Source organism: Sphingomonas sp. GW821-FHT12D09 (genome assembly GCF_058807215.1).
Genome location: NZ_JBXAQL010000003.1, coordinates 390,219 through 500,344 on the forward strand (window position 1 = coordinate 390,219; position 110,126 = coordinate 500,344).

Annotated in this window: 111 protein-coding genes and 2 riboswitches (2 of these 113 cut by a window edge); of the genes, 39 read left to right on the forward strand and 72 right to left on the reverse strand. The window is 67.3% G+C overall.

What is annotated here, in order from left to right; all coding sequences use genetic code 11:
• The 3 genes in view from AC1RPL_RS15505 to AC1RPL_RS15515 are tightly spaced (at most 31 nt apart) and all read left to right on the forward strand, a layout consistent with a single transcriptional unit that may run on beyond the window.
• Positions 1-931, forward strand: partial view of a DUF4153 domain-containing protein gene (locus tag AC1RPL_RS15505; RefSeq protein ID WP_493070387.1) — the 3' portion only. Its footprint begins 656 nt before the window's first position; 931 of the gene's 1,587 nt are visible here — the last part of the coding sequence; the start codon falls outside the window, past its left edge; it ends in the stop codon at positions 929-931.
• Between the two features lie 31 nt (positions 932-962).
• Entirely contained in the window at positions 963-1,664 is a 702-nt protein-coding gene (locus AC1RPL_RS15510; protein WP_493070389.1) for a response regulator transcription factor, read from the forward strand.
• Positions 1,649-3,232, forward strand: a complete 1,584-nt coding sequence (locus tag AC1RPL_RS15515) for a sensor histidine kinase (RefSeq protein WP_493070390.1) — start codon at positions 1,649-1,651, stop codon at positions 3,230-3,232. Before AC1RPL_RS15510 ends, AC1RPL_RS15515 begins: the two co-directional genes overlap by 16 nt.
• A 196-nt stretch (positions 3,233-3,428) precedes the next feature.
• Here AC1RPL_RS15515 and AC1RPL_RS15520 read toward each other — a convergent pair whose 3' ends face one another.
• From AC1RPL_RS15520 to AC1RPL_RS15545, 6 genes are all read right to left on the reverse strand, one after another.
• Entirely contained in the window at positions 3,429-4,826 is a 1,398-nt protein-coding gene (locus AC1RPL_RS15520; protein WP_493070392.1) for an efflux transporter outer membrane subunit, read from the reverse strand.
• 3 nt (positions 4,827-4,829) lie between these two features.
• The gene (locus AC1RPL_RS15525) at positions 4,830-5,915 is read right to left on the reverse strand and encodes an ABC transporter permease (RefSeq protein ID WP_493070394.1); all 1,086 of its coding nucleotides are present in this window, start codon (positions 5,913-5,915) and stop codon (positions 4,830-4,832) included.
• A gap of 45 nt (positions 5,916-5,960) precedes the next feature.
• Positions 5,961-7,091 (reverse strand): ABC transporter permease, encoded by a 1,131-nt coding sequence (locus AC1RPL_RS15530; RefSeq protein ID WP_493070395.1) that lies wholly within the window; start codon positions 7,089-7,091, stop codon positions 5,961-5,963.
• Entirely contained in the window at positions 7,088-8,812 is a 1,725-nt protein-coding gene (locus tag AC1RPL_RS15535) for an ATP-binding cassette domain-containing protein (protein ID WP_493070397.1), read from the reverse strand. Before AC1RPL_RS15535 ends, AC1RPL_RS15530 begins: the two co-directional genes overlap by 4 nt.
• A 136-nt stretch (positions 8,813-8,948) precedes the next feature.
• Positions 8,949-9,956: a secretion protein HlyD gene (hlyD, locus tag AC1RPL_RS15540; RefSeq protein ID WP_493070398.1), complete on the reverse strand. Its 1,008-nt coding sequence runs from the start codon at positions 9,954-9,956 to the stop codon at positions 8,949-8,951.
• Positions 9,953-10,576, reverse strand: coding sequence for a CerR family C-terminal domain-containing protein (locus tag AC1RPL_RS15545; RefSeq protein ID WP_493070400.1), 624 nt, complete (start codon positions 10,574-10,576; stop codon positions 9,953-9,955). Before AC1RPL_RS15545 ends, hlyD begins: the two co-directional genes overlap by 4 nt.
• Positions 10,577-10,806: 230 nt before the next feature.
• A riboswitch (ZMP/ZTP riboswitch) is annotated at positions 10,807-10,886 on the forward strand.
• Positions 10,887-10,903: 17 nt separating this feature from the next.
• On the opposite strand from AC1RPL_RS15545, the gene AC1RPL_RS15550 reads away from it, so the two are divergent.
• Positions 10,904-11,593, forward strand: a complete 690-nt coding sequence (locus AC1RPL_RS15550) for a DJ-1/PfpI family protein (RefSeq protein WP_493070402.1) — start codon at positions 10,904-10,906, stop codon at positions 11,591-11,593.
• A 41-nt stretch (positions 11,594-11,634) separates the two neighbouring features.
• Here the strand turns inward: AC1RPL_RS15550 and AC1RPL_RS15555 are convergent, their stop codons facing one another.
• The 5 genes from AC1RPL_RS15555 to AC1RPL_RS15575 all read right to left on the reverse strand — a co-directional run bounded on the left by AC1RPL_RS15555 (position 11,635) and on the right by AC1RPL_RS15575 (position 17,179).
• On the reverse strand, positions 11,635-13,029 hold the full coding sequence (locus AC1RPL_RS15555; RefSeq protein ID WP_493070404.1) for a UdgX family uracil-DNA binding protein: 1,395 nt from the start codon (positions 13,027-13,029) through the stop codon (positions 11,635-11,637).
• A gap of 109 nt (positions 13,030-13,138) precedes the next feature.
• Complete coding sequence (locus AC1RPL_RS15560) at positions 13,139-14,158, reverse strand: SO2930 family diheme c-type cytochrome (RefSeq protein WP_493070405.1); 1,020 nt, start codon at positions 14,156-14,158, stop codon at positions 13,139-13,141.
• Positions 14,155-15,342: a parallel beta-helix domain-containing protein gene (locus tag AC1RPL_RS15565; protein WP_493070407.1), complete on the reverse strand. Its 1,188-nt coding sequence runs from the start codon at positions 15,340-15,342 to the stop codon at positions 14,155-14,157. The genes AC1RPL_RS15560 and AC1RPL_RS15565 overlap by 4 nt, the downstream gene beginning before the upstream one ends.
• A 74-nt stretch (positions 15,343-15,416) precedes the next feature.
• A complete protein-coding gene (locus AC1RPL_RS15570) occupies positions 15,417-15,899 on the reverse strand; it encodes a hemerythrin domain-containing protein (RefSeq protein WP_493070408.1) in 483 nt (160 codons plus the stop codon).
• A 32-nt stretch (positions 15,900-15,931) separates the two neighbouring features.
• On the reverse strand, positions 15,932-17,179 hold the full coding sequence (locus tag AC1RPL_RS15575) for a putative DNA modification/repair radical SAM protein (RefSeq protein ID WP_493070410.1): 1,248 nt from the start codon (positions 17,177-17,179) through the stop codon (positions 15,932-15,934).
• A 74-nt stretch (positions 17,180-17,253) separates the two neighbouring features.
• Between AC1RPL_RS15575 and AC1RPL_RS15580 the strand changes: the two genes are divergently transcribed.
• Positions 17,254-18,474, forward strand: a complete 1,221-nt coding sequence (locus AC1RPL_RS15580) for a hypothetical protein (protein WP_493070411.1) — start codon at positions 17,254-17,256, stop codon at positions 18,472-18,474.
• A 90-nt stretch (positions 18,475-18,564) separates the two neighbouring features.
• Here AC1RPL_RS15580 and AC1RPL_RS15585 read toward each other — a convergent pair whose 3' ends face one another.
• The 9 genes from AC1RPL_RS15585 to AC1RPL_RS15625 all read right to left on the reverse strand — a co-directional run bounded on the left by AC1RPL_RS15585 (position 18,565) and on the right by AC1RPL_RS15625 (position 25,375).
• Entirely contained in the window at positions 18,565-18,972 is a 408-nt protein-coding gene (locus tag AC1RPL_RS15585; protein ID WP_493070413.1) for a hypothetical protein, read from the reverse strand.
• A 50-nt stretch (positions 18,973-19,022) separates the two neighbouring features.
• Positions 19,023-19,556 carry a demethoxyubiquinone hydroxylase family protein gene (locus tag AC1RPL_RS15590; RefSeq protein ID WP_493070415.1) on the reverse strand — a complete coding sequence of 178 codons (534 nt, stop codon included), beginning with the start codon at positions 19,554-19,556 and terminating at the stop codon, positions 19,023-19,025.
• A complete protein-coding gene (locus AC1RPL_RS15595) occupies positions 19,553-20,035 on the reverse strand; it encodes a disulfide bond formation protein B (RefSeq protein WP_493070417.1) in 483 nt (160 codons plus the stop codon). The genes AC1RPL_RS15590 and AC1RPL_RS15595 overlap by 4 nt, the downstream gene beginning before the upstream one ends.
• 4 nt (positions 20,036-20,039) lie before the next feature.
• Positions 20,040-21,392 carry a S41 family peptidase gene (locus tag AC1RPL_RS15600; protein WP_493070419.1) on the reverse strand — a complete coding sequence of 451 codons (1,353 nt, stop codon included), beginning with the start codon at positions 21,390-21,392 and terminating at the stop codon, positions 20,040-20,042.
• A gap of 75 nt (positions 21,393-21,467) precedes the next feature.
• Positions 21,468-22,640: a murein hydrolase activator EnvC family protein gene (locus AC1RPL_RS15605; protein WP_493070420.1), complete on the reverse strand. Its 1,173-nt coding sequence runs from the start codon at positions 22,638-22,640 to the stop codon at positions 21,468-21,470.
• Positions 22,641-22,645: 5 nt separating this feature from the next.
• Positions 22,646-23,068: a 23S rRNA (pseudouridine(1915)-N(3))-methyltransferase RlmH gene (locus tag AC1RPL_RS15610; protein ID WP_493070422.1), complete on the reverse strand. Its 423-nt coding sequence runs from the start codon at positions 23,066-23,068 to the stop codon at positions 22,646-22,648.
• Between the two features lie 26 nt (positions 23,069-23,094).
• On the reverse strand, positions 23,095-23,475 hold the full coding sequence (gene rsfS / locus AC1RPL_RS15615; RefSeq protein ID WP_493070424.1) for a ribosome silencing factor: 381 nt from the start codon (positions 23,473-23,475) through the stop codon (positions 23,095-23,097).
• An 8-nt stretch (positions 23,476-23,483) separates the two neighbouring features.
• Positions 23,484-24,113, reverse strand: coding sequence for a nicotinate-nucleotide adenylyltransferase (locus tag AC1RPL_RS15620; protein ID WP_493070426.1), 630 nt, complete (start codon positions 24,111-24,113; stop codon positions 23,484-23,486).
• Positions 24,110-25,375: a glutamate-5-semialdehyde dehydrogenase gene (locus AC1RPL_RS15625; RefSeq protein ID WP_493070427.1), complete on the reverse strand. Its 1,266-nt coding sequence runs from the start codon at positions 25,373-25,375 to the stop codon at positions 24,110-24,112. Before AC1RPL_RS15625 ends, AC1RPL_RS15620 begins: the two co-directional genes overlap by 4 nt.
• A 49-nt stretch (positions 25,376-25,424) precedes the next feature.
• On the opposite strand from AC1RPL_RS15625, the gene AC1RPL_RS15630 reads away from it, so the two are divergent.
• Positions 25,425-26,489: a DUF3667 domain-containing protein gene (locus AC1RPL_RS15630; protein WP_493070429.1), complete on the forward strand. Its 1,065-nt coding sequence runs from the start codon at positions 25,425-25,427 to the stop codon at positions 26,487-26,489.
• Between the two features lie 182 nt (positions 26,490-26,671).
• Here AC1RPL_RS15630 and ftsH read toward each other — a convergent pair whose 3' ends face one another.
• From ftsH to AC1RPL_RS15660, 6 genes are all read right to left on the reverse strand, one after another.
• Positions 26,672-28,633 carry an ATP-dependent zinc metalloprotease FtsH gene (gene ftsH / locus AC1RPL_RS15635; RefSeq protein WP_493070430.1) on the reverse strand — a complete coding sequence of 654 codons (1,962 nt, stop codon included), beginning with the start codon at positions 28,631-28,633 and terminating at the stop codon, positions 26,672-26,674.
• A 66-nt stretch (positions 28,634-28,699) separates the two neighbouring features.
• A complete protein-coding gene (gene tilS / locus AC1RPL_RS15640) occupies positions 28,700-29,698 on the reverse strand; it encodes a tRNA lysidine(34) synthetase TilS (protein ID WP_493070432.1) in 999 nt (332 codons plus the stop codon).
• On the reverse strand, positions 29,676-30,656 hold the full coding sequence (locus tag AC1RPL_RS15645) for a tetratricopeptide repeat protein (protein WP_493070434.1): 981 nt from the start codon (positions 30,654-30,656) through the stop codon (positions 29,676-29,678). The genes tilS and AC1RPL_RS15645 overlap by 23 nt, the downstream gene beginning before the upstream one ends.
• Positions 30,657-30,745: 89 nt before the next feature.
• Positions 30,746-31,669, reverse strand: a complete 924-nt coding sequence (locus AC1RPL_RS15650; RefSeq protein ID WP_493070436.1) for a helix-turn-helix domain-containing protein — start codon at positions 31,667-31,669, stop codon at positions 30,746-30,748.
• Positions 31,670-31,776: 107 nt separating this feature from the next.
• The gene (gene ptsP, locus AC1RPL_RS15655; protein WP_493070437.1) at positions 31,777-34,053 is read right to left on the reverse strand and encodes a phosphoenolpyruvate--protein phosphotransferase; all 2,277 of its coding nucleotides are present in this window, start codon (positions 34,051-34,053) and stop codon (positions 31,777-31,779) included.
• An 86-nt stretch (positions 34,054-34,139) separates the two neighbouring features.
• Entirely contained in the window at positions 34,140-34,760 is a 621-nt protein-coding gene (locus tag AC1RPL_RS15660) for a hypothetical protein (protein ID WP_493070439.1), read from the reverse strand.
• 204 nt (positions 34,761-34,964) lie between these two features.
• On the opposite strand from AC1RPL_RS15660, the gene AC1RPL_RS15665 reads away from it, so the two are divergent.
• Positions 34,965-35,306, forward strand: coding sequence for a PadR family transcriptional regulator (locus tag AC1RPL_RS15665; RefSeq protein ID WP_493070441.1), 342 nt, complete (start codon positions 34,965-34,967; stop codon positions 35,304-35,306).
• On the forward strand, positions 35,306-36,262 hold the full coding sequence (locus tag AC1RPL_RS15670; RefSeq protein WP_493070443.1) for a hypothetical protein: 957 nt from the start codon (positions 35,306-35,308) through the stop codon (positions 36,260-36,262). The genes AC1RPL_RS15665 and AC1RPL_RS15670 overlap by 1 nt, the downstream gene beginning before the upstream one ends.
• Before the next feature lie 17 nt (positions 36,263-36,279).
• Here AC1RPL_RS15670 and AC1RPL_RS15675 read toward each other — a convergent pair whose 3' ends face one another.
• From AC1RPL_RS15675 to AC1RPL_RS15685, 3 genes are all read right to left on the reverse strand, one after another.
• Positions 36,280-37,311: an NAD(P)H-dependent flavin oxidoreductase gene (locus AC1RPL_RS15675; RefSeq protein ID WP_493070444.1), complete on the reverse strand. Its 1,032-nt coding sequence runs from the start codon at positions 37,309-37,311 to the stop codon at positions 36,280-36,282.
• Positions 37,312-37,352: 41 nt separating this feature from the next.
• Positions 37,353-38,144: a hypothetical protein gene (locus tag AC1RPL_RS15680; RefSeq protein WP_493070446.1), complete on the reverse strand. Its 792-nt coding sequence runs from the start codon at positions 38,142-38,144 to the stop codon at positions 37,353-37,355.
• Between the two features lie 115 nt (positions 38,145-38,259).
• Positions 38,260-39,540 (reverse strand): aspartate kinase, encoded by a 1,281-nt coding sequence (locus tag AC1RPL_RS15685; RefSeq protein ID WP_493070447.1) that lies wholly within the window; start codon positions 39,538-39,540, stop codon positions 38,260-38,262.
• Positions 39,541-39,622: 82 nt separating this feature from the next.
• On the opposite strand from AC1RPL_RS15685, the gene ubiG reads away from it, so the two are divergent.
• Positions 39,623-40,354 (forward strand): bifunctional 2-polyprenyl-6-hydroxyphenol methylase/3-demethylubiquinol 3-O-methyltransferase UbiG, encoded by a 732-nt coding sequence (gene ubiG, locus AC1RPL_RS15690; protein WP_493070449.1) that lies wholly within the window; start codon positions 39,623-39,625, stop codon positions 40,352-40,354.
• Between the two features lie 6 nt (positions 40,355-40,360).
• Here ubiG and AC1RPL_RS15695 read toward each other — a convergent pair whose 3' ends face one another.
• The 5 genes from AC1RPL_RS15695 to AC1RPL_RS15715 form a co-directional block, all read right to left on the reverse strand.
• On the reverse strand, positions 40,361-40,573 hold the full coding sequence (locus tag AC1RPL_RS15695) for a DUF4287 domain-containing protein (protein WP_493070450.1): 213 nt from the start codon (positions 40,571-40,573) through the stop codon (positions 40,361-40,363).
• A 72-nt stretch (positions 40,574-40,645) separates the two neighbouring features.
• Positions 40,646-41,230 (reverse strand): hypothetical protein, encoded by a 585-nt coding sequence (locus AC1RPL_RS15700; protein ID WP_493070452.1) that lies wholly within the window; start codon positions 41,228-41,230, stop codon positions 40,646-40,648.
• Between the two features lie 79 nt (positions 41,231-41,309).
• Positions 41,310-41,681 (reverse strand): tRNA-binding protein, encoded by a 372-nt coding sequence (locus tag AC1RPL_RS15705; RefSeq protein ID WP_493070453.1) that lies wholly within the window; start codon positions 41,679-41,681, stop codon positions 41,310-41,312.
• Between the two features lie 15 nt (positions 41,682-41,696).
• Positions 41,697-42,701, reverse strand: a complete 1,005-nt coding sequence (locus AC1RPL_RS15710) for an ATP-dependent DNA ligase (protein ID WP_493070455.1) — start codon at positions 42,699-42,701, stop codon at positions 41,697-41,699.
• A 23-nt stretch (positions 42,702-42,724) separates the two neighbouring features.
• Positions 42,725-43,072, reverse strand: a complete 348-nt coding sequence (locus AC1RPL_RS15715) for a GFA family protein (protein ID WP_493070457.1) — start codon at positions 43,070-43,072, stop codon at positions 42,725-42,727.
• Positions 43,073-43,145: 73 nt separating this feature from the next.
• Between AC1RPL_RS15715 and AC1RPL_RS15720 the strand changes: the two genes are divergently transcribed.
• From AC1RPL_RS15720 to AC1RPL_RS15735, 4 genes are all read left to right on the forward strand, one after another.
• Positions 43,146-43,832, forward strand: coding sequence for an endonuclease III domain-containing protein (locus AC1RPL_RS15720; protein WP_493070459.1), 687 nt, complete (start codon positions 43,146-43,148; stop codon positions 43,830-43,832).
• Positions 43,833-43,862: 30 nt separating this feature from the next.
• On the forward strand, positions 43,863-44,564 hold the full coding sequence (ung, locus tag AC1RPL_RS15725) for a uracil-DNA glycosylase (protein WP_493070461.1): 702 nt from the start codon (positions 43,863-43,865) through the stop codon (positions 44,562-44,564).
• A gap of 70 nt (positions 44,565-44,634) precedes the next feature.
• Complete coding sequence (locus tag AC1RPL_RS15730; RefSeq protein WP_493070462.1) at positions 44,635-46,068, forward strand: S41 family peptidase; 1,434 nt, start codon at positions 44,635-44,637, stop codon at positions 46,066-46,068.
• Positions 46,069-46,151: 83 nt separating this feature from the next.
• Positions 46,152-46,799 (forward strand): DUF6891 domain-containing protein, encoded by a 648-nt coding sequence (locus tag AC1RPL_RS15735; protein ID WP_493070464.1) that lies wholly within the window; start codon positions 46,152-46,154, stop codon positions 46,797-46,799.
• Positions 46,800-46,809: 10 nt separating this feature from the next.
• Here AC1RPL_RS15735 and AC1RPL_RS15740 read toward each other — a convergent pair whose 3' ends face one another.
• The 4 genes from AC1RPL_RS15740 to AC1RPL_RS15755 form a co-directional block, all read right to left on the reverse strand.
• Positions 46,810-47,550 carry a 2OG-Fe(II) oxygenase gene (locus AC1RPL_RS15740; RefSeq protein ID WP_493070466.1) on the reverse strand — a complete coding sequence of 247 codons (741 nt, stop codon included), beginning with the start codon at positions 47,548-47,550 and terminating at the stop codon, positions 46,810-46,812.
• A 98-nt stretch (positions 47,551-47,648) separates the two neighbouring features.
• Positions 47,649-48,380, reverse strand: a complete 732-nt coding sequence (locus tag AC1RPL_RS15745) for a hypothetical protein (RefSeq protein WP_493070468.1) — start codon at positions 48,378-48,380, stop codon at positions 47,649-47,651.
• A 96-nt stretch (positions 48,381-48,476) separates the two neighbouring features.
• Entirely contained in the window at positions 48,477-48,686 is a 210-nt protein-coding gene (locus tag AC1RPL_RS15750; protein ID WP_493070470.1) for a hypothetical protein, read from the reverse strand.
• Positions 48,687-48,729: 43 nt separating this feature from the next.
• Entirely contained in the window at positions 48,730-49,125 is a 396-nt protein-coding gene (locus AC1RPL_RS15755; protein WP_493070471.1) for a DUF6632 domain-containing protein, read from the reverse strand.
• Positions 49,126-49,317: 192 nt separating this feature from the next.
• Here AC1RPL_RS15755 and AC1RPL_RS15760 point away from each other — a divergent pair, with 192 nt between their 5' ends.
• Entirely contained in the window at positions 49,318-49,950 is a 633-nt protein-coding gene (locus AC1RPL_RS15760; RefSeq protein WP_493070473.1) for a hypothetical protein, read from the forward strand.
• A gap of 470 nt (positions 49,951-50,420) precedes the next feature.
• On the opposite strand, the gene AC1RPL_RS15765 is transcribed toward AC1RPL_RS15760, so the two are convergent.
• The 6 genes from AC1RPL_RS15765 to AC1RPL_RS15790 all read right to left on the reverse strand — a co-directional run bounded on the left by AC1RPL_RS15765 (position 50,421) and on the right by AC1RPL_RS15790 (position 56,077).
• Positions 50,421-50,858, reverse strand: a complete 438-nt coding sequence (locus tag AC1RPL_RS15765) for a hypothetical protein (protein WP_493070475.1) — start codon at positions 50,856-50,858, stop codon at positions 50,421-50,423.
• Positions 50,859-51,032: 174 nt separating this feature from the next.
• Positions 51,033-51,503, reverse strand: a complete 471-nt coding sequence (locus tag AC1RPL_RS15770; protein WP_493070477.1) for a DUF1579 domain-containing protein — start codon at positions 51,501-51,503, stop codon at positions 51,033-51,035.
• A 133-nt stretch (positions 51,504-51,636) separates the two neighbouring features.
• Positions 51,637-53,496: a phosphomethylpyrimidine synthase ThiC gene (thiC, locus tag AC1RPL_RS15775; protein WP_493070479.1), complete on the reverse strand. Its 1,860-nt coding sequence runs from the start codon at positions 53,494-53,496 to the stop codon at positions 51,637-51,639.
• 37 nt (positions 53,497-53,533) lie between these two features.
• Positions 53,534-53,643: riboswitch (TPP riboswitch) on the reverse strand.
• A 37-nt stretch (positions 53,644-53,680) separates the two neighbouring features.
• Entirely contained in the window at positions 53,681-54,526 is an 846-nt protein-coding gene (locus AC1RPL_RS15780; protein WP_493070480.1) for a MipA/OmpV family protein, read from the reverse strand.
• 73 nt (positions 54,527-54,599) lie between these two features.
• Positions 54,600-55,346, reverse strand: coding sequence for a sterol desaturase family protein (locus AC1RPL_RS15785; RefSeq protein WP_493070482.1), 747 nt, complete (start codon positions 55,344-55,346; stop codon positions 54,600-54,602).
• Entirely contained in the window at positions 55,346-56,077 is a 732-nt protein-coding gene (locus tag AC1RPL_RS15790) for a hypothetical protein (RefSeq protein ID WP_493070484.1), read from the reverse strand. The genes AC1RPL_RS15785 and AC1RPL_RS15790 overlap by 1 nt, the downstream gene beginning before the upstream one ends.
• Before the next feature lie 192 nt (positions 56,078-56,269).
• Between AC1RPL_RS15790 and AC1RPL_RS15795 the strand changes: the two genes are divergently transcribed.
• Positions 56,270-56,608 carry a P-II family nitrogen regulator gene (locus AC1RPL_RS15795; protein ID WP_116839447.1) on the forward strand — a complete coding sequence of 113 codons (339 nt, stop codon included), beginning with the start codon at positions 56,270-56,272 and terminating at the stop codon, positions 56,606-56,608.
• A gap of 25 nt (positions 56,609-56,633) precedes the next feature.
• A complete protein-coding gene (locus tag AC1RPL_RS15800; protein WP_493070486.1) occupies positions 56,634-58,040 on the forward strand; it encodes an ammonium transporter in 1,407 nt (468 codons plus the stop codon).
• A gap of 160 nt (positions 58,041-58,200) precedes the next feature.
• Here AC1RPL_RS15800 and AC1RPL_RS15805 read toward each other — a convergent pair whose 3' ends face one another.
• From AC1RPL_RS15805 to AC1RPL_RS15835, 7 genes are read right to left on the reverse strand one after another with little or no spacing between them, the layout of a single operon-like run.
• On the reverse strand, positions 58,201-59,778 hold the full coding sequence (locus AC1RPL_RS15805; RefSeq protein WP_493070487.1) for a GMC family oxidoreductase: 1,578 nt from the start codon (positions 59,776-59,778) through the stop codon (positions 58,201-58,203).
• Positions 59,712-60,677 carry a sterol desaturase family protein gene (locus AC1RPL_RS15810; protein ID WP_493070488.1) on the reverse strand — a complete coding sequence of 322 codons (966 nt, stop codon included), beginning with the start codon at positions 60,675-60,677 and terminating at the stop codon, positions 59,712-59,714. The genes AC1RPL_RS15805 and AC1RPL_RS15810 overlap by 67 nt, the downstream gene beginning before the upstream one ends.
• 20 nt (positions 60,678-60,697) lie before the next feature.
• The gene (locus AC1RPL_RS15815; RefSeq protein ID WP_493070489.1) at positions 60,698-61,060 is read right to left on the reverse strand and encodes a hypothetical protein; all 363 of its coding nucleotides are present in this window, start codon (positions 61,058-61,060) and stop codon (positions 60,698-60,700) included.
• A complete protein-coding gene (locus tag AC1RPL_RS15820) occupies positions 61,057-61,491 on the reverse strand; it encodes a protein tyrosine phosphatase family protein (RefSeq protein ID WP_493070490.1) in 435 nt (144 codons plus the stop codon). The genes AC1RPL_RS15815 and AC1RPL_RS15820 overlap by 4 nt, the downstream gene beginning before the upstream one ends.
• Positions 61,488-61,970, reverse strand: coding sequence for a hypothetical protein (locus tag AC1RPL_RS15825; RefSeq protein ID WP_493070491.1), 483 nt, complete (start codon positions 61,968-61,970; stop codon positions 61,488-61,490). The genes AC1RPL_RS15820 and AC1RPL_RS15825 overlap by 4 nt, the downstream gene beginning before the upstream one ends.
• A complete protein-coding gene (recQ, locus tag AC1RPL_RS15830; protein WP_493070492.1) occupies positions 61,967-63,739 on the reverse strand; it encodes a DNA helicase RecQ in 1,773 nt (590 codons plus the stop codon). The genes AC1RPL_RS15825 and recQ overlap by 4 nt, the downstream gene beginning before the upstream one ends.
• A gap of 38 nt (positions 63,740-63,777) precedes the next feature.
• Positions 63,778-64,308 carry a hypothetical protein gene (locus AC1RPL_RS15835; protein WP_493070493.1) on the reverse strand — a complete coding sequence of 177 codons (531 nt, stop codon included), beginning with the start codon at positions 64,306-64,308 and terminating at the stop codon, positions 63,778-63,780.
• 100 nt (positions 64,309-64,408) lie between these two features.
• On the opposite strand from AC1RPL_RS15835, the gene AC1RPL_RS15840 reads away from it, so the two are divergent.
• The 3 genes from AC1RPL_RS15840 to AC1RPL_RS15850 all read left to right on the forward strand — a co-directional run bounded on the left by AC1RPL_RS15840 (position 64,409) and on the right by AC1RPL_RS15850 (position 68,339).
• Entirely contained in the window at positions 64,409-65,779 is a 1,371-nt protein-coding gene (locus AC1RPL_RS15840) for a glycoside hydrolase family 47 protein (RefSeq protein ID WP_493070494.1), read from the forward strand.
• 169 nt (positions 65,780-65,948) lie between these two features.
• Positions 65,949-67,406: a helicase HerA domain-containing protein gene (locus AC1RPL_RS15845; protein WP_493070495.1), complete on the forward strand. Its 1,458-nt coding sequence runs from the start codon at positions 65,949-65,951 to the stop codon at positions 67,404-67,406.
• A 63-nt stretch (positions 67,407-67,469) separates the two neighbouring features.
• Positions 67,470-68,339, forward strand: a complete 870-nt coding sequence (locus tag AC1RPL_RS15850; protein ID WP_493070496.1) for a hypothetical protein — start codon at positions 67,470-67,472, stop codon at positions 68,337-68,339.
• Here the strand turns inward: AC1RPL_RS15850 and AC1RPL_RS15855 are convergent.
• Both AC1RPL_RS15855 and AC1RPL_RS15860 read right to left on the reverse strand, forming a co-directional pair.
• Positions 68,326-69,255 (reverse strand): alpha/beta fold hydrolase, encoded by a 930-nt coding sequence (locus tag AC1RPL_RS15855; protein ID WP_493070497.1) that lies wholly within the window; start codon positions 69,253-69,255, stop codon positions 68,326-68,328. The genes AC1RPL_RS15850 and AC1RPL_RS15855 overlap by 14 nt on opposite strands.
• An 8-nt stretch (positions 69,256-69,263) precedes the next feature.
• Entirely contained in the window at positions 69,264-71,090 is a 1,827-nt protein-coding gene (locus AC1RPL_RS15860; RefSeq protein WP_493070498.1) for an ABCB family ABC transporter ATP-binding protein/permease, read from the reverse strand.
• Between the two features lie 82 nt (positions 71,091-71,172).
• On the opposite strand from AC1RPL_RS15860, the gene AC1RPL_RS15865 reads away from it, so the two are divergent.
• Together AC1RPL_RS15865 and AC1RPL_RS15870 are read left to right on the forward strand one after the other, a co-directional pair.
• Complete coding sequence (locus AC1RPL_RS15865) at positions 71,173-71,412, forward strand: hypothetical protein (protein ID WP_493070499.1); 240 nt, start codon at positions 71,173-71,175, stop codon at positions 71,410-71,412.
• Between the two features lie 58 nt (positions 71,413-71,470).
• Positions 71,471-71,815, forward strand: a complete 345-nt coding sequence (locus tag AC1RPL_RS15870; RefSeq protein ID WP_493070500.1) for a hypothetical protein — start codon at positions 71,471-71,473, stop codon at positions 71,813-71,815.
• Positions 71,816-71,824: 9 nt separating this feature from the next.
• On the opposite strand, the gene AC1RPL_RS15875 is transcribed toward AC1RPL_RS15870, so the two are convergent.
• The 5 genes from AC1RPL_RS15875 to AC1RPL_RS15895 all read right to left on the reverse strand — a co-directional run bounded on the left by AC1RPL_RS15875 (position 71,825) and on the right by AC1RPL_RS15895 (position 76,791).
• Positions 71,825-72,769 (reverse strand): phytoene/squalene synthase family protein, encoded by a 945-nt coding sequence (locus AC1RPL_RS15875; RefSeq protein ID WP_493070501.1) that lies wholly within the window; start codon positions 72,767-72,769, stop codon positions 71,825-71,827.
• Entirely contained in the window at positions 72,766-73,347 is a 582-nt protein-coding gene (locus AC1RPL_RS15880; protein WP_493070503.1) for an LOG family protein, read from the reverse strand. The genes AC1RPL_RS15875 and AC1RPL_RS15880 overlap by 4 nt, the downstream gene beginning before the upstream one ends.
• 67 nt (positions 73,348-73,414) lie before the next feature.
• The gene (locus AC1RPL_RS15885) at positions 73,415-74,893 is read right to left on the reverse strand and encodes a phytoene desaturase (protein WP_493070505.1); all 1,479 of its coding nucleotides are present in this window, start codon (positions 74,891-74,893) and stop codon (positions 73,415-73,417) included.
• The gene (gene crtY, locus AC1RPL_RS15890) at positions 74,890-76,053 is read right to left on the reverse strand and encodes a lycopene beta-cyclase CrtY (RefSeq protein WP_493070507.1); all 1,164 of its coding nucleotides are present in this window, start codon (positions 76,051-76,053) and stop codon (positions 74,890-74,892) included. The genes AC1RPL_RS15885 and crtY overlap by 4 nt, the downstream gene beginning before the upstream one ends.
• Positions 76,054-76,176: 123 nt before the next feature.
• A complete protein-coding gene (locus AC1RPL_RS15895) occupies positions 76,177-76,791 on the reverse strand; it encodes a glutathione binding-like protein (RefSeq protein ID WP_493070508.1) in 615 nt (204 codons plus the stop codon).
• Between the two features lie 60 nt (positions 76,792-76,851).
• Between AC1RPL_RS15895 and AC1RPL_RS15900 the strand changes: the two genes are divergently transcribed.
• Positions 76,852-77,451: a TetR/AcrR family transcriptional regulator gene (locus AC1RPL_RS15900; protein WP_493070510.1), complete on the forward strand. Its 600-nt coding sequence runs from the start codon at positions 76,852-76,854 to the stop codon at positions 77,449-77,451.
• Here the strand turns inward: AC1RPL_RS15900 and AC1RPL_RS15905 are convergent.
• The 3 genes from AC1RPL_RS15905 to AC1RPL_RS15915 are packed head-to-tail and all read right to left on the reverse strand — an operon-like array spanning position 77,448 to position 79,131.
• Positions 77,448-77,651: a putative signal transducing protein gene (locus tag AC1RPL_RS15905; protein WP_493070512.1), complete on the reverse strand. Its 204-nt coding sequence runs from the start codon at positions 77,649-77,651 to the stop codon at positions 77,448-77,450. The two genes, AC1RPL_RS15900 and AC1RPL_RS15905, sit on opposite strands and share 4 nt — an antisense overlap.
• Positions 77,651-78,202, reverse strand: coding sequence for a pyridoxamine 5'-phosphate oxidase family protein (locus AC1RPL_RS15910; protein WP_493070514.1), 552 nt, complete (start codon positions 78,200-78,202; stop codon positions 77,651-77,653). Before AC1RPL_RS15910 ends, AC1RPL_RS15905 begins: the two co-directional genes overlap by 1 nt.
• A 2-nt stretch (positions 78,203-78,204) precedes the next feature.
• Positions 78,205-79,131: a DUF5996 family protein gene (locus AC1RPL_RS15915; protein ID WP_493070516.1), complete on the reverse strand. Its 927-nt coding sequence runs from the start codon at positions 79,129-79,131 to the stop codon at positions 78,205-78,207.
• Between the two features lie 44 nt (positions 79,132-79,175).
• Between AC1RPL_RS15915 and AC1RPL_RS15920 the strand changes: the two genes are divergently transcribed.
• Positions 79,176-79,421: a type II toxin-antitoxin system CcdA family antitoxin gene (locus tag AC1RPL_RS15920; protein ID WP_493070517.1), complete on the forward strand. Its 246-nt coding sequence runs from the start codon at positions 79,176-79,178 to the stop codon at positions 79,419-79,421.
• The gene (locus AC1RPL_RS15925; protein ID WP_493070519.1) at positions 79,421-79,717 is read left to right on the forward strand and encodes a CcdB family protein; all 297 of its coding nucleotides are present in this window, start codon (positions 79,421-79,423) and stop codon (positions 79,715-79,717) included. Before AC1RPL_RS15920 ends, AC1RPL_RS15925 begins: the two co-directional genes overlap by 1 nt.
• Before the next feature lie 47 nt (positions 79,718-79,764).
• On the opposite strand, the gene tldD is transcribed toward AC1RPL_RS15925, so the two are convergent.
• Entirely contained in the window at positions 79,765-81,192 is a 1,428-nt protein-coding gene (tldD, locus tag AC1RPL_RS15930) for a metalloprotease TldD (protein ID WP_493070520.1), read from the reverse strand.
• Positions 81,193-81,210: 18 nt separating this feature from the next.
• Positions 81,211-81,444: a zinc-finger domain-containing protein gene (locus tag AC1RPL_RS15935; protein ID WP_493070522.1), complete on the reverse strand. Its 234-nt coding sequence runs from the start codon at positions 81,442-81,444 to the stop codon at positions 81,211-81,213.
• Between the two features lie 97 nt (positions 81,445-81,541).
• Between AC1RPL_RS15935 and AC1RPL_RS15940 the strand changes: the two genes are divergently transcribed.
• Positions 81,542-82,636, forward strand: a complete 1,095-nt coding sequence (locus AC1RPL_RS15940) for a sensor histidine kinase (protein WP_493070523.1) — start codon at positions 81,542-81,544, stop codon at positions 82,634-82,636.
• A gap of 47 nt (positions 82,637-82,683) precedes the next feature.
• Complete coding sequence (locus tag AC1RPL_RS15945) at positions 82,684-83,607, forward strand: ABC transporter ATP-binding protein (RefSeq protein ID WP_493070525.1); 924 nt, start codon at positions 82,684-82,686, stop codon at positions 83,605-83,607.
• A gap of 183 nt (positions 83,608-83,790) precedes the next feature.
• Here AC1RPL_RS15945 and AC1RPL_RS15950 read toward each other — a convergent pair whose 3' ends face one another.
• Complete coding sequence (locus AC1RPL_RS15950; RefSeq protein ID WP_493070527.1) at positions 83,791-84,657, reverse strand: CE1 family esterase; 867 nt, start codon at positions 84,655-84,657, stop codon at positions 83,791-83,793.
• A gap of 101 nt (positions 84,658-84,758) precedes the next feature.
• On the opposite strand from AC1RPL_RS15950, the gene nadB reads away from it, so the two are divergent.
• From nadB to AC1RPL_RS15980, 6 genes are all read left to right on the forward strand, one after another.
• Positions 84,759-86,363: an L-aspartate oxidase gene (nadB, locus tag AC1RPL_RS15955; protein WP_493070529.1), complete on the forward strand. Its 1,605-nt coding sequence runs from the start codon at positions 84,759-84,761 to the stop codon at positions 86,361-86,363.
• A 53-nt stretch (positions 86,364-86,416) separates the two neighbouring features.
• Entirely contained in the window at positions 86,417-87,805 is a 1,389-nt protein-coding gene (locus AC1RPL_RS15960; protein WP_493070531.1) for a glycosyltransferase family protein, read from the forward strand.
• Positions 87,806-87,964: 159 nt separating this feature from the next.
• A complete protein-coding gene (locus tag AC1RPL_RS15965) occupies positions 87,965-89,146 on the forward strand; it encodes a serine hydrolase (RefSeq protein ID WP_493070532.1) in 1,182 nt (393 codons plus the stop codon).
• 55 nt (positions 89,147-89,201) lie between these two features.
• Complete coding sequence (locus tag AC1RPL_RS15970) at positions 89,202-89,894, forward strand: 2OG-Fe(II) oxygenase (protein WP_493070534.1); 693 nt, start codon at positions 89,202-89,204, stop codon at positions 89,892-89,894.
• Between the two features lie 51 nt (positions 89,895-89,945).
• Positions 89,946-92,717 (forward strand): DNA polymerase I, encoded by a 2,772-nt coding sequence (gene polA, locus AC1RPL_RS15975; RefSeq protein WP_493070536.1) that lies wholly within the window; start codon positions 89,946-89,948, stop codon positions 92,715-92,717.
• Positions 92,714-94,240 carry a lipopolysaccharide biosynthesis protein gene (locus AC1RPL_RS15980; RefSeq protein WP_493070538.1) on the forward strand — a complete coding sequence of 509 codons (1,527 nt, stop codon included), beginning with the start codon at positions 92,714-92,716 and terminating at the stop codon, positions 94,238-94,240. The genes polA and AC1RPL_RS15980 overlap by 4 nt, the downstream gene beginning before the upstream one ends.
• 16 nt (positions 94,241-94,256) lie before the next feature.
• Here AC1RPL_RS15980 and purH read toward each other — a convergent pair whose 3' ends face one another.
• From purH to AC1RPL_RS16000, 4 genes are read right to left on the reverse strand one after another with little or no spacing between them, the layout of a single operon-like run.
• Positions 94,257-95,828: a bifunctional phosphoribosylaminoimidazolecarboxamide formyltransferase/IMP cyclohydrolase gene (gene purH, locus AC1RPL_RS15985; protein ID WP_493070540.1), complete on the reverse strand. Its 1,572-nt coding sequence runs from the start codon at positions 95,826-95,828 to the stop codon at positions 94,257-94,259.
• A 55-nt stretch (positions 95,829-95,883) separates the two neighbouring features.
• Complete coding sequence (locus tag AC1RPL_RS15990; RefSeq protein WP_493070542.1) at positions 95,884-97,617, reverse strand: heparinase II/III family protein; 1,734 nt, start codon at positions 97,615-97,617, stop codon at positions 95,884-95,886.
• Positions 97,614-98,270, reverse strand: coding sequence for a ribulose-phosphate 3-epimerase (rpe, locus tag AC1RPL_RS15995; RefSeq protein WP_493070544.1), 657 nt, complete (start codon positions 98,268-98,270; stop codon positions 97,614-97,616). Before rpe ends, AC1RPL_RS15990 begins: the two co-directional genes overlap by 4 nt.
• 43 nt (positions 98,271-98,313) lie before the next feature.
• A complete protein-coding gene (locus AC1RPL_RS16000; protein ID WP_493070546.1) occupies positions 98,314-99,597 on the reverse strand; it encodes an RsmB/NOP family class I SAM-dependent RNA methyltransferase in 1,284 nt (427 codons plus the stop codon).
• Between the two features lie 35 nt (positions 99,598-99,632).
• Here AC1RPL_RS16000 and AC1RPL_RS16005 point away from each other — a divergent pair, with 35 nt between their 5' ends.
• Positions 99,633-99,785, forward strand: a complete 153-nt coding sequence (locus tag AC1RPL_RS16005; protein ID WP_493070548.1) for a DUF1674 domain-containing protein — start codon at positions 99,633-99,635, stop codon at positions 99,783-99,785.
• On the opposite strand, the gene AC1RPL_RS16010 is transcribed toward AC1RPL_RS16005, so the two are convergent.
• Genes AC1RPL_RS16010 through tsaD form a run of 3 tightly spaced genes read right to left on the reverse strand, consistent with a single transcriptional unit; the run spans position 99,782 to position 102,317 of the window.
• Complete coding sequence (locus AC1RPL_RS16010) at positions 99,782-100,321, reverse strand: DUF1697 domain-containing protein (protein WP_493070550.1); 540 nt, start codon at positions 100,319-100,321, stop codon at positions 99,782-99,784. The genes AC1RPL_RS16005 and AC1RPL_RS16010 overlap by 4 nt on opposite strands.
• The gene (locus AC1RPL_RS16015) at positions 100,318-101,295 is read right to left on the reverse strand and encodes an NAD(P)H-dependent glycerol-3-phosphate dehydrogenase (protein WP_493070551.1); all 978 of its coding nucleotides are present in this window, start codon (positions 101,293-101,295) and stop codon (positions 100,318-100,320) included. The genes AC1RPL_RS16010 and AC1RPL_RS16015 overlap by 4 nt, the downstream gene beginning before the upstream one ends.
• Positions 101,292-102,317 carry a tRNA (adenosine(37)-N6)-threonylcarbamoyltransferase complex transferase subunit TsaD gene (gene tsaD / locus AC1RPL_RS16020; protein ID WP_493070553.1) on the reverse strand — a complete coding sequence of 342 codons (1,026 nt, stop codon included), beginning with the start codon at positions 102,315-102,317 and terminating at the stop codon, positions 101,292-101,294. The genes AC1RPL_RS16015 and tsaD overlap by 4 nt, the downstream gene beginning before the upstream one ends.
• Before the next feature lie 205 nt (positions 102,318-102,522).
• Here tsaD and hemC point away from each other — a divergent pair, with 205 nt between their 5' ends.
• The 6 genes from hemC (at position 102,523) to AC1RPL_RS16050 (ending at position 107,866) form a co-directional block, all read left to right on the forward strand.
• On the forward strand, positions 102,523-103,437 hold the full coding sequence (gene hemC / locus AC1RPL_RS16025; protein ID WP_493070554.1) for a hydroxymethylbilane synthase: 915 nt from the start codon (positions 102,523-102,525) through the stop codon (positions 103,435-103,437).
• Complete coding sequence (locus tag AC1RPL_RS16030; protein ID WP_493070556.1) at positions 103,434-104,102, forward strand: uroporphyrinogen-III synthase; 669 nt, start codon at positions 103,434-103,436, stop codon at positions 104,100-104,102. Before hemC ends, AC1RPL_RS16030 begins: the two co-directional genes overlap by 4 nt.
• A gap of 32 nt (positions 104,103-104,134) precedes the next feature.
• Entirely contained in the window at positions 104,135-104,971 is an 837-nt protein-coding gene (locus AC1RPL_RS16035) for a hypothetical protein (RefSeq protein ID WP_493070557.1), read from the forward strand.
• 89 nt (positions 104,972-105,060) lie between these two features.
• Complete coding sequence (locus tag AC1RPL_RS16040) at positions 105,061-106,245, forward strand: acyl-CoA dehydrogenase (RefSeq protein ID WP_493070559.1); 1,185 nt, start codon at positions 105,061-105,063, stop codon at positions 106,243-106,245.
• A complete protein-coding gene (locus tag AC1RPL_RS16045) occupies positions 106,245-106,763 on the forward strand; it encodes a GNAT family N-acetyltransferase (protein WP_493070561.1) in 519 nt (172 codons plus the stop codon). Before AC1RPL_RS16040 ends, AC1RPL_RS16045 begins: the two co-directional genes overlap by 1 nt.
• Positions 106,760-107,866 carry a CaiB/BaiF CoA transferase family protein gene (locus AC1RPL_RS16050; RefSeq protein ID WP_493070563.1) on the forward strand — a complete coding sequence of 369 codons (1,107 nt, stop codon included), beginning with the start codon at positions 106,760-106,762 and terminating at the stop codon, positions 107,864-107,866. The genes AC1RPL_RS16045 and AC1RPL_RS16050 overlap by 4 nt, the downstream gene beginning before the upstream one ends.
• 49 nt (positions 107,867-107,915) lie before the next feature.
• Here AC1RPL_RS16050 and AC1RPL_RS16055 read toward each other — a convergent pair whose 3' ends face one another.
• Positions 107,916-110,126: the 3' portion of a TonB-dependent receptor domain-containing protein gene (locus AC1RPL_RS16055; RefSeq protein WP_493070565.1), read on the reverse strand. It continues 747 nt past the right edge of the window; the window shows 2,211 of its 2,958 coding nt (coding positions 748-2,958); its start codon lies off the right edge, out of view; it ends in the stop codon at positions 107,916-107,918.

Consider the following 110,126-nt stretch of genomic DNA (forward strand, 5'->3'; position numbering starts at 1 on the left):
CGGCATCCCCGCCGCATCGCTGCTGCTTTCGCTCCTGCTCTTCAACACGGTGTTCGCGCTCCAGAACGGGCTCGACCTCGCCTTCCTGTGGAGCGGTGCGCCTTTGCCCGCCGGCGTGACGCTGGCCGACTATGCCCATCGCGGCGCCTATCCGCTGATCGCCACCGCGCTGCTCGCCGGGCTGTTCGTGCTCGTCGCGCTCAAGCCCGGCTCGGCCAGCGCGGTCAACCCGATGATCCGCCGGCTGGTGGTGCTGTGGGTGGCGCAGAACCTGCTGCTCGTCGCCTCCTCGATCCTGCGCACGCTCGACTATGTCGAGGCCTATTCGCTCACCGGCTTCCGCATCGCGGCGCTTGCCTGGATGGGACTGGTGGCGATCGGGCTCGCGCTGATCTGCTGGCGGATGCTGGCGGGCAAGAGCGCTGCCTGGCTGATCAACGCCAATGCGCTGATCGCAGTTCTGATGCTTGGCGCGGCAAGCGTGGTCGACCTCGATGCCAGCGCCGCCGCCTGGAACGTGCGCCATGCCCGCGAGGTAGGTGGCCGCGGCGTCGAGCTCGATCTCTGCTATCTCTCGTGGAACGGCTCTTCCGCGCTGCTCCCGTTGATCGAGCTGGAGCATCGTCCGCTCCCGCCGCAGTTCCGCGACCGGGTTCGCCATGTCCGTGCCGAAGTGATGCGCGATCTGAGCCGCGCCCAGTCCAGCTGGCGGACATGGACCTGGCGGGGCCAGCGCCGGCTCGACGCCGCGCATCGCCTGCTCGGGCCCAACCCGCCTGCTTCCGCCCCGCTGCCGCCGCGGACCTATCGCGACTGCGATGGCTGGATCCAGGCCGACCCTGCGCCCGAGCCGACACCCACACCGTCGGCATCGCCTCCGCCCGCCGACGATCCCGTCGCCAATGCCGTTGCCACACCACTCCGCCGTTGACCGGAACACCCTCGCGATGATCCAATGCCCCATGCCCCGCACCATCCTTGTCGCCGATGACGATCCGCACATCCGCCAGCTGCTCGTCTTCGCGCTCGCCAAGGCCGGACTGGAGACGATCGAGGCGGGCAACGGCGAGGAAGCGCTGCATCTCGCCGAGACCCGGTCGCCCGACCTGATCGTGCTCGACATCAACATGCCGCGCATGGACGGGCTGGAAGTCTGCCGCCGCCTGCGCGCCGAAGGCGGGCTGCCGATCCTGTTCCTCTCCTCGCGCGACGACGAGATCGACCGCATCATCGGCATCGAGCTGGGCGCCGACGATTATGTCACAAAGCCCTTCTCCCCGCGCGAAGTGGTGGCGCGGGTGATGGCGGTGCTCCGCCGCACCGCCGCGCACGCACCCGATGTCGATCGCGCGGGCACCGTGATCCGCCACGGCAAGCTCAGCCTCGATCCCGAAAGCTGGGAGGCAAGCTGGGCGGGGGCGGCGGTGCCCCTCACCGTCACCGAGTTCGGCATATTGCGCACGCTTGCCGCCATGCCCTCCAAGGTGTTCAGCCGCGACGCATTGATCGATCGGCTGCGCGGCCCCGGCTTCGCGCTCACCGACCGGACGATCGACAGCCATGTCCGCAACCTGCGCGGCAAGTTCTCCCAGGCCGGCGCGGACGACCTTATCGAGACGCGGGCCGGCATTGGATATCGGATCGGCCCGTGTTCAAGCGCCTGATCGAGGCAGCCAAGGCGCCGGTCCGGCGCCATTGGCCACGGCTGCGGCTGCGGACGATCCTGCTCGTCACCTTCGTGTTCGTCGCCGCGCTGCCCGGTGTCGGCGCGCTGTTCCTGCGCGTCTACGAGAATACCCTTGTCCGCCAGACCGAGGCCGAGCTGATCGCACAGAGTACCGCGCTGGCTGCGGTGGCCAGCGCGGAATGGCCGGGATCGCGCGGTCCCGAATTGACCCCCGGCATCTCGAACGGCATTGCCGGTGGCCCGCTCTCGACAATTGATCTCGGCACGAAACCCTTGCCCGAGCGGCCCGATCCCGCGCACATGTCCGGAGGTCCCGCGCCCGATGCGCAGGCGGCCGCTGCGCGCCTGGCGCCGCTGGTGGATGCCACGGCAGACGCGACGCTCGCCTCGATCCTGCTGCTCGCGCCCGATGGCCGCATCCTGATCGGCAAGGACGCCGGTAAGAGCCTGGCCAGCCTGCCCGAGCTTGCCGCGGCGGCGCGCGGGCGGCCGGAGACGGTGCTGCGCCGCCGGGGCGACTATCATCCCGAATATGCCTTCGAATGGCTGAGCCGCGCTTCCGGCCTGCGCATCCACCATGCCCGGCCGGTAGTGGCGAATGGCAAGGTGGTCGCAGTGCTGCTGCTGTCGCGCTCGCCGCGCGCACTGTTCCGCGGGCTCTATGAAGATCGCGGCAAGATCCTGTTCGGCATCGGCGCGATCTTCGCCACGCTGGTGCTTCTGAGCGGGCTGCTCTCGCGCGGCATCGCTCGTCCGATCGAGACGCTGAGCCAGGCGACGCGCGACGTGGCGCGTGGCGGCGGCATTGTACCCGAGGCGCCGCGCACCGCCGCGATCGAGATCCAGGCGCTCTACGCCGATTTCGCGACGATGGCCGACGCGATCGACCGGCGCTCCCGCTATCTGCGCGACTTCGCCCATGCAGTGAGCCACGAGTTCAAGACCCCGCTCGCCGGCATCCGCGGCGTGATCGAGATCCTCGAGGATCATCATGCCGAGATGAACGAAGTGGACCGCCGCCGCTTCCTCGCCAATGCCGGCGCGGATGCCGATCGGCTGGCGCAGCTCGTCACGCGGCTGCTCGAGCTGGCGCGCGCCGACATGGCGGAGGCCGATGCGAACGCGGCGGCCGATGTGGCGCTGGCGCTGCGCCGGATCGCCGATGCCTGGGCGGATCGCGGGCTGGCGATTGTGCTGACCCTGCCCGAAGCGCTTCCCAGGGCGGCGATGCCCGCGGCGATGCTGGAGGCGATCGTCGAGAGCCTGGTGGAGAACAGCCGCCAAGCGGGCGCGGGCCAGATACACATGGCGGCGACCGAGGCGGCGGGCGAGATCCTGCTGACCATCGCCGATGACGGCCCGGGCATCCCCGAAGCCGACCGCACACGCATCTTCGAGCCCTTCTTCACCAGCCGCCGCGCCGCTGGCGGCACCGGGCTGGGCCTGCCGATCGCGCGCTCGCTGCTCGCTTCGCATGGCGGCACGATCGCGCTGGGCACGGGCGCGCACGGGACCTGCTTCGAGATCCGGGTGCCGGCCGCCTAGCGACCCGCTGATTCGGGTGCCGGGCACGGCGCGGAAGTTTACGAAGTTGATGCTACGGGGCCCCCGTTTTCCCCACCCGCGCAACCGCACGGAGCGAACGCGATCGGTGCAATGAGGGAAGCCGGCCTGCATCCACCAGTTTGGAGCAGGCGAAATCCTACATTACAAGTTTTTTGGGCGCGCTTTCTGCGGCGGCTCAGCTCCAGCCGCCACCCAGCGCCTTGTAGAGCGCGGTTGCCGCCTGTGCCTTGGCAGCGCGCGCCTGCTGATCGCGCTGCTGAGCGGAGAGCAAAGACTGGCGCGCGCGTTCGAGCGTCAGCCGGTCATCCTCGCCGCGGTCCGCACGCTTCTGCGCGAGCGCGAACGCGCCTTGCTCGCGCATCAGCGAGGAAGCGGCATCATCGGCGGCGGCGCGGGCGTTGAGGAAGCGGTTGATCGCCGCCTCGCTGTCCGAAAGCGCACCGGCCACGGCCTTTTCATAACGCGCCGCCGCCTGATCGGCGCGGGCATCGGTAGCGCGAATCTGGGCGCGGATCGTGCCGCCCTGGAAGATCGGCCAGGAGAAGCTCGGCCCGATCTGGAGGCGGAAGGAATCGCCCGAGAACAAGTCTCCCGGCTTGCGTGCCTGCTGACCCAGGCCGCCGAACAGGCTGAAGCGCGGGAAGAGATCGGCGGTGGCGACACCGATATCCGCGGTCGCGGCCGCCAACTCGCGCTCGGCGCGGCGGACATCGGGGCGGCGCTCGAGCAACTCGGAACGCAGGCCGACCAGGATCGCATCGGGGCTTGCCGGCAGCGGCGCGACCGCCTGCAGCTCGGGCACGACCTGCTCCGGTGGCACGCCGACCAGCGTGGCGATCCGATAGGCCGCGGCGCTCGCCTGCGCCCTGGCATTGGGTACCGCAACCGCGCTTGCCTTGGCGGCGCTGTCGGCGCGATCGAGTTCGAGCCGCGAGGCTTCGCCCGCATCGAAACGCAGGCGCGTGAGCCGCGCCAGTTCGGCATTGGACGCCGCCTGCGCTTGCGCAGTGGCGGCATCGGCCTGGGCGGCGCGCAGGTCCATGTAGCTGCGCACCACTTCGGCGATCAGCGTCAGCATCACGTCGCGCTTGGCATAGGTCGCGCTTTCCACCCGCGCGGTCGCGCCCTGCATCTGGCGGGTACGGCGACCCCAGAGGTCAAGCTCCCAGCTCGCGTCGAAGCCGATGTCGTAGAGCGGGAAATCACGCGCGAAGCCGGGGATGTTGCCGATCGGCAGCTGCCCGTTCTCACTGAGGATATTCTCGGTCGCCGACCCCTTGGCGGTGACGCTGGGCAGACGCCCGCCGGCGATCGCCTCGCGATTGGCGCGCGCCTCGGCTAGCCGGCCTTCGGCCTCCTTGAGATCAGGGCTGGACGCCACCGCGCGCTGGACGAGCGTGGAGAGCTGGGGGTCGCCGAACCGGTCCCACCATTGCAGATCGACCTGGCCTGGCGTGCCGGCCTCGAGCCAGTCCGGCGCGGCCTTCTTCTCGGGGGCGTGATAGTCCGGCCCCACCGTGCAGGCGGAAGCCAGCAACAGCGGCAGCAGGAACAGGGGGAGCGAGCGGGTCATCATTTACTCCATGCGCGCACGGAAGAGCCAGGCCGAGGCGGAGAGCGTCACGCACGCGATCAGCGCGAGCGGCCAGAGCTGGTGGAACACGGCCGCCGCCGGCATCGCCTTGAGGAACAGCCCCTGGACGATGACGAGGAAATAGCGGGCGGGATCGAGATAGGTGATCGTCTGAAGCCAGTCGGGCATGTTGTCGATCGGGCTGGCATAACCGGAAAGCAGGATCAGCGGCGTGGTCACCAGGAACACGCCGAGAAAGGCCTGTTGCTGGGTCTGCGACGCGGCCGAGACGAGCATGCCCATGCCGATCAGCGCGAGCAGATACATGCCGAGCGACAGCCAGAACAGCAGCAGCGATCCGGTGAACGGCACGCCGAAGACGAGCGGCGCCACCACCAGATAGACGCTGCCGTTGATCATCCCGATGACGAAGGGCGGCACCATCTTGCCGATCAATATCTCGTGGATCCGCAAGGGCGAGACCATCAGCTGGTCGAACGTCCCCAGCTCGCGCTCGCGCGCCACCGATTGCGAAGTGATCGCGAGCCCCGCCACGGAGGTGATGATCGCCACCAGCGAGGGGAGCGTGAACCAGATATAGTCGAGTGCGGGGTTGTACCAGTTGGTCACCACGCTGCCGCCCGCGGCGCCCTGTACCTGGGGCGGGGCAAGTTCGGCTCCCATGCCGCCGGCGATGGCGGTGATGTAGCCGGTGACGATCTGCGCGGCGTTGGAGCGGCGGCCGTCGAGCACCAGGCCGATCGTCGCGCTCTCGCCGCGGGCGAGGCTCCGGTCGAAATCCTCGTCGATCACCAAGGCTGCGATCACCTTCTGGTTGTCGATCGCGGACTTGAGGTCCTTCGGCGTCGCCAGCCGCTCGATATGGCGGAAATTGGGGCTGCCGGCGATGCGTTGGACGAGTTCCACCGAATGCGCGCCCGAGCTGCGATCGAGGATGCCGATGTCGACATTCTTGACGTCGAGCGTGGTCGCATAGGTGAAGATGAAGAGCTGCATCAGCGGCGGCACGAACAGCACCAGCCGCGCCTGCGGGTCGCGCAGCACCGCCCACATCTCCTTGACGATCATGGCGACCAGCCGGCGCAAGCCGGACCCTTGGAGAAACCGCCGCATCTAGTCGAGGCTCCGGCGGGTGACGCGGAAGGAGAGCGTGAAGAACACCATGCCGAAGACGAGCATGATGCCGATATTGGGGAGGAGCAGCCCCCATTGGTCGCCCGCCAGGAACACCGTCTCGAGGCTGGGGATCAGGTAGCGCGCGGGGACGATATAGGTCAGCGCCTGGATCGGCCAGGGCATCGATCCGATCTCGAAGATGAAGCCCGAGAGCAGGAAGGTCGGCAGGAAGGCGGAGAGCAGCGCGACTTGGCTCGCGACGAACTGGTTCTTGGTCGCGGCCGAGATGAACAGGCCGAGGCCGAGTGCGGGCATCAGGAAGGCCGAGGAGATGGCGTAGAGGGCGAAGACCGAGCCTCGGAAAGGCACCCCGAATATCCACACGCCGATCACCGCGCAGAGCGTCATCGAGGCCTGGGCGAGGATGAAATAGGGGATCACCTTGCTGGCGATGAACTCGGCCATGCTGATCGGCGTGGCCATCATCGCCTCCATCGTGCCGCGCTCCCATTCGCGCGCGACGACGAGCGCGGTGAGCAGCGTGCCGACCATCGTCATCACGTTGGCGATCGATCCGGGGACGAGGAAGAAGCGGCTCTTGAGCTCGGGATTGTACCAGTAGCGCGCCGAGATCGTGACCGGCGCTGCCTTGCCGCCGGGATGGCGCTCCAGCCCTTCGGCGGCGGCCCAGTTCGCGCGGACGCCCTCCCCGTAAGCCGCTGCGAAATTGGCGGTATTGGGCTGGGAGCCGTCGGTGACGATCTGGATCGGCGGCATCTTGCCACGCTTGATGCCGGCCCCGAAATCCTGGGGAATGACGATCAGCGCGCGCAGCTCGCCATCGACCAGCTTGTCGCGCACCTCGGCCACGGTGCGGGCTTCGGTGACCTGGAAATAGCGGGAGCTTCGATAGGCTTGCGCCAGGCGGAGCGCGGGGGCGCTGCTGTCCTGGAGGACGAGGCCGACCCGGGTCCGCGTGCTGTCGAGCGAGACCGCATAGCCGAACAGGAAGAGCAGGATCATCGGCAGCACGAACGCGATGAGGAAGGTCGAGGGATCGCGCAGGATCTGCGAAGTCTCCTTGCGGACCAGGGCAGCCAAACGCCTGGGATCGAAGCGGAAACTCATGCGGCTTCCTTCGCTTCGCGCTTGCGGTCGAATTCCTCGATCAGGGCGATGAAGGCGTCTTCCATCGTCGGGTCCTCGCTCTCGGTGAGGCGTGCGGCCTCGGCCTTGAGCTCGTCGGGGGTGCCGGTGGCGATCTGCTCGGCGCGGTAGATCAGGGTGGCGCGGTCGCAATATTCGGCTTCGTCCATGAAGTGGGTGGTGACCAGAACGGTCACGCCCTTCTCGACCAAGCCGTTGATGTGCATCCAGAATTCCCGGCGTGTCACCGGGTCGACGCCCGAGGTGGGCTCGTCGAGGAACAGGACCGGGGGCTCGTGCATCACCGCGCAGGCCAGGGCGAGGCGCTGCTTGAAGCCCAGCGGCAAGGTGCCGGCATTGAGGTCGACCTTGTCCTTCAGCTCGAAGATCTCGATCATCGCCTCGATCGCCTTGCGCGCCTTGTCGCGCGGCAGGTCGTAAGCCCCTGCAAAGAAATCGAGATTCTGGCGAACCGAAAGGTCGCCATAGAGGGAGAATTTCTGGGCCATATAGCCGAGCGACGCTCGCGCGGCGGCGGCCGAATGGCGGAGCGACTTGCCGGCTACCGCTCCGGTCCCCGAAGTGGGCGAAAGTAGCCCGCAGAGCATCTTGAAGGTGGTCGACTTGCCCGCCCCGTTAGGGCCCAGAAGGCCAAAGATCTGGCCTCTCGGGATCCGGAAGTTCATATCCCTGGCAGCGGTGAAGTCGCCGAATATCTTGGTGAGGCCCTTGGCCTCGATCGCACACTCTTCGGTCTCGGGGATGGTGCGGTAGCGTTCCGCGAGAGCAGAGGTGCCTTTCGGGCCACCGCCGAGCCGCTCGATGAAGCCGTCCTCGAAGCGCGGATCGGCAGAGTGAACTTCGGTGTCCGGACCGCCTTCGAACGATGCGGCATCGGGCACCGGCTTGCCGTCGCCGATCAGCAGGCGCACCGAGCGCCCCTGGATCGTGCCGTCGATCACATCGTCGCGATCGAGCGCGTGGGTAAGGAATTCGCGGCGGCGCTCCTTGAAGCCGGTGATGCGGATGACGCGGTCCTTCACCCGGCCGGTCAGCTCCGCCGGCGGCCCATCGAACAGCAGCTTGCCTTCGTTGAGCAGGTAGACGGTGTCGCACTTCTCCGCCTCGTCGAGATAGGCGGTGGACCAGAGCACGCCGATGCCCTGTTCGGTCAGGTCGCCGACCATGCTCCAAAGCTCACGCCGGCTTATCGGATCGACGCCGACGCCGGGCTCGTCGAGCAGCAGCACCTTGGGCGTCTTCACCAGCGCGCAGGCCAGGCCGAGCTTCTGCTTCATGCCCCCCGAGAGCTTGCCCGCCAGCCGATCCTTGAACCGGGCGAGATCGGTGAATTCCATGAGCCGATCGAAGCTCTCCTGCTGCTCCTCCCGGGGCAGGCCGCGAACTTCGGCATATAATTTGAGATTCTCGATGACGGACAGGTCTTCGTAGAGGCCGAAGCGCTGGGGCATGTAGCCGAGATCGTCGAGCTTATCGCCGGGCTTGCCGCCCAGCACCTCTACGGTCCCCGAAGTTGGCGCCATCAGGCCGGCGAGGATGCGGATCAGCGTGGTCTTGCCCGCGCCGTCCGGCCCGACCAGCCCAGTGATGCGGCCGGGCTCGATCGCCATCGACACCCCGTCGAGCGCGCGGTTGTCGCCGAAGCATTTTACGAGGTCGGCGGTGTGGGCGAGGGCTGTCATGCTCTCCCTTCCCCATTCGTCATCCCCGCGCAGGCGGGGATCCAGGGTGGCAGAGCGACGCCCTTCGTGACTCTGGATCCCCGCCTTCGCGGGGATGACGGTGTAGTTGGTGTGAGGGGCGTCTGCGCCACCGCGCTCAATCCTTGTGCTTGGGGCGGGCGGCGGGGACGGAGACACTGACCGGCTGGCCCTGGCGCAGGCCGTCGTCCGGGTCGTCGACGATGATGCGCAGCTGATAGACGAGATCGGTGCGCAAATTCTCGGTCTCGACGGTCTTGGGCGTGAACTCGGCGCGGGGGGAAATATAGCCGATCGTGCCGCGATAGCTTTTCGGATTGCCGTCCGCAGTAACCACCACCTTCATCCCCGGACTGATCCGCGACAGGTCGCTCTCCGCGACATAGGCGCGCACGCGCAGCGGCCGCATGATCGCCAAGGTCAGCACCGTCTCGCCCGGCTGGACGATCGCGCCGGGCTCGCGGGCGCGAGTGACCACGATACCGTCGGTCGAGGCGAGCAGGCGCGCGTCGCCGAGATCGGTGGCGGCGCTCTGGCGCGCGGCGACGGCGGAGCGGACATCGGCGGCCGCGGCGGCGACATCCTCCGAACGGCTGCCTGCGTTCATCAGCGAGAGCTGTTGCTGCGCGGCGGTTAGATCGGCGCGGGCCTTGTCGCGCTGGGCGACGGTCTGCTCCCAGATGTCGCGGCTGATCGCGCCGGGCTCGACCAAAGGCTGGCGGCGGGCATAGTCGCGATCGGCATCCTGGGCGACCGCGGCAGCGGCGGCGACGCGGGCGCGGGCCTGGGCGATGTCCTGGCTGCGATTGCCGTTGCGGAGCTTGGAGAGCTGGGCCTCGGCCTGCGAGACCTTGGCGTCGGCCTGGGCGATGCGGCTGTCGAGCGTGGCGGCATCGAGCGTAGCCAGTATCTCGCCCTGCTTGACGTGCGCGCCTTCATCGACCGCGATGCTCGCGATGCGGCCGTTCACCCGGAAGCCGAGATCGACTTCGCGGATATCGACATTGCCGTTGAGCGCGAGCGCACCGTCTTGTCGCGCCTTGAACAGGCCAAAGCCGCTGGTGGCGATCGCGGCGATCACGATCGCAACGATGACGACAATGATCGCGATGCGGCGACGGTTCATGCGGGAGTCTCCGACAGGATGCAGAGGGCGTTGGCGCGCAGCCGCGCGCGAAGCAGCTTCTGGGTGGGTTCGTCGATCGTCTCGACGGCGAGGATGCGGGTGACCGCGGCGCGGCAGACGCGCAGCACCAGGCACTGGCCGAACAGCATCAGCCCCATGGCAAGCACTTCGCGCTCGCCGAGATCGGTGCGGATACGCTTGAGCGCCGCGACGAACACATCGACCACGCCTTGCATCACGCCGGTGTAGAGCCGTTCGAACGCTTCGGTTGGCGATTGCTGCTCGCGGGTGATGAACAGCGACCAGGCTTCGGTCCGCGGGCTGATCATCATCAGCGCGAAGCCATCGAGCACCGCCAGCAGCGCTTCGAGCGCTTCGGCGCGCGTGCCGTTTTCGGCGACGGCGCGTGCGGCTTCGAGCGCGGGCCCCTGGATCTGCTTCACGCAGGCCGCGATGTGATCGGCGGCGGCGAGGTACAGCCCCTGCTTGCCGCCGAAATGATAAGTGATCGAGGACATCGCCGTGCCCGAGGCGCGGGAGATATCGCGCGTGCTGGCACCCTCGAAGCCGTGCCGGCCGAACTGGTCGATTGCCGTGTCGATGAGCGTCTGGCTGGTCATCGCGTTCCGAATCAGTTCGTTCGAACGAACTAATATCGAATGCGGGCTCATCAGGCAAGGGTTGGCGGGACGCTCTAGCCGTCATCCCCGCGCAGGCGGGGATCCAGGGTTACCGAGCGATACGCTGTTGGGCTCTGGATCCCCGCCTTCGCGGGGATGACGAAGGGAGAGGCGTTTCGTTCCAACAGGCGCGCGATTGCGTGACAGCCGAGGCGGGCTGGCCTATCCTCGTGCCACCGCGTGACTGGCGACTGGATGGAGCACCATCGGGAAGCGCGGGTCCAAGAGCCGCATCGCCTGGGCATCCCCGCAACCTGGAGGACCCGCATGCCCGAACCCTTGCATATCGCCTTCCTGCTCTTTCCCGACGTGACCCAGCTCGACCTGACCGGCCCCGCGCAGGTGCTGTCGCGGATGGGGAATGTGACGCTCGATCTGGTGGCGAAGACGCGCGCGCCCGTGAAGACCGATGCGCTGTTCGACCTGCATCCGACCGCGACATTCGATGCGGTGACTCGCGCCGATATCCTGTGCGTGCCCGGCGGGTTCGGCACGGTGGCAGCGATGGAGGATGCCGAGACGCTCGCCTGGCTGCGGCAGATCGCTGAGCATGCGACCTGGGTGACCAGCGTGTGCACCGGTTCGCTGCTGCTGGGCGCGGCGGGGCTTTTGAAAGGCTATCGCGCCGGCTGCCATTGGGGATCGCGCGAGCAGCTTGCCTGGTTCGGCGCCGAGCCGGTGGCCGAGCGCGTGGTGTTCGACCGCAACCGGGTGACCGGCGGCGGCGTGACCGCGGGGATCGACTTCGCGCTGGCGCTGACCGCGGCGATCCGCGGCGAAGAACACGCGAAGTTCGTGCAGCTGAGCCTGGAATATGATCCGGCACCGCCGTTCGATAGCGGCTCGCCGGAACGCGCGGACGCGGAGACGGTGGCGCGGTATCGGGCAATGGTCGAGCGGTTCGCGCCCGGGCGGGCGGAGGTGGTGCAGGGAATTGCGGAGAGGTTGGGGTTCTAGTTCTCTAATTCCTCCCCGAGCAAAGCTCGGGGAGGAATTGATCAGGCCAGCGCCCTGGCTGCCCCCTTCAGATCCTCGACGAACGCGGCGAACTCGTCCTCCACTTTCGACCTGTCCGGCATGCGCAGCAGGAAGCTCGGGTGGATCGTCACCCAGCCGAGGCCGCCGTCAGGCAATTCCAGCACCCGGCCGCGCGTCGCGGTGATCGTCACGGCCCTGCCGAGCAATTGCCGCGCGGCGGTGGCGCCGAGCGCGACGGTCATCTCGGGCTTGAGCAGCAGGCGTTCCTGCTCATACCACCAGCGGCAGGCCTGGACCTCGCCGGCATCGGGCTTGGAATGGATGCGGCGCTTGCCGCGCGGCTCGAACTTGAAGTGCTTGACGGCATTGGTGACGTAGACCGTGGCGCGGTCGATATTCGCCTGGGCCATGGCGCGGTCGAACATCTCGCCGGCGGGGCCGACGAAAGGCCGGCCGGCCAAGTCCTCCTGGTCGCCGGGCTGCTCGCCGACGATCATCATCCGCGCATCGACCGGCCCCTCGCCGAACACGGTTTGCGTCGCATGCCTGTAGAGATCGCAGCGGGTGCAATGCGCAGCTTCTTCGCGCAGCGCCTCCCATGCGCCCTGGATGTTGCCGCCCGGCCGGGCCTGCGTTGCCACCATTGCCGTCTCCCGCTGGCGCGCGGTTGCGACCAGCTCCTTGACCAACGCGGTTTCGGGCATGTTTTTCCAATATTTGCGCGGCATCTCCTTGAGCATCGCGCCGGTCTTCAGGCGGGCCGGATTGAAGATCGAGGCGTAATAGGTCTTCCAGATATCCTCGACCGGATCCTCGCCGGGAGCCTCCGCCTTGGTGGCGCCGGGGCCTTCGGACAGGGTTTCGGTGTCCCAGTGGAGCGAGAGCTCGGGGGTTAGGATCGACCAGCGCATATTGGCGAAGCGCTCGGCGAAGAAGCGCGCATTGGCGCGGACGATGTGGTGGTCGGGCTCGAACCAGGCGACGTAGCGCGTGTTGGCTTCGCCGGTGCCGGGGAAGGGCACGCTGTCCTGCACTTCGCGGAAGCGGACAAAGGCACGCATCTTGTGGATGTCGCGGCGGACTTCGCGGGCCATGGCTTCGAGGCGACGGACGAGCGGATCGGCCTGGTCGGCGATGCGGTGCGGGTCGCCGGCGAGCAGCGTGTAGAGCAGGGCGAAGCGCTCGGGATCGCTGTGGAGGATCGCTGCCCCGGCGAGGTCGAGGAACGCACGCGGTACCTTGAGTGCACGGGGTGCGGCTGGCGGCATGACGGCTTCGTCGGCGAACAGATCCACGGGGGTGTCGCCGACTTGCCAGAGGATTTCGGAGGGCGGCACATTCGCTTGCGCCAGACCGCGGGCGGCATCGCGCCAGCCCTCGAAATCATCTTCTGCCGCCAAGGTAACTACGCGCAACGCCGGTCTCCAAACCCGTCATCCCCGCGCAGGCGCGGATCCAGCGTTACAAACAGCATCGCTCTTGGCTCTGGATCCCCGCCTTGGCGGGGATGACGAAAGAACAGGACTAACGCTTCTCGGGCGATTTCGGCATCGATTCGATCCACTGGCGGACCAGCGCGACGCCTTCCTTGTGGACGGTGGCACGGCCGAGTTCGGGCATGGCGATGCCGGGGTCGGTCGATTCCATGCGGTAGAGCAGGATCGAGGCCTGCGCGTCGCCGGGGACGATGTCGAAGTCGCGATTGCCGCTGCCGCGCCCGGCGGCGGTAGGGCGCTTGAAGACGCCGCGCTGCTCGGGATCGGTGCGGGCGAGGTCGAGGAACAGGCCGGAGTTGGACGCGGCGCCTTGCGGGTTGTGGCAATGCGCGCAGTTGATCTCGAGCCAGGCGCGGGCGCGGCTGTCCAGGGGCGCGGCCTTGTCGTCCCAGGGCGCCACTTTCGGGGCGTCCTTGGGGAGGCGGTCGAGCATGCCCATGGCCAGCATCTTCTCGAGTTGGCGGGCATGGTTGAGGTAGCGCGCCTTGATGCCGATCGGGGTGACCTGCCCGGCGAGGCCGTGGCAGTCCTTGCACTGGTTCTGGTTGGGGACGGCGTAGCTGATCGTGCGCGCTTCGCCCGAGGGATCGGTGAAGGTCACCGGAATCCGCGTGCCGGCGCGCCTGATGTCGGCATCGGTGCCGGCAGCGTTCCAGACATAGGGGATCGGGGTCCAGCCGCTGGCGCGGTGGAGCAGGATCCGGGTCTCGAGCGGCTTGAACGCGCCGTTCTTGTGATAGCCGAAGGTCTTGATGAGGGCGGCGCCGATGGGGAGATCGAGCGGCTTGTCGGGATCGTATTTCGCCCGGGTGCCGGCGGGGAGATAGAGGTAGCGCTCCTTCTCGGCATAGTCGGAGAAGAGCGGGGTTTCGAGGTCGTAGCGGACCAGGCGTTGGGCCGGCGCGCGCGCCGCGAGGTCGGTGAAGAAGGCGTAGTCGGAGAGGTGCGCGGGATAGCCGTCGGCAGTGATCGCGGCGTCGTTCACCTCGCCGGGCCGGCCGAGCAGCGCCGCCACGAACAGCGCGGCGGCGCCGAGCAGCGCCTTCATTTCGCGGCGGCCTCCATCGCGGGCGGCAGCTTGAACGTCGCGCTGGGCGGTGGAATCTCGTCGACGAGCTTGATCACCTGCGGCCGGGCCGTCTCGATGCCGGCGCCGAGTGCGAGGTTCAGCGTGAGGACGGCGCCGTCATTGCCGGTCAGGTGCACCTTGTCGCCGCCGGTGCCGTCCCAGAAGACTGGGGGCAGCGTGCCGCCCAGCGCCTGGGCGAGCTGCGCCCCGCCGGGCATGGCGGGGGCGTAGCCGGCGCGGCCATGCGTGTTGCCGGCGAGGCGGATGTTGCGCGGGAGCGGCGCATAGCCCTTGTCCTCGAAGGGCTGGCGATAGGCGACGACCATGATGTTGGCGGTACCGTTGCCGCTGAGGGTGTTGCCTTCGACCGTGACGTCGTTCTCGGCCATGACCAGCACGCCGGTGCCGGTGGGGACGGTGGCGACGATGTTGCCCTTGGGCGCGAAATTGGGGGTGTCGTTGTCGATCACCCGGTTGCCGCGGACCAGGACCCAGCCGGCGCCGCGCTTGGGCAAGGCAGGCAGGTCGAACACGAGGATGCCGCCGGTATTGTGCGTGGCGAGGTTGCCCGTCACTTCGGCCAAGCCGCTATTCTCGATCTCGATGCCGGCGACGTTGAACATCGCGGTGGAGTTGCGGACGATGATGCGGTTGGATTGGCCGACATAGATGCCGGCATCCGACGCGCCCTTCACGGTGACGCCGTCGATCAGCACGTCCTCGCTCTCGACCGGGTAGACGCCATAGGCGCCGTTGGTCGCCTTGGGCCCGCCGGTCCATTCGACGCGGACATTCTTGTAGACGATGCGATCGGCGCCCTTCGACTTGATGCCGTCGCCCCTGGTATCCTCGACCGCGAAGTCGCGCAGGACGACGTCGTCCGAGGTGACCAGCAGGCCCTCGCCGGCGCCGAGCTGGCCCTTGAAGCCGAGCACGGTCCTGTCCGCTCCGGCACCGCGCACCGTCACGCCGTTGACGTCGAGGGAGAGGCCGTCGGTCAGCTCGAAACGGCCGGCGCCGATGCGGACGGTGTCGCCGGGCCTGGCATCGAGCAACGCGGACTGGAGGCGTTCCTGGGCATTGGCCCCGGCCTCGACGATGATGTCCTTCGCCATCGCCGGCGTCGCGGCCACCAGCATGGCAAGCGCACAGAGTCGCAGCATCCCTCTCTCCTATTTTTGGAGGGATGATACGCCGCTCGCGCCAAATTGACAGGCCTGTCAGTTACTCGCGCCAGCTACTCGCGTTCGTCGCCTGGGGGGTTGGCCTCGGCGCGCTCCAGCTCGGCGGGCTTGCGTTCCTCGAAGACCTGGCCGAGCCGCTCCTCCTCCGCGTCCGAGAGATGCTCGGCCGCGGTGGGGAACATCTCTTCCTCCTCCTCGTCGATATGATGCTCATAGCGGTGGCGCATCTCGGCGAACTTCGCGTCCCATTCCGCCGTGCCGAATTCGAGATCGGCGAGTTCGCCGAAGAAATCGTCGGTCTCCTTGTGTTCGGAGACCGAATGGCGGGCGTCCTCCCGCAACTCGGGGTCGGCGAGCATCGTCGCATAGAGCGACTCCTCCTCGGCCGCGGCGTGCGCCTGGATATCCAGGCGCAGCACTTCGAACGCCTCGCGGCGCGGTTCATCGGTGCCGGGATTGTCGCCGACACGCTTCAACAACGCGCGCTGGCGATCGTGATCGGCGATGAGGTCCTTGAAGATGCGCGATTCGGCCATGCTCTGCTCCCTTGGTCGCAGGGCAGAACCGCTCAGGCAGCGAATAGTTCGAGCTGCTCGCGCTTCGGGGCCACCAGCGACCGCAGGTCGGCGCGGTCGGACAGGGCCACGGGCTTCCAGTCGTCGGCGATCAGGAAAGGCCGAACCTTGGCGATCGAAGCGGTCAGCCGGGCGACATCGGCCAGGCGAAGCCGGCGCCAGCGGCGGGTGGCGAGGATCGCATCGACGGCTTTCACCCCCAGCCCCGGCACGCGCAGGAGCGCCTCGCGCGGCGCGCGGTTGACGTCGACAGGGAAGCGGTCGCGGAACTTCAATGCCCAGGCGAGCTTGGGGTCGATATCGAGCGGGAGCATGCCGGTCGCGGGGTCGGCCGCTTCGGCGACTTCCCCGGGCTTGTAGTCGTAGAAGCGCATCAGCCAGTCGGACTGGTAGAGCCGATGCTCGCGCATCAGCGGCGGGCGCTGGAGCGGCAGGACCGCGCTGGCATCGGGGATCGGGCTGAACGCCGAATAATAGACGCGGCGCAGCTGGAAGCGCGAATAGAGGCCGGCGGCGCGCGTGATGATGTCCCCGTCGGTGGCGGCATCGGCGCCGACGATCATCTGGGTCGATTGGCCGGCCGGCGCAAATTTCGGGGCGGACTTGTAGCGCTTGCCCGCATCCGCGGTGTCGTCGATCGCGGTCCGGACGTCCTGCATCGCGCCTTCGATGCGCGGCGCGGATTTCTCGGGCGCTAGGCGGGTGAGGCCGGCGACGGTGGGCAGCTCGACATTGATCGAGACGCGGTCAGCATAGAGGCCGGCCTGATGGACCAACTCCGGATCGGCGTCCGGAATGGTCTTGAGGTGGATATAGCCGCGGAAATCATGGACCTCGCGCAACAGCTGCGCGACGCGGACGATCTGCTCCATCGTGTAGTTGGACGAGCGGATTATCCCCGAGGAGAGGAACAGCCCCTCAATGTAATTGCGCCGGTAGAAATTGAGCGTGAGATCGACGACTTCCTCGGGCGTGAAGCGGGCGCGGCGGACGTTCGAGCTCTTGCGGTTGATGCAATAATGGCAGTCGAACACGCAGCTGTTGGTCAGCAGGATCTTGAGAAGCGAGATGCAGCGCCCGTCCGGCGCATAGGCGTGGCAGATGCCCATGCCTTCGGTGGACCCAAGGCCCTTGCCGCCTGCCGAGTTGCGCTTGCTGGTGCCCGACGAGGCGCAGCTGGCATCGTACTTGGCGGCATCGGCGAGGATGGCGAGCTTGGCGCGGAGATCGAGCTGCGACATATGTTCCTTGTATGTTCTTGATATTGCGGAGTCCAGCGCCTTGTGGGAGAGGCGGGAGGATTTAAGGGAAGCGCATGCGGCTGAGGATCGACCGACAATTGCGGCTGCTGCTGATCGCCCTCGCGATCACCTGCGCGTTCGGCTTCGGCTTCAAGCAGCATTGCATGCCCGGCGGCTGGACCGATTCCGAACAATATATCACCGGCTGCTACAGTGACGCGGTGCCCTTCTGGACCGCGCGCGGCGTCGACAAGGGCAGGATTCCCTATCTGCAGACGCCCATCGAATATCCTGTGCTGACCGGGGCGGCGATCTGGATCGAGGGTGGCGCGACGCATCTGCTCTTCGGCAAGCGCGCCAATGACGGCGATTTCCTGGGCGTGGTGACGGCGGTGAACATCGCCCTCGCCTTCCTGGTGCTGTGGATGCTGTGGCGCGCGGGGCTCGACCGGATGCGGCTATGGTGGTGGGCGGCGGCGCCGCCGCTGGTGCTGTATGTCGGGCATAACTGGGACATGATCGCCGTCACGCTGGCGGTGGCAGCCCTGCTCCAGGCGCGCGAGAACCGGCTGGCACGCGCGGCGGCGCTGGCCGGACTGGGGGTGGCGGCCAAGCTGTTCCCGATCGTCATCTTGCCGCTGATCGGGCTTTCCGCATTGTTCGAGCGCGAGCGGAGCTGGACGCAGCGGCTGCGCCGCGCGGCGCTGGTGACGCTGGCGGCAATCGGGGCCTGGGCGGCGGTGAACCTGCCAGTCGCACTGGCCGCGCCGGGCAATTGGGCGGAATTCTATCTGTTCTCGCAAGCCCGCAGCGGCACCGCGGCGGCGAGCTGGGACGTGCTGGGCAATCTCGGCATGCTGGCACTAGATACGCAGGCGAAGAACCTGGTCGCGACCCTCGCCTTCCTAGCCGGCGGCGCAGCGATCGTCGGCTTGGGCTGGCAGCGCCACCGCGACCGGCTGTGGCTGCTCGCCACGCCGCTGCTCGCCTGGTTCCTGCTGACCAACAAGGTCTATTCGCCGCAGTTCGACCTGTGGCTGTGGCCGCTGCTGGTGATGACCGCGCTGCGGCTGTGGCCGGTGGCGCTGTTCGCGGTGACGGGCGTGGCCGCCTATTTCGCCGAGTTCTGGTTCTTCGCAGGGATGGACGGGGCGTGGCCGGCGGCGAGCACGATCGACATCGCCTTTGCCGCATTGGCGCGGGCGCTGGTGATTCTGTGGATCATCGCGGATTGCGTGCGGAAGGCGCCGCCGGAATGGGTCGGGCGGTGGCCGTTGCGCGAGGTAAATCTCTAATTCGTCATCCCCGCGAAGGCGGGAATCCAGGGATACTTCGCGTATCGCACTTGGCTCTGGATCCCCGCCTTCGCGGGGATGACGATAAGGTTACGGCAGAGGCAGGTTCTGCTCTGCCTTCCTGCGCGCCTTGGTCTCGGCCTTGGCGGCGGTGGCTTCCTTGACGAAGCAGCCGGTGCCGCCGCCGACGCCGGCGGTGGTGCAGCTGCCGGTGCCGAAGCTGCCCGCGGTCACCGCGTCCTGGGCACGCACGCCCCAGCTTTCGGTCTTTTGCGGCGGGCCGGCCTGCTCGCGCAGGTTCGACGGGATGCGATAGCGCTCGCTCTCGTCGAGGCGCTTGCAGACCACGATCTCTTCGCCGTTGCTGTTGGTCGGGCATTTGTCGTTGCCATAGATCACCAGCACGCTGTTCTGCGCCGAGCTCTGGGCGTGGGCCGCGGCGGGCGCCAGCATCGGAATGGCGGCGAGCGCGCCTGCGATCAGAATCCGGTTCAACATCGGCTTACTCCTCTGTGCCGTGCCTCGGCTAAAACGGCTGAATGGGGGCTTTATATCCGTTTCGAGACCGCAATGGCAGCACGGCAGCCCATGCGGATCAATCCGGACAAGACCGGATAAGCGGGCGCATTTTCCGCGCCATGCGCCAGCGCGGTGTCGCGGTGCTCGAGCTCTTCGTCGCGGAACCTGGCGACGGCTTCGGTGAGTTCGGGATCGCTGGTGCCGATCTCTTCGAGCTGCTGCTGGTAATGCAGGTCGATCTCGGTCTCGATCGCCGCGGTGCAGGCCATGGCCGCTTCCGGGCCGATCGCCGCGGTGACGGCACCGAGCGCGAAGCCGGCGATGTCCCAAAAGGGCTGGAGCGCGGTGGGGCGCACGCTGCGCCGGGCGATCATCGCATCGAAAAAGGCGCGGTGGCGCTCTTCCTGGCTGGCCATGCCGGCGATCATCCGCGCCGCGGGCGTGCGATCGCCCATCACCGCCAGCTGGCCGGCATAGATGCGCGTCGCGCCATATTCGCCCGCCTGATCGACGCGGACCATCGATTCGGTCCCCTCGCGCCAATCGCCGGGCTTCCAGCTCATTTGCGGCCCTTCCGCACGGCGAGCCCGAAGATCGCGGCGGCGCCGGTGAGCGACAGGATCGCGTTGAAGCCGGCGAGGCTGATCCCGAACAAGGTCCATTGCGCGACGTCGCAGCGGATCAGCGGGCGGCGCAGCGCGTCGGTAAGCATGTCCATCGCGTTGGCGCCGTGGACCTGGGCGGTGCAGGCAGTGACGCCCTGCCACCAATGATATTCGACGCCGGCATGGAACACGCCGATGCCGCCGCTGACCGCGATGAGCACGCCGGCGAACAGCACGAACAACATCCTTGTCGGCCGGTGGCGGATGAAGAAGGACGCGAGCGCGACAAGCACCGCGGCATAATGCGGATAGCGCTGGTACCAGCACATCTCGCACGGAACGAGGCCGAAATGCTCGCTGAGATGCGCGCCGCCGACCAAGGCGAGGGGCAGGAGGAGCGCGATCCAGCGCGCGGTGCGCAGGCCATCCGACTGCATGGGCTTACTTGCTCTTCGTCGTCGCTACCTGGGTCTTTGGACCCAGCCGCGAGATGGTCTGGAGGGCGTAGTGGAGCTGGAAGTCCTCGACGCCTTCCTTCTTGAGCTGCTCGGCCGTCTTGGCGAAGCGCGGATCTGCGCGCTGATCGTCCTCAAGCACCGAATCATCGACCTTGTCGTTGTTGATCAGATGCGCGCGCAGGTCCGCCTCGCGGATCGAGGGACGCGACTTGTAATCGGGATCGGTGAGCTGCGGTACGAGCAGATCGGGCTTGATGCCGCCTTCCTGCACCGAGCGGCCCGACGGCGTGTAATAGCGCGCCGTGGTGAGGCGCAGCGCGGCGCGCGGGCCCATCGGCAGGATCGACTGGACCGAGCCCTTGCCGAAGCTGCGCACGCCCATGACGAGCGCGCGATGATGATCCTGGAGCGCGCCGGCGACGATCTCCGAGGCGGAGGCGGTGCCGGCGTCGATCAGCACGACCACCGGCAGGCCCTTGGCGAGGTCTCCGGGGACCGAGGTGATGCCGGGCTCGTTCACATCGGCATACCAGCGCTCGATATCGGTCTTCTCGCGGCCGCGCTGCGAGACGATCTCGCCATGGCCCAGGAAGATGTCCGACACTTCGATCGCCTGCGAAAGGAGCCCGCCGCCATTCTCGCGAAGGTCGACGATATAGCCGAGCGGCTTGTGCCCGAGCTTGGCGTCGATCGCCTGGATCGCCTTGATCGTGTCCGCGCCGGTCTGCGCGGTGAAGGTGTTGATGTTGAGGATGCCGACGCCGTCCTTGATCTCCCACTTCACCGGGCGCTGGACGATGATCTCGCGCGTCATGGTGAAGGTAAGCGGCTTGTCGGCGCCGGGGCGGACCACGGTGAGCGTGACCGCCGTGCCGGGCTTGCCGCGCATCTGCTCGATCGCGTCGTCGAGCTGGCCGCCGACGATGAACTTGCCGTCGATATGGGTGATGAAGTCGCCCGACTTCATGCCCGCGCGGGCGGCCGGCGTGTCCTCGGTCGGGGCGACGACCTTCACCGCGCCGTCTTCCTGGGTGACAGTGAGGCCGAGGCCGCCATAATTGCCGTCGGTCTGGATCTTGAGATTGTCGAACTCGAGCCCGTCGGCGAAGCTGGAATGCGGATCGAGCGCGGAAAGCATGCCCTGGATCGCACCCTTCATCAGCGTGGCGTCATCGACCTTGTCGACGTAATTCGCCTTCACTTGGCTGTAGACTTCCATGAAGGTGTCGAGCTCCTTGAAGCTCGACGTATCGACGCCGGCCATGGCGCCCGAGGCGATAGGGACGAGCGCCAGCGCGCCGACGGCGGCGGTGACCTGGAGAAACGAACGAAGCATCACTGAAACTGCTTTCCGGAAAAACACCTGTCGAAGGGAAATCTAGGACAGGATCGCGGCAATTGCACGGCACAATCAGCCGAGCAGGCGTGCGAGGTCCATGGGTTCGCCGCGGCGGCGCAGCTCGACGGTGACGCGCGGGGCGTCGCCGCCGGTGGCGCGGCCGATGCGGGTGCCCTGCGCGACCTGGGCGCCGACCCGCACCGCGATGCCGCCCAGGCCGGTCACCGAGCTGGTCCAGCCATTGCCATGGTCGATGATCACCACCCCGCCATAATCGCGGAACGGGCCGGCGAAGAGGATGCGGCCAGGCGCCGGGGCGACGGCGTCGGCATTGGCGGCGCAGGCCAGCGTGACGCCGCGCGCGCGTACGCCGGTGGGGGAAAGCTCGCCCATGCCGGTGACGACTGAGCCGGCGACGGGGAGCAGATAGGGCGGGCCGCCCTTGTGCGCGGCGTCAGCGACGGCGCTGCCGGGGCGGGGCAGCGGGCCGGGAAGTGCGGCGAGATCGGCCTGGACCTGGGCGGATTCGCCCGCTGTTTCCATCTGGTCGACGATCTCGCGGGCGCGTTCGCCCAAGGCGATGGCGCGATCCGATTCGACCAGGGCGGTGCGGCCATATTCGGCGGAGCGGGCGCGGTGATCGGCCTCGAGCTTGACCAGGCCGACCCGTTCGTTCTCGATCCGCTGGCGCGCGTCTCGGAAACTGGTGACGGCCGCCAACGCCTCGGCACGCAGCGCGCGGACGCGGCCGAGCTCGGCGCGCACGTCACGGGTGCGCGCCTCGACAACCGGCATCACGGTGCCCAGCACGGCGCGGACATGCACCATGTCGCCGGTCGAGCCCGGCTGGACCAGGCCGAGCACCGCCGGGCGGCGCGCCATCGACTGGAGCGCGGCGATCAGGCGCAGGATCGGCCCCTGGCGCTCGGCGACGCGGGTGCGCTGGCCGGCGAGCTGGCGGTCGACGATTCCGATGCGGGCGCGGGCGGCGGCGATATCGGCTTCGGCGGCCTTGATCCGCTCGGCGGCGGCGGCTTCCTGGGCGCGGGCCTGCGCCGCCTGGTCACGTTCCGCGGACGCCTGGCGCTCGAGCTGGGCGCTGCGGGCCTGCGCCGCCTGGCTCTGCGCATTGGCATCGCGCAGCCGCCCCTGCTGCTCGGCGAGGCTCGGCACCTGCGCCGCGGCGAGGCTGCCGGTGGCGAGGATGGCGAGCGTGCCGGCGAGGATGGCGAGCGGGCGGAGCATGGCTCCTAGCCTTCGCGATGATAGGGGTGGTTGGCAAGGATGGAGGTAGCGCGCCAGAGCTGCTCGGCGAGCATCGCGCGCGCCATCATGTGCGGCCAGGTCGCGCGGCCGAAGCTGAGCAGCAGATGCGCCTGGGCGCGGTCGGCCTGTTCGAATCCGTCGGCGGCCCCGATCATGAACCGCGTCTCGCGCATACCCTCGTCCCGCCAGGCACCCAGCCGCTCGGCCAGCACGCGTGAGGGCAGGTTCTCGCCGAGTTCATCGAGCATGACGATGCGGGTGGCGTTGCCGAGTTCGGGGACCTTGCCGCCAGTATCGGGCAGCTCGGTCACCTTGGTCGGCCACTGAATGCGCTTGAGATAGCGATCGACCAGCTCCGCTTCCGGGCTGCGGCCGATCTTCCCCCTCGCGATAATATGGAGCTGCATTGCCCGTGCGGCTCCCTATCGGCGAATCAGGCCTGGCCGGCTTCGCCGAACGACCACATACGCTCGAGATTGTAGAAGCTGCGCACTTCGGGGCGGAACAGGTGGATGATCACGTCGCCGGCATCGATCAGCACCCAATCGGCGGTGGGAAGGCCCTCTACGCGCGGGGTGCGGCCGAACTCGGCCTTGATCTTGTCGGCAAGCTTCATCGCCATCGAGGCGACCTGGCGCGTCGAGCGGCCCGAGGCCACCACCATATAGTCGGCGATGCTGCTCTTGCCCGCGAGCGGGATCGAGACCGTCTCGACCGCCTGATCGTCGTCGAGCGACGTCATCACGAGCTGGTGCAGCGCCTCGATACTGGCATTGGCATCGGAGGAACGCAGAACATTGGGCGAAGTGGCCAAGGGGCCTCCTAGGGTTGCAACTGGTCTGTGCGACCATGTGATGGAGACGACGCCGCATAGCGCCGGTGCCAGGCGGGATCGGCGGCCCGAAGGGTTGTCGCCGAGGTAGGATCGGGGCGGAAGCGCAACAGCACGAGGGCCGGCAATCTCCATCGCGTCCAGTTCTTTGCCTGACCTGCGGGCCGCACAGCGCGCCGCAGCCAACCCATTGCAGGACTTGCATGGGCCTCGCGATCATAGCCCGGACGCGCGATCACCGCAATCGGAACCTGCGCGGCGATGAAGCGCCAGCGCTGCCACTGGTGGAACTGGGCGAGATTATCCGCGCCCATCAGCCAGATGAACCGGTGGCGCGGGAACAGGCGGGGCAGCTTGTGGAGCGTATCGGCGGTGTAGCGGGTCTTCAGCCGCTTCTCGATTCCCGTCACCCGGATCGGGGCATGCCGCGCCATCCGCCGCGCCGAGGCCATGCGCGCGGCGAACGGCGCCATGCTGGCCTTGTCCTTCAACGGATTGCCGGGCGAGACCAGCCACCACACTTCATCGAGCCCCAGCGCGCGAATCGCGTGGAGCGAAAGCTTGCGGTGCCCGAGATGCGCAGGATTGAACGAGCCGCCCAGCAGGCCGATGCGCTTCAAGGCCGCGCCTGCCCCGTCCCGCGCACCACCCATTTATAGGTCGTCAGCCCTTCGAGCGCGACGGGGCCGCGGGCGTGGAGGCGGCCGGTGGAGATGCCGATCTCGGCGCCGAGACCGAACTCGCCGCCATCGGCGAACTGGGTCGAGGCGTTCCACACCACGATCGCGCTGTCGACTTCCGCCAGGAAGCGCTCGGCGGCGGCTTCATCGGCGGTGACGATCGCGTCGGTATGGTGCGAGCCGTGCGCCGCGATATGCGCCATCGCATCGTCGAGCCCTTCGACCAGCTTCACCGACAGGATCGAATCGAGATATTCGGTGTCCCAATCCGCATCGCTGGCTGCAACCGTGCGCGCCTCGATCGCCTGGATATCGGCACCGCCGCGCAGCTCGCAGCCAGCGTCGGCAAGTGCGGCGAGGATCGGCCGGGGATCGGCAAAGGCGCGGTCGATCAGCAGCGTCTCGGTCGCGCCGCAGATGCCGGTGCGGCGCATCTTGGCGTTGAGCGCGAGATCGCGGGCCATTCCGGGCTCCGCCGCGCGATCGATATAGGTGTGGTTGAGCCCGTCGAGATGCGCGAGCACGGGCACGCGCGCTTCGGCCTGGACGCGTGCGACCAGCCCCTTGCCGCCGCGTGGCACGACCATGTCGATCGCGCCTTCCGCCGTGAGCATCGCGCCGACCGCGGCACGATCGGTGATGGGCACGAGCTGCACCGCGTCATCGGGCATGCCGCCTTCGGCCAGGCCGCGGGCCAGCGCCGCATGGATCGCGCGGTTCGAGCGAATCGCTTCCGAACCGCCGCGCAGGATCGCGGCATTGCCCGCCATCGCGCACAGCGCGCCCGCATCGGCGGTGACGTTGGGCCGGCTCTCATAGATGATGCCGATCACCCCGATCGGCACGCGCACGCGCGTGAGGACTAGGCCATTGGGGCGCTCGACCCGGTCGATCACGTCCCCGACCGGATCGTCGAGCCCGGCCACGGCCTCGACGCCGGCGGCCATGCTCTCGATCCGTCCGGCATCGAGCTTCAGCCGATCGAGCAGCGCGCCCGACAAGCCGTTCGCCTCGGCCGCCGCCATATCCTCGGCATTGGCGGCCTGGATCGCATCCGCATCCGCCCGGATCGCGGCAGCCGCGGCACGCAGTGCAGCGGCCTTGGCCGGCGTCGGCATTGCGGCGAGCCTGGTTGCTGCAATGCGGGCGCGGGCCGCCATGTCGGCGATCAGCGCGCCAGGATCCTTGGGGGCGTCAGTCATGATTTCCCCCCGCTAGCACGTGCAGCATGAAGCTGGTAGTTCCGGCGCCATGTCGGGGGAAATCGAAGCAGCCGGGGAACTGGCAACAGGGGCATTTCTCGGCCGTGCGGTCGAGCCGAATGCAGGGGAAGGCCATGGCGGCGCGCACGGACTGTGCCTGAATTGCGGCACGGCGCTGATCGGATCGCATTGCCATGCCTGCGGCCAGGCGGGGCATATCCACCGATCGCTCCATGCGATCGGGCATGACCTGCTCCACGGCGTCTTCCATTTCGACGGCAAGCTGTGGCGCACGCTGCCGATGCTGGCCTGGCGTCCAGGCGACCTCACCAAGCGCTATATCGCAGGCGAGCGCGCACGCTTCGTCTCGCCCATGGCGATCTTCCTGTTTTCGGTGTTCGCGATGTTCGCGGTCTTCTCCTGGGTGGGCATCTCGGCACCGACCGACCTCAATACCGGGACGCTGAAGCCGGTGGCGGCGATCGACTTCGCCCGAAAGGATGCGCAAGACGATCTTCAATCGGCGCAGAAGAAGCTGGCGGCGGCGAAGACCGACGCGCAGCGCGCCAGATATCGCGAGAAGATTGCCGACGCGCAGAACGACTTGGCCGGGCTCGACAAGGCGGCCAAGTCGCTGAGCACCGGCAATCTGAACGTGACGACGGCCGAAGCGCATACCGGCTGGCCCGCGCTCGATCACGGTATCGAGAAGTGGCAGAAGAACCCCGCGCTGATGCTCTACAAGCTCCAGTCGGCGAGCTATAAATTCTCCTGGCTGCTGATCCCGCTCTCGCTGCCCTTCCTGTGGGCGCTGTTCTTCTGGAAGCGGCAGTACAAGCTCTACGACCACACGATCTTCATCATCTACTCGATCGCGTTCATGTCGCTCTTCTACATCGTGGTGGCGGTGACCGCCGGGATCGGACTGGGCGGCGCCTGGCTGGGGTTCGCGGCGCTGCTGATCCCGTTCGTCCACGTCACGCGCCAGCTCCAGCAGGCCTATCAGCTGGGATGGTTCTCCGCGATCATGCGCGCCTGGGTGCTGACCTTCTTCATCAGCTGGATCCTGGCGATCTTCGTGCTCATCCTGGTGGCGCTGGGGATGTTCGGGTGAGGCCGAGCTCCTGAGCGTCATCCCGGCGTAGGCGGGGGATCCAGGGTTTCTTCAACCAGCGCTAGCCCTCGTCGCTCCGGATCCCCGCCTGCGGGGATGACACAAAGAACAAGAAGATGCTCCAAAGCAAAAGCCCTCCCCGATCGCTCGGGAGAGGGCTTTTCTTTAGCTTCCGGTTCGGATCAGGCGCCCTGGGGTGCCGGATTGCCGAACGGACCCTTGGGCTTGCGGATCTTGGGGATCGACGTGCCGGCGACCGAGACCGGCCGTGCAGAAGCGCCCGTATCCTCGCGGTTGAGGTCCTCGCCCGCGATCAGCCGCTTGATCTCCTCGCCGGTGAGCGTCTCATATTCAAGCAGCGCCTGGGCGATGGTGTGGAGCTGGTCGATATGGTCGGTGAGGAGCTGGCGGGCACGGCCCAGGCCGCGCTCGACGAACGCCTTCACTTCGCTGTCGATCAGCCGCGCGGTCTCGTCCGACATCGGCTTGGAGCGGGCCATCGAATAGCCGTAGCTCTCTTCGCTCTCAGAGAAGTCGAGCGGACCGACGGCGTCCGACAGGCCCCATTTGGTGACCATCGAACGGGCAAGCCGGGTCGCCTGCTGGATGTCGCTCGACGCGCCAGAGGAAACCTTGTCGTAGCCGAAGATCAGCTCCTCGGCGATGCGGCCGCCGAACGCCACGGCGATATCGGCGTGCATCTTGTCGCGGTGATAGCTGTAGCTGTCCCGCTCCGGCAGCGGCTGGACCATGCCCAGCGCAAAACCGCGCGGGATGATCGTCGCCTTGTGGATCGGATCGGCGGTCGGCTCGTGCGCGAAGACGAGGGCATGGCCGGCTTCGTGATAGGCGGTCATCCGCTTCTCGTCGTCGGTCATCACCATCGAGCGGCGCTCGGCACCCATCAGCACCTTGTCGCGCGCATCGTCGAATTCCTGCGCCGCGACCAGCCGCTTGCCGCGGCGGGCAGCAAGCAGCGCCGCTTCGTTGACCAGGTTGGCGAGGTCGGCACCCGAGAAGCCCGGCGTGCCGCGCGCGATCACCCGCGGCTCGACGTCGGGCGCCAGCGGCACCTTCTTCATATGGACCTGGAGGATCTTCACCCGGCCCTCGATGTCCGGACGCGGCACCTGGACCTGGCGGTCGAAGCGGCCGGGGCGCAGCAGCGCCGGGTCGAGCACGTCGGGACGGTTGGTCGCCGCGATGATGATGATGCCTTCGTTCGCCTCGAAGCCGTCCATCTCGACGAGCAGCTGATTGAGCGTCTGCTCGCGCTCGTCATTCTGGTTGCCAAGGCCCGCGCCGCGCGAGCGGCCGACGGCGTCGATCTCGTCGATGAAGACGATGCACGGGGCCGACTTCTTGGCCTGTTCGAACATGTCGCGGACGCGGCTGGCGCCGACGCCGACGAACATCTCGACGAAGTCAGAGCCCGAAATGGTGAAGAAGGGCACGCCCGCCTCCCCCGCGATGGCGCGGGCGAGCAGCGTCTTGCCGGTGCCGGGCGAGCCGACCAGCAGCGCACCCTTGGGAATCTTGCCGCCGAGGCGGGCGAACTTGGTCGGGTCCTTGAGGAACTCGACGATCTCCTGCAGCTCCTCGCGCGCCTCGTCGATGCCGGCGACGTCGTCGAAGGTGACCTTGCCTTCCTTCTGCGTCAGCAGGCGTGCGCGCGACTTGCCGAAGCCCATCGCGCCCGAGCCCGAGCCCTTCTGCATCTGGCGGATCACGAAGAAGGCGATGCCGAGCATCAGCAGGAACGGCAGCGACTGATAGAGCAGGTAGATCCAGATGTTCGGGCCTTCCTCGGCGCGCGCAGTGACCTGCACGTTCTTGTCGAGCAGGGTGCGGATCATCTGGGGATCCTCGGGCGCGTTCGTGCGGAACTTGCCGCCGTTCGTCAGCTCGCCGGTGACCACGCCGGTGGTGCGCGAGACATTGGCCGACTTCACTTCGCCATTGTTCACCTTCGCCATGAACTGCGAATAGGAAACGGCGTCGCCCGCGGCAGGCGCGTTGCGATTGTCGAAGATCGTCACGAACAGGGCGAGGGCCGCCAGGATGCCCACCCAGATCAGCAGGCTCTTCATCCAGGGGTTGCCCCCATTCTCCGGACCTTGCTGCTGCTTGTCGTTGTCGCTCATGCGGAATCGGTACCTTTCAGCGCCAAGATAGGCACGGCCAAGTTAATGGCAATGGAACAGCGTCGATCAGTGTGATCGACGCGGCGGCGCCAGCTCGAAACGCCAGATAGCGGCTTTGGTTCGCGCGATCACTTCCGCAATCGTACCGGTACCGCCGGCATCGAGCTGGCCAAGCAGCGAATCGAGCCCGGTCTCGCGCCAATCGGGGCCGAGGCCGTGCAGCGCGCGCACCGTCGCCACCGCGCGCTCGAGCATCCGGCGGCGCAGCTCGCGGGGCAGGCCAGAGGGGTCGATGGCGACAGTCATGCCCTCGAGAATGGCGCGTTCGCTCCATTCGCGGTTGAATGCCCAGGCAAGCGCATCCTCGGCGTCGCGCAGGTTGCGCGCGGCGGCGGCGAGGCGATCGGCGGGGAGGTCCTCGGCATCGGCGAGCAGCGCGCGGATGCGGGCGCGGTCGAAGCGGGGGTTGCTGTTGGAGGGGTCGCGGACCGCGGCGATGCTGGCCGCCTGCACAATGTCGTGGAGCTCGGTGCGGCTCCAGCCGAGCAGCGGACGGACGAGGAGCGCTTCGCCAAGCGGGCGGGCAGCGGCCATCGCGGCGAGCCCGCCCACCCCTGCCCCCCGTCGCGCGCGCATCAGGAAGGTCTCGGCGACATCGTCCTGCTGGTGCGCTGTGGCGATCCAGGCGGCGCGCCCCCGCGCCCAGTCGGCGAGCAGGGCATAGCGCAGCGCCCGGGCGCCCTGCTGGAGATTGCCTTCGGCGGGCACGGTGCCGGCCAGCGTGTCGTGCGGCACGTCCAGCTGGTTGCACAGGCGCCGGACGAGGGCGGCTTCCTCCGCCGCTTCGGGACGCAGGCCATGATCGACCGTGGCCGCGGTCACGGTGCCGGGAAAGGCGGAATGGGCGAGAAGGAGCAACGCCAGGCTGTCCGGCCCGCCCGAAACGGCAAGACCCAGGCGCTGCGTACCAGGTTCGGCGCCGGTCAGCGCCAGCACGTCCTTCCGGAAGCGCTCGACGGTTTGGGCGTCGAGCGTCAGCCGGTCACTTGCACTTCTGGCTTGCACGTCCCTCGGCCATGCCGGTCTTCATCTCGGCCGAGAGCTTGTCGCCATAGAGCTGGTCGAGTTCGGTGTAGACCTTGCACACTTCGCTCGCCGGCTTCTTCAGCTTGATGAGCGCCTGGGCCAGGTAATACAGGCTGTCAGGCGCGCGCTCGCCCTTGGGGTTCTTCTTGTAATTCTCGTAAAAGGCTACCGCCGCCAGGCTGGGCGCGCCGGAATCGAGATAGGCGCGGCCGAGCAGGTTCTGCGAATAGCTGGCGCGGCGATGCGTCGGATATTTGGTCGCGACGGCTTCGAGCTCGCGGCGGGCTTCCGGATAGAGCTTCGCCTGCCAGAGACGATAGCCGTACGTATAGCCGTCCTCGGCGGGATCGCCCGAAGCCGGCTTCTCGATCGCGGCGAGCTGCTGCGCGCGGGTGCCGGTGCCGGCTGCCGCCGGCTTGGGGGTGCTGGCTGCCGGTGTACTCGCACCGGGCGCAGGGATCGACGGACGCGTGCCGGACGGCGGACGGATCACCGCGGCGCCGGTATCGCTAGGCACGGTCGTGTCCTCGCCCCCCAGCGCGGCATTGGCGGTAGAGCGGTCCTCGAGCGACTTGATGCGGGAATCGGTGCCACGCTTATAGGCGGCGAAGGCGTCCTCAAGCTGGCGCAACCGGTACTGGCCCTGCTCGACCTGGCCGGTGAGCGTGCGCTGCTGCTCCTCGAGCGCCACGACGCGCTGCGTGAGGTCGCTCAGCGGCGAGCCGGAGGGATTGCCGGGGATATTGGTATTGGTCTCGGGCGTGATCTGCGGCTCGATCGTCTGGCCGGCGCCGCCGGGGAACACCTTGCGCTGCACTGCGCGCATCTCGCGCTCGAGCCGGTCGACCCGGCCGCCGAGCGCAGTATCCTGGGCCTGGGCGGTGCCGGCGACGCCGAAGACGACGGCCATTGCGGTAGCGGCGAGAAGAAAACGCATCGATTACACCCCCCGGTGCAGGTCAGACATGGAGAACGGGTCCGCTATAGCCGGGAGGCAGTGCATACCGCCAGTCCTTGCGCCAGCTATTACGGCGCGGTGTTTGCAGTGCTCGTCGCAACCGGATCGGCCGGGGTCGGCGTCGCGACCGAGAGGCTGGCCGCCGGGCGCGGCGCCGGACGGCGCGCGGCACTGGTCGCAGCAGGCGATGGCGTGGCGGCAGGCGCCGCACCGGGCTGGCCGCGGCTGCGCAGCGCTTCGGGACTCACATCGATGTCCACGGTCGTGCCCGCACGGCCAAGCGGATCGATGTTCGAGCCATTGAGCGTCAGCTGGATCTTCTCCGGACCGCCGGTGCGGATGCGTGGATGATCGGCGCCGGCCGGCACTTCGTAGCGCTCGCCCGGAGCAAGCTCCTTCTCGACCAGCTTGACGCCCTTGGCATCGGTGACGCGGATCCAGACGGTGTCGAGCGCGATCAGCGCGACCTGGCCACCGGCCGGCACTGCAGCGACTGCATTCTCGACCACACCATTGTCGGCGACGTTCGCCACAGGTTCTTCGCTTGCCAGTGCTTCGGGCGCTGGCGCGCTGCCGCGAAACAGGTCGGTGCCGTAATAGAGGACGCCGCCGACGATCAGCACCAGCGCGAGCAGCGCACCGAAGATCGCTAGGCCGCGCGGCGGCACGCGGGCAGGGTCGCTGGTCTCATAGGCGGGTACCGGTGCGGCACGCTCAGGATTGCTGTGCAGCTCGCCGCGCAGTTCCTTGGCAATCGCGACTTCGTCGGCACCTACCGCGCGGGCATAGGCCTTGGCAAAGCCCAGCGCATAGGTGATCGAAGGCAGCCCGGCATAATTGCCCTTCTCGATCGCTTCGAGATGACGCTGCGGAATCCGGGTCCGCGCGGCAATCTCGGGAAGATCGAGACCCTGCGCCTCGCGCGCCGCGCGCAGCTTATCGCCCACGCTGGCGGGAAACAGGTTCGGGTCTTCGGCGGCTTCGCCTTCCATCCATACTCTCCGGCGGAAGGGTTGCGCCCGATGCTTCCGCCACGCCTGAAGCTGTCGTTCACCAAGCCGCGCCTGTCAACGCCAGCAAAGGTGATTTTGCCAGCAGATCAGGCCAGTTCGACGGAATGTTCGCTTGCCCAGGCCTCCAGCGGGGCACGCAGCGAGCCATGCGGGTCGGCAAGCATCCCGCCCATCGCCGCCATCAGCTTGCCGCGATCGAGCGAGCGCACCATCGCCTTGATCGGGCCCACCGCCGCCGGCGTGATCGACAGGCGATCGATGCCGAGGCCGATCAGGGCCAATGCCTCGAGCGGACGCCCGCCCATCTCGCCGCACACGCCCACCGGCACGCCGGCGGCACGGCACTCGCCGGCGACGCGGGCGAGGAAGCGAAGGATCGACGGGCTCAGCCAGTCATAGCGCAACGCCAGCTTGGGATGCGCGCGATCGGCGGCGAAGAGGAATTGCGTCAGGTCATTCGTGCCGATCGACAGGAAATCGATCTTGGGCAGCAGGATATCGAGCACCTCGGCGAGCGCCGGCACCTCGAGCATCGCGCCGTAGCGGATCTCGGTCGGCATCTTGCGTCCGCGCGCGGCGAGCCAGGCACGCTGCGCCTCGAACAGGTCGCGCGCGGCATCGAACTCCCAGGGCTCGGAGACCATCGGGAACATGATGTTGAGCGAGCGGCCCGAGCCCGCCTCGATCAGCGCACGCGCCTGCGCCTTCATCAGGCCATCGCGGTCGAGCGCGAGGCGTAGCGCGCGCCAGCCCATCGCGGGATTCTCTTCCTCGCCATCCTCGTCATGGTTGAGGTACGGCAGCGCCTTGTCGCCGCCGATATCGACGGTGCGGAAGGTGACCGGCCGGTCGCCCGCGGCTTCCAGCACATCCTTGTAGAGCCGCTTCTGCGCCTCGCGCTGGGGCAAGGTCGCCGAGACGAGGAACTGGAACTCGGTGCGGAACAGGCCGATGCCGTCCGCACCGGTGAGATCCAGCGCGGCGAGATCGTCGCGCAGGCCCGCATTGACCATTACCGTGACGCGGTGGCCGTCGGCGGTCACCGGCGCCACGTTCCGCATCTGGGCAAAGGCGGCGCGGCGCTTCTGGCTAAGCTCGAGCTTGGCTTCGAAGGCTTCCTGCATCGCCGCGGTCGGACGGACGAACAGGCTCTCCTCGCTGGTGTCGAGCAGGATCATGTCGCCTTCGGCGATCATCTGGCGGATGTTGCGGACGCGGCCCATCACCGGCACGCCCATGGCGCGCGCGACGATGGTGACGTGCGCGGTGAGCGAGCCCTCCTCGAGGATCACTCCCTTGAGGCGCCGGCGATCATATTCGAGCAGCTCGGCGGGCCCGAGATTGCGCGCGATCAGGATCGAATCTTGGCGCAGGCCCATCTGCGCCGCGGTGCCGAGCTGGCCCGAGACGATGCGGAGCAGCCGGTTGGAGAGGTCCTCCAGATCGTGCATCCGATCGCGCAGCAGGGGATCGTCGATCTCGCGCATGCGCTGGCGCGTGCGCTGCTGGACGCGCTCGATCGCCGCCTCGGCAGTCAGGCCTGAATCGATCGCCTCGTTGATCCGACGCGACCAGCCTTCATCGTACGCGAACATCTTGTAGGTCGCGAGGATCTCGTCATGCTCGCCACCGCCGCCGAACTCGGCCTGGCTCGCCATCCGGTCGATCTGCTCGCGCATCTTGTCGAACGCGGCATAGACGCGGTGGCGCTCCGCCTCGGTGTCCTCGGCAACGGTGTGCTCGATGGTGATCCGCGGCTGGTGGAAGACAGCGACGCCGGCTGCCATGCCCTCGACCAGCTTGAAGCCGTGGCCGAGCTCGGGCGCCGTCGACTGGAGCCGAGTCGAGCCGCCACCTGCCGGATCGATCAGGTCGGCATTGGCGATCAGCTCGCTGAGCACCATCGCCACGGTCTGCAGCGCCTCAATCTCCTCGCTGGCGTACCGCCTCGATTCGGCGTGCTGCACGGCGAGCACGCCCACCGCGCGCTCGCGCCGGATGATCGGCACGCCGGCAAAGCTGTGGAATGCCTCTTCCCCCGTCTCCGGGCGATAGGCGAAGGCGGGGTGCATCTCGGCTTCGTCGAGGTTCAGCGTCTCGACATTCTGGGCGATCGTGCCGACCAGTCCCTCGCCGAGCGCGAGCTTGGTGACATGGACGGCGTCCTGCGACAGGCCGCGGGTCGCGTAGAGCTCGAGCAGCCCTTCGCGCAGCAGGTAGATCGAGCAGACTTCGCTGGTGAGCGCCTCGCCGATCGTGTTGACCACCGAGTTGAGCTTCGACTGCGCCGGATTGCGCGACGCCATCACATCGTGAAGGCGGGTCAGTATCTCACGGGCCGAGGCGGCTGCGGAAACGGGCATGGACGAGGCGCTAACAGATTGTGTTCGCCCACGCCATGCGCAGGCGAACACAAACCGTTACGCCTCCATTAGATCAACTATCCGGGTCAGCGCTGGACGCTCGCCAATTGGCCCTGCCAGGCGCGATCGGCGACGCGCCAGGTTTCGTAATCCCGGTAGAAATCGGTGAAGGGCGCCTCCAGCCGCGGGAGCGCATCGGCAGCGAAGGACGCGAACTGCTCCGGATTCACTCGCCGCGCCTCGGCCAGCACGTCGCGGGCGACGCGGCAGAAATTGGTCTGCGCCGGCGGCTGGGCGAAGAAGTTGTAGACGCGGGTCATGTCGCGGTCGTGCCGAGAATCCCAGCCCGCGCCGAAGCGCACGCGATACTGCGCCTTCACTGCGCCGTCAGCAGCGGCGAGCGGCGCCTTGTGGCGGTTGAGCAGCGCGTTGTACGCCGCCACCGTCTCGCGCTCCGCTTCGTCGCGGCAGCCGAGCGCCGCCACGTTGAGTGCAGCGCGCACATGCCATGCCGCCTGCTCCGGCGAGATGCCGCGGTTGATCGTCTGATATTGGCCGTCGGAAGCGACTGCCGGGATCAGCTGGTTCGGCGCGGAACCCGCCGGCGGCAACGGCCGGGCGCCTTCGTCGGTACGATATTGGGCATGCGCAGGAACCGCGCACACGGATGCGATGAGCGCGACTGCGCCCCAGAACTTGGTCTTCATGTGTGAAACCCCCCGGTCTCTAATCCCCTTCCACCAGCATGCCCGAAACCTCTGAATCCTCCCTCAATAATCCTTGTGAATCAGATGTTTACTTCCTCAATTCGTCGCAAATTCCAATCACTTGCGGAACGATCGACGCCGGCTTGCGACTCAATATACTGTGTGCTACACAGTGTGTGTCATACACGATGTAAGGCATAGGTAATGCCAATCGAGGAAGATCTGTTCGAGAAGCTCCGGGTGGAGCTCAGGCGCGGCTCGCTGGTGCTGGCAGTGCTCGGGGCGCTGCGCGAGGAGCGTTATGGCTACACGCTGCGCACCAGCCTGGAGGAAGCGGGCCTGCCGATCGACGAAGGCGCGCTCTACCCGCTGCTGCGCCGGCTGGAGACGCAGGGCCTGCTGACCAGCGAGTGGCGCGAAGAGGCCAAGCGCAACAAGCGCTTCTACCGGCTGACGACCGTCGGGCTCGACGTGCTCGGCCAGTTGCTCGCCGAATGGAATGCAATCTCCGAATCGATCCTCCGCCTGACGCAGGGAGACAAATGATGGACCTCATCGAACGCTATCTCGGCGCGGTGCGCTGGAACCTGCCGGCCGCCAAGGCCGACGACATCATCGCCGAGCTGGCCGACTTGGTCGCCGCTCGGATTGAGGATCGCGAGGAGGCGCTCGGCCGCGCGCTCGGCCAGGAAGAAGTGAGCCAGATCCTGCGCGAGTTCGGGCATCCGCTCGCGGTTGCCGGGCAATATCATGGCCAGCGCGCGCTGATCGGGGCGGACGTGTTCCCCTTCTACTGGTTCGTGCTGAAGGTGGTGCTCGCGGTCGTCGCAGTGATCGAGCTGGTGAAGATCGGTGGCGGGATCGTAGTGAGCGGCGATCTGGTTCGCGCACTCGCGCACGGATCGACCGGGCTGGTCCATTCGCTGATCTACAATGCCGCACTGGTCACGCTCGCCTTCGCCGTGATCGAGCGCCTCGGCTGGCTTGATGCCTATCTTGCCAAGTGGAAGCCGGAGGAGCTGCCCGACCTCGGCAAGCTCCGCCTCGACCTGCCGCCACGCAAGCGCTGGGAGCCGCTGTTCGAGATCGGCTTCGGCATCGCCTTCCTGATCTGGTGGGCGGGCGGGTTCACCATTCCCTTCGCACCGCACGATGCCGATGTGCGCATCACCGGCGCCCAGGTGTGGACGACGCTCTACTGGCCGGTGGTGCTGCTGGTCTGGGCGCGGATCGCGCTGAGCCTGATCGGCTTCCTCCGTCCGGCGTGGAAGCCGCTGCGCGCCGCGCTGATCCTCGGCTGCACGGCGGGCACGCTCGCCATCGCCAAGTTGCTGCATGGGACGGCGCAGATCGTGACCGTGGTCGGGACCGACACGGTGAAGGCGGCGCGAATCCAGGAGAGTCTCGACAAGAGCCTCCAGATCGCAGTGATCGTCATCGCCGCCGTCACGGCATTCCAATGCGCAAAGGAATCGTGGCAGCTTTACCGGGAGCGGCGCTGAGCCGCTCCCTCAATGTCTCAGGCCGCGCGCTTCTCCAGCGCGTGCGCCGCCTCGCCCATCAGCGTGGCGATGATGTCCACCACCGGCTCTTCCTTCGAAACCATGCCGACCGATTGGCCGGCCATCACGCTGCCATGCTCGACATCGCCGTCAATCACCGCACGGCGGAGCGCGCCGGCCCAGTAATGCTCGATCTGGAGCTGGGCCTCCATCATCTCGATCTTGCCCTCGTCGAGCAGCTGCGCGACTTCGCGCTGCTTGGCAGTGAACAGCTCGCCGGCAGCATTCTTGAGCGCGCGCACCGGGATGACCGGCAGGCGCGGGTCGATCTGGACGCTGGCGGTGGCATCGCGGGCGGAGGCGCGGATGAACGCCTTCTTGAAATTGGCGTGCGCGATGCACTCGCTGGCGCAGACGAAGCGGGTGCCGAGCTGGACGCCGGCAGCGCCCATGTCGAGATAGCCGGCGATCGCCTCGCCGCGGCCGATGCCGCCCGCGACGAACACGGGAACCTGCTCGGCGACTTCGGGCAGGATCTCCTGCGCGAGCACGCTGGTCGAGACCGGTCCGATATGGCCACCGGCTTCCATGCCCTCAACCACCAGCGCATCGACGCCCGAGCGGATCAGCTTCTTGGCGAGGCTCAATGCGGGGGCGAAGCAGATCAGCTTGGCACCGTTCGCCTTGATCGCATCGAGCGAACCCGCGGGCGGCAGGCCGCCGGCGAGCACGACATGGCCGACATCATGCTTCTTGCAGACTTCGATCAGGTCGGAGAGCTGCGGATGCATCGTGATCAGATTGACGCCGAAGGGCTTGTCCGTGAGCGCCTTGGTGCCCGCGATCTCCGCGTCGAGCAGCTCGGGGTTCATCGCACCGCAGGCGATCACGCCGAAGCCGCCGGCGTTGGAAATGGCGGAAACGAGGTTGCGCTCGGACACCCAGGACATGGCGCCGCCGAGGATGGCGACTTCGGAACCGAGGAACGCGCAGCCGCGGGCCATGCGGCGGGTCAGGCGCTCGGCGCCGATCAAAGATGCATTGGTCATCCCCCCGCCTAGCCCCGCTAGGGGGCACCCGGCAAGAGTCGCTAGGGTGTGGGTCGCCGCGTCTGGCTATAGTCGATGCGGATCGCCACCCATTCGCCGACCATCAGCTTGTTGCCCACGCGCGGCGGGCGGACGAGGAACTGGAAGGCAGCCTGGCGAACCGACCCGGCAAAGCCGGTACCGCGCGTCTCGTCGAGCTCGTAGCAATCCTCGACCTTGTACCGCGCCGCGGTGCGGCAGGCGACCAGCCCGAAGCCCGGATAGCGCGCTCGGTTCTCATTGATATAGGGTTGGAGCTCCGAGTTGCGCGGTTCGCGATACCATTCGGCGACATAGAGCGTCTCGCCATGCCGGCCCTTGCGCCCGGCGGTCGGCGTGTCGTTCTCGCCACCCCCGCCGCCCGCATCCGCCGTATCGCTATCGGCGGCATTGGAGTCGGAAGGGTGGGTCGGCACCTTGGCGATATCGCCCTGCTGATAGTCGTTGCGGCTGAGCTTCACGAAGGTCGGCGGGCCGACAGGCACCGGTGTCGAGAGCGGCGAAGGCACGGGCGGGATCGGCGCGGTCTGGGGCTGGGCCTGCGCCTTCTCGGAGCGCGCCGCCTTTTTGCGCTGCTTCTCTGCCGGCTTCTTGTCCGGGCTGTCCTCGCCCTTGGACGCCTCGATCCCGAACATGGTGGTGCGGCTGCCTTCCTTGCGACCCGCCATCGGCGGGGCAAGGAAGAGAAGCAGGAGCGCCAGCAGAAGCTCGATGATGAGCGCAAGCAGCAGCGCGGCGCCACGCCTGCGCAGCAGCCCCGAATCAGCAAAGAGACGGGAGCGCAGCCACATCATCACGCTATCGCCCCAACCACACGGGCGCGGCGGCACGGCGACCGAAACATGGCAGCATCGCGCCGCATGTTACCGATCGTTGCAATTCCCTCGCGAAATGCCGGCGGGAAAGCGCTCAGGCAGCCTCGTCCGTCGCGTCGAGGCCGTAAGCGGTGTGGAGAATGCGCACGGCCAGCTCGGTCTCGTCCTCGTTGATCAGCACGCTGACCTTGATCTCCGATGTGGTGATCGCCTGGATGTTGATCCCGCGCTCGCCCAGCGTCTTGAACATGGTCGCCGCGACGCCTGCATGGCTGCGCATGCCGACGCCGACCACCGAGATCTTGGCGACGCGCGTATCCTGGATCAGCTCGGCAAATCCGATCGCACCCTTGGCCTGGTTGAGCGACTCGATCGAGCGCGCCAGGTCCGCCGCCGGCACGGTGAAGGTCACGTCGGTCGCGCTCGCCGAACCCGCGCTCTGGTGCGCGATGTTCTGGATGATCATGTCGACATTGATATTGGCCTCGGCCAGCGGATTGAAGATCGATGCCACTGCGCCGGGCTTGTCGGGCACCGCCGTCAGGGTGATCTTCGCTTCGTTCTTGTCGTGCGCGATGCCCGTGATGAGCTGGCTTTCCACGTCCTGAATCTCCTCTTCGCCGACAATCATCGTGCCGGGCAGCGTGTCCGCCATCGGGGCATTCTCGCCGGTGAACGACGACAGCACCTGGACGCGGACCTGTTCCTTCATCGCCAGGCCCACCGAGCGCGTCTGGAGCACCTTGGCCCCGACGCTGGCGAGCTCGAGCATTTCTTCGTACGTGACCTTCTTGAGCTTGCGGGCTCGGGGCACGATGCGCGGATCGGTGGTGTAGACGCCGTCCACATCGGTATAGATGTCGCAGCGATCGGCCTCGACCGCCGCCGCCACTGCCACTGCCGAGGTATCGGACCCGCCGCGGCCGAGCGTGGTGACGCGGTTGCTGCCGTCATTGGTCACGCCCTGGAACCCAGGGATCACCGCGACTTCGCCGCGCGACCAGCCTTCTTCCAAACCGGCGGAATCGATCGTCTGGATGCGCGCCTTGGCATGGGCGGTGTCGGTATGGATTGCCACCTGCGAGCCGAGCCAGGAGCGCGCCGGCACGCCGAGCGCCTGGAGCGCGACCGCGAGCAGCCCCGACGTGATCTGCTCGCCGGCAGAGACGACCACGTCATATTCGCGCGGATCGTAGAGCGAGCTCGCCTCGCGGCAGAAATTGACCAGCCGATCGGTCTCGCCGGCCATTGCCGAGACGACCACCGCGACCTGGTTGCCCGCTTCCCATTCGCGTTTGACGCGCGCGGCGACGTTCCGGATGCGCTCGATGCCTGCCATCGAGGTGCCGCCGAACTTCATCACGATACGCGCCATGGAAAGAGCCTGTCTGCTTTGCGGGCTGGGTCCCCGCCTGCGCGGGGATGACGATAATGGGGCGTCCTGATAGGAGCGGCTCATGGCAAGCGCAACCAAAGCAACTATTGACCCGCGTGAAGCTGAGCATTTCGGCAAGCTCGCAGCGGATTGGTGGAATCCCAAGGGCAGCTCGGCGATGCTCCACCGGCTGAATCCGGCGCGGCTGGGCTATATCCGCGCCGCGGTGGACTCGCATTGGGGCGGCGATTCCTCGAGCTTCGCACCGCTGGCCGGCAAGACCGCGATCGATGTCGGCTGCGGTGCCGGGCTGCTCGTCGAGCCACTCGCCCGGCTGGGTGCGACGATGACCGGCATCGACGCCGCGCCCGAGAATATCGGCGCGGCCCGCGCCCACGCTACCGCGACTGGGCTGCAAATCGAGTATATCGCCGGCGGGATCGAGAACCTGCCGGGCCGCCGCTTCGATCTGGTCACTTCAATGGAAGTGATCGAACACGTCACCGATCCAACCGCCTTTGTGGGCGCGCTCGCCGCGGCGCTGGCCGAGGGCGGGCTGATGGTCCTGTCGACTCCCAACCGCACGCTGGCTTCACGGCTGGCGATGATCACTCTGGCCGAGGGCACCGGCGCGATCCCCGAAGGGACGCACGACTGGAGCAAGTTCCTCCGTCCCGAGGAGCTGGAGGAATTGCTGGTCGCCGCCGGATTGAAGATGATCGACCGCACGGGCCTTGGCTTCTCGCCGGCGCGCGGGTTCGTGACCGGGACCAGCGAGACGCTGAATTACCTGGTGACGGTGGTGCGGGCCTAGACCGGGCTAGATCTTCTCCGCTGCCAGAACATGCGCGACCACAGCGTTCGCATGCCCGTGGCCCATTCCGTGCTCGTTCTTCAGCATGGCGACCAGCTCCATGTGCCTGGCCGGCAAGGCCTTGCGCACCAGCTCTTGCCATTCGCCGATCGGGCGCCCGTATTTCTTCTCGATGGACGGGAAGTAGGACGCCGGTCCTTTTATGGGTTCGTCAGCCACGCAGGTGCGCTCCAATATCCATGCTCGTGCCGAGTTGGCGCACAGGCATTGCGCGCTGTCCATGCGCGGGCCCTAGGGCTTCTGCCCGAAATCCAGCACGGCCAGCGCGCCGATATCGAGCGTCTGCTTCGCCGTGTTGATGTGCAGCGCCGCGGCGAGCTCGCCCTTGGCATAGTCGCGGTCGGCATGGCCGGTGACCTTGTAGAGCTTCCACTCGGGCCCGATGGTCACGCCCTCGCCGAAGATCTTGGTGTAAGGCGCAGCGGCGAGCTGGAGCTGGGCGGACGCGATCGTCGCGGTGGTGGCGCCTTCCGCCGGTTTCTCGACCCGGGCGTAGAAGGCGATGAGCAGCTTGTCGTCCTTCTTCACGCCCAGTTGCAGCGGCGAGTTGACCCCGATGTTCCAAACATTGCCGCCGCCCGGCGTATCGACGCGGATCGCCTTGCCGAATTGGACCTTGGGGTCCTTGATCGACGCCTGCTTGGCGCCACCCGGCAGGCCATAGACCTGGAAGCTGTCGGGATTGGCGTTGTTGAGCACTTCGGGCTCGGCTGCCGCCGTTACCGGTGTAGTCTGGGCAGTCTGCGCGACGAGCGGGACGGACACCCCTGCCGGAATCGAAAGAGCAATGGCGGCGAGCGCCAGTCGCTTGGTCATATATGCCTCCCCTAGTTATTTTCAGGCGAGGCTATGCCCGTGTCCGGAATGTTTCAACGAAAAATGTTAACGCTACCGATCAGAACAGCCGCCCGCCGTCGGGAACCGGCGTGGAGGGGTGGAACAGCACCACCTTGCCCTCGGCATCGGGGAAGCCGAGCGTCAGCACCTCCGACATGACCTTGCCGATCTGGCGCGGCGGGAAGTTGACCACGGCGGCAACCTGGAGCCCGGGTAGTTGCTCCAGCGTGTAATGCTCGGTGATCTGCGCCGAGGAGCGCTTGCGGCCGATGGTCGGACCGAAGTCGATCAGCAGCTTGTAGGCCGGCTTGCGCGCCTCGGGGAACGGCAGCGCCTCCACGATCGTGCCGACGCGGATGTCGACGGCGAGGAACTGGTCGAAGCCGATCGTTTCGGCAGCGGCGGCGGCTGGATCATGGGAGAGGTGCATGCCGCTCCTCTGCCATCAGCGCGCGGCCGCTTCCAGTGCAGCCTTCACGATCGCCGGGCGCGCTTCCTTGCCGAGCTGCTCCATCGTGCATTGCCCGGGCGCCTTGTCCGGCCGCCAGCGCAGGAAGCCGGTACCGTGGCGGAAGCGCCGTCCCGTGACATGGTCGTAGCGCACCTCGGCGACCAATTCGGGGCGAAGGGGCTGCCAATCGGCCGAACGTTCAGTCTGCCAGCGGCTCGGGCCGCCGGGCGCGTCACCGGTGAATCCGGGGGCCTGGACCAGCTTTTCAAGCCTTTCGGTGAGCGCCGGACGCTCGGCGGCAGGGATGGCGGAGGTATAGCCTACATGATGGAGCAGCCCGGCTTCGTCATAAAGGCCGAGCAACAGCGAGCCCACCAGCTTCTTGCCGCTCGCATAGCGGAAGCCGCCGACCACGCAGTCGGCGGTGCGCAGCCGCTTGACCTTGAGCATCGCGCGTTCGCCAGAGCAATAGGGCTGGTCGCGCCGCTTGGCGATCACCCCGTCGAGCGCGCCGCCGGCATCGGCCAGCCAGCGCCGGGCAGTCTCGGGGTCCTGCGTGCAGGGCGAGAGGTTGAGCCCAGGCGTTCCGTGCGCGGCGTGGAAAGCTTCCAGCGCCGTGCGGCGATCGTCGAGCGGGCGCTCGGCCAGCGACGCCTCTTCCCATTCGAGGCAATCGAACAACATCAGCCGGGCGGGATGTTCGGCAGCGAGCTTGTGCACCCGGCTCGCGGCGGGATGGAGCCGCATCTGCAGCGCTTCGAACGACAAAGTTTCGCCAACCGGGATGATCAGCTCGCCGTCGAGCACCAGCCGCTCGACCGGCAGTGCCGCGACCATTGCCTCGACATCGGGGAAGTAGCGCGCCAGCGGCTTGCCCGCCTTGGACATCAGCGACACCGCCTCGCCGCGCTTGAAGACGAGGCAGCGAAAGCCGTCCCATTTGGGCTCGAACTGCCAGCCGGTGTCGTCGGGAAGCGCCTCGACCGATTCCGCCTCCATCGGCGCCAGGCCGGGCTCGATCGTCAGCGGCTTGCCCCGTCATAGAGCTGCACGCGCAACGCATCGAGATCGACGCCGTCGGCGCAGCGCAGGTTGATCTCGACCATCGGGCCGTTCGGCCCCTTGCCTTCCGCGAACGGGGCAACGCCGCAATTCTTGCAGAAATGATGCTGGATGACGTGGTGGTTGAATTCATAGGTCGCCACGGCCTCGCGCGGCGTGTGGAGCGTGAACTTGTCCGGGGTGGTGAAATGGTGGAGCGGCGCCTTGCGCCGGCAGATCGAGCAGTTGCACTGCATCGCCTGGCCCGGCGGCTCCTCGGCGACCGTATAGGCGATCGCGCCGCAATGGCAGCTTCCGGTGAACGGCATCATCTTCTCCTGCTTCGGATAACGCTCGGGCGCGACCCTTGTTCTAGTTCTCATTATGTTCTACACTGTGCGCATGCAATCGGGCTTCGGATTCTGCGGGCACGACGACATCCAGCGCTGGCAGCGCGCGCTGGAGCCTATGCGCGCTTTGGCCGGACCGCTACCCCGGCGTTCGCCGATCGGGGCGCTGGTCAAGTCGATGATCAGCGGCCGGACCCGGGATCCGGTGTCCCTGGCGGCCTATGACCGGCTGGTCGCAGCGTTCGGGACGCCGGGGCAGGTGCTGGCAGCGGGGCCGACAGAGGTGCTGCGCTGCATCGGCGCGGTCACCCATGCCGAGGACAAGGCTCGCTATCTGATCGGGGCGCTCGGGCGGGTCGCGGCGGAGCGAAAGAACTTCGACCTGGGCTTTCTGTGCGACCTGCCGCTCGGCGACGCGCTCACTTGGCTCGAACGGCTGCCCGGTGTCGGCCGCAAGGTGGCTGCGGCAACGCTCAACGGCAGCACGCTCGACCGGCCGGTGCTGATCGTCGACAGCCATGTGCTGCGCGTATTGCAGCGGCTGGGCTTCGTGCACCGGCGTGCCGAGGGCCGGGACGCGAGCGAAGCGGTGACCGCGGCGATGTCCGAATGGCAGGGCCGGGACTTCCTCGACTTCCATATCGGCACCAAGAAGCTCGGCCAGACCTTCTGCCGCTACGAAGGGACCGAGTGCGCACGCTGCCCGCTGCGGGCCGATTGCCGTTCGCGGAGCAATTGACAGCACGCCCGGCCTCTCGGACAGAAAGCCATGGGCGACGTGAAACTCCATCCGAGCTGGCTCGAACCGCTGCAGGGCGAGTTCGCCGATCCGTACATGGCGGCGCTGCGCCAGTTCCTCGTCGCCGAGAGGGCCGCGGGCAAGCGCATTTTCCCGGCCGGCAACGAGTGGTTCCGCGCGCTCGACCTGACCCCGCTGGAGAATGTCCGCGTCGTGATCCTGGGCCAGGATCCCTATCATGGCGAGGGCCAGGCGCATGGCCTGTGCTTCTCGGTGAAGCCTGGCGTCCGCACCCCGCCGAGCCTGGTCAACATCTACAAGGAAATGGAGAGCGACCTCGGCATCCCGCCGGCGCGGCACGGGTTCCTCGAGCATTGGGCGGAGCAGGGCGTGCTGCTGCTCAATTCGGTGCTCACCGTGCAGATGGCCGCCGCTGCTTCGCACCAGGGGCGCGGCTGGGAACGGTTCACCGATGCAGTGATCCGGCTGGTCAATGCGCGTGCCGAGCCGGTCGTCTTCATGCTCTGGGGCAGTCATGCCCAGAAGAAGGCGGCGTTCGTCGACTCGATCGACAAGGGCGGCCGGCACCTGGTGCTAAAGGCCCCACACCCTTCGCCGCTCTCCGCCTATTCGGGCTTTTTCGGATCGGGCCATTTCTCCAAGGCCAATGCCTTTCTCGAGAGCGTCGGGCAGAAGCCGATCGACTGGGCCCTGCCGCCGCTCGCCCAATAGAAAGCCGCCTGAAAACAAAGAGATGACTCAGGCGCGGCGCTGCCATAGGCTGGGCCCGAGGAGAGTCCCCATGCGTCGCACCCTGTCCACCCTGATCGCCTTGTCCTTGTCCGCCTGCAGTGGTGGTGGCGGCGGGAGCGTGGTGGCCGGCGGCGGATCGACCGGCGGCTCCACCCCTACGCCCACACCCACCACCGCAGCCGGCTGCACGCTGCGCGAGCGGCAGGACTGGGCGGCGGCGCAGCTGGGCGAATGGTATCTCTTCCCCGAGACGCTGCCGGCCAGCCTCAGCCCGACGGGCTATTCGGACCTGACGAGCTATGTCGATGCGCTGACCGCCAATGCGCGGGCCCAGGGCAAGGACCGCTACTTCACCTATGTCACTTCGATCGCCGAGGAGAATGCCTATTACAATTCCGGCGCGAGCGCGGGCTTCGGCTTCCGTCTCTATCTGAGCGGCAACCGGCTGTTCTCGGCCGAGACGTTCGAGGGCACCAGCGCACTTACCGCCGGGATCGACCGCGGTACCGAGATCGTGGCGATCGGCACCACCGAATCCAACCTGCGCAACGTCAGCGAGATCCTTTCGACCGGCGGCACTGCGGGACTGACCGACGCGCTCGGACCCAACACCGCCGGCACCAGCCGTACGATGCGGGTTACCGATTCGGCACTGGGCACTCGCGTGGTGACGATCGCCAAGACCGACTATACGCTCACTCCGGTCTCTTCGCGCTACGGCGCCAAGATCATCGACGATGGCGGGCACCGCGTCGGCTATGTCAATCTGCGCACCTTCATCAACACCGCCGAGACGCCGCTCCGGAATGCCTTCCAGCAATTCAAGGCCGCGGGCGTGACCGAGATCATCGTCGATGTCCGTTACAATGGCGGCGGGCTCGTCTCGATCGCCGAGCTGATGGGCAACCTGCTCGGCGCCAACCGCACCGGCTCCGACGTGTTCGATTACATGACCTTCCGCACCAGCAAGGCGGCGCAGAACAGCACCAGCTATTTCGCGCCGCAGAGCCAGTCGGTCGCCCCGACCAGGATCGCGTTCATCGGCACGTCGAGCACCGCCTCCGCGAGCGAGCTCGTCGCCGCGGCGATGCTGCCCTATCTGGGCAACAACCTCGCGCTGGTCGGCGCCAACACCTATGGCAAGCCGGTCGGCCAGATCGCGGTGGACAAGGCCGCGTGCGACGACCGCTTCCGCATCATCGCCTTCGCGCTCCAGAACCGCGACCACCAGGGCAGCTATTTCACCGGCCTGGCGAGCCTGGTGCCCAACACCTGCAAGGCGGCGGACGACATCGCCTATCCGCTGGGCGACGCGCGCGAGGCGTCGACCCGCGCCGCGCTCGACTTCATCCAGGGCAAGGCCTGCACGCCGATCACCGCCAGCGCCGCGGCGAAGACCACCGCGCAGACAGCGATCGAGCGCGAACCGCTCATCCCCACCCAGCCGAGCGTGCCGCAGCGCGACGTGCCCGGACTGTTCTGATCCGGTAACGACGTTTTTGCAGGGCCCGAGTAGGCGAGGGGCCAAGCAGTTGCTATCTTCTCCAACGGACGATGGAGGAAGCAATGAAGTCGCTGTTCGGCCGCCTGTTCGGCAAGCGCGGCCCCGAGGCGGAGCTGGCGCCCCCGGCAACGCCGCCCGAAGAGAAGACCGAATGGGTGCGCGACCAGATAAGGCGCGACGTGGCGAGCGGCTTCTATGACGAAGACGCGATCCTGACCAACGCGGCCGACGCCTTTGCCGACGACCTGACCCCCGAGGAGCTCCGCCCGCTCGCCCAGAAGCTGCTGCGCCAGGCGCTGGCCGAACAGCGCGCCGCGGAACGCCACTGGCCCGACGAAACCGATTGCGACCGCCTCGACGCCGCCTTCGCCGCGCTGGAGGAGGACGGCGTGATCGCCCGCCAGAACTTCAGCTGCTGCGGCAATTGCGGATCGACCGAGATCTGGGACGAGGTCCGCGCCGTCGAAGACACCGGCAGCGCCGTCCAGGGCTATGCCTTCTACCACATGCAGGACACCGAGAGCGCGGTGGACGGCGACGGTCTCTACCTCAACTATGGCGCCTGCGACGAAGGCGAGGATGCGGCCCTTGCCGTGGCACGCACCATCGTCGCGGAGCTCGAGGCGCATGGCCTGGAGACCAAATGGGACGGCAGCTGGGAACAGCGCATCGGCGTGACGCTCGACTGGAAGCGGCGCCGGGGGTTCTGACCCCTCCCCCTCAGCCCGGCACCCGGCCGAACGCCCCGGGCGGCGCATCGCTCCTGAGCCAGCCGGTCACCGAGAAGCGCAGGCCCGGCGCGAAGGACGAGACCATCTCGACGCTGTGATCCTGCGGCACCGAGAAGATGTTGAGTGCATTGAAGATCGGCCGGAAGCCCTTCTCGACATCATGGTTCCTGTCGAAGAACTGGAGATAGCCGCCCCAGTCGCGCTCCCATCCGGGCGTGAAATTGAGCACATAGGCAGCGACCCGGTGGCCGCCCGCCGCCTCGTCGGTATGCGACTTGAGGAAATTGCCCGAGCGATAGAGCGTCGCCTGGCTATCCGCCCACTGGATATCGTCGCGCCCCGTCATCGTCCGGAAAAAGGCCAGGGTCTCGGGCCGGTTGAGGAACTCGTAGATCGCCAGCACCGGCAGCTTGGGCGCGCTGGGAGTGAAGTACATCGAGACGAGCGGGTAGAAGTGATAGAGGAACTGATACTGGGTGCGCGCGCGCTCCTGGATGCCCATCAGCATCTGGTTCAGGCGGCCCTGGTCGAGCTGCGCGAGATAGTCGGGCGGCAACTGCTCGACCTTGTCGCCCTGGTTGTAGACGAGCCACCACGGCGTGGCCTTCAGCAGGTCGAGCACCCGGTCGGCATCCTCGGCCACCAGGAAGTCGCGCACCTGCATGCGTCCGCCCCGCGCCCATTCCGCGGCGAGCACGGCAGGATCATGGGCGGGGTTGATGCGGATCACGGCGACACTCTCCTTGGCCGGCGGCGGGCCGGCGCGGCAGCTGTAGAATCGCGCGGCCGGGCTGTCACGCGGGGCCGCGGAAGTTTACGAAGTTGATGCTACGGGGCCCCCGGTTTGCGGGGATGTTCGCCCTGGCCGATCTCCCGCAGATATTCCTCGAACCTGGCGTCGCGCCGAAGATGATCGGCGGCTTCACGGGCATCCTGCTCGCGCTGCAGGTCGGCCATGCGCTGCTCCTCGGCATCGACGACTTTAGGCCAGCCGATCGCAAAGCTTCCGGGCGGCCGCGGCAGCCCGTCTTCGGCAGCATAATTCTCCTCGTCGAGATTGTGGAGCGCGCGGGACAGCTGAAGCGCAGCGCCATCGGGATGGCGCTGCGCCCCTTCGAGCCGATCGATCCAGGCACCGTAGCGGACCGGATCGCGACAGCGCAGAATGAAGCGCGTGAGCCTTTCGTCGAAATAGCGGCGCTCGCCGATCTGCTCGCCCTGGAAGAAGACGGGGACGGCGACGCCGTGGATCGCGCGGCTGAGCGCAGCCTCGGCCAGGCGCTGCACGGCATAGTCGAGCGCCAGTTCCCAGGCGAAGCGGAAGCTCTGCGCGTCGACGCGCCGTCGCAAGGCATAGGCCGATTGCGGCTGCATGCCGACGCGCTGGCAGGCATGGGCGACGCAGCCGCTTTCGGCCAGCGCCTCGATGAAATCGGCCTGCTTCCCAGGCGACCAGCCATCGTGGCGCGGGCGCACGGGAACGGGGGTGTGGAGGCGCGGCGCGGCACCGTCCTCGGGCGAGGCCGCGCGCACGGCGGCGGCAATGCGTTTCTTGCTCATCCGCCAGGATAGATCAGGCGAAATCCTACTTTGCCAGTGCTGTAGGAAGCTTTGCCGCAAAGTGTGGCCTTCCGGCATCCATCAGGATCTGGAGGGTTACGCCCGGGGCGGCGGCAGCTGCCGGTGGCTGCGCTTGGCATGGACGATCGGCGGGATCGACAACAGGATTACCGCGACCATGCCCCCGATCGCCAGCAGCCCGAGCGGGGTGGCACGCGCCTCGCTCTCCATCACGAACCTGTCGCCGAAGCGGATCGTGGCGCGCGCGGTCTGCGGGGTGAAGAGCGGGTGGGGTACGGGGGGCATGGCGGGATCCTTGGCGGGGCGAGGCTTGGGCACGGGCGCGCCGCTATGCCGCGGCGGCAAGGACGGGCGCGCGATCGGCGTGGAGCAGCCAGGCAAGCACCGCCGCCATCACCAGCAGCGCAGTCACGTCGCCGGGGATATGGCCCATGTGCATTGGCCGGGCGAAGGACTGGACCGCCATGATCGCGGCGTGGACCGCACTCGACCAGATCGCGAACAGGATCAGCGAGCGATGCGCCTGCGGATCGGCGGCGGCGCGGATCAGGAAGACGCCGAGCACCACATAGAGCCCGACGATCATGAGGAAATAGTCGGATGCCGCCGGCGGCCCCGCATGCCAGGCCCAGCCCGACGGCCAGACGATCGCGAGGGGATAGAGGAGGCAGCAGGTCGCGCCGAAGACGACGAGCGCGGCTTGCAGCAGCTTGTGCGTGGTCATGGCGGGTGTTCCCCCAAGGATGCGGCTTCGGGAAAATATAGATGAACGGGAGTGCAGGCAAATTGGGGAAGCCTGGAAGTGCATGAATTTTAGCTCACAGAATGCGAACCGACAACACAATCGAATAAAATCGAATCTTCTGAATCGGTTAGTCGCCGTTGACTAACTCGTTGATTCTGATACATTTTCTGAATGGATTTAACGTACAACCTTAATGGCGGTTTTAAGCCAACCACGAAGCGCTTTGCTGACCTCGACGGCCCTGATTTTTTCCCGACGCCGGGCTGGGCTACGCACGCACTTATCGACAATGAACAGTTCGATGGCGATATCTGGGAAAGCGCCTGCGGCGACGGATCGATGTCCGAAGTGTTGAAGCTTACCGGTTGTAACGTGAAGAGTTCAGATCTTGTCGATCGCGGCTACGGTGAAGGAAACATTGATTTCTTAACATCAAACTATTCCGTTGATAATATCGTTACCAATCCACCATATAATGCGGCAGAGGGATTTGTTTCGGCCGGCCTAAGACTGTCGCGGAAGAAATTTGCGTTGCTCCTCCGTTTGGCCTTTTTGGAAGGCGCGAATAGGCAGGAAACAATATTTAACAAGACCCCCCCATCCAGGGTGTGGGTATTTAGTGAGCGCATCACCTTCTATCCCGCCGGAGCAGTGCAGAAGGGTTCCGGCACTACGGCCTACGCTTGGTTCGTCTGGGACAAGGAAGACAGCGGATCGACTGAGCTCAAATGGCTCCCTACCGGCTATAAACGGCGCTTCGCTAAAACCCCAGTTTCGTCAGAAACTTCTCGCCTGCTGGTGTAATTCTATAACCGCGGCCTTTCACGTGCTCCAGAAGGCCGCGATCGATCCAGTTTCCATCTGCGCCATCGTGACTCTTTATGTTCCGGATAAGCTGGTGCCACATCGGCTCGTTTCGTCGCGTAACAGACTGAGCAAGATCATCTTTTGATAAAGAGATCATTCCCGGAATCTCCGTGCGTGCACGATTGAAGGTGCACAGCTTGTCCGCTCTGTTCTTGGCGATTCGTGCCACACACAACGCGATATCATCTTCTTTCGCTCTGGGCATAATAATCCCCTCCCGGGTAATATGTGCCTAGAGCCAATCCTATTCGCAAGACGTAAATCAACGATACCAGCTTGCGTAGCCACCACCTTCTTGACCGGCATACGACTGGACAATTTCTATCGACTTATAGACTTGAGCCATCGCTTACATTCGCTGACCTCGTTAACGAACTGCTCAAAGCAATCATGCTTCGACCGGATACCTACCAAACCTCCACCGCCGCCTCGAACGGCGCGCCGCCCCGGCTGTGCTTGGCGACGAAGCGGATGCGCGACGGCACGATGCTGGCGCCTTTGTAATCGGCCTGGACGTCGAGCTGGTCGACCAGGTCCTCCGCGGTGAAGCGCTCGAGCGTGCCGATCACGAGCTGGCGGACCGTTTCCACGGCGGGCGGGATATAGGCGATATTGTGGGAATCGTTCGCGCCGCCCAGTTCGGCGGGGAAGAGGCGGATCCTTACCAGTGTTCCCGCTCGAACCAGCTTCAGCGCCGCTGCCTTGCTGGTGATCGCGGAGAAATCGGGACGATCCGCCATGCCCTGCGCCTCCTGCGCGGTGGCGGCGGGCGCCAGGCTCAGCGCGCCGAACAGGAACAATGCGCCGGCCAGTCCCTGCCCCACGCCCCGCAATGCGTGCGCCATCGTCCTCTCTCCGATGTGATGCCGCGCAGGCTATCGAAGCTTTGGTCGCTTTTGGCGGCAAGCTTGTCCGTTTCGGAGACGGTTCTCGGGCGCCGCATTCCGCGCCTTTGGCGCAGCCCCTCCACCATTCGCTGCGCGAATGGTCCCCCTCACCGAGCGAGCTCGGGGAGGAATTCATGGGGCTCGGGTGAAGTCCATCGTCCAGTTGGTTTCCCAGGTCGCGCCGCCGTCCGCCGAGAGCGCCTGTTCCCAGCGCGGGGTGGCGGTGTCGGTGGCGAGCCAGAGGAAGCGCATGCGGACCGGGCAGCCGTCCAGAATGTCGTCGGCGTAGAAGCTGCCGATGCCGGCTTCGAAGCGGCCGATCACGGGCGCGTCGAGGGTGTGGGGGCTGCGGCCGTCGAGCCACCAGATCGCCCAGCTCGCGCCGGCCGGATCCCAGGAGCGCAGCGCGATCGCGCGGTAGCTGCCTTGCGGCAGATGGAGGAGATTGTCCTCGACATTGCCGTTGCCGCCGAGGATCGGGCGCTGCTCGCTGGTGCCGGCGAACGCTTCCCATTCGGTGCAGCCGGCGAGGCGCGCCTTGAGGCGGCGGTGCCGGACGGTCCAGCGGCCCTGCTGGAAATCGAAATCGCTGGGGTTGGACATGAGAGGCTCCGGCCAGGGTTGCCGGAAGTTCTCAGTTTGTTCCTGGCGCGTCAAGGGGCCCGCCGGCCCCTCCACCACTCGCTTCGCGGGCGGTCCCCTCCCCGAGACGAGCTCGGGGAGGAATTAGTGGACCTCAGTCGTGCTCGCGGTCGCCCTGGCCCATGTAGAGCTCGCGGCCGGTCTCGTTGTAGAGCTGCGACATCGCGGCCATGCCGGCTTCGGCATCCTCGGCGGCGAGGAAGCCTTCGACCGGCGCGTTCTGCTTCGCCGCGAACTCGCGCACTTCCTGGGTGATCTTCATCGAGCAGAATTTGGGGCCGCACATCGAGCAGAAATGCGCGGTCTTGGCGCCTTCGGCCGGCAGAGTCTGGTCGTGATACTTCTCGGCCGTGTCGGGATCGAGCGACAGGTTGAACTGGTCGCGCCAGCGGAACTCGAAGCGGGCGCGGGACAGCGCGTCGTCGCGGACCTTGGCGGCGGGATGCCCCTTGGCGAGATCGGCGGCATGGGCGGCGAGCTTGTAGGTGACGACGCCGACCTTGACGTCGTCGCGGTCCGGGAGCCCCAGATGCTCCTTGGGCGTGACGTAGCAGAGCATCGCGGTGCCGTACCAGCCGATCATGGCGGCGCCGATGCCGCTGGTGATATGGTCATAGCCCGGCGCGATATCGGTGGTGAGCGGCCCGAGCGTGTAGAAGGGCGCCTCGCCGCAGGCCTGCAGCTGCTTGTCCATATTCTCCTTGATCTTGTGCATCGGCACATGGCCGGGGCCCTCGATCATCACCTGGACGTCCTGCGCCCAGGCGCGCTTGGTGAGCTCGCCCAGCGTGTAGAGTTCGGCGAACTGGGCTTCGTCATTGGCGTCGGCGATGCTGCCGGGGCGCAGGCCGTCGCCGAGCGAATAGGCGATGTCGTACGCCTTCATGATCTCGGTGATCTCGTCGAACTTCTCGTAGAGGAAGCTCTCCTTGTGGTGCGACAGGCACCATTTCGCCATGATCGAGCCGCCGCGGCTGACGATGCCGGTGACGCGCTTGGCGGTGAGCGGGACGTAGGGCAGGCGGACGCCGGCATGGATGGTGAAATAGTCGACGCCCTGCTCGGCCTGCTCGATCAGCGTGTCGCGGAAGATCTCCCAGGTCAGCTCCTCGGCGATGCCGCCGACCTTCTCGAGCGCCTGGTAGATCGGCACGGTGCCGACGGGGACGGGCGCGTTGCGCATGATCCATTCGCGGGTGTCGTGGATGTTGCGGCCGGTCGACAGGTCCATGATCGTGTCCGCGCCCCAGCGGATCGCCCAGACCATCTTGTCGACTTCCTGCGCGACGTTCGAGGCAACGGCGGAGTTGCCGATATTGGCGTTGATCTTGACCAGGAAGTTGCGGCCGATCGCCATCGGCTCGGATTCGGGATGGTTGATGTTGTTGGGGATGATCGCTCGGCCGCGAGCGACTTCGTCGCGGACGAATTCCGGCGTCACATAGTCGGGGATCGACGCGCCGAAGTCCTGGCCGTCGCGGACATATTCCGCCAGGCGGGCGCGGCCGAGATTCTCGCGCTCGGCGACATATTCCATCTCGGGCGTGATGATGCCGCGGCGGGCGTAATACATCTGGCTGACATTGGCGCCGAGCTTGGCGCGCAGCACCTTCTTGCGGACATTGGGGAAGGGCTGGACGCCACCCGAGCGATCCGGGCCGAGCTGGCCGTTATCCTCGGGGCGGACTTCGCGCTGGGCGACTTCCTCGACATCGCCGCGGGCGCGGATCCAGGCGCTGCGCAGCTCGGGCAAGCCGGCCATGATGTCGATGCGCGCTTCGGGGTCGCTGTACGGGCCCGAGGTGTCGTAGACGCGGACCGGCGCTTCGCCCGAGCCAGGCTCGAGATGGATCTCGCGCATCGCCACCTTGAGCGGACCGACATGGATCTTCTTCGAGCCACGGATCGGGCCGGTGGTGACGGCGAGCTCGGTCTTGGCGGGGATGTCGGCCATCTTCTGTCTTCTCCAAATCGGGAGAAAACGGACCTCGGGTGAAGCGCCGCTCCCTCCCTACGCCGGTCTCAACCGGATCAGGTTCAGCGGGTCGAAGGCTGCAGCCTTCCTCTCAAGCGCGCATCAGCGCTCCCCCGGGGATGCGGCGGTATTAGGCGCTTGGTGGCAGCAGGTCCAGCGATGTTCAGAAGCTGTAGGCGAGGCCGACGCTGCCCAGCCACTGGCTGCGCGAGCCGGCGACGCTGGTGACGGGCGAGGCGCCGAAATCGCCAAGCAGCTTGCGGTAGGTGCCGCCGGCGAAGAGCTGGAGGCCGTGGGTGAGGTCGCCGGTGAGCGAGACCATCCCGCCCAGGCCTGCCGTCCAGTCCTTCCAGCCGCCCTCGGCATTATAGGCCGGCAGGCCGCTCGCCGCCGCGCCGGCGGGGGTGATGCTGAAATAGGCGTCGGCATAGCCATTCTCGACGCGAGTGGCCGAGAAGAAGGTGCCGACCATCGCCTTGCGGCTGAGCGGCGTGACATAGGTGACCGAGGGGACGAGCACGCCGGCATCGGTAGTGCCGGTCACGTCGCGGCGGTAGGAGACGCGGACGGCGAGCCGGTCATAGTCGCTGGTGACGATCCCGCTCTTGGCGACCCCGACGAACCCGCCGAGTTCGACCGCGGTATCGACCTTGCCGAGCGCCTTGATCCGCACATCCTCGATGCCCTTCACGCTGGAGCGGTTGAGGTTGACGTTGACCGTCGGGCCGAACTGGAGGTCGAGGCCGCCATCGCCCTTGTCGGGGATCAGATCGACGCTGAGCCGGGTGCCGGCAAGCTCGAAGGCGAAACCCCCGAGGCGGCCGATCGCGCCGGGCGCCGGGGCCCAGCGATAATCGTCCGAGCCCTCATAATCGGGCAAGGTAGCGACGCCGATGCCGACCGTGGCGTAATCACCCTCCTGCGCGGCGGACGCGCCGCGTCCCTGGGCGAAAGCGGGCGTAGTGGCGAGACAAAGCGTGGCGAGGAACGCAAGGCTACGGATACGCATGAACCGGGTTTCCCTGTATTAAAGGCGCGCAACGCTGTCCGCGCCGGCCCGGTTCCGGATGATTACTTGCTAATCAGCCGGTGTTGCTTTTGCGCACCTTGGCCGCACCGAAGCTTCCCAGCCGCGCATCTGTGCCGCACAGCCGGTCCCAATGGCGGAAGTACAGGCCGTAATTGCTGTTGTAGCGCTCGTGATGGCGCTGGTGGTGGCTGGCGGTGATCAGCCAGGCGCCCAGGGGCCCCTGCCAGATCCAGCGCGGCCAGATCTCCCAGCCCATGTGATTGGTGACGCCCATCACCGTCATGATCGTGAGCACCAGCCCGAGCGCGCCGACATGGATCGGGATCAGGAAAACCAGCGCCGGGATCACTACCGCGCCGGTGATCGCCTCGAGCGGATGAAAGCTCATCGCCGCCCAGGCCGTCGGTGGACGGCTGGCGTGGTGGACGGCGTGCATCCGGCGGAACAGCGCGGGGACGTGCATCCAGCGATGCGTCCAATAGAACCAGCTATCGTGCGCGAGCAGGTAGAGCAGCATCGATACCGGCAAATACCAGAGCGGGAAGGCGTGGAGGTCGGTATAGATCCGCGTCCAACCATGGTTGGCCCAGCCCCAGGCGACGACGCCGGCGGGCACGCCATAGATCGCCGCGGAGGCGAGGCTCCAGCCGATCTCGCGGCGGATCTGCCTGTCGAGGCCTTGGTAGAGCCCCGGGTGCTTGAGCCGCGTCGCCAGCGCGAAGCCGCCGCTCGCCAGCAGATAGCGGATGCCGACGATCAGCGTCATCGCGAGCGCGGAGAGGAGGATGGCGAGAAGCATCAGAGCCTTCCGGCGAGCCCGCCGGGATCATAGGCGAGGCCGTCACCGATCGCATCGATCGTCGGGAGGGTGCCGCCGGGCAGCCGCGTCCAACGGACCTTTTCCGCATCGCTATCGGTCGTGCCATGGGCAGTGCGCACCTTGCGCGTGAGATAGTTGATGCTGAGCGACGAGGTCTCGCCGCTGTTGCGCTGGACGTTCTCGACGTCGAAGCCAATCAGCCGAAGCGCGCCCTCGCGCCAGCGCAGCGTGAAGACGGTGCGCCCCATGCCCCAGCCGCCCGCACTCATGAACCGACCGAGCGTGACGACGACATTGCCGCGCACAATGGTGAGCCCGCCGCCCATCTCGCCATCGGACGAGAACCAGTCATCGGCGCAGGCATTGTCGCGGCGGGGCACCAGGCTGTGGTTCTGCACGACAAGGCGATAGCCGCCGCCGGGCTTTGCGAGCGCGACCCCGAGGATGCGCGGATTGGTGTCGATCGTCTCGCCGCAAAAGCCGCCTTCGTTCTTCAGGACATTGGCGGGGTCGGCCATGTGCAGCGCGAAGGCGAGATCGGGCCGGCCATCGCCGTCCAGATCGCCGGCGGCTTGAGTCTCCAGCGCCCAGCCCGCCGGCACGAAGCCCTGCGCGCCCGCGGCATCGGCGGCGAGAGCCGGATAGCGGACGTTCGGCAGATCATCCTGCGGAACCAGGACGAGCGCGGAGAGTAGAGCGGCGGAGATCATCCGCGCCTTCTAGACTGGTTCGCCGGCCGCGTCATCGCTGCCCGTTTTTTGGGCATCCTTTCGCATCTGCACAAAAATTTACCGCTGGGTAATATTTGATTGCGCGGGAATCCCGCGGAATCGTGGGATTCTTGCCCTTGGCACGCCCCTTGCTCCTGACTCCCCCGGGATAACCGCCAACGAGGGGGCGACATGAAGCTCATCATCGCCATCATAAAACCATTCAAGCTGGACGAGGTCCGCGAGGCGCTCACGGGCGTCGGCGTCGCGGGTATGACCGTTTCCGAGGTGAAGGGGTTTGGCCGCCAGAAGGGCCAGACCGAAATCTACCGCGGCGCGGAATACAGCACCAACATGGTGCCCAAGATCAAGATCGAGGTCGTCGTCGGCTCCGATCTGGCCGACCGGGCCGTGGAAGCGATCCAGGCCGCCGCCAGCACCGGCGCGATCGGCGATGGCAAGATTTTCGTCCTCGATGTCGGCCAGGCCGTGCGCATCCGCACGGGCGAAACCGACGAGACGGCGCTGTAAGATGGGGGTCCAGATGAAACTAGCGATGAAGATTGCCGCGGGAGCGGGGCTGGGCGCCCTGTTCGCCGCGATGCCGGCGCTGGCACAGGCGCCTGCCGCCGCCGCTCCGGTCGTGCCGACCGATGCGATGGTCAACAAGGGCGACGTCTCCTGGATGCTCGTCTCCGCGGCCCTGGTGCTGATGATGTCGGTGCCGGGCCTCGCGCTTTTCTATGGCGGCCTGGTCCGCACCAAGAACATGCTCTCGGTGCTGATGCAGGTGCTCACCATCGTCTGCGTCGCGGGCCTGCTCTGGGTGACCATCGGCTATTCGATGGCCTTCACCAATGGCGGTGACCTGAACCTGTTCGTCGGCGGCTTCTCCAAGGTGCTGATGAAGGGCGTCGATGCCAACACCTTCGCCGCGACCTTCTCGAACGGCGTCTATCTGCCCGAGACGACCTTCGTCGTCTTCCAGATGACCTTCGCGATGATCACCCCGGCGCTGATCGTCGGCGCGTTCGCCGAGCGGGTGAAGTTCACGCCGCTGATCATCTTCGTCGTCCTCTGGTCGATCTTCGCTTATTATCCGATGGCGCACATGGTGTGGTACTGGCCGGGCCCAGACTTCACCGCCGGCCTGCCGAACGACCATGGCTTCCTGTGGGGCAAGGGTGCGCTCGACTTCGCGGGCGGCACCGTCGTCCACATCAATGCGGGCATCGCCGGCCTGGTCGGCTGCCTCGTGATCGGCAAGCGCACCGGCTACAAGCAGGAGCCGATGGCGCCGCACTCGCTGACCATGACCATGATCGGCGCCTCGCTGCTGTGGGTCGGCTGGTTCGGCTTCAACGCCGGCTCCAACCTCGAAGCCAACAAGTTCGCCTCGCTCGCCTTCATCAACACCATGGTGGCCACGGCCGCTGCGGGCGCTGTCTGGGCGATCATCGAGCAGGTGGTGCACGGCAAGCCTTCGCTGCTCGGCGCAGCTTCGGGCGTCGTCGCCGGCCTGGTCGCCATCACTCCGGCCGCGGGCTTCGCCGCTCCGATGACCTCGGTCGTGCTCGGCGCGATCGCTTCGGTGGGCTGCTTCTTCTTCGTCACCACGGTGAAGAACAAGCTCGGCTATGACGATACGCTCGACGTGTTCGGCGTGCACTGCATCGGCGGCATCATCGGCGCCATCGGCACGGCCATCGTCGCCGATCCGGCGCTGGGCGGCCAGGGCTGGATGGACTTCACCGTGATCCCGGCGGTCGCGGGCAAGTATGACATGTCGGCGCAGCTGGTCACCCAGGCGACCGGCGTGGGCGTGACATTGCTGCTCTCGGGCGGCGTGTCGCTGATCCTGTTCCTGCTGCTCAAGTACACCATCGGCATCCGCCCGAGCGTCGAAGTCGAGATGGAAGGTCTCGACATCAACGCGCACGGCGAGCGCGCCTACAATTATTGACGAGATCGGACGCCGCGCACCTCTCCTACACAGCGCGGCGTCCAACCGAGGTTCCTCCTGCGGACGACTTGGGCCGGTGCGAAAGCGCCGGCCCTTTTTTCATATGCGGAGGGCAAGCCGTCCTTCCCCCTCTACCGCTTTGCGGGAGAGGATGCAGGGTTCAGCCCAGATCTTCCTTGATGAACTCGGCGCAGCGTTCGCCGATCACCATTGTCGGCCCGTTGGTGTTGCCGCCGATCAGCCGGGGCATGATCGAGGCGTCGGCGATGTAGAGCCCCTCCATGCCGCGCACCTTGAGGCGCGGGGTGACCACGGCGCCTTCGTCCGAACCCATGCGGGCGGTGCCGACCGGATGGTAGATCGTGTCCGCCCGGGCACGGATCAGCCGTTCGAGCGCGGCGTCGTCATCGAGGTCGATCGGGTAGCGGTCGCGGCCCTTGTACTGGGCGAGCTGGGGTGCCTCGAGCACGCGGTACATGGTCCGCACGCCCTGCTTCAGGGTCTCCATGTCGCGCGGGTCGCCGAGGAAATCGGGATCGATCAGCGGCGCGACGCGCGGATCGAGCGACTGGAGGCGGACGGTGCCGCGGCTCTCCGGGCGCAGCACACAGGCATGGCAGCTGAAGCCATGCCCGGCGACGGCGGCGCGGCCATGATCCTCGACGATGGCGATGAGGAAATGGAGCTGGATATCGGGCCGCGCCAATGCCGGATCGGTGCGCAGGAAGGCGCCACCCTCGGCATAGGGCGTGGTCATCGCGCCCTTGCGGGTGAGCATCCAGCGCGCGATCGCGCCGAGCGACTTGAGCGATCCCGCCGCCGAGCGGCCGAGGAAGAAGCTGCCCGGCGTCTCGAAGGCGGCGACATAGTCGACATGGTCCTGCAAGTTGCCGCCGACCGCGGGCCGATCGATCCGCACCGACAGGCCGCTCTCGCGCAGATGCTCGCCCGGGCCGATGCCGGAGAGCATCAGCAGCTGCGGGGTCTGGAACGCGCCAGCGGCGAGGACGACGGCGCGGCGGGCACGGATCTCGCGCGCAACGCCGTCGCGCTGATAGGCGACGCCCCAGACGCGGCCATCCTCGAACAGCACGCGCTCGACGGTAGCGTCGGTGAGGATCTCGAGATTCTCGCGGCGGGCCAGATAGGCGCGCGCGGCAGTCCAGCGCTCGCCATTCTTCTGGGTGACTTGGTAGAGGCCGGCGCCCGACTGGTGGGCGCCGTTGAAATCGTCGTTGCGCGGGATCTGGAGTTCGCCGGCGGCCTGGATGAACGCCTCGCTGCCGGGATGCGCCCAATGCTGGTCGCTGACCCAGAGCGGGCCCTTGTCGCCATGCCATTCGTCGGCCCCGCGCACATTGTGCTCGGAGCGCCTGAACCAGGGGAGCATCTCGTCCCAGCCCCAGCCGGGGCAGCCGAGATCGCGCCACTCGTCATAGTCGCGCTGGTGGCCGCGGACATAGAGCATCGCATTGATCGCGCTCGATCCGCCCAGGCCGCGGCCGCGGGGCTGGTAGCCGCGCCGGCCGTTCAGCCCGCGCTGCGGCACCGTCTCGAACGCCCAGTTGGTCGCGGGCGGCTGGAACGGAAGCATGCCGGGCATGCGCGTCTTGATGCTGGTGTTGCGGCCACCAGCCTCAAGCACGGCGACGCTGTACTTGAGGCCTTCGCTCAGGCGGCCTGCGACGGCGCTTCCGCCCGATCCTCCACCGATGACGACGATGTCGGCTGCTTCCACGCGACCCCCTGTTTTTGCCGCGCTTCCCAGCGCGCCTTTATCACTTCCGATGTATCGCGGCTGCCGTCGTGGCTCCAGCCCGGCGGCGCGAGCATATACCCGATTCGGGACTTCCAGTTCGGCGCTGCCCACACGTCCTTCGCGATGCCGGCCCATTCGTGGAAAGCGGCCCAGAACAGGTTGAAGCTGCCGAGATCCTTGACGATGCCGTAGCGGGGCAGGTCGTCGGCGCGCTCTTCCTCGAAGGTGCCTAGCCACTTGTCCCAGACGATGAAGACGCCGGCATAATTCCGGTCGAGGTAGCGCGGGTTGGTCGCGTGGTGGACGCGGTGGTGCGATGGCGTGTTCATCACCGCTTCGAACCAGCGCGGCATCCGGCCGATCACTTCGGTATGGATCCAGAACTGGTAGATCAGGTTCAGCCCCGCGACGAAGAAGATCATCGCCGGATGGAAGCCGATCAGGAACAGCGGCAGGCGGAAGAGGAAGCTCGCGCTGATGAAGCCGGTCCAGGTCTGCCGCAACGCCGTGGTCAGGTTATAATGCTGGCTCGAATGATGGATGACATGGCTCGCCCAGAACCAGCGGACGCGGTGCGCGCCGCGGTGGAACGCGTAATAGGCGAGGTCGTCGAGCACGAAGGCGAGGACGAACCAGTACCAGGCGAACCCGATGGTGAAGATGCGGAACTGATAGACCCCCATCGCGATCGCATAGACGAAGCCGGCGGTGAGCAGCCCCGCGATCGTGCTGCCCAGGCCCAGCCCCAGGCTGGTCAGCGTGTCCTTCGGGCAGAAGCGCTTGCGATCGCGCATCCGCGCGACGAACATCTCGGCGAGCACGAGCAGCACGAAGCCCGGAATGGCATAGTTGACCGGATCAGGCAGATGCACGGGCATGGCGCCTGCTTACTTCAATGTCAGTAGCCTGTCACGCCGCGGAGCAGCACGGCACCGAAGCGCCTGTCGCCGCTGTCGATACGCAGGCCCTCGGGCGTCGCTTCGCTGACGAGCGGCAGGCGAAGGTGCCGCGCCGCGACCCGGGCGCCGTGCATCTTGAGCAGCGCGACATCGCCGGCCTTGCCATGGACGAGCGCGGCCTTGCCGTCGCTGCCGAGCAGCGCCTCTCCCGCGTCGAAGCCGGAGATCATCCCCTCGGCGGTCTCACATGCTTCCTGCGGGCTGGCGATGGTGCCGCCGCGTCCCAGGCCGAGCACCCAGGCGACCAAAGTCATCACCAGGATCGAAGCGAGCGAGCCGCCGAAGATGACGAGCTGATTCACGCCTTGCCCGAAAGCTGGTCCAGCAGCGGGCGGATGCCCGAGATGTCATAGCCGGCTTGCGCTGCCTTGGCCGTGATCCCGGCCGGGTCCCCGCCCTTGCTTGCCTCGGCCAGCGCCCACAGATTGCACGAGCGCGTGCCCGAGCGGCAATAGGCCAGCACCGGGCCCTTCGCTTCCGCGAGGGCAGCGGCCATCGCCTCGACCTGGGCGGAGGAAAAGCCGGCATGGGTGACGGGGATAGCAGCATAGCCGAGCCCGGCCGCCTCCGCCGCGGCGCGGATCGCGGCGCCGCCGGGCTGGCCCATCTCCTCCTCGTCGGGGCGGTTGTTGATCACATAGGTGAAGCCCTGCTCGGCGAGCATCGTCATGTCCTCGGCCGCGATCTGCGGGGCAACCGAAATGCTGTCGTCGACGCGGCGCAAGTTGGTCATTGGCTTTCCACCTTCTGTGTTTCGAGGATCGGTTGGCTGGCTGCCCAGGCGGCGACCCGGCGTTCGGCAGCGGTTATGCCCTCGAGCACCGCCTGGGTGGCCGGGGCTTGGCAGCCCATGTCGTAGGTCAGGCTGGCGCCGTCCCAGCGGGCGGTGCCGTAAAATTGATCGGTGATCCGATCGCCGCATTCCATCTCGCGCCCGGCATGCGCCTCGCCCAGGACCAATAGCTTGCGGATCTCGGCGAAGCCAGCGCCGCCGGCGGAGAAGCCGCGCGTCACCCACTGCTTGGGCTGCCAGCCATCGGGCTCGGCCACAGTATAGCGGCCATTGCCCGCCGCATCGATCGTCCAGTGCGAGACCAAATGGCCCCAGCTGTTGCGGTTCATCGAGATGGTGGAGACCGCAGGCGGCACCTCGACATGCGGCGCGGGCGCACAGGCGCCCAGCAACAGGGCAGAGGCGAGTAACAGTCTCACGCGGCCTCGCGGATCACTTGCAGGAAGGCGTCACCATAAGCATCGAGCTTGCGCGCGCCAACGCCGGAGATGTTACCCAGCGCGGCGATGCTGCCCGGCCTCATCAGCGCCATGTCGCGCAGCACCGAATCGTGGAAGATCACATAAGGCGGCAGCCCGGTCTCCTGGGCGATCTCGCGGCGCTTGGCACGCAGCGCCTCGAACAGCGGGTTGCCGACCGGATTGTCCCCGCCCGCCTTGCTCCCGCGCCGGCGGCGCTCGCGCTTGGGGGGCAGGACGAGTTCGACCTTGGCGCCGCCCTTGAGGATCGCCTTGGCCTCGGGACCGAATTCAAGGCCGCCATGCTCATTGGCGCGCAGCGCGTCGCGCAGCAGCAGCGCGCGGGCGACGGGCTTGATCAGCGCGACCTCGTCACCCTCGACGATGCCGAACACCGAGAGCGCCTCATGCCCGTTGGTCAGGCTGCGATCGGTCGACTGGCCGAGCAATATGCTCTCGATATAGCCGACGCCGAACATCATGCCGGTGCGGAACACCGCGGAGAGGAATTTCTGCGCCGTCACCGTCACGTCGATCGCAGCGGGGGCATTGAGGCAATTGTCGCAATTGCCGCAGCTCTCCGGCGCATCATTCTCGCCGAAATGCTTGAGCAGGATGCGGCGGCGGCAGCCTGCGGTCTCGACCAGCGCGCCGAGTGCCGTCAGGCGCGTGCGCTCGCCGGGCTGCCGGGCTGGCTCGACTTCGCCGATCCGCTGGCGGGCGCGGGCGAAATCATCGGCGCCCCAGAAGAGATGCGCCACCGCCGGATCGCCGTCGCGCCCGGCGCGGCCGGTTTCCTGGTAATAGGCCTCGATCGACTTGGGCAGGCCGGCATGGGCGACGAAGCGGACATCGGGCTTGTCGATGCCCATGCCGAAGGCGACCGTCGCCACGACGACCATGTCCTCGCTCGCGACGAACGCCGCCTGGTTGCGGCGGCGGACATCGGGATCGAGCCCGGCATGATAGGGAACGACCCGGCGCCCCGTCTCGGTGGCAAGCTTCTCGGCGAGCTTCTCCACGCCGGCGCGGGTCTGGGCATAGACGATGCCGGGGCCCGGCGTTTCGGCGATCAGGTCGATCACCTGCCGCGTAGTGTTCTCGCGCGGGGTGATCGCATAGCGGATATTGGGCCGGTCGAAGCCGGCGACGATCAACCCGTCCTGCGGGATGCCGAGCTGCTCGAGGATGTCGGCGCGGGTATGCGCGTCCGCCGTGGCGGTGAGGGCGAGGCGCGGCACGTCGGGGAAGCGATCGAGCAGCGGACGCAGCAGGCGGTAATCGGGGCGGAAATCATGCCCCCATTCGGAGACGCAGTGCGCTTCGTCGATCGCGAACAGGCTGAGCTTGGCCTGGGTGAGCAGGTTGCGGAAGCCTTCGCCCGAGGCGCGCTCGGGAGCGATATAGAGCAGGTCGAGCTCGCCGGCGCGGAAACGCTCGATCGTCTCGGCGCGGTTGTCGTCGACCGATGTCAGCGTCGCCGCGCGGATGCCGACGGCCTCGGCGGCGCGGAGCTGGTCGTGCATCAGCGCGATCAACGGGCTCACCACGACGCAGGTGCCCTCGAGCATCACTGCGGGCAGTTGATAGGTGAGCGATTTGCCCGCACCGGTGGGCATCACCGCAAGCGTGCGATCGCCGGCGAGGACACGGCTAACCACCTGATCCTGGACGCCGCGAAATGCGTCGAAGCCGAATACGCGGCGGAGGGTTTCGGTGGGGGGAGCCATCACGGGCGGTTAGCGGGGGCGGGGTGCCAAAGTCGAGGCTATTCGCAGCGCGGGCGCCCGCCGTCCCAGCTTTCGAAGGCGAAGCCGGTCAGCTCAATCTTCTCGATCGCATAAGGCCAATGCTCATAGCTACGCTTGGTAGGGAGCAGCGTGCAGACGTCGGTGGCGTCGCTCTTGCCCTTCACCGTGATCCGCGCGCGATAGGCGACGACCTTGTCATAGCCATTGGTGAGCGCGAGCAGGCTGCCCTTGCCATTGCCCACCGGGAAGAAGCGCACCACCAGCTTGTTCGGCGCGATCGGTTCGGGGGGTATCCCGTCGGATTGCAGGTCGGCGGAATTGGGACCCATGGCGTTGGGGAACATCGCGGCGGCCGCCATGGCGATCACATGCGCTTCGAACGGCGAAGGCGCCCTGCCCTGCTGGCGTTCGGTGACGCGCGGCGTGCCATCGAGCGACAGCGAGACCGATTCGCCGATCGCAACGGTAACGACCGGCTGTTCCTGCGCCGCAGCCGGCATTGCCGCAACCATTCCCGCCATCGCCACGATTCCGACCGAATTGTGCATCGCTTTGCTCTCCCGCTGTTCCCGGCGAGTATCCGGCAGGGGCGACACCTGGGCAAGTGTGGTTTGCACCGACGCAGGGGCTCGCCTAGCCTCGCACCCCATGAACGCATTCCGCATCGGCCGACGCGGCCTGATCGCCGGGAGCGCCGCCGCGCTGCTCCCCTTGCCTGCCGCAGCGAAGGAGGATTGGCGCGCGCTGGGCGGCGAGGTGCGCGAGGCGATGCGCTGGGCGTGGCAGAACTATCGCGAGAAAGCCTGGGGCAAGGACCAGATCCTGCCGATCTCGGGCGGTGCCGAGAGCTTTTCGATCAAGGGGCAGCATGTCGGGCTGAGCCTGATCGAGGCGCTCGACACGCTGTGGCTGATGGAGCTGGATGCCGAGTTCAAGGACGGGGTGCACTGGATCCACGCAAACCTGGATTTCGATGTGGACGGCGAAGTCTCCGTGTTCGAGACGATCATCCGGCTGGTCGGCGGGCTGCTCTCGGGGTACCTCGCGGGCGGCGATCCGGTGCTGCTCGCCAAGGCGAAGGACCTGGCCGACCGGCTGATGCCTGCTTTCACCGCATCGCCGATCGGGTTGCCGCATCGCTACGTCAACCTCAAGACCGGCGCGCTGCGCGGGCCGGTGACCAACCCGGCCGAGATCGGCAGCTGCATCACCGAGTTCGGCATGCTGAGCCGGCTGACCGGGGACGCACGCTATTTCGACGCCTCGAAGAAAGCGCTGGTCGCGCTGTTCGAGCGGCGCTCGAAGATCGGGCTGATCCCCGACGCGGTCGATTGCATGACCGGGGAATGGAAGAGCCGGCGCGCGACGATCGGCCCGCCGTCGGACAGCTATTACGAGTATCTTTGGGATGGGTGGCAGCTGCTCGGCGACCGCGATTGCCTGGCCATGTACAAGGCGTGCACCGCAGCGATCCTCAAGCATCAGCGCAACACGCTGAACGGCGATTTGTGGTTCGTCGATGTCGATTTCGAGACCGCGGCGCGGATCAACTGGGAGCAGGACGAGCTTTCGTCCTTCTATGGCGGGCTGCTGGCACAAGGCGGCGACCGGGCGGTGGGCGAAGCCTATACGCGCAGCTGGGACAAGGTGCAGGCCAGGTACGGCATCCTGCCCGAGGGCTATGACCCGGAAAAGGGCGCGCCGACGTACAAGACCAATGCGTTGCGCCCCGAACTGGCCGATGCCGCGTTCAATCACTGGCTGCTCGACGGCAAGGAAGAATGGCGCACGCTGGTCGCCCGGCATTTCCGCGCGATGCAGCAATGGAACAAGGCGGCCTATGGCTATGCGGTGATGGCCGATGTCACCACCAAGGCGCAGGCGGATCATTGCCCGGGATATTGGTGGTCCGAGCAGATGAAATATTACTGGCTGATCTTCGCTGATTGCCGGCGCTTCGATTACCGGACGAACTATCTCTCGACCGAGGGGAATGTGCTGCTGGGGTTCAAGCGATAACAACCGTCATCCCGGCGAAAGCCGGGGCCCAGAGCCAAGAGCGACACGGCAGAGAAACCCTAGGCCCCGGCTTTCGCCGGGGTCACGGAAAGTTGCGCGAGCGTATCGCCCACAATTTTTCACCGCACCGAGCTTCCCCCCGCCCCTCCCATCGGCCAAAGCACCCTGGATGACTGTGCGCGTGGACATGGGGGTGGACGGCAAGGGCGATGCCGTGTCCATGGACCTCGAGGAGTTGCTGGCGACGCGTCTGCTCGTCCAGGGCAATTCGGGTTCGGGCAAGTCGCACCTGCTGCGCCGCCTGCTCGAACGCAGCGCCGGGCATGTCCAGCAGGTGATCATCGATCCCGAAGGTGACTTCGTCACGCTGAGCGACAAATACGGGCATATCTCGATCGAGGCGGCCGATTATTCCGAGCGCGAGATCGCGCGCTTCGCCACAAGGATCCGCGAGCATCGTGCCTCGGTGGTGCTCAGCCTGGAAGGGCTCGAGGCCGAGGGACAGATGAAGTGCGCCGCGGCCTTCCTCAACGCGATGTTCGATGCGCCGCGCGACCATTGGTACCCCGCGCTGGTCGTGGTCGACGAAGCACAGCTGTTCGCGCCGTCGGGTGGCGGCGAGGTTGCCGAAGACGTGCGGCGCGCTTCCCTCTCGGCGATGACCAACCTGATGTGCCGCGGGCGCAAGCGCGGCCTGGCCGGCGTGATCGCCACCCAGCGGCTGGCCAAGCTCGCCAAGAATGTCGCGGCCGAAGCCTCGAACTTCCTGATGGGGCGCACCTTTCTCGACATCGACATGGCGCGAGCCGCGGACCTGCTCGGCATGGAGCGGCGCCAGGCCGAGGCGATCCGCGACCTGGCGCGCGGGCATTTCCTGGCGCTTGGCCCCGCCGTCTCGCGCCGGCCGATCTCGGTGCAGATCGGCGCGGTCGAGACCAGCGCGCGCAGCGGCAGCCCCAAGCTGACCCCGCTGCCCGAGGCGCCCTCGGCGGAATTGAAGGACCTGCTGCTCGCGCCGGCCGAGCCCGAATGGACCCCACCCGCGCCGCCGACGCCGACCGCCGCGCCGCAACTCGCGTCGGACCGGTTGCTCGAGGCGCTGGCCCGCTCGACGCCCGCGCGCGAGGAAGTGCCGGACGTCGATCCCGAGGAAGCCGCGCAGAAGATCGCCGATGTGCTGCGCGACATCGTCGGCGACGCGGAAAGCAGCTATCGTTCGCCTTCAGTATTGTATCAGGACTTTCTGGTGCGCTGCCGGATGGTCGGGCTGGCTCGGCCACCACTCGATCTGTCCGCATTCGTCCGCCGGCTGTCGGCCGCGCGTGCCGGCATCCACGGCGACCCCGACGAGGAATGGGCGCAGGCGCTCGAAGCCGCCCGCGCGCTGCCCGACGATATGCTCGGACCGTTCCTGCTCGTCGCCCGCGCGGCGCGCGAAGGCGCCCCTTGTCCGAGCGACGGCGAGATCGCGGCGACCTATGGTACCAGCTCGCTGGGCCGCGCCCGCAGGCTGCTGCAATATATCGAGAGCCGCGAGCTGTTCGTGACGCGCACCGACCTTTCCGGAAAGCGCTCGATCACGATCCCGCAGCTCGGCTGGACCACCCAACCCTCCGAAGGCGGCTGAGGCCGGCTTTCCGCCACGCTCCCGCCGCCTTCGCGCAGGAGATTGGGCGAGGGAGGGTCCTTGATGAAATCCGTCGCGCTTGCCGCCATGCTCCTGCTCGCTGCCGATGGCGAGCGCATCGTCGCCGATGCGCCGGTGCCGGCCACCATTCAGGGTACCCGGGCGCAGCTGCGCATCGATCCGGGTGCCCCGTCGATGCCGGTGCTCAACCCCGATTTGGCGGAGAAGGCCGGGCTGCGTGCCGGCCCGTTCGGCACGATGGCGGGGATCGGGCCGGTGCGGGTCCATGGCCGCTCGGCAGTGGTGCGGCTGGACCTGGGACAGGGCGAGTTCAAGCGGCGCGTGACCTGGTTCGACGCCCCCTATGCCGCGGACGCCGATGGCACGATCGGGCCCGGCGGCCTGCCCGATGACCGCATCCGCTTCGTCCTGCGCGCCGACGCGCCGGGCGAGCGGCGGATCGCGCTGCCGCTCGCCGATTTCGGCTATCTCGGCATGGGCAGCGAGATGCAGGTCGGCACGCAGAAGATCCGCATCCTGTTCGCGCTCGCCCGTACCCGGACGATCGCCACGGCGGCAGCCGGCGCTGCGATCGCCGCAGCACGGGATGGCAGCTTCACCGGTGCGGGCGAGACGATGCCGATCCGGTTGGGCGTGCAGCGGCCGGTGCGCGCCGTGACGCTCGCGCGCCCGCTTGCCATTGGTCCGCTGGCGCTCGACCGGCTGTTCGTGCGGACCAGCGACTTCGGCAGCGCCGCGGCGATCCGCGACGCCGACGCGCCCGAAGCCGATCCCGACGAGATCGTCGTCACCGGCGCCAAGCCCAAGGGCAAGCAGCGCTATCTGCTTGAGATCGGCCGCGATGCGCTGGCCGGCTGCTCCTCGATCCTCTTCGACAAGCCGGGAAAGACGGTGACGCTCAGCTGCCGCTAGCCACGCGCCGCAGCCAGGCTTCGGTGACGTCGACATGCGTCAGCGGGAGCATGTGGCCGCCGTCGAGATATTCGACATGGCCGTTCTGGACGTCGGAGGCAGTCTTGCCGCCGTGCAGTTCGGGATCGAGCAGCGCATCCTGGCGGCCATAGAGGATGGCGACCGGCATGCTGATCTCGCCATAGCGGCCCGCCTGGGCGTTCACGCCTTCGGGTGCCTTTTCTAGTTCGTAGCAGCCCATCTGGAAGCTTGCCGGCCGGATGGCGAGCGCGCCGCCAGCCCGAATCGCGAAATCCTCCGGCACCGGATCGGGCGCGAAGATCGCCACGGTCTTGGCCTTGCCGGTGCGCATCGAAAGCGGCACCGCGATCGTCCAGGCGATCGGCGGGCGGAGCCAGGCGGGGACGACCAGGCCCTTCAAGGGCTCGGGCGGGGTATCGACCGGCTGGGTATAGGGGGCGATCAGGCCGAGGCCGCGGACCAGGTCCGGATGGCGCAGCGCCAGGGCCAGGCTCACCGCGCCGCCCATCGAATGGCCGACCAGCAGCGGTTTATCGAGGCCGAGCGCACGGATCGCAGCGGCGATGGCATCGGCCTGGCCCGGAATGTCGAGCCTGGGGCCGGTGAGCGTGGAATAGCCCCAGCCGGGGCGGTCGATCACGATCACCCGGTGGTCGGTGGCGAGCTTGCCGGCCAGCGCATAGGTGAAGACGCGCAGCTGGCTCATGATGCCGTGGATCATCACGATCGCCGGCGCGTCTGCCGCGCCCATCTCGACGACATGGACGCGCACGCCGGGCACTTCGACCTGCCGCCCGTCCATCGGCACCCAGCGCTCGACTCCGCGCGAGACATAGGCGGACCAGAGGACGAGCGCCGCGACCACGACCGCCAGCGCAACCAAGAACCAGATCATTGCCCCTCCTATTCGGCGGGGACCTCCTCGCCGCCTTCGGCCGCGCGCTCCTGCGCCTGCCGTGCCCACATCTCGGCATAGAGACCCTGTTTGCGCAAGAGCTGGGCGTGCGTACCCTGCTCGGCGACGCGGCCCGCCTCGAGCACGACGATGCGATCGGCATGGACCACCGTCGAGAGGCGGTGCGCGATGACGATGGTGGTGCGGCCATGCTCGATCGCCTCGAGCGTCGCCTGGATATCGGCCTCGGTCCGGCTGTCGAGCGCGCTGGTCGCTTCGTCGAGGATCAGGATCGGCGGGTTCTTCACCAGCGTCCGGGCGATCGCAACGCGCTGCTTTTCACCGCCGGAGAGCTTCAATCCGCGCTCGCCCACCCGTGTCTCGAAGCCCTGAGGCAGCGCCTGGATGAAGCCGGCGATCGCGGCACCGCGGGCGGCCGACGCGATCTCGTCACTGCCCGCGCCTTCGCGGCCATAGGCGATGTTGTAGCCGATCGTGTCGTTGAACAGCACCGTGTCCTGGGGAACGATGCCGATGCTCCCGCGCAGCGACGATTGGGTCACGTCGCGGATGTCCTGCCCGTCGATGGTGATGCGGCCGCCGGTGACGTCGTAGAAGCGGTACATCAGCCGGGCGAGCGTCGACTTGCCGGCGCCCGAGGGACCGACCACCGCGACGGTGCTGCCGGCCGGGATATCGAGATCGATGCCCTTCAGGATCTCGCGATCCGGATCATAAGCGAAATGCACGCCCTCGAAGCGGACATGCCCGCTGGCGATGGCGAGCGGCACTGCATTGGCTGCATCCTGCACCTCCGCATTGGCATCGAGCAGGTCGAACATCGCGCCCATGTCGATCACGCCCTGGCGAATGGTGCGATAGACCCAGCCGAGCATGTCGAGCGGGCGGAAGAGCTGGCTGAGCAGCGTCGAGACCAACATCACGTCACCCGGCGTGAAGCGTGCCTGCGACCAGCCATAGACGATCAGCGCCATGCCCGCGCCGAGCATCGTGTTGGTGATCACTGCCTGGCCGATATTGAGCCAGGCCAGGCTGTTCTCGCTGACCGTCGCCGCCTTGGCATAGGCAGTGACCGCATTCTCGTAGCGGGTGGCCTCGCGCTCCTCGGCGTTGAAATATTTCACCGTCTCGAAGTTGAGCAGCGAATCCACCGCATGCGCGACCGCGCCGGTGTCGAGATCGTTCATCTTCTCGCGCAGCTTCGAGCGCCAATCGGTCACCATGCGGGTGAAGCCGATATAGACCACTACCATCGCCACCGTGCCGGCGATCAGCCAGGGATCGAACTTCACCCAGAAGATGCCGATGACGAGCACCAGTTCGAGGATCGTCGGGGCGATGTTGAACAGCAGGAAATAGAGCATCGTATCGATGCTCTTGGTGCCGCGCTCGACGGTCTTGGTGACGGCGCCGGTGCGCCGCTCCAGGTGGAAGCGCAGGCTAAGCTGGTGAAGGTGGCGGAAGACGTCGGCGGCGAGACGGCGAGTCGCGTCCTGCCCCACCCGCTCGAACACCGCGTTGCGAAGGTTGTCGAACAGCACGGTGCCCAGCCGCGCGAGCGCATAGCCGGCGACCAGCGCGATGACGAACCAGACCGCGTCGCGCGAGCCGCCTGCCATCGCATCGATCGCGCCCTGGAGCGCGAACGGGGCGCCGAAGACCTGGACCAGCTTCGAGCAGACCACGAGCAGCAGCGCGATGACGATGCGCGCGCGAAGCCCCGGCGCGTGGCGCGGCCAGAGATAGGGAAGGAAACGCCGCAGCGTCGCGAGCATCGGGCGCTCGCCGGCGGGTGCATCGGGTGTGGAAGCCATTGCCGCTAAATTGGGGCTCCTGCCGTCACGATGCAACGGTTGGCCGCCGCGCGTGTTGTTAACCTTTGGAAGGACGCGGCGAATGGATCAGGTCTTCTATCTCTTGGCGATCATGGGTTGCAGCGACGACAACATCGATTGTCGGCAGAAACGGATCGAGCCGGCACGCTACACAAGCTATGCCAGCTGCCAGGAGGCGATGGCCGGCGCGCTGCAGCGCAACACCGATCTCGACTTCCCGGTGATCGCCGGCGCCTGCCAGCGCCAGACCCCGGAAATTGCGCGCCAGGCTGCTCCGAAAGCGGACGGCAAAGGCCGCTAGCACCTCCCTCCCATTTCAATTATGTTGCAGATGCGAAACTGTTCCGGGGGGAAACGGAATGAAGCAACTGCTTGGGTTGGCAATCGGCCTGGTCGTGGGCGGGGCCGTCATCTTGGGTTTGAACTGGCTGGGCGCCCGATACGCGCTTCCTGATAATTTCATCGCCGACACGCCGCAGGCGGCGGTGGTTGGAGGCTGGGCGCTGGGTGCGCTTGCCGGCGGGGTGGCAGCGGTGCGCCTGGGCGAGTGGCCAATCAGCGGCTGGATCATCGCGGCAATCGGCGTCGGCTATGCGCTGGCGAGCAGCCTGATCAGCCCCCATCCGCTATGGATGCAGATCGCGGCGGTTGCGGCACCCTTGCTTGCCGGCGTCGTGGTTTCGGGAGTGGCGCGGCCCGCTTAACGCGCCGGATTATCTGGGCCGCGTCCAAAGATCGGGATCGCGGGGCATGGCGGGATAGCGGTCCCGCCTACGCAGCGCCTGCCACCAGGACCGGGCGATCCAGCGGAGCTTCTCGAAGCGCGACGTGGTGACGCGGTGATCCCAGGCACGCTCGCCGCGCGCCAGGACCTTCAGCGCGATATCTCCATAGATGCCGGCCGCGGCGAGCACCGCCCAGGCCGAACGGAAGCCGAGCGCAGGCGTGCCTGCCCTCGCGCTCTCCGCATAGTCCGCCGCGCCGCTGGTCAGCCGCATCGCGAGCACGGCGAGGCGCTGGCGGAAGGGCGGCTTCATGTGCTGGCCCGGTGGGATATCCATCTCTGTCAGCCAGTCCTGGGGCAGATAGCAGCGGCCCATCCGGTCATCCGCCTCGATATCGCGGGCGATATTGGCGAGCTGGAAGGCGATGCCGAGGTCACAGGCGCGGTCTAGAGTCGCTTCGTCCTCGGGCGAGACGCCCATGATCACCGCCATCAAGCAGCCGACGGCGCCGGCGACATGATAGGCGTAGCGATAGAGGTCGTCCTCGTGGCGCGGCCCCCATTCGGCGGCGTCGAGGGCGAAGCCATCGACCACGTCCCAGATATAGCGGTGCGGAAGATCGGCTTCGGCAGCGACGATGCGCAGCGCGTCGAAGGCGGGATCGCCGATCCATTGGCCCGCCAGCGCCGCTTCCGTGAGCAGCCGGATGCGGGCGAGGCCGGCCTCGGGATCGGCATCGCTGGCGTCATGGCCGAAATCCTGCCCGTCAGCGAGATCGTCGCAGGCGCGGCACCAGGCATAGAGCAGCCAAGCGCGTTCGCGGGTCTGCTTGTCGAACAGCTTGCTGGCAGCGGCGAAGCTGCCCGAGCCGCGCGCAATCGCTTCCTGCGCCGTCGCGACAATCGCGGCACGCGAAGGAAGCAGCCCGCTCACAGATCGTCGCGCTTCATGCGGACGATCGTCTCGATCGGCTGGGCGGCGGCCATCTTGTCGAGCAGGCCCTCCAGCGTCGTGTCGACGATCAGCATGTTCTGGTGCTGCGGGCGGACAAAGCCGACCGCGCCCATATGCTCCCAGAAATCGACGAGCTTGTCGTAATAGCCGGCGATGTTGAGCAGGCCGACCGGATCGCTGTGATAGCCGAGCTGGGCCCAGCTCAGCGCTTCCCACAATTCATCCATCGTGCCAGTGCCGCCGGGCAGGTTGACGAAGCCGTTCGCCAACTCGGTGAAGCGCGCCTTGCGCTCGTGCATCGTGCCGACGACGTGGAGCTCGGTGCAGCCACGATGCGCGACTTCGGCATTGACCAGCAGCTCGGGGATGATGCCGATCACTTCGCCGCCGGCCGCCAGCGCCGAATCCGCCACCGCGCCCATCAGCCCGAGCTTGCCACCGCCATAGACGACACCGATGCCGCGCTCGGCCAGCGTGCGGCCGACATGGCGCGCGGCCTCGATATAGACGGGGTCGGCCGGGGTGGCCGAACCGCAATAGACTGCGACGCGCTTCATTTCTCGATCTTCCCGATGCCCATGGTTCGGCCCGCCTTCGGCCAGAACGCGTCGTGGGGCAAGCCGGTCACTTGCCCTCTCCCAGCATCAGCCCCGCGGTCGCCTTGGCGCTGCCGACCACGCCTGGGATGCCGGCGCCCGGATGCGTGCCGGCACCGACGAAGAACAAATTGTGGATCGCGTCGTCGCGGTTGTGGGTGCGGAACCAGGCGCTCTGGGTGAGGATCGGCTCGAGGCTGAAGGCAGACCCCAGATGCGCGGCGAGATCGTCGCGGAAATCGGGCGGCGCGTAGCTGAACCTGGTGACGATCCGGTCCTTGAGATCGGGGATCAGCCGGCGCTGCACTTCGGCGAGAATGCGCTCCTCCAGCACCGGGCCGACTTCGCTCCAGTCGGCCGGGAACTTGCCGAGATGCGGCACTGGGCACAGCGCGTAGAAGGTCGAATGGCCTTCGGGCGCCATCGAGGGATCGCTGGCGCTGGGGTGATGGAGATAGAGCGAGAAATCCTCGCTCAGCACGCCATTGTCGAAGATGTCGGTGAGCAGGCCCTGATAGCGCGGGCCGAACAGGATCGAATGGTGCGCGATGTTCGGGAAGGTACCGCGCACGCCGAAATGGACGACGAACAGCGAAGGCGAGAAGCGCTTGCGCTGGAGGCTTTGCGCGGCGCGCTGGCTCGAGCGCGAACCCTTGAGCAGGTCGCGGTAGCTGTGGACGACATCCGAATTGCAGGCGACGGCATCAACTTGCAGTGCGTATCCGCTGGCGGTGCGCACGCCGGTGACGAGATCGCCCAGCGTGTCTATCGCGGTGACCGGATCGCCCAGGCGCAGCTCGCCGCCCAATCGCTCGAAATGGCGGACCATGGCGGCGACGAGCTGGTTGGTGCCGCCCTCCGCCCACCAGACACCGCTCTTGCGCTCGAGCTGGTGGATCAGCGCGTAGATCGAACTCGCGGTCATCGGATTGCCGCCGACGAGCAGCGTGTGGAAGGAGAAGGCCTGGCGGAGCTTCTCGTTGCGGATGAAACTGGCGACCTTGGAATAGACCGAGCGCCAGGCGCCGTACTTCGCCAGCGCGGGCGCGGCGCGGACCATCGACATGAAGTCCTGGAACGCGACATGGCCGAGCTTCACATAGCCTTCCTCGTACACGCCGGCGGCATATTCGAGGAAACGGCCGTATCCGGCGACGTCCTGCGGCTCCAGCCGCGCGATCTCGGCGGCGAGCTGGTGATCGTCGTTCGAATAGTCGAAACGCGTGCCGTCGGGCCAGGACAGCCGATAAAAGGGCGTGACCGGCTTCAGCTTCACGTCGTCCGACATGCGGTGGCCGGAAAGCTGCCACAGCTCCTCCAGCGTCTCGGGCGCGGTGATCACGGTCGGGCCGGCATCGAAGGTGAAGCCGTCCTTTTCCCAGAAATAGGCACGGCCGCCGGGCTTGTCGCGCGCCTCCAGCACTACCGTATCGACGCCCGCCGATTGCAGCCGGATCGCGAGCGCTAGCCCGCCTAGGCCGGCGCCTATTACTGCCGCACGTTTCACTGGAAAGACCCCCGAATTGCCGCAACCGCCTTGCCGATCGGAACGGGTGGCTTGCCGGAAACGATCCGCAGCTGATCGAACAGGGTGGAGTGCCCGGCATAGAAGCGCCCGATCAGCTGGGGATCGAGCTGGTAGAAACGCTGGAGAATGCGGTAACGCTCCTGGGGTTCGGCGGCCTTGAACAACATGGCGGCCAGCATGCGGTAGAAGCGGCGGCGGCGCCATGTCGATCGTGCGAAATCGTGGAGAAGCCGGTGGAGCGCGGCGCCGCTCAGGTCGCTTGCCGCGGCGACGAGCGTGGCGGTGCGCACCGCGTCGGGCAGCGCATAGCTGGTGAGCGGGTGGAACAGCCCGGCGCGCGCACCCGCCTTGGCGACCTTGTTGCCGCCGGCCTGCCAGTAGGATTCGAAATCGCCTCCCATCACCACGGGAAGCGCGCCGCCTTCTTCGCGGACGATGCGGTACACCTGCCAGTTGCTGGTTTCGGCATAGGCATCGAGACGCGTGCCGAGCGTTTCGGGATCGAGATCGGGGGTGTCGCTGTAATAGGTGTCCTCGACGAAGACACAGGTGGGCGAGAAGGGCAGCGCATAGACGAAGCGATAGCCGTCCACTTGCTCGACCTTGGCGTCCATGATCATCGGGCGCTCGAGGTCGTGCGCCGCCGCAAGCTGGAGCTCGCGGCCATAGAATTTCTGCCAGCCGCAATTGAGCGCGGCCATGTCGGCCACGCCGCGGCAATCGATCACGCCCTTGGCCTCGATCCGATCGCCATCGGCGAGGACCACGGCGTTGGGGCTGGCGGCAAGCACCTTGCGCCGGGTCATCACCGCCTGTTCAGGCAGATCGGCGCGAACGACCTGGTCGAGCCGGCGCGATTCGATCGAATAATAGCCCTGCCGCAGCGTGCGAGAGACTTCGGGAAAGGCGACGTCATAGCTGCGCCAGCCATGACCGATCAGCGGCGCGGTGAGCCAGCGGTCCGCCGCCGCGATATCGGTGGCGAAGAACGACCATAGATGATTGCCGCCGATCCGGCTGCCGCCTTCGATGATACGGACATCGCAGTCCGGACGCTTCCGGCGCAGCGCGAGCGCGATCAAGCCGCCGGCCAATCCCCCGCCGACAATCGCCACGTCACAGTTGATCGTTGCGGGCATGCGCCGATGCCTAACCCAGCGATTCGCACGATTCCAACAAAAATACCCCTTCCGTACGAGACGGAAGGGGCAGGTGTGGCGGGAGCGGCGATGATGCGGCCGCACCCGGAGGCTGAAATAAGGTCAGGCGGCCTTGAGCAGCGGCCATTCGGCGGCCATCGCGCGCGCCACGGCCGGGCGGGCGCGCAGGCGTTCCCGGTACGCCGCAAGCACCGGCCAGTCGGTGATCGGCACCTTGGTGAATTCGCTCCAGTTGAGCACGGCGAGCAGATAGGCATCGGCCACGGTGAAGCGATCGTCGAGGAACTCACGGCCCTCGAGATGCTTCGACAGCACCGCAAAGGGCTTGGCATGCCGGGCGCGGGCGGCGTCCTGATCGGCCTCACCATAGCCCTTGCCGAGGATCGGCATATAGACTGCCTTGTGCAGCTCGGTCGCGACGAAGTTAAGCCAGGCGAGCATGCGGTAATGCCCGTCGGAAAAGCCGGTGAAGCTCAGCGCCCCCTCGGGCGCCAGCTCGGCGATATAAGTAAGCACCGCCGGCCCTTCGGTGAGGACGAAGCCGTTCGCGGTCTCGATCGCCGGGACATAGCCCATTGGCGAGATCTCGGTGAAGTCGCGCCCATCGGGCAGGCGCAGATCCTTGGGCACCTGGACGAATTCGGCATCGAGCCCGGCTTCTTCCAGCGCGATACGCGCAGCGAGCGAGCAGGCGAAAGGAGTGAAATACAACTTCATGGCGAGTCTCCCTTGTATTTTGTACGATCTCGCACTAAATTGAGTGGGTCAAGGAATATAATGCGAAACGATACAAAAATAGCCCCGCGGGGACGCGGACGGCCGCGCAAGTTCGATGAGGACGCGGTGCTGCGCGCCGCGCTCCAGCGCTTCCGCACGCTCGGCTATTCCAACACCTCGCTCGACGACCTGGCCGAGGCGACGGGAGTCAACCGGCCGAGCCTCTATGCGACGTTCGGGGACAAGAAGGCGCTGTACCTGGCCGGCCTCGCGCGCACCCATGCCAGCGTCGACGCGACCTTCGCGACGCTGTACAAAGCTAAGTTCCCGCCCGAGAAGATGCTCAAGGCGCTGTTCCTCGGCGCGCTCGAAGGGTTCCTGACTGGCGAGGACGGGCCTTCGGGCTGTATCGCGGTGAATACTGCGGCGACCGAGGCCGTGACCGATCCCGAAATCCGTGCCGCACTTGCCGGTTTCGTCGCGCTGCAGGACGCGTGGATCGAGAAATTGATGCTTGAGGCGGGGAGCGAGGATCCGCGCGGCGATGCACAGATCGCGTCCTCGGTGATCCATTCGCTGAGCACCCGCGCCCGCGCCGGCACGCCGCGCGCCGAGCTGATCGCGATCGCCAAGAAGGCGACGGCGCTGCTGCTGGGCTAGGCCGCCGCCTCCACGATCGCGCGAGCACGATCCAGGTCCTCCTCGTCGACCATCACCCGCACCGGGATCAGCAGATACGAGCCGTCGGCGATGCTGGCGCCGGCATCGAACACGAAGCTGGGGATCTCCTCATCCTCCAGCCGCCCCTGGACGATGAAGGCCAGCTGCCGATCGAAGCGGCCGAGTTCGACAAGTGCCATCAGCCGGGCTCCTGGGTGGGGTTGCGGACGGGAAGCCCGTCGATGCTATGGGTGCGCACCGCATATTTGGCGAAGCGGACTTCGGGATCGTGGCCCGCATGATATTTGCTGAGCGTCTCGCGCTCGCGTTCGAAGCGCATGTGCGGCACGCCCCAGCCGCACGCGGTCTGGACGCTCTCCACTCGCATGTCGAAGATCTGGCGGGTGCCAGGCAGCAGCGCGAAATGCCCGGCCAGCGCCGCCCAGCCCGCATCCTGGGGCAGCACCGGCACGCCCCGGCCATAGAGGCGCAGGATCAGGGCGGGGTTCTCGAAGGCGCAGAACAGGATGGTCACGCGCCCGTCCGCGACGAGATGCGCGTGCGTCTCGTTGCCCGATCCGGCGACATCGAGCCAGGCGACACGGCTCGGACCGAGCACACGAAAGCTGTCCATGCCCTTGGGGCTGAGATTGATCCGGCTCTCCGCCGCGGCGGTGGCGACGAAGAACATCGGCTGGCGCGTGATGAAGGCCGCCTGTTCTTCGTCGATCGCGTCGAAGAATTTGGCCATGGCTAGACCGCCCGGGGCTTGCGCGGCACGCCCGGCATGCATTCGAGATGGGCGCGGTCCCAATGGCCGAGGTCTGCGGCGGCGTCATAGGTAGCGTGGAGGAAACCGAGCAGCATCGCCCGAGGATCGTCCGCCACTCGGACCGCGTCATAGTCGAGCAACCATTCGCCGAGACCGGTGTCGAAATAGGCGGGCGCAGGCACTTCCGCATCGGCATAGCCGGCCGGCGCGGGATAACCATAGGCGTAGAAGGCGGGCTTGGGGAACGCGTCGCTGCCTGGCCAGAAGCCGACACTGGCCTCCTCATGGCTATAGGCCTCGCAGGTCACCGCATCGGGCAGGCCCGGGAAGCCGCCGGGATGCTTGGGCGCCGTGCGGCCCGAAAAGCGGGTGACCGCGAGATCGAAGCTGCCCCAAAAGAAATGCACCGGGCTCGCCTTGCCGAGGAAACCGGTGCGGAATTGCTGGAAGACGCGGTCGATCCACAGCAGGGCGCGGTGGAAATCGCGCACCGCCTCGCCGTCCCAGGGACGCTCGGCGGTGTCTTCGGCGAAGGGGATCGCGTCGGGTAGCTCGCTGGGGGTGCCGTTGATCGCCACCGGCGTGCCGAGCGCGGCAAGCGCCCCGATCAGCGCGGCGTGGAAATCGGCGATGCTGCCCCGCGCGAGTGGGAGCGTTGCCTCGCCGCCAGTGTCGGTAGAGAGGCGCACCTCGCTGGCAAGCAAATCGAGATCGAGCTGGAGCGTCGTGTCATCGCACGGGATCGGGCCGGTGGTGAGGCCCCAGGCCATGGGATAGAGCACTACGTGCCAGCTATGATTGAGCCAGGGCGTCTGGGCGAGGCGGACCTTGCCGATGATCTGGGTGATCAGATGCAGATGCTGCGCGGTTTCGCGCCAGCGGGGCCAGTCGAGCTCGGGGAGTGTCATACCGACTCCTTGACGCGCATAAACCATGCGCATAATTTCTGCGCATGAAGCATGATGCTCTTTCCTCCGGCAAGCGCAAGGCTGTCAATCTCTCGCTCGACACCGGCGTGGTCGCCGCGGCGCGCGAAGCTGGGATCAACCTGTCGCAGATTTGCGAGGCGGCGCTGCGCGATGCGGCAAAGGCCGAGCGCGACCGGCAATGGGCTGAAGACAATCGCGAGCGTATAGAGGCCTGGAACGAGTGGACCGAGAAGAACGGGCTGCCGCTCGCCAAATATCGCATGTTTTGATGGCGCAGTACGATGTCCATCCGATCGGCGGCGACGCGCTCGTCATGGATTGCCAGGCCGACACGCTGTCCCACCTCGAAAGCCGTGTAGTAATACCTCTACTGCGGCGCGATGAAGCTCCCCCTGCGACCGATTTCCTGCATCCCATCCTAAACGTGAATGGCGAAGCACTGATTCTGGCCACGCAACTGATAACGGCGGTTCCGAAAAGCGAGCTCGGCCGGCCGGTAGCTTCCCTCGCCGATGCCCGCCACGCAATCGTTCGGGCAACCGATTTGCTGCTTACAGGCTCCTGAGCAGCAACTCCGATCGGGGGCCGAGCGGAGGCGACGCCCGACCCATCTCACGCCGCGGTACCGCCCACCGTCAACCCATCCACCAGCAAGGTCGGCTGGCCGACCCCGGCCGGCACGCTTTGCCCGCCCTTGCCGCACATGCCGACACCTTCGTCGAGCGCGAAGTCGTTGCCGATGCCGGTGACCCTGCCCAGCACACTCGGCCCGTCGCCGATCAGCGTCGCGCCCTTGATCGGAGCGCCGATCCTGCCGTTCTCGATCAGATAGGCTTCGGTGCAGGAGAAGACGAACTTGCCCGAGACGATGTCGACCTGGCCGCCGCCGAACGACTTGGCGAAGATGCCCTTCCTGACGCGGCTCAGCAGCTCGGCGGGATCGTCCTTGCCGCCCTTCATGAAGGTGTTGGTCATGCGCGGCATCGGCGCGTGCTGGAAGGATTCGCGGCGGCCATTGCCGGTGGGATCGACGCCCATCAGCCGGGCGTTCAGCCGGTCCTGCATATAGCCCTTGAGGATGCCATCCTCGATCAGGATGGTCTCGCGCGTCGGCGTGCCTTCGTCGTCGATCGACAGCGATCCGCGGCGATCCGTCAGCGAGCCGTCATCGACCACGGTGACGCCCGGCGCCGCGACACGCTCGCCGATGCGGCCGGAGAAAGCGGACGTGCCCTTGCGGTTGAAGTCGCCTTCGAGGCCGTGGCCGACCGCTTCGTGAAGGAGCACGCCGGGCCAGCCGGGGCCGCACAGCACGGTCATGTCGCCGGCGGGCGCATCGACCGCGTCGAGATTGACCAGCGCCTGGGCAAGCGCCTCGTCGATCGCGCGGTTCCAGGTCTCGGGCTGGAAGAGATTGTCGTAGAGCGTACGGCCGCCAAGCCCGAAGCTGCCGGTCTCGCGCCGGCCATTCTGCTCGACGACGATCGAGACGTTGAGGCGGACGAGCGGGCGGACGTCGGTGGCGATGAAACCGTCGGGCCGGACGATCTCGACCACGCTCCACGAGCCGGTGAGCCCGACCGAGACTTGTGCCACGCGCGGATCGCGGGCGCGGGCGGCTGCATCGATCGACTGGCACAGGTTCACCTTGTCGGCGAAGGGCACGAGGTCGAGCGGGTCGGCGTGCGTGTAGAGATGGCGGTTATTGCCCTGGGGCGGCGGCGCCTTGCCGGCCTTGCCCGGCTCGATCAGCGCCATCGTCTCCGCGGCACGGCGAATCGCGGCGGGCGAGATCTCGTTAGCGTGTGCAAATGCAGTCGTCTCGCCCGAGACCGCGCGCAGGCCGAAGCCCGATTGCGTATCGAACGAGGCGGTCTTCAGCCGGCCATCGTCGAAGCCGAACGCCTCGGTCTTGCGGTACTGGAGATAGAGCTCGCCGTCCTCGGCGCTGGCCAGCGCTTCGGCGGTGAGTTTCGCGGCGGTCTCGGGATCGAGGCTGTCGCGGTAGATATAGCTGCGCGGATCGGACGGGATGCTCATCCCACCGATATAGGACGCTTAAATGCTGGCGCCAGCCGGATGATCGGGAAGCTGGCTCTGGTCGGCGCCATCGGCCGGGCCGCCGATCAGGATGAAGCGGCGGTCGCAATAACCGCAATCGACATAGCCATGCTCGTCGATCTGCAGGAACACGCGCGGATGGCCCAAAGCGGCGGGCAGGCCGGGGCCGGTGCCGTCACAGGCGACTCGGGCGGATGCGGTGCGGATGGTCTCGGGAAGCGGCGCGGTCATGAGTCGCCCGATAGCAAGCGCCGCGGCACCCCGCAACGCGCGTGAGCGGTTTCGCGGGCTTGCGCACGGCATATGTGTATTGGCATAGTAGAACACTATGGCACATCGTCTCGATCTCGTTCCGCCCACACCGAAACAGGCCGCGCAACTGAGCATGGTGCTATGGGCGGCGGTGCTTTCGGTGATCGTGCCGGGCATGATCGTATCGGGGCAGGTGGTCGGCCTGGGTGAGTGGGTTACGCTGCTCTGGGGAACCGCCGCGGCGATGCTGCTGCTCGCCTTGCCCTATGCGACGCTGCGCTGGGCGGCGGCCAAGCGGCTGCGGCTGGCGGTTCCGGCGGGGCTGGCGGCGCTGACCGCCACGGCGCTGCTCCAGGCGGCGGCCGACTATGCCGGGCAGTTCGCGACGCACGAATTCCTGGCGACGCGCATCCCCGACCATTCGGGCCAGTCGATCCTGATGGTGACGGTGATCTATCTGCTGATCGATGCGTGCAACCTGTCGCTGTTCGTCATCACCGGCACGATTCGCAAGATCCGCCTGCGCGAGCGCGAGCTGGCCGAGGCCAGGGTGGCGCGGCTCGAGACCGAACTCACCATGTTGCGGCTGCAGCTCAACCCGCATTTCCTGTGCAATTCGCTCAATGTCGTCTCCAGCCTGATCTTGACCGGGCGCACCGACGAGGCGAACCAGATGACCGAGGGACTCGCCAATTTCCTCCAGGCATCGATGGACATCGGAACCCAGAGCCTGCCGCTCGCGGAGGAACTGGAAACCGTCGAGCGCTACCTGGAGATCGAAGGTGCGCGCTTCGGCGAGCGGCTGGAGATCGCGATGGAGATGGCCGCGGGGCTCGATGCGGTGCCGGTGCCGAGCTTCCTGCTCCAGCCGCTGGTCGAGAATGCGATCAAGCACGGCGTCGAGGCGGTATCGGGCGAAAGCGAGATCGCGATTCGCGCGCACCGCGAAGGCGATACGCTTGTGCTGACGGTGGAGAACCGCTCGGAGGGCGAGACCGCGCCCCGGCCCCTTCGCGAAAGTCACGGCATCGGCCTGGCCAACACCCGTGCGCGACTCGATATGACCTATGGCTGCGCCGCCTCGCTTCATGGCGAGCCGATCGAGCAGGGTTATCGCGCGACGATCCGGCTGCCGATCGCCCCGGCCGGCGGGCTGCGCGCAGCCGCTTGACGCGCTTGGCCTTTGCCCGCGCGCCGCAACGCGATATGCGCGAACGCATGACTCAGGCGGCCATTGCGATCGACACTCTGTGCAAGACCTATCAGGGCGGCAAGCGCGCCTTGGATGGGGTGAGCTTCGAGGTGCCGCGCGGGCAGATCTTCGGGCTGCTCGGCCCGAACGGCGCGGGCAAGTCGACGCTGATCAACATCCTGGCCGGGCTGGTCAACAAGACCAGCGGCAGCGTGTCGATCTGGGGCTTCGACATCGACGCGCACCCGCGCCACTCGAAGGCCAGCATCGGCATCGTCAACCAGGAGATCATCTTCGACCCGTTCTTCACGCCGAAGGAGACGCTGCAGATCCAGGCGGGCCTCTACGGCGTTTCCAAGGACAGGTTCGACGCGATGGCGCTGCTGCGTGCGGTGCATCTGGAGGACAAGGCCGATGCCTATTCGCGCACGCTTTCGGGGGGCATGAAGCGCCGGCTGATGGTCGCCAAGGCGATGGTGCATTCGCCGCCGGTGCTGGTGCTCGACGAGCCGACCGCAGGCGTGGACGTCGAGCTTCGCCAGCAGCTCTGGGCGTATGTCCGCGAGCTCAACCAGCGCGGGGTGACGGTGGTGCTGACCACGCATTATCTCGAAGAGGCCGAACAGCTCTGCGACCGGATCGCGATCATCAACCATGGCAAGCTGATCGCCAACAAGCCGACTCGCGAACTGGTCGGCATGGCGCAGGAGAAGGTGGTCGAAGTGACCGTCGATCGCGACGTGGCGACGCCGCCGGCCAATGATTGCTTCCAGAAGGTGGAGATGAAGGGCGAGCGCACCCTCGTCATCACCTATCGCAAGGACCAGGCGAATGCCGGCGAAGTGCTGGGCGCGGTGCAGGGCGCCGGGCTGGGCATCGTCGACGTGTCGACGCGCGAGGCGGACCTGGAGGACGTGTTCCTGAACCTGACCCGGGCGGCGAACGCCTAGGCGCCCCCTCAAAGTGAAGCCCCCTCAAAGTGAAGGGAGTCGCGGCAAATCATTTCACTTTGCCGCCTTCTCGGGCGGCCTTGGAAAGAGCGGCTGCATCGAAACGCGGCCCGACCAGCCAAGCAGCCGAAATCCTACATTGCAAGCACCCTATCCTACATTGCAAGCACCCTATCGCCAGGGCTAGCGCCGCCGGTGCCTGGCGAAGAAAGCCCACATCGCGTCATTGTCGGCCGCCCAGACATGGCCGGCGCCGCGGGTGATGCGGCCGATCACCTCGGCCCCGGCGCGGCAATCCGTGTAGCGCACTTCGTAGAGCGACGCGCCGAGGTCGCGCTGCAAGGGCCCCGCGCGGCAGCTATTGAGATCGGACCAGCGGGTAAGCGCCGTCGCCATGGTATATTGCCAATAGCCGGCACCGCCGCCCTGGATCGGGTTGGTTGTGTCGGCATCGCCGGCGAAGGCGATCACCGGCATCGGGCGCGACGGGGTGCAGGTGCCAGGATCGGGAACGCGCGGATTACGCGCCAGCGGGTTGCCGGCGCGCAGGCCCACCACCGGCGCGATCGCCGCAAAGCGATCCGCGGCAACGCAGCCGAGCCAGCTGGTCATCCGCCCGCCACCCGACAGGCCGGTGGCATAGACTCGCGCAGGATCCACGCAACGATTGGCGGCAAGCCAGTCGATCACGGTCTTGAGGAAGACGACATCGTCGGCGTCGCCCGGGCCGGGGACCTTGCCCGTCACGCTGGGCACGCCGGGGATGTTCCAGACGAAACCCTTCGCCGCCGGTATCCCCGCATCGGGCGCCGCGACGATGAAGCCATGGGCGTCCGCTGCTTGCGCCAGCTTGGAAGCTTCGAGCATCCCCGTCCCGGTTCCGCCGCTGCCGTGGAGCAGCAGGACCAGCGGCGCGGGCTTCGAAAGGACCTTGGGCAGATGCAGCATGGTCGAGCGCCCTGTATCGCCCACGGTCACGCGGATGGTCGCGCCGGGTGTTCCGAGCCCGCAGCCGGCCGCGGCCGCAGGAACGGTCCAAAGCGCCGCCATCATGGCCGCGACTAAACCCAGACTTTGGCGGCGCATCGCTCTCTCCCGTTGCCAGCACCCCCGCCTAGCGCCTAGTCCGGGGATGAACCAGCGGAAGAGATATGGCCATCGACCCCCATAGCAGCGACGTCCTTGTCATCGGATCGGGTGCGGCAGGGCTCACCGCGGCGCTCAACCTCGCCCAGCATTTCAAGGTCACCGTGCTCGCCAAGGGCGGGTTCGCGGAAGGATCGACCGCCTGGGCGCAGGGCGGGATCGCCGCGGTGCTCGAACCCGGCGACACCTTCGAGAGTCATATTGAGGACACGATGATCGCCGGCGCGGGGCTGAACGACCGCGCCACGGTGGAGATGGTAGTCGAGAACGCACCGCGCGCGATCGCCAGGCTGGCCGAGCTCGGCGTGCCGTTCAACACCGAGGGCGATGCACTGCATCTTACTCGCGAAGGCGGGCACAGCCATCGCCGCATCGTCCATGTAGACGACGCGACCGGGCTGGCGGTGCAGACCGCCTTGCTCAAGGCGGCGCAGGCCAATCCCAACATCACTTTGGTGCCCGACCAGGTGGTGATCGACCTGGCGACCAGCCGGCACGAGGAGCGCTATTCGGGCGCCGGCAATGTCTGGGGCGTCTATGCCTTCAACCGCCAGACCAACCGAGTCGAGCTGTTCACTGCGCGCGCCACGGTGCTGGCGACCGGCGGCGCGGGGCGGACCTATCTGTTCTCGACTGCGCCGAGGGGCGCGACCGGCGACGGCATCGCGATGGCCTGGCGCGCCGGCTGCCGCATCTCGAACATGGAGATGATGCAGTTCCACCCGACCTGCCTCTACAATCTCGAGGTCAAGAATTTCCTGATCACGGAAGCCGTACGCGGCGAAGGCGGCCGGCTGCTGCTGCCACCCGATGCCGGCGACGAGGCGGGCCATCGCTTCATGCCCGACTTCGACCCGCGCGCCGAACTCGCGCCGCGCGACATCGTGGCGCGCGCGATCGACCATGAGATCAAGCGGCTCGGCCTCGACTATGTCCATCTCGACATCAGCCACATGGGCGCCGAGTTCGTGAAGCATCACTTCCCGACGATCCACGCCCGGCTGCTAGATCTCGACATCGACATGACCAAGGAGCCGATCCCGGTCGTCCCCGCCCAGCATTATACCTGTGGCGGCGTGGTGATCGACCGCGACGGGCGCACCGACCTGCCCAATCTCTATGCGGCGGGCGAAGTCAGCCAGTCGGGGCTGCACGGCGCCAATCGCCTTGCCTCCAACTCGCTGCTGGAATGCTTCGTATTCGGCGAGGCGGTGGCCAACCACATCACCGCGCATTGGGCCGAACTTGCCCCGCCGCCGGCGATCCGCGCCTGGGACGAGAGCCGCGTCGCCGATTCCGACGAGGAAGTGGTGATCAAGCAGAACTGGACCGAGATCCGCCGCTTCATGTGGAATTATGTCGGCATCGTCCGTACCACCAAGCGGCTCGAGCGCGCGGCACACCGGATCAAGATGCTGCGCGACGAAGTGGCGGACTATTACGGCCATTTCCGCGTGACGCCCGACCTGATCGAGCTGCGCAACCTGCTGGAAAGCGCGGACCTGATCGTCCGCTCGGCGCTCCATCGCAAGGAGAGCCGCGGGCTCCACTATAATCTCGACTATCCCGAGATGCTGCCCGAGGCGATCGACACGGTGCTGGTGCCCTGAGCGGCCAGATTACTTCGCGGCGGATCTTCTGGGGGGCCATTGTCCTGGCGGCGGTGCTCCGCGCCCTCGCCGCCCTCCCCTTCATGGTCAACTGGTTCGACGAGATCTGGCAATATCTCGAACCCGCCTGGCACATCGTCGCCGGGCCCTGGGTCCAGACCTGGGATTATCGCGCCGGGCTGCGCAGCTGGCTGATCCCGGAGCTGCTGAGCGTGCCGATGGGGATCGGGCATGCGCTTTCGCCCGATACGACGCTGCATCTGCTGCTGGTGCGGCTGACGCTGGCGGCGCTGTCGTTGGTGATCGTGGGCAGCGCTGTTTCGCTGGGGCTCAGGCTCTCGCGGCTGCACGGCATCCTGGCTGGGTTCGTCGCGGCGACCTGGTTCGAGCTGGTCTATTTCGCGCCGCGCGCGCTCTCCGAGCCGATCGGGCTGGCATTGCTGATGGGCGCGATCTGGCTGCTGCTCGCGCGCGCCAGGCCGGGGCCGCGCAAGTTCGCCCTTGCCGGGCTGCTGATGGGGCTCTGCTTCGTCGCACGCATCCAATATGCGCCGGCGCTGCTGACGCTGGCGATCTTCGCGGCACGCAAGGACTGGCGTGGTGCGTGGCTGCCGCTGCTGGCCGGCGGGTGCGGCGCGCTGGCGATCGACGCGCTGGCCAATCTCGCCATGGGCGCGGTGCCGTTCCGCTGGATGATCGAGGCGGCGCGGATCAACATCCAGGAAGGGCGCGCCAAGGCGTATGGCACGATGCCCTTCATCGGCTATTTCACGATCCTTGCCTGGTATTGGTACTTCGCCCTGGTGCCGATCCTGCTGCTCGCCTGGATCGGAGCCAAGCGCTATCCGGTGCTGCTGTGGATCGCCCTGGTCCATCTCGCCTGCCATTCGGCCGTAGCGCACAAGGAATATCGCTTCGTGCTGGCGAGCACCGCGCTGTTGGTGATCCTGGCGGCGATCGGCAGCGCAGACCTGTTGCGGCGCGTCCCGCGCCAGCGGCTTGTGCTGGCGACCCTCGGAGCGCTGGCCGTGTGGGGCGGCGCATCCACGGTGCTGGCGGCGGGGCATTTCGCACCCAACTGGTCGATGGAGGCCGACCTGGCCGAGGCGCTGGAAAAGGCGGGCCGGCCGGACAAGACCTGCGGGCTGGCGCTTTATCGCCCGCGCAACACGGTCGCGGGCTCCTATGCGCTCTATCGCCGCGCCACCCCGATCTACGTGCTGACCACGCCGGAGGAAGCGCGCCGCCATCTCGGTGCGTTCGACGTGGTGCTCACCTCCCAAACTCATCTGGGCGAACTGCCTGGCGCCTATGTGCTGGAGAGCTGCGCCGCGCCGGGCATCACCGATGCGCCCGGCTGCGTGCTCCGCCGTGCGGGGAGTTGCACAGGTGGCACCCAGGCGCCGACGGCCCAGACCTGGCTGAAAGCGAGCGGAAACTGATCGCTGCCCCGCTGCGTTTCACCGCAAAAGCGGTGTTCGTTCTCCCGTCGTTCACGCTTCACCGCTACAAGACATTCATTCGTCGCAACGCAGCACGCACGGACTTTCCCGGCGCGCGCATCCGCACCATTGTCGCTGCGGGCAAGAGGTCGAGTAAAAGTGTTTAAGTTCGAGGACTTCTCGGCAATTCAACGGGCGCTGACGGTGGCTGGCTTCGGCCCGGCGCTGCTGGTCGGCTGCACCGTGCACGGGGATCCTTCCCTCGCCTCCTATCTGCCCGCCGGCGTGAGCCTGGCGCTCCCCTGGGGCGACGGCGCCAAGGCCGCCACCCCTGCATGGAAGCCGTCGGCGCCCGCGCCGCAAGGGCTGGTCGGTGCCATCGACGGCATCACCCGCAATTTCGATGGGCTGGTCGGCGTCGCGGTGACCAGCGTCCAGGATGGCTGGATCGTCACGTCGAACGATGCCGCGCGGCCGATGCCGCAGCAGAGCGTCTCCAAGCTGTGGGTGACGATGACGGTGCTCGACCAGGTCGATCAGGGCCGCATCCGGCTCGACGATCCGATCACCATCACCAGGGATGACTTCACCCTGTTCCACCAGCCGGTCGCCTCGCTGGTGAAGGGCGATCAGGGCTATACCGCCACCGTCGGCGAGATCGTGCGCCGCGCGATGCAGATGAGCGACAATACCTGCAACGACAAGCTGCTCCGGCTGGTCGGCGGCCCCGACGCCATCCGCGCCTTCCTGGCGCGCAAGGGCATCACCGGCGTGCGCTTCGGCCCCGGCGAGAAGCTGCTCCAGGCTGGCACCGCCGGCCTTGCTTGGCGGCCCGAATATTCGATGGGCAATTCGTTCGCGATTGCGCGCTCGCGGCTTTCCCCGGATGTCCGCCTCGCGGCATACGAGGCCTATGTGAAGAACCCGCCCGATGGCGCCGCTGCCGGTGCGATCTCGGTGGCGCTTGCCCGGCTGAAGCGCGGCGAGCTGCTCTCGCCCACGTCGACCGACTGGCTGCTGCGTACCATGGACGGCGCCAAGACCGGCCGCGCCCGAGTGCACGGCGCAGTGCCGCCGGGCTGGATCTATGGCCACAAGACCGGCACCGGCCAGGACCTGGGCGCACGCACCGCAGGTTTCAACGATGTCGGCATCCTGACGGCACCGGACGGCAAATCCTATGCGCTGGCAGTAATGATCGGCGACACCCGTCGCCCGGTGCGCGAGCGCCAGCTGCTGATGCAGTCGGTGGCGCAGGCGATCGTCGCCAGCCATGTTTCCGGCCCGCGGATGCAGGACAATGTCGATCCGGCGTGGAAGGCCTTTACCAGCGGGAAATAGGTTTGGCGGCAAGCGGCGGAAGGCGGGCGGCGGCACGGCGCGCTAGTGCGCCGCCATGCTTGACCGATACGACTGGACGGCGATCGCCGCATCGCTCGATACCCGGGGCTGGGCCATGTTGCCCGCCCTGCTCTCTCCCGCCCAATGTACCGAGACCGCCGCGCTATATGACGCGGAATCCGGATTTCGCAGTCGGGTGGTGATGGCCCGGCACGGCTTTGGCCGCGGCGAATATCGCTATTTCGCCTATCCGCTGCCCGATCCGGTCGCCGAGCTGCGCCGCGGGCTCTACCCGCCGCTCGCCGCTCTCGCCAATCTCTGGCACCACCGTATGGGCATCGCGCACCGCTTCCCGCCCGCCCATGCGGACTTCCTTGCGCGCTGTCACGAAGCGGGCCAGGCGCACCCCACCCCGCTGCTGCTCCGCTACGGTCCGGGCGATTACAATTGCCTGCACCAGGATCTGTATGGCGCGCATGTCTTCCCGCTCCAGCTCGCGGTGCTGCTTTCGGAACCGGGGCGCGACTTCACCGGCGGCGAGTTCGTGCTGACCGAGCAGCGCCCGCGCATGCAGTCGCGCGCCGCGGTCGTGCCGCTGCGGCAAGGCGACGCAGTGGTGTTCGCCGTGCACCAGCGGCCGGTGCGCGGCAGCCGGGGCGATTACCGGGTGAACATGCGTCATGGCGTCAGCGAACTGCGCTCCGGGCAGCGTCACACACTCGGAATCATCTTCCACGACGCCAGCTGAGGCAAAGCGGGGCTTTGTTCGGCGCACCGGCTCGGCTATCCCGGCGCGGCAATGCCACATCTCTATCTTGTCGACGGCTCCGGCTATATCTTCCGCGCCTATCACCGGCTGCCACCGCTCACCAACAAGCATGGCGAGCCGGTGGGGGCGGTCTATGGCTATACGACCATGCTGTGGAAGCTGGTCGACGAGCTGAACAAGGCCGACGGGCCGACACACATGGCAGTGGTGCTCGACAAGAGCGAGCACACCTTCCGCAACGCAATGTACGACCAGTACAAGGCGCACCGCCCGCCGGCGCCCGAGGACCTGGTGCCACAGTTCCCGATGATCCGCGACGCCACCCGCGCCTTTTCGATGCCATGCATCGAGGAACTGGGCTGGGAAGCGGACGACCTGATCGCAAGCTATACCAAGGCGGCGCTTGCCCAGGGCTGGTCGGTGACCATCGTCAGCTCCGACAAGGACCTGATGCAGCTGATGACCGATCCGTCGGTCGACATGCTCGACACGATGAACAATCGCCGGCTGGGCCCGGCCGACACGATCGAGAAGTTCGGCGTAGGGCCGGAGAAGCTGGGCGAAGTGCTGGCGCTGATGGGCGACAGCGTCGACAATGTGCCGGGCGTGAAGGGGATCGGCCCCAAGACCGCGGCCAAGCTGATCCAAGAGTTCCGGACGGTCGAAGGGGTGCTGGAGGCAGCGCCGACGATGAAGCCGTCCAAGATGCGCGACAATCTGATCGAGCATGCCGAGATGGCGCGGCTTTCCCGCAAGCTGGTCGAGCTGGCGAGCGACGTGCCGCTGCCCGAGCCGCTCGAGGCGTTCGAGCTGCAGGGCATCCCCGATGCGCCGTTGCGCGCATTCCTGGAGCATCACGGCTTCCGCACGCTGCTCAACCGCCTCTCCGCGGTGGCGGACGCGCCGGTCGAGACGCACGACACGCCGGGGCTGGAGGAAGACCCGCCCTGCAACCACGACGGCTATGAGACGGTCGTCGAGGAAGCGGCGCTCGACCAGTGGATCGCCGAAGCACGGCACCAGGGCCGGATCGCGATCGACACCGAGACCACCGGGGTGGACGCGACGCGCGCCGAACTGGTCGGCATCAGCATGTGCCTGGCGCCCAACAAGGCCTGTTACATCCCGCTCGGCCATGGCGGCACCGACATGTTCGCCGAGAAGCCGGCGCAGCTCGACCGCAAGATCGCACTCACCCGGCTCAAGCCGTTGCTCGAGGATCCCGCGGTCCTCAAGATCGGCCACAATTTGAAGTACGACATGATCGTGCTCGGCGGCGCGTACCGGGATCTGGGCGGGCTCACCCTCGCGCCGTTCGACGATACGATCGTGATGAGCTTCGACCTCGATGCCGGCCTGCACGGGCATGGCATGGACGAGCTCGCCGCCACCCACCTCTCGCATTCATGCATCGCCTATAAGGACGTGGTCGGCACGGGGAAGAGCCAGCTCGGCTTCGGCGAAGTCGATCTCAAGGCCGCCACGCGGTACGCCGCCGAGGATGCCGACGTGACGCTGCGGCTGTGGCGCCGCTTCAAGCCGCGGCTGGCCTATGAAGGCTCGACCCGCGTCTACGAGATGGTCGACCGGCCGCTCGTCTCGGTCATCGCGGGCATGGAGCGCGAGGGCATCAAGGTCGATGCCGCGGTGCTCCACAGGCTTTCGACCGACTTCGCCCACCAGATCGCGGCGCTGGAGGAGGAGATCCACGGCATCGCCGGCTTCAAGTTCACCATCGGCAGCCCCAAGCAGCTAGGCGACGTCCTCTTCGACAAGATGGGGATCAAAGGCGGGCGCAAAGGCAAGTCGGGCGTCTATTCCACCGATGTGAACGAGCTCGAGCGGATCGCCGCCGACAAGGATTCGCCCGGTCGCGAGATGGTCGCGAAGGTGCTCGACTGGCGCCAGCTTTCCAAGCTCAAGTCGACCTATACCGACGCGCTGCAGGCACAGATCAATCCGACGACGGGCCGCGTCCACACCAGCTACTCGCTCACCGGCGCGCAGACCGGGCGGCTCAGCTCGACCGATCCGAACCTTCAGAACATCCCGATCCGCACCGAGATCGGCCGCCAGATCCGCGACGCCTTCGTCGCCGAGCCGGGCAACGTCATCCTGTCGGCCGACTATTCGCAGATCGAGCTGCGCCTTGCCGCGCACATCGCCGACGTGCCCCAGCTGCGCGAAGCGTTCGAGCGCGGCGACGACATCCACAACATGACCGCGCAGGAGCTGTTCGGCGAGGTCAACCGCGACACCCGCGGGCGCGCCAAGACGATCAACTTTGCGATCCTCTACGGCATCTCGCGCTGGGGCCTGGCCGGGCGGCTCGACGTGACGGCCGACGAGGCGCAGGCGATGATCAGCCGCTATTTCGAGCGCTTCCCCGGCATCAACCGCTACATCGCCGACACGCTCAACGAGGCCAAGGCGCGCGGCTTCACCACCACGCTGTTCGGCCGCAAGACGCACTTCCCGCGCTTGAAGGCGACCAACCCGAACGAGCGCGCCGGCAGCGAGCGCGCGGCGATCAATGCGCCGATCCAGGGCACCAGCGCCGACATCATCAAGCGCGCGATGGCGCGGATGGGCCCGGCATTGCTCGAAGCAGGCCTGCCCAAGGTCAAGATGCTCCTCCAGGTGCATGACGAGCTGGTGTTCGAACTGCCCGAAGGCGATGTCGAAGCCGCCAGGCCGGTGATCGAGCGGGTGATGGCCACCGCCGCCGAGCCGGCGGTGAAGCTGACCGTGCCGCTCGGCGTCGAGATCGGGGTGGGTCCGAGCTGGGGCGCCGCACATTGAGCGAGCCGGCAACCGCACCCTCTGGCGGCGAGGACATCAACACGCTCGCCAAGGGCGGGCGGACCAATCTGCTGGGCTTCGCCATCCGGCTCGTCGCGCGGCTGCCCTTCCTGTTCATCGCCGGCCGCGCCTATGGCCCCGACATTGTCGGGCGCTATGCGATCGCCGTGCTGGTGATCGAGTTCGCCGCGCTGGTGGCGACGCTGGGCCTCAAGCGTGGCCTCGCCCAGGCACTGTCGAAGACCGATCGGCCGCACGCGCATGTGGTGTGGGACGCGATGGCGGTGGCGCTGATCGCGGCCCTGCTCATCAGCGGCATCCTGATCGCCTTCCCCCAGGCGCTGTTCCCCAACAGCAATGTGATGGGGCTGGAGCGCTTCCTGCCGCTCGTCGTCGTCGCCATCGCGCTATCCGACGTATCGCTCGCCGCGCTCGCCTATCGCCACAATATCGGCGCCTCGGTGACTGCCCGTGCGATCATCGAGCCCTGGACGATCAGCATCGCCGCAGCCGGCTTCGCCTTCGTCGCGCCGCGGGACGGGCTGGTCCTCGCCTATGTCACGTCGATGACCGCGGCGGTGATCGCGTCGCTGGTGCCGTTCGTCCGCGAATATGGCCTGCCGCATGGCTGGCGCCCGCGACTCGCCGATATCTGGACGCTCGCCCGCCGCAACGCGCCGCTCGCCGGCGCCGATACGATCGAATGGGCGACGCGCAACGTCGATCGATTCATGCTGGCGCTGATCTATCCGCCGGCAGTGGTCGGCATCTACTACATGGCGCAGCAGGTCGCCTCGGTGCCGCAAAAGCTCAAGTCGAGCTTCGATCCGATCCTCGGCCCGGTCGTGACCAAGGCGCTCGCCGAGGACGATCGCAAGGCAGTCGCCCGGCAGGTCTATCAGGTCGGCTTCTGGATCCTTGGCGCGCAGGCAGCGCTGGCGGTAATGTTCTCGATTCCGAGCGAAGGCGTGATGGGCCTGCTCGGCAAGGAGTTCGTCGCGGGCTGGATGGCGCTGTGCATCCTGTTGATCGCCGAGGTGCTCGCCTCGCCCGGTGCGGTGTGCGAGACCGCGCTCGTCTATATCGCGCGGCATACCAACCTGGCGATTTCGATCAGCGTGATGCTGTTCCAGATCGCGCTCACCTTCGTGCTGCTGTTCATCGCCCGCGCCGAGGGCTGGCCGCTGCCGATGCTGGTCGCCGCACCGGCGATCGCGCTCGCCACCGCACTGACTATCGGATCGACGGTCAAGGCGCTGGTGCTGCGCCGCATGCTCGGCGCGCCGGTGGTGAGCATCCGGCCGAGCTTCTTCGCGGCGATCGGCATCGCCAGCCTGGTCGGCGCCGCCTTCATGTCGCTGCCGCACAGCTATGAATGGGCCGAACTCAGCCTCGGCATGCCGGCAATCCTGGTCACCTATCTGTTCGTGATCATCAAGTTCGGCTTCGGCCCCGAAGACCGGGCGCTGTTCCGCAAGGCGCCAGCGGCGGAGCCTGCCCTGCCGGTGAACGCCGAACCCTAAAACCTGACGTCCAGCCTTAGTGGCGGAAGTGGCGCATGCCGGTGAAGACCATCGCCAGGCCGGCCGCATCGGCGGCGGCGATCACTTCCTCGTCGCGAATCGAGCCGCCGGGCTGGATCACCGCGGTGGCGCCCGCCTCGACTGCCGCCAGCAGCCCGTCGGCGAAGGGGAAGAAAGCATCCGACGCTACGGCGGAGCCCAGCGTGCGCGGTTCGACCCAGCCGGCCTTGTCGGCGGCGTCCTTGGCCTTCCACGCGGCGATGCGCGCGCTCTCCAGCCGGTTCATCTGGCCCGCACCGACACCCGCCGTGCTGCCGTCCTTGGCATAGACGATCGCGTTCGACTTGACGTGCTTGGCCACCGTCCAGGCGAACAGGCAGTCGGCCAGTTCGCGCTCGGTCGGCTGGCGCCTGGTGACGACCTTGAGCTCGGCCGGGCCGATGATGCCATTGTCGCGGCTCTGGACCAGCCAGCCGCCGGCGATCGACTTGGCCATCAGGCCGGGGCGCCCGGGATTGGGCAGTCCATCGGTAAGCAGCAGGCGCAGGTTCTTCTTGGCCGCGAACAGCGCGAGCGCTTCCTCGTCGGCGCCCGGCGCGACCACGACTTCGGTGAAGATCGAAGTGATCTGCTCGGCCGTCGCGCGGTCGAGCGGGCGATTGACCGCGATGATGCCGCCAAATGCCGACACCGTGTCACACGCGAAAGCCGCGGCATAGGCCTCGACCAGCGTCGCGCCGCTCGCCACGCCGCAGGGATTGGCGTGCTTGACGATCACCGCGGTCGGCGGGCCGTCGCGGAATTCGCTGACCAGCTCGAGCGCCGCGTCGGCGTCGTTATAGTTATTGTAGCTCAGCTCCTTGCCCTGCACCTGGCGGGCCTGGCCGACGCCCTGTGCGGTGGGGCCGGTGGCGGCATAGAAGGCGGCCGACTGGTGCGGGTTCTCGCCGTAACGCAGCGCCTGGCCGCGCTTGAGCGAGAGGTTGAGCGTCTCGGGGAAGGCCTCGCCTTGATCGGCAAAGGCGAACCAGCTCGAGATCATCGAATCATAGGCAGCGGTGGCGGCATAGGCCTTGGCGGCGAACTTGCGGCGCTGATCGAGCGTCGTCGTGCCGTCCTGGACCAGCGCATAGTCGGCCGGATCGGTGAGGATCACGACGCTTTCATGGTTCTTCGCGGCCGAGCGGACCATCGAAGGGCCGCCGATATCGATATTCTCGATGATCGTCTCGCGGTCCGCACCGCGTGCCACCGTCTCGGCGAAGGGATAGAGATTGACCACGACCAGATCGATCGGCGCGATCGCATGCTCGGCCATCGAGGCCTGGTGTTCCTCATTGCCGCGCACGCTGAGCAGGCCGCCATGGACCTTGGGGTGCAGCGTCTTGACCCGGCCGTCCATCATCTCGGGGAAGCCGGTGAGATCGGAAATGTCGCGGACCTCCAGCCCGGCACTGCGCAGCGCCGTGGCGGTGCCGCCGGTCGAGACGAGCTCGACGCCCTGCGCGGCTAGCGCGGTTGCGAGTTCGACGATCCCGGTCTTGTCGGAGACGGAGAGAAGCGCACGACGGATTTTCACCTGGTCCATGCCCCCGCCCCTCTACGGATCGAAGCCCCGGGGGCAACCCCTTATTTGGCGCGACTCACTTCGCCCGGTGGAACAGCCAGCTCACATTTGCCCCGCCGGCGAGCGATTCGCCGGTGATGACGAGCTGGCGCGTCGCGACCGGCTTGCCGGTGCCGTCGATCCAGATCGAATCCTCGAACGCCAGCGACCCACCCTTGCAGCGGAACTGCCAGAGATGGCCGCTGGGCAGGCGCAGGATCGCGGCCTGGCCGTCGGCGGTGGGCGAGATCTCGACCTGGGGCGCCAAATGGAAGCGGACCGCGAACGGCGTGTTGGCCTTGCGCTTCTTCTTGTCGGCGGGGAGCAGCATGTCCTCGCCGCGTACGTCGCGCCCGTCGCCACCGAGCGCGATCAGGCGGCGGTGGATGAAGCCGAGGCGGCGGACATACCCGTCATGGCTGGCCTCGATCCGGCTGCCATTCTCGCTCTCGGTGCGCGCCAGCTCGACTTCGACCACACCGCGGCCGAGCGAGCCGTCCGGATGGATCGCGGTCGAGTTGCTGTCGGCGAGCACCAGGGTGGAATGCGCCGCGGTGGTGCGCAGGCCTTCGGTGAGCGCGTTCGGCAACGACGCGCTGGCCATGTTCGAGCCGCCGCAATTGACGACGATCCGGTGCGGCCCGTCCGAAAGCTCGAACGCAAGCGTCGAGGCGCAGCCGCCGGCCGCAAGCCGGGCAAGCGGCGGCGGGGCCGCGTCGACGATCAGCACCGTGCTGCCGGCGTTCAGCCGCTGATAGCCCCATTCGCGCGCCTGCTTGAGCGGACGGGTGCGTACGCCAGTCGCCTCCACCGTCTGCTCGATCAGCGCGCCGGCCACAGGCGCGCTGCCCTGCCAGCTGCTCAGCCCCTTGTCGCCATGGCAGACGCCGAGCAGCGCGGTGACCATGCGCGCCTGCGCCGACGAGACGAATTCGGGTGTCTCCAGGCGACGCGCGGCATAGGCGTTGGCCAGGATCGTCAGCAGCTGGACCGCGTCGAGCTGGCCCCAGGGCGAGCGGCCGACGGTGCCGCCATCCTCGAACATCGACTGCTCGAGTGCGCGGCGCAGGCCGGTCTCTCCAAACGAACGACGCGGATCGCCGCCCGGGATCATCAGCCCCGCAGCGAGCACCCCGCACCAGCCGGCGATGCGCGGGGTGCCGAGCGGCACCCGGTCCGCCGCGCGATCGAGGTGGCGCGCGCCCTTCGCCAGCGCGTGGAGCACCGAGGAGCGATAGACCAGGTCGTTGGCCGAGAGGATCAGCGGCGCATGCGCGGTCCAGGCGAGGATGCGGCGGCCGACCAGATCGGCCCGCCAGGCGGGATCGGAGACCTTGTCGCCATGCACCGACAGCCAACGCAGCATCAGCGCCTCGGCGATCGGGGCGGCGGTGACGCGGGGCGCGACGCTCGACAAGTCGCGCAGCCAGCCAAAGCCGTGGAGATACTCGCCCATCGCCGCCGACCAGTCGGGCCGGGCGAAATCGAGGCCGGCGATCGAGCGCTGCTCGCCGCGGAACAGCACATAGCCTTCGAGCAGCGCATTGCCGCGCTCGACATCGCCGAAGAACGGATCCTCGCCGACCGCGATCAGCTTGAGCGGGTGGCGGCCCCTCAGCCGCATATTGTGGAGCGGGCTGCGCCAGGCGAGGCGCTGGAAACGTTCGGATACGCGCTCGGCCAGGCTGAGGCCGCGCTCGCCGCCTGTCCGGATAAGCCGCTTGCCCTGCTCGACTCCGTCGGCTCCGGAGTCGTCCGGGCCATCGCTCACCCGCCCCGCAAGGCGGCGAGGTTCGCCGCATATTGGCTGGGCCCGCCGGTGAAGGTCGCGGTGCCGGCGACCAGCGCATCGGCGCCCGCCTGGATCGCCAGCGGCGCGGTGACGCGGTCGATGCCGCCATCCACTTCCAGGTCGATCGCGCGGCCGCTGGCGTCGATCCGCTTGCGCAGCTCGGCGATCTTGGCAAGCTGGCTCTCGATGAACTTCTGTCCGCCGAAACCGGGGTTCACGCTCATCACCAGGAGCAGGTCGATCATGTCCATGACATAGTCGATGCTCTCGACCGGGGTGGCGGGGTTTAGCACCACGCCGGCGCGCTTGCCGAGACCCTTGATGGTCTGGAGCGTGCGGTGGAGATGCGGGCCCGATTCCGGATGCACCGAGATGCAGTCGGCACCGGCATCGGCAAAGGCCTGGAGCATCGGATCGACCGGCGCGATCATCAGATGCACGTCGAACGGCTTGGCGGTGTGCGGGCGCAGCGCCTTGATCACGCCCGGGCCGATCGTGATGTTCGGAACGAAATGCCCGTCCATCACATCGACATGGATCCAGTCGGCGCCGGCCGAGTCGATCGCACGGATTTCCTCGCCCAGCTTGGCGAAATCGGCGGAGAGGATGGAAGGTGCGATGCGGACGGCCATGATGAATCCTTAGGCACCCCGCGATTCGCACGCAACCGGGCTTCTAGGGGTTGCGAGTCAGCCTGGCGATGAAGAACCCGTCCAACCCGCCGACATCGGCCAGCGTTCCCGGGAGCAGGCGAAGGCTTCCGTCCGCGCGCGGCATGACGCCATGGGGGAGCTCCTCGGCCCTGACAGGAACTAGCGCATAGTCGGAGCGCGCCTTGAGGAAGGCCGCGAGCTGCGCCTCGCCTTCCTCGGGCTCGAGCGAGCAGGTGGAGAAGACCAGCGTGCCGCCAGGCTTCACCCAGTCCGCGGCGCGGGCGAACAGCTTGCCCTGCAGCTCGGCCATTTCCCGGATCAGGCTCGGGCGGACGCGGTGGAGCACGTCGGGATGGCGGCGGAAGATGCCGGTGGCGCTGCACGGCGCATCGAGCAGCACCGCGTCGGCGGGCGCCTTGGGCTTCCAGCTGAGCAGGTCGGCGGCGATCACGTCCGCCGAAAGCCCGGTGCGCTCCAGATTCTCGTGAAGTCGCGCCAGACGACTTTCCGAGATGTCGACCGCCGTCACCTGCCAGCCGGCGGCGGCGAGCTGGAGGGTCTTGCCTCCGGGGGCGGCGCACAGGTCGAGCGCGATGCCATTGCCCTTTCCGATCAGGCGGGCGGGGAGCGAGGCGGCGAGGTCCTGCACCCACCAATCGCCCTCGGCATAGCCGTCGAGCATCGCGACCTGCCCCTTCTCGTCCAGCCGCAAATGACCGGGCATCAGGCTCTTGCCGGGCAGGTCAGGCAGTTTGGCGGGATCGCGCAGGGTAAGGTCGAGCGGCGGCGGCACGGCGATGGCGCGCTCGGCATCCTCGATCATCTGGTCGCCCCAGGCGGCGTGCCAGCGCAGCGCCACGGCATCGGGAAGCGTCGGCGGCTCGGGCAGGGTCACGCCCTGGCGGACCAGCGTGCCGAACACGCCGTGGACCAGCTTGCGCGGGCCGCCATCGACCAGCGGCAGCACCGTCGAGATCGCGGCATGGCCGGGCGTGCCGAGCGCCAGCGCCTGGACGAGCGCGATGCGCAGGGCGAAGCGCGCCTTGGCGTCGTCGGGCAGCTGCTGCTTCGTCGCCGAATCGATCAGCGCGTCGAGATCGGGCAGCCGGCGCAGCACTTCGGCGGCGATGGCATGGGCGAGGCCGCGATCATTGGGCGCCAGGCCCTGTGCCGCGCTGTCCAATGCCTGCTCCAGCGCCAGCCCACGGCGGAGCACCGCATCCAGCAGCTTCAGCGCCGCGCGGCGCGTGGGAACGCCGGGACCATCGGGTTCCTGACGGTGAGAAGGGCGACGCGGTGGCTTCACTTGACCTCTTGGATTGGAAGGACGATCTGCCGCCTATGGCCCAGCGTCCCGCAAATGTGAAACCGCCAGCGTATCTGACGCCCAGCCCGCCGGTGCCCAAGCCCGAGGCGGCGAAGGAAAAACCCGATGCGCTCGACCCGACTCGCTATGGCGATTGGGAGCGCAAGGGCGTGGCGGTCGACTTCTAAGCGGCGAGCATTTCCGCCAGCTTATTGACGGTGTTCCAGTTGCGGCCGGTAGCGACGGCCGGGAATTTGGCCTTCCTCATCGTCTGCAACAGCTTCGAATCGCGCATGCCCTGTTGGCTGATATAGTCGGTGTAGAGCTCGCGCCCGTTCGCGACGAGCAGCTCTTCGCCCTGATGCACGTCCGCATGGCGCTCGAGCAAGTCGGCCGGGAAGGGATCGCGGTGGAAGGTGACGAGCATGTGGCTCGGATGATCGAGCACCGCCTCGGGGAAGGGGTTGGCGGCGATCACGGCGCGCATTTCGGCGAGGTCACGGACAACGACGTCGGTCTTCAGCCCCCAGGCGAGCAATGCTTCCTCGAGCTTGGTCTCGATCTCCGGGCCGGACAGGGCGCTGTCGAACACGACATTGCCCGAGGCCAGCAGCGTCTCGACGCGGGTGAAGCCCAGGCTCTGGGTGACGGCCTGAAGGTCCTTGGAGAGCAATTTCCGCCCGCCCAGATTGACTCCGCGGAGCAGGGCCGCCCAGCGCTTCACAGCGCCTCTTCCTTGAGCGGGCGGGTAAGCAAGGCCTCGATCACCTGGCCCACCGGCGCGCCTTCGAGCAGGGCGTTGACGGCTTCCGTCACCGGCATGTCGACCCCGGCATCCTTGGCGGCTTCGCGCAGGACGGGCGCGGTGAAGGCGCCCTCGGCGACGGTCTTGCGGTCGGCCATCAGCTCGGCGGCGCTGCGGCCTTGGCCAAGGCCTAAGCCCAACGAAAAGTTGCGCGAATTGGTCGAGGAACAGGTAAGCACCAGGTCGCCCAACCCGGAAAGCCCGGTAAGCGTCTCGGCCTGGGCGCCGCGGGCGAGGCCGAAGCGGGTCATCTCGGCAAAGCCCCGGGCGATGAGGGCGGCACGGGCGTTGAGGCCGAGGCCGGCGCCCTCCACCACGCCGCAGGCGATGGCGAGGACGTTCTTGACCGCGCCGCCGATCTCCGCGCCGACCACGTCCGAGGAACCATAGGTGCGGAAGGCGGGCCCGGCGAGGCGCTCCGACAGGGCGGTGCGAAGGGCCTCGTCCTCACAGGCCAGGGTTACGGCGGTGGGTTTGCCGGCGGCGACCTCATGGGCGAAGGTGGGGCCGGAGAGGACCGCCAGGGGAGCGCCGGGGGCGACCTGATGGGCGACTTCCCCCACCAGCAGCTTGGTGCCGGCCTCGATGCCCTTGGCGCAGAGGATCAGCGGGATATCCCCCGCGGCAAGCTCGGTCAGGACCGCGCGGACGTGCTGGGCCGGGGCGACCACCAGCAGAGCGTCCATATCCCTAAGCTCGCGAAGTTCGCGCGTGGCCACTATGGAGGGGCTGAGCGGCACACCAGAGAGGAACAGATCATTCTGGTGGCGGATGTTCACGCTCTCGACGACTTCGGGCTCGCGCGCCCAGAGCAGCACGTCCCGGCCGCCGCGCGCCGCGACCTGGGCCAGGGCCGTTCCCCAGGCGCCGCCGCCTATGACACCTATCCTCATGCCTTCACTCCTGCCCCGCGCACCTTCTCCGCATCCGGATCGAGCGGCCAGCGCGGCCGCGCCGCCACGTCGAGCGGATCGCTGAAACCGCTGAGGAAGCGCTCGGCTCCCGCCCAGCCGATCATCGCCGCATTATCGGTGCACAGCCACAACGGCGGCGCGACGAAGCGCATGTTACTTTCCGAGGCCAGACGTTCCAGAGCGCCGCGCACGGCCGTGTTCGCCGCGACTCCGCCCGCGACGACCAGGGCCGTTGCCTCGACTCGCTCGATCGCCCGGCGGGTGCGGTCGATCAGGCAATCGACCACCGCCTGCTGGAAGGACGCGGCGATATCCTCGGCGCTGTAGAGTCCGACCTTGCGCGCAACGTCGCTCTTGAGGCCGGCAAAGGAGAAATGCGGCTCGGCGGATCCCAGCAAAGGACGCGGCAGCGGCACAGCCTTGGGATTGCCGCGCATGGCTGCTTCCTCGACGGCCGGACCGCCCGGAAAGCCGAGGCCGAGCATCTTGGCGGTCTTGTCGAAGGCTTCGCCCGCAGCATCGTCGATCGTGGTGGCCAGGCGCTGGTAGCGGCCCACCCCCTCGACCAGCAGCAACTGGCAATGGCCGCCCGAGACGAGCAGCAGCAGATAGGGGAAGGCGAGGTCGGGATCGGTGAGCCGCGGCGAGAGCGCATGCCCCTCGAGGTGATTGACTGCGATCAGCGGCTTGGAGCCAGCCAGCGCGAGCGCCTTGCCGGCGACCAACCCCACCATGACGCCACCGATCAGGCCGGGACCGGCGGTGGCGGCGACCGCATCGACATCGGCGAGGCTGAGCCCAGCCTCTTCGAACACGCCCTGGATCAGCGGGCCGATCGCCTCGACATGCGCGCGCGCCGCGATCTCGGGCACGACGCCGCCATAGGGGCGATGCGCCGCTTCCTGGCGGGCGAGCTTGTGCGCCAGCACCTGCCGGTCGGTGGTGACCAGCGCGGCAGCGGTTTCGTCGCAACTCGATTCGAGGCCGAGGATCAGGGCCATAGCAGTCTGTTCGTACTCCGTTGTTTGCGCATCTAGTGATTCACGCGCGGGTTGTCGAAGTTCGCTGGGATTTTTGGTTCGCGCAGAGGCATCCAAGCGATCCCTTCTCCCCTCCCTGCTAGGGAGGGGAATTTGCATGCCGGTACGCCGTGCCAATGTCCGCGTCCGCTTCGACAAGGACGGAACGAGCCGATAAGGAACCCGCATGACCGTTTTCAAACTTGGGACGCGGGGTTCGCCGCTGGCGCTGATGCAGGCGAACATGGTGCGCGATGCGCTGGCCGCGGCACATAGACTGCCGGTGACCGACTTCGAGATCGTCGTGATCAAGACCACCGGCGACAAGGTGCAGGACCGCGCGCTGGCCGAGATCGGCGGCAAGGCGCTGTGGACCAAGGAGCTCGACCGCGCGCTACTGGGCGGCGACATCGATGCCGCGGTCCATTCGATGAAGGATGTCGAGACCTTCCGCTCCGACATGATCGCGATCGCCGCGATGCTGCCGCGCGCCGATGTACGCGATCGGCTGGTCGGTGCCGAGTCGATCGCGGCGATCCGGCAAGGCGGCGTGCTCGGCACCAGCTCGCCGCGCCGCGCCGCGCAGATCAAGCGGCTGCGGCCCGATCTCTCGGCCATACTCTTCCGCGGCAATGTCGATACGCGGCTCGCCAAGCTGGCGGCGGGCGAGGCCGATGCGACTCTGCTCGCCGCGGCGGGGCTGGAGCGGCTTGGACGTCATGACGTCGGCACCGCGATCCCCACCAATGTGCTGCTGCCCGCCCCGGCGCAGGGCGCGGTGGGCGTGGAGATCCGCGCCGACGACAGCCATGCCCGCACGCTGGTGCGCGCGATCGACCATGGAGAGACGCATGCCTGTGTCGGGGCCGAACGCGCGCTGCTCGCCGCACTCAGGGCCGATTGCCATTCGCCAGTCGCCGCACTGGCGCGGATCGAAGGGGCGATCCTGACGATCGAAGCCGAACTGCTCTCCGAAGATGGTGCCGAGCATGTCCATGGCATGATCGAAGGCGCGCCGCTCGACCACGACCTGCCCGCGGCACTGGCCCGCGACCTGCTCGACCGCGCGCCCGACGCGGTGCGCCGATTGTTCGCGGGATGAGCCGGCCGATCGCGGTGCTGCGCCCCGAGCCGGGCAACCGCGTGACTGCGGCGGCGATCGAGTCGGCGGGGCGTACGGCGATCCGCCTGCCCTTGTTCACCGCCCGGCCGGTGGCCTGGACGGTTCCCGATCCGGCCGGCTTCGACGCGCTGCTGCTGACCAGTGCCAATGCCGTGCGGCATGGCGGGCCGCAGCTCGACGCGCTGCTTGCCCTGCCCGTCCATGCGGTGGGCCATGTGACCGCGGAAGCCGCGCGGCGCATCGGCTTTGCGATCGCGCATATCGGCACGGGCGGCGCGGACGCGCTGGTGGCGGAGGCGGAAGCCGCGGGGGTCCGCCGGGCGCTGTTGCTCGGCGGACGCGAGCGGATGCTCCAGGCCGGCGGCGTGGTGGCCCAGGCGGTCACCGTCTATGCCAGCGAGGCGCTGGAGATCGAGCCGGAACAGGTCGTGCGGCTGCGCGGCGCGGTGGTGCTGGTCCAGTCCGCCCGGGCCGGCGCACGCCTCGCCGAGTTGCTCGCGCCCCACGCTCGCGCGATCACCAGCATCGCCGCGATCAGCCTGCGCGCCGCCGAGGCGGTGGGGGCCGGCTGGCGGCGGATCGAGATCGCCCGCGACACCCGCCCGGACACGCTGATCGAGCTTGCCCTGCAGCTCGCCGATTGACCGCACGGGGCCACGCGGCGAATAAGGGCCCCATGAGCGACGACACCCTCGCGCCGCCGCCGCCGCGCAACCCCTGGTGGCGCAGCGCCAGCCTGATCGGAACGATCGCCTTTGTCGGCGGGATCGGCGTGACTGTCGGTGCCGTCGGCCTGGCGGGCGGACTCTCGCCACGCGAAGCCGCGCCGGCGCCCCTGCCCGCGCCCAGCGCCAATGCGCAGCCGGCGGTTCCGGCGCTGCCCCCCGGCACCGACCTGGCCACGCTGGCCGCACGCGAAACCACGCTGGCAGGCAAGCTCGACCAGATCGAGCTGCGTCTTCGTGATTCGGACAGCAGCGCGCGCAATGCGGCTTCCTATGCGACGCGCGCGGAGCGGATGATGGTCGCCTTTGCGACGCGGCGCGCGATCGAGCGCGGCCAGCCGCTGGGTGCACTCGAAGGCCAGCTGCGGGCACGCTTCGGCGAGCGCAACAGCGACGCGGTCGCCGCGATCCTGCGTGCCGCCGCCCAGCCGGTGACGCTGGAGGATCTGCGCCTGGCGCTCGATACGCTGGGCCCGCGCCTGGCGAACGACCCGAACGACAGTCTGTGGAACCGGGTGCGCCGGATGCTCGGCAACCTTGTGGTGCTGCGCCAGGCGGACACGCCGAGCCCGCTGCCCGCCGAACGCCTGCGCCGGGCGCGGCGCGCGCTCGACCGCGGCGATGTCGAGGCGGCACTTGCCGAAGTCGCGCATCTGCCCGGCGTCTCGGTGGCCGAGAGCTGGACGGGCGCCGCGCGGCGCTATGTCGCGGCACGCACCGCGCTGACCGAGATCGAGCGCGCGGCAATGGACTTGCCGCCGCCGGCCCCTGCCGCACAGGCGGGATAGCCGCACCGCATACCCCATGAAGACCTCCCGACACGCATCGGGACCCCGAGCCGTTAGGACGGCCGAGTAGCGAAAAGAAGGACGAGGAAATGGCAGAGATGGGCCGGTTCGATTGGGCGGACCCCTTCGGGCTCGATGCGCAGCTGACCGACGAGGAGCGGATGGTGCGCGATGCCGCGCGCGATTATGCGCAGGGCGAGCTGCTGCCGCGGGTGACCAGCGCCTATCTCGAGGAGCGGTTCGACCGCGAGATCATGTCCGAGATGGGCGCGCTGGGGCTGCTCGGCGCGACGATCCCCGAGACCTATGGCGGCGCGGGCCTGGGCTATGTCGCCTATGGGCTCGTGGCGCGCGAGGTCGAGCGGGTCGATTCGGGCTATCGCTCGGCGATGTCGGTGCAGTCGAGCCTCGTGATGCATCCGATCCATGCCTACGGCACCGAGGCGCAGAAGCGGAAATACCTGCCCAAGCTCGCCACCGGCGAATGGGTCGGTTGCTTCGGGCTGACCGAGCCGGATGCCGGCTCCGACCCCGGCGGCATGCGCACCCGCGCGGTGAAGATCGACGGCGGCTACAAGCTGACCGGCTCGAAGATGTGGATCACAAACTCGCCGATCGCCGATGTCTTCGTCGTCTGGGCGAAGAGCGAGGCGCACGGCGGCGGGATCAAGGGCTTCGTCCTCGAAAAGGGCATGAAGGGGCTTTCGGCACCGAAGATCGAGGGCAAGCTTTCGCTGCGTGCCTCGATCACCGGCGAGATCGTGATGGACGGCGTGGAAGTGAGCGAGGACGCGCTGCTCCCCGAAGTGCAGGGACTGAAGGGCCCGTTCGGCTGCCTCAACCGCGCGCGCTACGGCATTGCCTGGGGCAGCATGGGCGCGGCCGAGGCCTGCATGCACGCCGCACGGCAATATACGCTCGACCGGGCGCAGTTCGGCAAGCCGCTGGCGGCGACCCAGTTGGTGCAGCTGAAGCTGGCAAACATGGAGACCGAGATCGCACTCGGGCTGCAGGCGGCCTTGCGCTGCGGGCGGATGTTCGACGAGGGCACGCTGGCGCCCGAAGCGATCAGCATCATCAAGCGCAACAATTGCGGCAAGGCGCTCGATATCGCGCGGATCGCGCGCGACATGCATGGCGGCAATGGCATCTCGGCCGAGTTCCATGTGCTGCGCCACGCGATCAACCTCGAGACGGTCAACACCTATGAAGGCACGCACGACGTGCATGGGCTGATCCTGGGCCGGGCGATCACCGGCATCGCGGCGTTCTGATGACCCCCGAGCGGCAGCCGATCCTCGAAGGCGAGCGGGTGCTGCTGCGCCCGAGCACCGCGGACGATTGGGATGCGCTGTTCGCGGTCGCTTCCGATCCTTTGCTCTGGGAAGTCCATCCAGCGCATGACCGCTGGCAGGAGCCGGTGTTCCGCGCCTATTTCGATGCCGGCATCGCCAGCGGGGGAGCGCTGACCATAGTCGACAAGGCCATGGACAAGGTGATCGGATCGTCGCGCTTCGACAATTGGGACGAGGCGGCCGACGAGATCGAGATCGGCTGGACCTACCTCTCGCGCGACTATTGGGGCGGTAGCTATAATCGCGAGATCAAGCGGCTGATGCTGCATCATATCCACCGCTATGTGCGCACGGCGGTGTTCACCGTGGGCGTCGACAATGTGCGTTCCCGGAAAGCCATGGAGAAGATCGGCGGGACGGTGCGGCCGGGCATTGTCGACCGGCTGATGGCGGGCAGGATGAAACCGCACGTGATCTATGAGATCCACCGGGTATGAAGCCGCTCGAGGGGATCAAGGTCGTCGAGCTGGCGCGGATCCTGGCGGGTCCCTGGTGCGGGCAGCTGCTCGCCGACCTGGGCGCCGAGGTGGTCAAGATCGAGCGGCCCGGCGAAGGCGACGATACGCGGCAATGGGGTCCGCCCTTCCTGCACGATGCCGCGGGCGAGAATCGCGACGCGGCCTATTTCCATGCCTGCAACCGGGGGAAGACCAGCCTGGCGATCGATATCACCACGGCGGAGGGCCAGGCGGCGGTGCGGGCGCTGGTGGCGGACGCGGACGTGGTGATCGAGAATTACAAGGTCGGCGGACTGGTGAAGTACGGGCTCGATGCGGCCTCGCTGCGGGCGCTCAACCCCAGGCTGGTCGTCTGCTCGATCACCGGCTTCGGCCAGACCGGCCCCTATGCGCCGCGCGCCGGGTACGACTTCATCATCCAGGGGATGGGCGGCTTCATGTCGCTGACCGGCGAGCCCGACGGGGCGCCGCAAAAGGCCGGCATCGCCTATGCCGACATCTTCACCGGCGTCTATTCGGCCGTGGCGATCCTCGCAGCGCTGCGACGTCGTGACGTCTCGGGCGAAGGCGCGCATATCGACATGGCGCTGCTCGATACCCAGGTCGGGGTGCTCGCCAACCAGGCGCTCAACTGGATGGCGTCGGGCAAGGTGCCGCACCGGATGGGCAATGGGCACGCCAATCTGGTGCCCTACCAGGCGTTCCAGGCGAAGGACGGCGAGCTGATCATCGCGGTCGGCAATGATTCGCAGTTCCGCAAGCTCTGCGGCGTGCTGGGGCTCGATTATGGCGCGGACCCGCGTTTCGCGACCAATCCGGCGCGGGTGGAGAATCGCGGCATGCTGGTGCCGCTGCTCGAGGCGGCGATCCGGCAATGGGCCAAGGCCGATCTTTACGAGGCGTTGGAGGCGGAGGGCGTGCCGGCGGGTGCGATCAACACGGTCGACGAAGTGTTCGCCGATCCGCAGGTGGTGGCGCGCGGCATGCGGATCGAGCGCGAAGGCGTGCCGGGCATCGCCACGCCGATCATGATCGATGGCGAGCGCATGGCCGCCGACCGGGCGAGCCCCAAACGCCCATAGAAAAGGGGCGGCTCCTTGCGGAACCGCCCCTCCTCCTCTCCCGTGGAGATCAGAAGTTGACCTTGGCGCCGACCGTGAAGCGGCGGCCATAGATGCCGTCGCCGGCCTGGACCGGGTTGTAGAGGTACGCGCCATAGGTGACCGGATCGACGCCGGGCAGGCGATCGAACAGGTTGAGCACATTCGCATAGATCGTGAACTTGTCCGCGATCTTGGCGGTCGCGTTCAGGTCGAAGGTGAAATAGCTCTTCAGGCGGCAGCCGGTATAGGCGGGCTGCGGCGCCAGGCCGCAATCCTGATAGGCATTGCCCTGGTCCATGGCCGAAAGGTCATAGCCCGAGGTGTAGTTGGCCGTACCGGTGACCGTGTAGTTGCCGATCGCGAAGCTGTTCATCCAGCTGCCGTGCCAGCGGAACGTGCCCGAACCCGCGGTCAGGTTGTAGTTGCCGATCGTGTCGACATAGGTCTCGCGCGTGCCGTCGGCCAGTGTGGTGCTGAGCTCGAGCTGAAGCGTCGCGTCGAGGTTGCTCGTCCAGGTCACGTCCCCGAACTGGAAGCGGGCATTGGCCCCGAAGTCGATGCCTTCCGACTTGATCTTGTTGGCATTGACATAGTGCGACTGCACGAAGGCCACGCGCGCCGGTGCCCCCGGGTGCGCCGGATCGGCTGCATCCGTGATGATCGTGTAGCCGGCCGGGACCGCTTCACCTGCATAATAGGCCCGCAGCGCGTCGCCCGAGGAGAGCGAAGTGATCGCGTTGGTCTTCTTGATGTTGAAGTAATCGACCGAGAACGAGACGTTGCGCATCGGCGTGAAGACGGCGCCCAGCGTGATGCTGCGCGACTTTTCCGGCTTCAGATCGGGCGAGGCCAGCGTGGTCTGGCCATAGCTGGCACCGCGCAGATATTGCGGGCAGCTGCTGAACGTCTGCACCGTGCAGCCATATTGGGCCAGATAGGTGTCGTTGAACAGCTTGGCCGAGTTGTTGACATAGCCCGTCGTCGGCAGCGCGTTCGCCTCGCCGAAGCTCGGAATACGGAAGCCGCGCGACCAGGTGCCGCGCACCGTCAGCATGTCGATCGGGGTGAACTTCGCACCGACCTTCGGCGAGAAGGTGCTCTGGCCGGTCGAATAATGGTCATAGCGGCCCGAAGCGTTGAGCTCGAGCTGGTTGAACACCGGCAGGCTGATTTCGCCGAACGCCGACGAGACCGTGCGATGCCCCTCGGTACCGAACGCGTTGATCGTGAAATAGCGCTGGGTCGGACCGTTGATATCGCTGTTCGCCGAAGGCGAATCGACCGCCTCGTAGAACACCGAGCCGCCGACGCCGATCTGTGCCGGGCCGCCGGGCAGCTGGAACAGCGACTTACTGACGCTCGCCTGGATCTGGTAGAGATCGGACGAAGCGTCGGTGTTGAGCGTCGGCGCCAAATAGTCCTGGACCGCCTTGCTGTTCGCCGAGGGGTTCACGAAATTGTACGAGCCGTCGGCGATCACATCGAGCAGGTGCTGGATGTAGACATAGCCTTCCGAAGTGCGACGCAGATCGGTGTGCATCGCCGTCGCGTCGACCTTGTAGTTCCAGTCGTCGCCGAAGCTGCCCTTCACGCCCGCCGCGGCACGGTACACGCGGCTGCGCGACTCGTCATAGCGGGTGAAGTTGGGCATGCGGCCGATGAGCGTCGCCGTCTCGCCCGAAGCCGCGAACGGGTTGTTCGGGTTGAGCGTGCCGTTGGCCGCGGTGCAGTTCACGCGCGCGGCGCAGACATAGACCGGCAGCGTCAGCGCGCCCGAGCCGGCCGCGAAGCTCGCACCGCCATCGACCGTCGAATAGGGCGCATAGTTGATGCCTGCCGGAGCATTGCCATAGATCGTCGACGGGCCACCCGAATATTGCACGCGCGACTGCTGGAAGTTCAGCTCGAGATAGGCCTCCGCCGAATCGCCGAGCGTCTTTGCGACGTGCGCCGAGAAGCCGAAGCGATCGATCTGCGGCGCGACCACGCCGTAGCGGTTGGTCATGTCCTGGTTGCAGAGCTGGGTCGGCAGCAGCGCATTGCCGGCCTGCTGGGCGGCGGTGGTCTGGGTGAGCGTGCCGTTGATGCAGCCACCGCTCAGCAGCTGGTAGCGGCCGCCCGATCCCGGCGCGACATAGAGGTTCGAGCCCGCGGCAGTGGTGGGATCGAACGTGTTGCCGTTGATCGTGTTGTCCGGGCCGCCGATGCCGGTCTGGTTGTCCGAGTTGAACGGCGAACG

Bases quoted from the DNA above. Each gene is read 5' to 3' on its own strand.
- AC1RPL_RS15785 (WP_493070482.1), bottom strand. From the start codon at position 55,346: ATGCTTCTCGCCATCCTCCTCTCCGCGCTCGCGATGACGCTGATCGTC.
- ftsH (WP_493070430.1), bottom strand. From the start codon at position 28,633: ATGAGCGACAACGACAAGCAGCAGCAAGGTCCGGAGAATGGGGGCAAC.
- AC1RPL_RS15630 (WP_493070429.1), top strand. From the start codon at position 25,425: ATGTCGGGGGAAATCGAAGCAGCCGGGGAACTGGCAACAGGGGCATTT.
- AC1RPL_RS15765 (WP_493070475.1), bottom strand. From the start codon at position 50,858: ATGGCGCACGCATTGCGGGGCGTGGGGCAGGGACTGGCCGGCGCATTG.
- AC1RPL_RS15590 (WP_493070415.1), bottom strand. From the start codon at position 19,556: ATGAGCTGGAAGCCCGGCGATTGGCGCGAGGGGACCGAATCGATGGTC.
- AC1RPL_RS15865 (WP_493070499.1), top strand. From the start codon at position 71,173: ATGGATCAGGTCTTCTATCTCTTGGCGATCATGGGTTGCAGCGACGAC.
- AC1RPL_RS15550 (WP_493070402.1), top strand. From the start codon at position 10,904: ATGCCCGAACCCTTGCATATCGCCTTCCTGCTCTTTCCCGACGTGACC.
- AC1RPL_RS15870 (WP_493070500.1), top strand. From the start codon at position 71,471: ATGAAGCAACTGCTTGGGTTGGCAATCGGCCTGGTCGTGGGCGGGGCC.
- AC1RPL_RS15900 (WP_493070510.1), top strand. From the start codon at position 76,852: ATGCGAAACGATACAAAAATAGCCCCGCGGGGACGCGGACGGCCGCGC.
- AC1RPL_RS15800 (WP_493070486.1), top strand. From the start codon at position 56,634: ATGAAGATTGCCGCGGGAGCGGGGCTGGGCGCCCTGTTCGCCGCGATG.
- thiC (WP_493070479.1), bottom strand. From the start codon at position 53,496: ATGGCCGACATCCCCGCCAAGACCGAGCTCGCCGTCACCACCGGCCCG.
- AC1RPL_RS15845 (WP_493070495.1), top strand. From the start codon at position 65,949: ATGACTGTGCGCGTGGACATGGGGGTGGACGGCAAGGGCGATGCCGTG.
- AC1RPL_RS15580 (WP_493070411.1), top strand. From the start codon at position 17,254: ATGCGGCTGAGGATCGACCGACAATTGCGGCTGCTGCTGATCGCCCTC.
- AC1RPL_RS15560 (WP_493070405.1), bottom strand. From the start codon at position 14,158: ATGAAGGCGCTGCTCGGCGCCGCCGCGCTGTTCGTGGCGGCGCTGCTC.
- AC1RPL_RS15570 (WP_493070408.1), bottom strand. From the start codon at position 15,899: ATGGCCGAATCGCGCATCTTCAAGGACCTCATCGCCGATCACGATCGC.
- polA (WP_493070536.1), top strand. From the start codon at position 89,946: ATGCCACATCTCTATCTTGTCGACGGCTCCGGCTATATCTTCCGCGCC.
- rpe (WP_493070544.1), bottom strand. From the start codon at position 98,270: ATGGCCGTCCGCATCGCACCTTCCATCCTCTCCGCCGATTTCGCCAAG.
- AC1RPL_RS16015 (WP_493070551.1), bottom strand. From the start codon at position 101,295: ATGAGGATAGGTGTCATAGGCGGCGGCGCCTGGGGAACGGCCCTGGCC.
- AC1RPL_RS15700 (WP_493070452.1), bottom strand. From the start codon at position 41,230: ATGACCAAGCGACTGGCGCTCGCCGCCATTGCTCTTTCGATTCCGGCA.
- AC1RPL_RS15675 (WP_493070444.1), bottom strand. From the start codon at position 37,311: ATGACCAATGCATCTTTGATCGGCGCCGAGCGCCTGACCCGCCGCATG.
- AC1RPL_RS15860 (WP_493070498.1), bottom strand. From the start codon at position 71,090: ATGGCTTCCACACCCGATGCACCCGCCGGCGAGCGCCCGATGCTCGCG.
- AC1RPL_RS16045 (WP_493070561.1), top strand. From the start codon at position 106,245: ATGACCCCCGAGCGGCAGCCGATCCTCGAAGGCGAGCGGGTGCTGCTG.
- AC1RPL_RS16035 (WP_493070557.1), top strand. From the start codon at position 104,135: ATGAGCGACGACACCCTCGCGCCGCCGCCGCCGCGCAACCCCTGGTGG.
- AC1RPL_RS15945 (WP_493070525.1), top strand. From the start codon at position 82,684: ATGACTCAGGCGGCCATTGCGATCGACACTCTGTGCAAGACCTATCAG.
- AC1RPL_RS15760 (WP_493070473.1), top strand. From the start codon at position 49,318: ATGGATTTAACGTACAACCTTAATGGCGGTTTTAAGCCAACCACGAAG.
- tsaD (WP_493070553.1), bottom strand. From the start codon at position 102,317: ATGGCCCTGATCCTCGGCCTCGAATCGAGTTGCGACGAAACCGCTGCC.
- AC1RPL_RS15610 (WP_493070422.1), bottom strand. From the start codon at position 23,068: ATGCAGCTCCATATTATCGCGAGGGGGAAGATCGGCCGCAGCCCGGAA.
- AC1RPL_RS15915 (WP_493070516.1), bottom strand. From the start codon at position 79,131: ATGACACTCCCCGAGCTCGACTGGCCCCGCTGGCGCGAAACCGCGCAG.
- AC1RPL_RS15600 (WP_493070419.1), bottom strand. From the start codon at position 21,392: ATGCTTCGTTCGTTTCTCCAGGTCACCGCCGCCGTCGGCGCGCTGGCG.
- crtY (WP_493070507.1), bottom strand. From the start codon at position 76,053: ATGCCCGCAACGATCAACTGTGACGTGGCGATTGTCGGCGGGGGATTG.
- AC1RPL_RS15660 (WP_493070439.1), bottom strand. From the start codon at position 34,760: ATGAAGACCAAGTTCTGGGGCGCAGTCGCGCTCATCGCATCCGTGTGC.
- AC1RPL_RS15855 (WP_493070497.1), bottom strand. From the start codon at position 69,255: ATGATCTGGTTCTTGGTTGCGCTGGCGGTCGTGGTCGCGGCGCTCGTC.
- AC1RPL_RS15755 (WP_493070471.1), bottom strand. From the start codon at position 49,125: ATGACCACGCACAAGCTGCTGCAAGCCGCGCTCGTCGTCTTCGGCGCG.
- AC1RPL_RS15710 (WP_493070455.1), bottom strand. From the start codon at position 42,701: ATGGAGGCGGAATCGGTCGAGGCGCTTCCCGACGACACCGGCTGGCAG.
- AC1RPL_RS15575 (WP_493070410.1), bottom strand. From the start codon at position 17,179: ATGTCGCAGCTCGATCTCCGCGCCAAGCTCGCCATCCTCGCCGATGCC.
- AC1RPL_RS15790 (WP_493070484.1), bottom strand. From the start codon at position 56,077: ATGATCTCCGCCGCTCTACTCTCCGCGCTCGTCCTGGTTCCGCAGGAT.
- AC1RPL_RS15685 (WP_493070447.1), bottom strand. From the start codon at position 39,540: ATGGCGCGTATCGTGATGAAGTTCGGCGGCACCTCGATGGCAGGCATC.
- AC1RPL_RS15665 (WP_493070441.1), top strand. From the start codon at position 34,965: ATGCCAATCGAGGAAGATCTGTTCGAGAAGCTCCGGGTGGAGCTCAGG.
- ubiG (WP_493070449.1), top strand. From the start codon at position 39,623: ATGGCAAGCGCAACCAAAGCAACTATTGACCCGCGTGAAGCTGAGCAT.
- hlyD (WP_493070398.1), bottom strand. From the start codon at position 9,956: ATGAACCGTCGCCGCATCGCGATCATTGTCGTCATCGTTGCGATCGTG.
- AC1RPL_RS15525 (WP_493070394.1), bottom strand. From the start codon at position 5,915: ATGATCGTCAAGGAGATGTGGGCGGTGCTGCGCGACCCGCAGGCGCGG.
- ung (WP_493070461.1), top strand. From the start codon at position 43,863: ATGGGCGACGTGAAACTCCATCCGAGCTGGCTCGAACCGCTGCAGGGC.
- AC1RPL_RS15605 (WP_493070420.1), bottom strand. From the start codon at position 22,640: ATGCTCCGCCCGCTCGCCATCCTCGCCGGCACGCTCGCCATCCTCGCC.
- AC1RPL_RS15880 (WP_493070503.1), bottom strand. From the start codon at position 73,347: ATGAAGCGCGTCGCAGTCTATTGCGGTTCGGCCACCCCGGCCGACCCC.
- AC1RPL_RS15670 (WP_493070443.1), top strand. From the start codon at position 35,306: ATGGACCTCATCGAACGCTATCTCGGCGCGGTGCGCTGGAACCTGCCG.
- AC1RPL_RS15905 (WP_493070512.1), bottom strand. From the start codon at position 77,651: ATGGCACTTGTCGAACTCGGCCGCTTCGATCGGCAGCTGGCCTTCATC.
- AC1RPL_RS15920 (WP_493070517.1), top strand. From the start codon at position 79,176: ATGAAGCATGATGCTCTTTCCTCCGGCAAGCGCAAGGCTGTCAATCTC.
- AC1RPL_RS15780 (WP_493070480.1), bottom strand. From the start codon at position 54,526: ATGCGTATCCGTAGCCTTGCGTTCCTCGCCACGCTTTGTCTCGCCACT.
- AC1RPL_RS15750 (WP_493070470.1), bottom strand. From the start codon at position 48,686: ATGCCCCCCGTACCCCACCCGCTCTTCACCCCGCAGACCGCGCGCGCC.
- AC1RPL_RS15745 (WP_493070468.1), bottom strand. From the start codon at position 48,380: ATGAGCAAGAAACGCATTGCCGCCGCCGTGCGCGCGGCCTCGCCCGAG.
- AC1RPL_RS15595 (WP_493070417.1), bottom strand. From the start codon at position 20,035: ATGCAGTCGGATGGCCTGCGCACCGCGCGCTGGATCGCGCTCCTCCTG.
- AC1RPL_RS15715 (WP_493070457.1), bottom strand. From the start codon at position 43,072: ATGCCGTTCACCGGAAGCTGCCATTGCGGCGCGATCGCCTATACGGTC.
- recQ (WP_493070492.1), bottom strand. From the start codon at position 63,739: ATGGCTCCCCCCACCGAAACCCTCCGCCGCGTATTCGGCTTCGACGCA.
- AC1RPL_RS15895 (WP_493070508.1), bottom strand. From the start codon at position 76,791: ATGAAGTTGTATTTCACTCCTTTCGCCTGCTCGCTCGCTGCGCGTATC.
- AC1RPL_RS15810 (WP_493070488.1), bottom strand. From the start codon at position 60,677: ATGCCCGTGCATCTGCCTGATCCGGTCAACTATGCCATTCCGGGCTTC.
- AC1RPL_RS16050 (WP_493070563.1), top strand. From the start codon at position 106,760: ATGAAGCCGCTCGAGGGGATCAAGGTCGTCGAGCTGGCGCGGATCCTG.
- AC1RPL_RS16005 (WP_493070548.1), top strand. From the start codon at position 99,633: ATGGCCCAGCGTCCCGCAAATGTGAAACCGCCAGCGTATCTGACGCCC.
- AC1RPL_RS15545 (WP_493070400.1), bottom strand. From the start codon at position 10,576: ATGACCAGCCAGACGCTCATCGACACGGCAATCGACCAGTTCGGCCGG.
- AC1RPL_RS15950 (WP_493070527.1), bottom strand. From the start codon at position 84,657: ATGGCGGCGCTTTGGACCGTTCCTGCGGCCGCGGCCGGCTGCGGGCTC.
- AC1RPL_RS15925 (WP_493070519.1), top strand. From the start codon at position 79,421: ATGGCGCAGTACGATGTCCATCCGATCGGCGGCGACGCGCTCGTCATG.
- AC1RPL_RS15940 (WP_493070523.1), top strand. From the start codon at position 81,542: ATGGCACATCGTCTCGATCTCGTTCCGCCCACACCGAAACAGGCCGCG.
- AC1RPL_RS15735 (WP_493070464.1), top strand. From the start codon at position 46,152: ATGAAGTCGCTGTTCGGCCGCCTGTTCGGCAAGCGCGGCCCCGAGGCG.
- AC1RPL_RS15730 (WP_493070462.1), top strand. From the start codon at position 44,635: ATGCGTCGCACCCTGTCCACCCTGATCGCCTTGTCCTTGTCCGCCTGC.
- AC1RPL_RS15795 (WP_116839447.1), top strand. From the start codon at position 56,270: ATGAAGCTCATCATCGCCATCATAAAACCATTCAAGCTGGACGAGGTC.
- AC1RPL_RS15680 (WP_493070446.1), bottom strand. From the start codon at position 38,144: ATGATGTGGCTGCGCTCCCGTCTCTTTGCTGATTCGGGGCTGCTGCGC.
- AC1RPL_RS15565 (WP_493070407.1), bottom strand. From the start codon at position 15,342: ATGCTGCGACTCTGTGCGCTTGCCATGCTGGTGGCCGCGACGCCGGCG.
- AC1RPL_RS15530 (WP_493070395.1), bottom strand. From the start codon at position 7,091: ATGAGTTTCCGCTTCGATCCCAGGCGTTTGGCTGCCCTGGTCCGCAAG.
- AC1RPL_RS15840 (WP_493070494.1), top strand. From the start codon at position 64,409: ATGAACGCATTCCGCATCGGCCGACGCGGCCTGATCGCCGGGAGCGCC.
- tldD (WP_493070520.1), bottom strand. From the start codon at position 81,192: ATGAGCATCCCGTCCGATCCGCGCAGCTATATCTACCGCGACAGCCTC.
- ptsP (WP_493070437.1), bottom strand. From the start codon at position 34,053: ATGCCCGTTTCCGCAGCCGCCTCGGCCCGTGAGATACTGACCCGCCTT.
- AC1RPL_RS15650 (WP_493070436.1), bottom strand. From the start codon at position 31,669: ATGGAAGGCGAAGCCGCCGAAGACCCGAACCTGTTTCCCGCCAGCGTG.
- hemC (WP_493070554.1), top strand. From the start codon at position 102,523: ATGACCGTTTTCAAACTTGGGACGCGGGGTTCGCCGCTGGCGCTGATG.
- AC1RPL_RS15835 (WP_493070493.1), bottom strand. From the start codon at position 64,308: ATGCACAATTCGGTCGGAATCGTGGCGATGGCGGGAATGGTTGCGGCA.
- AC1RPL_RS15510 (WP_493070389.1), top strand. From the start codon at position 963: ATGCCCCGCACCATCCTTGTCGCCGATGACGATCCGCACATCCGCCAG.
- AC1RPL_RS16030 (WP_493070556.1), top strand. From the start codon at position 103,434: ATGAGCCGGCCGATCGCGGTGCTGCGCCCCGAGCCGGGCAACCGCGTG.
- nadB (WP_493070529.1), top strand. From the start codon at position 84,759: ATGGCCATCGACCCCCATAGCAGCGACGTCCTTGTCATCGGATCGGGT.
- AC1RPL_RS15645 (WP_493070434.1), bottom strand. From the start codon at position 30,656: ATGCGTTTTCTTCTCGCCGCTACCGCAATGGCCGTCGTCTTCGGCGTC.
- AC1RPL_RS15520 (WP_493070392.1), bottom strand. From the start codon at position 4,826: ATGACCCGCTCGCTCCCCCTGTTCCTGCTGCCGCTGTTGCTGGCTTCC.
- AC1RPL_RS15585 (WP_493070413.1), bottom strand. From the start codon at position 18,972: ATGTTGAACCGGATTCTGATCGCAGGCGCGCTCGCCGCCATTCCGATG.
- AC1RPL_RS16040 (WP_493070559.1), top strand. From the start codon at position 105,061: ATGGCAGAGATGGGCCGGTTCGATTGGGCGGACCCCTTCGGGCTCGAT.
- AC1RPL_RS15910 (WP_493070514.1), bottom strand. From the start codon at position 78,202: ATGGCCAAATTCTTCGACGCGATCGACGAAGAACAGGCGGCCTTCATC.
- AC1RPL_RS15820 (WP_493070490.1), bottom strand. From the start codon at position 61,491: ATGACCAACTTGCGCCGCGTCGACGACAGCATTTCGGTTGCCCCGCAG.
- AC1RPL_RS15705 (WP_493070453.1), bottom strand. From the start codon at position 41,681: ATGCACCTCTCCCATGATCCAGCCGCCGCCGCTGCCGAAACGATCGGC.
- purH (WP_493070540.1), bottom strand. From the start codon at position 95,828: ATGGACCAGGTGAAAATCCGTCGTGCGCTTCTCTCCGTCTCCGACAAG.
- AC1RPL_RS15970 (WP_493070534.1), top strand. From the start codon at position 89,202: ATGCTTGACCGATACGACTGGACGGCGATCGCCGCATCGCTCGATACC.
- AC1RPL_RS15770 (WP_493070477.1), bottom strand. From the start codon at position 51,503: ATGTCCAACCCCAGCGATTTCGATTTCCAGCAGGGCCGCTGGACCGTC.
- AC1RPL_RS15935 (WP_493070522.1), bottom strand. From the start codon at position 81,444: ATGACCGCGCCGCTTCCCGAGACCATCCGCACCGCATCCGCCCGAGTC.
- AC1RPL_RS15720 (WP_493070459.1), top strand. From the start codon at position 43,146: ATGCAATCGGGCTTCGGATTCTGCGGGCACGACGACATCCAGCGCTGG.
- AC1RPL_RS15850 (WP_493070496.1), top strand. From the start codon at position 67,470: ATGAAATCCGTCGCGCTTGCCGCCATGCTCCTGCTCGCTGCCGATGGC.
- AC1RPL_RS15625 (WP_493070427.1), bottom strand. From the start codon at position 25,375: ATGACTGACGCCCCCAAGGATCCTGGCGCGCTGATCGCCGACATGGCG.
- AC1RPL_RS15535 (WP_493070397.1), bottom strand. From the start codon at position 8,812: ATGACAGCCCTCGCCCACACCGCCGACCTCGTAAAATGCTTCGGCGAC.